The organism is Streptomyces sp. CNP082 (genome assembly GCF_059570535.1).
The window spans coordinates 1-115,343 of sequence record NZ_JCANSZ010000001.1; the positions used below are offsets into that span (position 1 = coordinate 1).

Sequence of the window (115,343 nt, forward strand, 5' to 3'; positions counted from 1 at the left end):
CAGCGGCAACCTCCGCAGACCACGCCGGTTTCACCGCGGCCTGCTCAACGCTATGTACCTCTCCGCGCTCTCCAGTCTTAAGGGCTGCCCAGCCTCCAAGGCGTACTACGCGCGCAAGAGAGCCGAGGGCAAGGGCCACAAGCAGGCGCTGCTGGCGCTCGCGCGCCGCCGCGTCAACGTCCTGTGGGCCATGATCCGCGACGGAGCGTGCTACGAAGCCACACCACCCGTCACGGCAGCGGCTTGACATCAGCATTGGGAAGCTCCTTGCGGTCGCGCCGGGCGGGGCGGGGCACAGTCCACGCTGCCCGGCGGCGGGGGCGCGGGGGGACTTCTGCTGGTGCGTACGGGACGGGAAGCGGGAGGAGGGACGCGGGCCCGGTCCACCTCGGCTGAGGACCGGGCCGGGTCCTCAGTCGAGGTGGAAGACCTCGGTCAGGGGGCGCACGGCCGCGTCCGGCGCGGCGCCGTCGAGCGCCTCGAAGAACGGGGCCATTTCCGCCTGCCAGCGCGCGTTGACGTCGGTCACGGCCATCGCTGCCTGCGCGGCGGCGAAGTCCTCCGTCTCCAGATAGCCGACGAGGAGGCCGTCGTCGCGCAGGAAGAGCGAGTAGTTGCGCCAGCCGGCGGCGGTGAGCGCCGCGAGCATGTCCGGCCAGACGGCCGCGTGCCGCTCGCGGTACTCCGCCAGCCGGTCGGCGCGTACCTTCAGCAGGAAGCAGACGCGGCGCGTCGCGTCACCGGCCATCAGAAGTCGTACTCGTCGATGTTCTTCTCGTCGAACACGGTCGGCGGGCCGAGGATGACCTCGCCGTCCTTGCCGACGGTGTACTCGCCGAGCTCGCCGGCCTCGAACGTCTCGCCCTCCTTGCCGGTGATCTGGCCGGAGGCCAGCGCGGCGGCGGCGTAGGCGCCGAGGTAGCCGAGGTCCTTGGGGTCCCAGAGGGAGAACTCCTCGACGGTGCCGTCCTTGACGTACTTGCGCATCTGGTTCGGCGTGCCCAGGCCGTTCAGCACGACGTCGCCCTTGTAGTCGGAGGAGCTGATGTAGCGGGCGGCGGCGGCGATGCCGACGGTGGTGGGCGAGATGATGCCCTTCAGGTCGGGGTACGCCTTGAGCAGGCCCTGGGTCTCCTGGAAGGACTTCTGGTCGTCGTCGTCGCCGTAGGCGACCTTGACCAGCTTCATGTCCTTGTACTCGGGCTTCTTCAGCTCGTCCTTCATGAAGTCGATCCAGGTGTTCTGGTTCGTGGCGTTCTGCGTCGCCGACAGGATCGCGATCTCGCCCTTGTAGTCGAGCTGTTCGGCGATGCGCTGCACCTGGCTGCGGCCGATCTCCTCGGAGCTGGCCTGGTTGATGAAGAGCTGGCGGCAGTCCTTGGCGGTGTCGGAGTCGTAGGCGACGACCTTGATGTCCTGCTGCATGGCCGTCTTCAGCGGGCCGCAGACCGCGTTGGGGTCGTTGGCGGCGATGAGGATGGCGTCCTGGCGCTGCTGGACGAGGGTGTTGATGTACGAGACCTGCGAGGACGCCTTGGCGTCGGAGGGCCCGACCTCCTTGGCCTCGGCGTCGAACTCCGCGCTCGCCTCGATACCGGCCTCGTCGACGATCTGCTCGTACGGGTTGTTGATCTGCTTGGGCAGGAAGGCGATCTTCAGGCCCTTCTTCAGCGGCGCGTCCGGGTTCGCGGTGGCGTCCGACGCCTGCTCCTTGGCGTCGCTCTCCGCGTCGTCCTTGGTGGTGCCCGAGCAGGCGCCGGCCGCCAGGGTGAGGGCGCACAGCGCGGCTGTCACGGCGAGGGTGCGGCTCTTGCGGCTCTTGTTACGCATCGGGGTGAACCTTTCGCGTTCGGTTCCGTGAACTGCGGAACTGAGGGTCAGGGGGCCGCTGCGAGGCGGCGGTTGCGGCGCTCCGCGAGGGCGGAGACGGCGCGCGGGGCGAGTACGGAGGCGATGAGCAGCAGCCCGGTGACGATCACGCGGATCTCGTTCGCCACGTCGTTGAGGGTGAGCAGGTTGTTGAGCAGGCCGATGAGGAGCACGCCGGCGACGGCGCCGCCGAGGGTGCCCTTGCCGCCGTTGAAGTCGACGCCGCCGAGGAGCACGGAGGCGATGACGACGAGTTCGAGGCCGAGGCCGTTGTCGGCGCGCGCACTGCCGTAGCGCAGGGTGTAGACGATGCCGGCGAAGGACGCCACCAGGCCGGAGACGACGAACAGCGCGAGCTTGATGCGCTTGACGCGGATGCCGGCGAACCAGGCGGCGTCCTCCTGCGCGCCGATGGCGTACAGCGCGCGGCCGAAGCCGGTCATGTGCAGCAGCACGGCGGCGAGCACGGCGAGCACCGCGAAGAGCGCGATGGGGTACGGCACGAAGGTGCCCGGCACGGTCTCGGTGGAGGAGGCCCACTTCGCGTAGTCGTCGGGGAAGCCCGCGACGGCCTTGTCGCCGAGGACCACCGAGGCCAGGCCGCGGTAGAGGGTGAGGGTGCCGATGGTGACGGCCAGCGGCGGCAGCCCGACGCGGGTGACGAGCCAGCCGTTGAGCAGCCCGCCGGCCGCGCCGGCGAGCAGGCAGACGGGCACGATCAGCTCGAAGGCGTACCCGGCGTCCCACAGGGAGCCCGCCAGCGCACTGGACAGCCCGAGCATGGAGGCGACGGACAGATCGACCTGGCCGGCGACGACGAGCAGCGTCATCGGCAGCGCGATGAGGGCGATCTCGGCGGTGTCGTTGAGCGCGGCGGACATGTTGCCGGTGGAGGCGAAGCCCTCGGTGGACGAGGTGCCGGCCAGGAACACCGCGATCAGCAGGATGCCGACGGCGGTGTCCCACCGCAGGCAGGTGCCGAGCGTCTTCACCGGACTACTCGCTCGGAAGCCTGGTTCTTCGGGGCTGGAAGGAAAAGAGTCCTCGGCTGGGCGGCGCGGGTCGTCGCAGCAACGTGCCGGCGGAGCCGGTATGGCTGGTCAGCGGGCATTGTCAGTGTCTCCGGTTACGGTCGGCGGGTGGTGATCGTGGTGCAGGTGAAGCTGCTGACGGCATCCGTGAGCGGGGAACGGCCTCTCGCGACCAGCGGGCACGGCTTTCTTCCTGGCCCTTCGCCCAGCTCGGCACGTTTGTGGCGTACAAGTGCCGCCGGGCCGGGGTGCCGTACCTGGAAGTGGATGCAAGGTATACATCCCAGCGTTGCCCGCGGTGCGGGGATACCGCGAGGAACAACCGTCCTTCGCGGGATCATTTTCGATGTCGTCGGTGCGGGCTCGCTGGCCTGGCCGACCACGTCGCCGGGGTCAACGTGCGCGACCGTGCACGCTCGGCGTGGGCTTTCGTCAATACGCCCGTACCACAACGGAACTAGCGCCTCCTCTCCTGTGGTAGATGCGACCCGTGACCGTCCTGTCGTAGAGGGCAGTCGGGAGCGCGAACCCGGTGTGAAGGACCCGGCTGTCAAGCCGACCCTTCAGGGCTGGGTAGTTGACGGCCGCCTCCTCTTCCGCAGCGCGCTGGTGGTGCGCCGCTGCACGATGCGGTCGGTGGTGATGGCGGCGAGCAGCAGCACGCCGGTGATGGCCTGCTGCCAGAAGGAGCTGACCTTGAGCACGACCAGCGCGCTGCCGATGGTGGTGAGCAGCGCGGCGCCGAGCGCGGCGCCCCAGACCGAGCCGACGCCGCCGGTGATGGCGACGCCGCCGACGACGACGGCGCTGACGACGGTCAGCTCCCAGCCGTTGGCGGCGTCGGCGACGACGGTGCCGAAGCGGGCGAGCCACAGTGCGCCGGCGAAGCCGGCGACGGCGCCCGAGAAGGCGTACGCGCCGAGCACCCGGCGGCGGATGGGGATGCCGGCGAGCCTGGCGGCCTCGGGGTTGGAGCCGATGGCGTACAGCTCCCGGCCGCCGGTGAAGGAGCGCAGGTAGTACGCGGTGCCGGCGAGAACGGCCGCGGTGATCAGCGGCAGGTACGGGATGCCGAGGACGCTGCCGGTGCCCAGGGAGAGGACGTCCTCGGGGAGGTTGGCGGCGTTGATCTGCTCGCCGCCCGCCCACCAGTAGTCCAGGCCCTGGATGACGTAGAGCATGCCGAGGGTCACGACCAGCGCGGGCACCTTGCCGAAGCTCACCAGCAGCCCGCTGACCAGCCCGCACGCGGTGCCCAGCGCGATGCCGAGCAGGACGGCGGTGAACGCGCTGTGGTCGGTGCCGGAGACGAAGTCGCCGCAGGCGAAGGCGGTCAGGCCGACGACGGAGCCGACGGACAGGTCGATGTTGCGGGTGATGACGACGACGGACTGGCCGACGGCGAGCAGCACCAGGATGGAGGAGTTGAGCAGCAGGTCCTCGACGCCCTGGTCGTCCAGGAAGCTCGGGTTGGCGATCCAGGTGCACAGGATCAGCAGGAAGAGGGCGCCGCCGATGGACAGTTCGCGGGCGCGGAAGATCACGTCGGTCAGCGAGCGCGCGGAGCGCTCGCCGCCGGCCGCAGGGGCGGGTTCTCTCTTCTGTACGGTCGTGCTCACGCCGCCTCCTTGGCGCCGCGACCTGTCGCGGCCGTCATCACCGACTCCTCGGTGGCCTCGGCCCTCGGGATCTCGGCGACCAGGCGGCCCTCGTGCATGACGAGCACGCGGTCGGCCATGCCGAGGACCTCGGGCAGGTCGGAAGAGACCATCAGCACGGCGAGCCCGCCCGCGGCCAGTTCGGAGAGCAGCCGGTGGACCTCGGCCTTGGTGCCGACGTCGATGCCGCGGGTCGGCTCGTCCACGATGAGCACCGACGGCTCGGTGGCCAGCCACTTGGCGAGGACGACCTTCTGCTGGTTGCCGCCGGACAGCACCCCCACGTCGTCGGTGAGCCGCCCGTACTTCAGCCGCAGCTTCGCTGCCCAGTCGGCGGCCCGGCCGCGCTCCAGCGTCCGCTTGACGAGCCCGGCGGAGCCGAGGCTGCCGAGGCCGGTGAGGCCGATGTTGCGCTCGATCGACATCTCCATGACCAGGCCGCGCTGCCGCCGGTCCTCGGGGACCAGGGCGACGCCGGCGTCCATGGCCGCGGTCGGCGAGCCGCGGCGCAGCGGGCGGCCGGCCACGTGCACCTCGCCGGCGTCGGGGGTGTCGACGCCGAACGCGGCCTGGACGACCTCGCTGCGGCCGGCGCCGACGAGCCCGGCGAGGGCGACGATCTCGCCGCGGCGGACGTCGAAGGAGACGTCGTGGAAGACGCCTTCGCGGGTCAGCCGCCGCACGGACAGCGCGGTCTCGCCCGGCTCGGCGTCCTGCTTGGGGTACAGCTCGTCCAGCTCGCGGCCGACCATGCGGCGTACGAGGTCGTCCTCGGTGAGCGCGGCGACCTCGTCGGTGGCGATCCAGCGGCCGTCGCGCAGCGTGGTGACGCGGCGGCAGAGCCGGAAGATCTCCTCCAGCCGGTGCGAGATGAACAGCACGGCGGCGCCCTCCGCGCGCAGCGCCTCGACGACGGCGAAGAGCCGGGCGGTCTCGCTGCCGGTGAGCGCGGCGGTGGGCTCGTCCATGATCAGGACGCGGGCGTCGAACGACAGCGCCTTGGCGATCTCCACGATCTGCTGGTCGGCGATGGACAGCCCGCGCGCCGGCCGGTCGGGGTCGAGGCCGACGCCGAGGCGGCGCATGAGCGCGGCGGTGGCGTCGTGGACCGCGGCGCGGTCGATGCGCCGCAGGGTGCGGCGGGGCTGGCGGCCCATGAAGATGTTCTCGGCGATGGACAGGTCGGGGAAGAGCGTGGGTTCCTGGTAGATCACGGCGATGCCCGCGTCGCGGGCGTCGGCCGGGCCGTGGAAGGCCACCGGGGTGTCGTCGAGGAGCAGGTGGCCGGCGTCGGGGCGGTGGACGCCGGCGAGGGTCTTGATGAGGGTGGACTTCCCCGCGCCGTTCTCGCCGGCGAGGGCGTGCGCCTCACCGGCGTGCAGCGTGAGGGAGACGTCCTCAAGGGCGCGTACGGCCCCGAAGGACTTGCTCAGGCCGCGCGCGGCCAGGACGGGCACTTCTGTCATGGTCAGCACCGTTGCGGTCGGCATTCATGAAAGGTTTCAATGAGTTTTCACGGAAGCTAGACCTCTCCCAACAGGCACGTCAATGGGTCGGACATGGAAACTTTCGGGACAACCTCGAACTCCTCGCGGACCCTTGACACGCCTTCAGCGCCTCCCTAACTTCGTCATCTGAAACGATTCATGCTCGCGCCGTCCCTTCGGAGGACCTGGTGATCAGCAGACGTTCACTCCTCGGCACCGCCACCGCCCTGGGCACCGCCGCCGCCACCGGCGCCGTGCCCGCCGCCCGCGCTGCCACGGCTGCCGGGAGTGATGCGGTCCGGGAGACGGCGGTGACCCGGCCGACCGCCGAGTACGCCGGCCGGCCCCTCGGTCTCGACGTCGACCGGCCCCGGCTGAGCTGGCCCGTGGAGTCCGGCGCACCGGGCGGGGCGCAGAGCGCGTACCAGATACGCGTGGCCACCGCCGCGGACAGGCTGGCCGACCCCGATGTGTGGGACAGCGGCAAGGTCGCCTCCGCCGACTCCGTCCTCGTGCCGTACGGCGGGCCGGAGCTGCGGCCCCGTACCCGCTACCACTGGACCGTGCGCGTCTGGGACCAGGACGGGACCGCCTCCGACTGGAGCGAGCCCACCTGGTGGGAGACCGGGCTGCGCGGCGAGGAGTGGGAGGCGGCCTGGATCGCCGCGCCCGACCTGCCGGCTGACGCGCCCGACATCACCGGCTCCTCGTGGATCTGGTTCCCCGAGGGCGACCCGGCCTCCAGCGCCCCCGCCGAGACCCGCTGGTTCCGCGCCCGGCTCGACATCCCCGGGGGCGTCACCCGGGCCCGGCTCCCGCGGAAAGGCTTCGCGTTGACTTCCTCCCCCTCGTCGTCCGAGGGGGACTCCTACGGCTTGCGCCCTAGGGGTTCCTGCTTCATCGCCGACTGCCCCGTCCGGGAGGACTCCCGTTGAGGTCTTATACCAGCTCCACAGGCAGACGCGGCCAGCCCGGCCGCCTTGAGGTTGCGTGCCGCGTTCACGTCGCGATCGTGCACCGCTCCGCAATCGCACGTCCATTCGCGGACGTGCAGCGACATTTCCGCCGCGATTGTGCCGCAGGCCCCGCACAGTCTGCTGGAGGGGAACCAGCGGTCGATCACGAGGAGTTCGCGCCCGTACCAGGCGCACTTGTACTCCAGCATCATGCGCAGGTCCGTCCAGGCCGCGTCCGAGATGGCGCGCGCGAGGCTGCCGTTCTTCAGCAGGTTGCGGACGGTCAGGTCCTCGATCACGACCGTTTGGTTCTCACGGACGAGACGAGTCGACAGTTTATGGAGAAAGTCCCGGCGCCGGTCGGCGATCCGCGCATGCACGCGCGCCACACGGCGGCGGGCCTTCTCCCGGTTCGCCGATCCCTTCGCCTTGCGGGACAGCTCCCGCTGCGCGCGGGCCAGGCGGGCACGGTCACGGCGCTCGTGCCGCGGGTTGGCGATCTTCTCCCCCGTGGACAGGGTCACCAGGGAAGTAATCCCGGCGTCGACACCGACCGCCGCCTCCGTGGCGGGGGCCGGAGCGATCGTGTCCTGGCACAGCAGGGAGACGAACCAGCGCCCGGAACTGTCCCGGGAGACGGTCACCGTGGTCGGCTGAGCACCCTCAGGCAAGGGACGCGACCAGCGGACATCCAAAGGCTGTGCCATCTTTGCCAGCGTCAGCCTCCCGTCCCGCCAAGTAAAGGCGCTGCGGGTGTACTCGGCCGATGCGCGGGACTTCTTCCGGCTCTTGTAGCGCGGGTACTTCGCGCGTCTGGCGAAGAAGTTGGCGAACGCGGTCTGCAGGTGGCGCAGCGCCTGCTGGAGCGGAACGGCAGACACCTCGGTCAGGAAAGCAAGTTCTTCGGTCTTCTTCCATTCCGTCAGGGCAGCGGAGGACTGCACGTAGGAGACCCGGCGCTGTTCGCGATACCAGGCCCGGGTGCGTTCTTCCAACGCCTTGTTGTACACCAGCCGCACGCAGCCGAACGTGCGCGACAGCTCCGCCGCCTGCACGTCCGTGGGATAGAAGCGGTACCTGAACGCCCGCTTGACCTGCCGTGCCATACCTCACATTCTATCAAGTCCTTTGTGAATCTAGAGGGTTGGCCGATGGCCAGTGGACGCCGAATCGCTCCGGCGGCGGGTCGGCCCTCCCCGCCCTGCTCCGCAGGAGTTCGTTTCCTCCCCGGCCTGAAGACCGGGGTATCCACGGAGGAATCCCGATGACCGTGAAAGCGGCACTCAAGTCCCAGGCAGTAGAGACACCGTCCTGGGCGTACGGCAACTCAGGCACACGCTTCAAGGTCTTCGCGCAGCCGGGGGTGCCGCGCACGCCCCAGGAGAAGCTGGACGACGCCGCCCGGGTGCACGAGCACACCGGCGTGGCACCGTCCGTGGCGCTGCACATCCCCTGGGACCGGGTGGAGGGCGCCGACGGCTACGCGGCACTCGCGGCGTACGCGAAGGAGCGCGGGCTCCGGCTCGGCGCGATCAACGCCAACGTCTTCCAGGACGACGACTACAAGCTGGGCTCGGTCACCCACCCGGACCCGGCGGTGCGCCGCAAGGCGCTGGCGCACCTGATGGAGTGCGTCGACATCATGGACGCCACCGGCTCGCGGGACCTGAAGCTCTGGTTCTCCGACGGCACCAACTACCCCGGCCAGGACGACGTGCGCGAGCGCCAGGACCGGCTGGCCGAGGCCCTCGCCGCGGTGTACGAACGGCTCGGCGAGGGGCAGCGGATGCTGCTGGAGTACAAGCTCTTCGAGCCGGCCTTCTACCACATGGACGTGCCGGACTGGGGCACGGCGTACGCGCACTGCCTGCGCCTGGGCGGCCGGGCGCAGGTGGTGGTGGACACCGGGCACCACGCGCCCGGCACCAACATCGAGTTCATCGTCGCGGTGCTGCTGCGGGAGGGGAAGCTCGGCGGCTTCGACTTCAACTCCCGCTTCTACGCCGACGACGACCTGATGGTCGGCGCGGCCGACCCGTTCCAGCTCTTCCGCCTCATGTACGAGGTGGTACGGGGCGGGGGGTTCGGCCCCGACGTGGCGTTCATGCTCGACCAGTGCCACAACATCGAGCCGAAGATCCCCGCGATCATCCGCTCGGTGATGAACGTCCAGGAGGCCACGGCCAAGGCGCTGCTCGTCGACCGCGAGGCGCTGGCCGCCGCGCAGCGCGAGGGCGACGTGCTGGGCGCCAACGCCGTGCTGATGGACGCCTACAACACCGACGTACGGCCGCTGCTGGCCGAGGTGCGCGAGGAGATGGGGCTCGACCCGGACCCGGTGGCCGCGTACCGCCGCTCGGGGTGGGCCGAGCGGATCGTCGCGGAGCGGGTCGGCGGCACGCAGGCCGGGTGGGGCGCATGAGCACAGAGCAGCAGCCGGCAGCCGCGTCCGGCCCGGTGGCCGACCTGCTGGCGCGGGCGCACCGGCTGGGGGCGGACCCGCGCAACACCAACTACGCGGGCGGCAACGCCTCCGCGAAGGGGACGGCCACGGACCCGGTCACCGGGGGTGACGTGGAGCTGATGTGGGTCAAGGGCTCCGGCGGCGACCTCGGCACGCTGACCGCGGCGGGCCTGGCGGTGCTGCGCCTCGACCGGCTTCGGGCGCTCACCGGCACCTACCCGGGCGAGAGCCGCGAGGACGAGATGGTGGGCGCGTTCGACTACTGCCTGCACGGGAGAGGCGGTGCGGCCCCCTCGATCGACACCGCCATGCACGCCCTGGTCGGCGCCCCGCACGTCGACCACCTCCACCCCGACTCGGGCATCGCCCTGGCCTGCGCCGCCGACGGCGAGGAGCTGACCCGGCGGTGCTTCGGCGACAGGGTGGTGTGGGTGCCGTGGCGGCGGCCCGGCTTCCAGCTCGGCCTGGACATCGCGGCCGTGTACGAGGCGCACCCCGAGGCGATCGGCGTGGTGCTCGGCGGCCACGGCATCACGGCGTGGGGCGCGGACTCCGCGGAGTGCGAGCGCAACTCGCTGGAGATCATCCGCACCGCTGAGCGGTTCCTCGAAGAGCAGGGCCGGCCCGAGCCGTTCGGCCCGCTCCTCGAGGGCTACGGACCGCTGCCGGAGGACGGACGCCGGGAGCGGGCCGCCGCGCTGGCGCCGGTCATCCGCGGGCTGGCGTCGACCGACCGGCCGCAGGTCGGCCACTTCACCGACGCCGGCGTCGTGCTGGACTTCCTCGCGCGCGAGGCCCACCCGCGGCTGGCCGCACTCGGCACCTCCTGCCCCGACCACTTCCTGCGCACCAAGGTCCGCCCGCTGGTGCTCGACCTGCCGCCGGGCGCGCCGCTTCAGGAGGCCGTCGCCCGGCTGAAGGAGCTGCACGCCGCGTACCGCGAGGACTACCGCGCCTACTACGAGCGCCACGCCGCGCCGGACTCGCCGCCCATGCGCGGCGCCGACCCGGCGGTAGTCCTCGTGCCGGGCGTCGGGATGTTCAGCTTCGGCAAGGACAAGCAGACCGCCCGGGTGGCGGGCGAGTTCTACGTCAACGCGGTCAACGTGATGCGCGGCGCCGAGGCCGTGTCGTCCTACGCCCCCGTCACCGAGGCGGAGAAGTTCCGTATCGAGTACTGGGAGCTGGAGGAGGCCAAGCTGCGCCGCATGCCGCCGCAGAAGCCGCTGGCGGCCCGGGTGGCGCTGGTCACCGGCGCGGGCTCGGGCATCGGGCGGGCCATCGCCCGGCGGCTGGCCGCGGAGGGCGCGTGCGTCGTCGTCGCCGACCGGGACGCCGCGGGCGCCGAGGCGGTCGCCGCCGAGCTGGGCGGTGCCGGCAAGGCCGTCGCGGCGGTGGTGGACGTCACCGACGAGGAGCAGATCGCGGCGGCGTTCCGGACCGCGGCCCTCGCGTACGGCGGCGTGGACCTCGTCGTCAACAACGCCGGGATCTCGGTCTCCAAGCCGCTGGCGGAGACCACCGCGGCGGACTGGGACAGCCAGCACGCCATCATGGCGCGCGGCTCGTTCCTCGTCTCCCGCGAGGCGGCGCGGGTGCTGGCCGCGCAGGGCATGGGCGGCGACATCGTCTACATCGCCTCCAAGAACGGCGTGTTCGCCGGGCCGAACAACATCGCGTACGGGGCCGCCAAGGCCGACCAGGCGCACCAGGTGCGGCTGCTGGCCGCCGAGCTGGGCGAGCTGGGAGTGCGCGTCAACGGCATCAACCCCGACGGCGTCGTGCGCGGCTCCGGCATCTTCGCCGGCGGCTGGGGCGCCAAGCGGGCCGCGGTGTACGGGGTGCCGGAGGAGAAGCTCGGCGAGTTCTACGCGCAGCGGACGCTGCTGAAGCGGGAGGTGCTGCCGGAGCACGTGGCGAACGCGGTGTTCGCGCTGACGGCCGGCGAGCTGAGCCACACGACCGGGCTGCACATCCCCGTGGACGCGGGCGTGGCCGCCGCGTTCCTGCGGTGAGCGGGGCGTACGGGCCGGCGGCGGGCGGCGGCGCGGCCGGCAGCGGCTCGGCCGGCGGCAGGAGTTCGCCGCCGTTCGCGGCCGTCGACCTCGGCGCCGCCAGCGGGCGGGTGATGCTCGGCCGCACCGTCGGCGGCGAGCTGCACGTCGAGGAGGTGCACCGGTTCCCCAACCGGCCCGTACGGCTGGCCGGCACGCTCCACTGGGACGTCCTCGCGCTCTACGCCGGCGTGCTGGACGGCCTGCGCGCGGCGGGCCGGCGGTCGGGGGGCCGGCTCGCCGGCGTCGGCGTCGACTCCTGGGCCGTCGACTACGGCCTGCTCGACGCCGCCGGCGCGCTGATCGGCAACCCGGTGCACTACCGCGACACGCGCACCGAGGGCATGGCGGCACAGCTGGCCGAGGTGCTGCCGGCGGCGGAGCTGTACCGCGCGACGGGCCTTGCCGAGCTGCCGTTCAACACCGTCTACCAGCTCCTCGCCGCCCGCGGCACCCCGGCGCTGGCCGCGGCCCGGCAGTTGATGCTCGTCCCCGACCTCGTGGCGTACTGGCTGACCGGCAGGGCCGGCACCGAGCTGACCAACGCCTCCACCACGGCGCTGATCGACCCGCGCACGGGCGCGTTCTCACGCCGGGTCGCCGAGGCCGCGGGCGTCGACCTCGGGCTCTTCCCGCCGCTGCGCCGCCCCGGCGACCCGGCGGGCGAACTGCTGCCCGCGGTGCTTCAGGAGACGGGTCTGACCGGTCCGGTGCCGGTGACCGCGGTCGGCTCGCACGACACCGCCTCGGCCGTCGTCGGCGTGCCGGCGCGGGACGCGGACTTCGCCTACATCGCCACCGGCACCTGGTCCCTGGCCGGCGTCGAACTCACCGCCCCCGTGCTCACCGAGGAGTCCCGCGCCGCCCGCTTCACCAACGAGCTGGGCGTGGACGGCACCGTGCGCTACCTCCGCAACATCATGGGCCTGTGGCTGCTCCAGGAGTGCCTGCGCACCTGGGAGGCCGAGGGGCACGCGTACGAGCTGGACGCGCTGCTGGCCGGCGCCGCCGCCGCGCCCCCGCTGCGCTCGTACGTGGACGCCGGCGACCCGGCGTTCCTCGCCCCGGGCCGGATGCCGGAGCGGATCGCGGCGGCGTGCCGGGCGGCGGGGCTGCCTCAGCCGCGTACCGCGGCGGAGACCGTGCGCTGCGTGCTGGACTCGCTCGCCCTGGCGCACCGCCGCGCGGTGGCCGACGCGCAGCGGCTCTCGGGCCGTACGGTGCGCGTCGTGCACGTCGTCGGCGGCGGCGCGCGCAACGAGCTGCTGTGCCGGCTGACGGCGGACGCCTGCGGGCTGCCGGTGGTGGCGGGGCCGGTGGAGGCGGCGGCGCTCGGCAACGTCCTCGTCCAGGCGCGCGCGGCCGGCGTGATCGACGGTACCCTTACAGACCTCCGATCTCTGCTTCACAGAACGCAGCCGCTGCGGGAGTATGAACCCGGTGACGGCGGCGGCTCGGCCTGGGAGGAAGCGGAATGCGCGTTGCGCTCTTCGTGACGTGTGTCAACGACACGCTCTATCCACACACCGGCCGCGCGGCCGTGACCCTGCTGGAGCGGCTGGGGGTGACGGTCGACTTCCCGCTCGCGCAGTCCTGCTGCGGGCAGGTCCAGTTCAACACCGGCTACCGGCGCGAGACGCAGCCGCTCGCGCGCCGGTACGCGGACGTCTTCGCCGGCTACGAGTACGTGGTGACGCCGTCCGGCTCGTGCGCGGCGATGGTCCGCGACAACTACCCCCGGCTCGGCGAGCCCGCCGCGGCGGCCGTCGCGCCGCGCACGTACGAGCTGACGGAGTTCCTCACGGACGTGCTCGAGGTGACCGACGTCGGCGCGTACTACCCGCACACGGTCACCTATCATCCGACCTGTCACGGGCTGCGGATGCTGAAGCTCGGCGACCGGCCGCGGCGCCTGCTGGCACACGTGAAGGGGCTGACGCTGCGCGAGCTGGAGGGCGCCGAGGAGTGCTGCGGGTTCGGCGGCACGTTCGCGCTGAAGAACGCGGCGGTCTCGGCGGCGATGGGTGCCGACAAGGCCCGGCACGTGGAGGAGACGGGCGCGCAGGCGGTGTGCGCGGCGGACAACTCCTGTCTGATGCACATCGGCGGTACGCTGGCGCGCCGCGGCTCGCCGGTCCGGCCGGTGCACATCGCGGAGATCCTGGCGAGCACGGAAGGGGACGTCTGGTGACCGGCGCCCGCGAGACCTCGACGGCCCGCGGCGCCCGTACGTTCCTGGGCCTGCCGCGTACCCGCCCGGCGGCCTTCCCCGAGGCCGCCGCGGCGGCCACCGCCGACGCCACCCTGCGCGGCAACCTCACGCACGCGACGCACACCATCCGCGGCAAGCGCGCGGCGGCCGTCGCCGAACTCGCCGACTGGGACCGGCTGCGCGCCGCGGGCGCCGCGATCAAGGACGACACGCTGCGCCATCTGGACCGCCGTCTGGAGCAGTTGGAGGCGGCGGTGAGCGCCGCGGGCGGGCACGTGCACTGGGCCGTGGACGCCGCGGAGGCGAACGCGATCGTCACCCGGCTGGTCCGGGAGGCCGGCGCCGACGAGGTCGTCAAGGTCAAGTCGATGGCCACGCAGGAGATCGGGCTGAACGAGGCCCTGGCGGCGGCCGGCATCCGGGCGTACGAGACGGACCTCGCCGAGCTGATCGTGCAGCTCGGCGCCGACCGGCCGTCGCACATCCTGGTCCCCGCCATCCACAAGAACCGCGGCGAGATCCGCGACATCTTCCGCGACCGCATGGGCGACTGGGGCCGCCCCGCGCCCGCCGGGCTCGGCGACCGGCCCGCCGAACTGGCCGAGGCGGCGCGGCTGCACCTGCGGGAGAAGTTCCTCAGCGCCAAGGTCGCCGTCTCCGGGGCGAACTTCATGGTCGCCGAGACGGGCACGCTGGTGGTCCTGGAGTCCGAGGGCAACGGGCGGATGTGCCTGACGCTGCCGGAGACGCTGATCTCCGTCGTCGGCATCGAGAAGGTGATCCCCACGTGGCGGGATCTGGAGGTCTTCCTCCAACTGCTGCCCCGCTCCTCGACCGCCGAGCGGATGAACCCGTACACGAGCACCTTCACCGGCCCGTCGGACGGCGACGGACCGCGGGACTTCCACCTCGTCCTGCTGGACAACGGACGCACCGACACGCTGTCCGACCAGGTGGGACGCCAGGCGCTCAGGTGCATCAGATGCTCGGCGTGTCTCAACGTCTGCCCGGTCTACGAGCGCGCCGGCGGCCACGCCTACGGCTCCGCCTACCCCGGCCCGATCGGGGCGATCCTCACCCCCCAACTGCGCGGCACGGCAAGCGCGCTGGACGCCTCGCTGCCCTACGCCTCGACGCTGTGCGGAGCGTGCTACGAGGTGTGTCCGGTCGCCATCGACATCCCCGAGGTGCTGGTACACCTGCGCACGCGGGTCGCGGAGGGGGGCACGTACCCGGTGCGCGGCACGAAGACCGTGATCAAGCCGGCGAAGGGACACGCCGCCCAGCGGGCGGCGATGCGGGCGGCGCGCTGGACGATGGACCACCCGCGCGCCTACGGCGCGGCGCTGCGCGCTACGACCGGCACCCGGCGGCTGCACCCGCGCCGGCTGCCGGGCCCGGGGAAGGCGTGGTCGGCGACGCGGGAACTGCCGCCGGTGCCGAAGGAGTCGTTCCGCGCGTGGTGGCGGCGCACCCGCGGAGAAGGCTCATGAAAGGCGCGAGGGACGTGAGGCGCGCGAGGCGCGCGGGGGCCGCGGGAGAGAGGCGTACGACGTGAGCAGCAGGGAGACGATCCTCGCGCGGGTACGGGCCGCCGTCCGCGACGCCGCCGGCACGCCGGAGCAGGCGGTGCCGCGCGACTACCTGCGCGTGCACGGCGACCGCTCCCCCGCCGAATCCGCGGACCTGCTCGCGGAGAACCTCGCCGACTACCGCGCCCGCGTGCACCGCACGGACGCGGCCGGGCTGCCGGAGCTCCTCATGCGGCTGTTCGCCGAGCGGGGCACGCGCACGCTGCTCGTACCGGACGGGCTGCCGCCCGCGTGGACCGCGGCGGTCGACGCCACCCGCGTCCCGGACCGGGCCGCGAGCACCGCCCGGGAGCTGGATGCGGTGGACAGCGTGCTGACGGGCTGCGCGCTGGCCGTCGCGGAGACCGGCACGATCGTGCTGGACGCCGGACCCGGGCAGGGCCGGCGGCGGATCACGCTGATCCCGGACCACCACGTGTGCGTGGTGCGGGTCCCGGAGCAGGTGGTGGACTCGCTGCCGCAGGCGATGGAGCGGCTGGACCCGGCCCGCCCGCAGACGTGGATCTCGGGGCCCTCGGCGACCAGCGACATCGAGCTGGACCGGGTGGAGGGCGTGCACGGGCCGCGGACGCTGGAGGTCGTGCTCACCACCGGCTGACGCCCCTCGGTCCCCTCCCGCCACCAGAGTTGTACACCACTGGCAACCGGCCCGGACCCTGTTCCCCTCCCCCGCGGTCGGTTAGCTTCTCCGCCATGCCGAGACCTTCCGCACCGTCCCGCCGTACGCTCCTGACCGGCACCGCCGCCGGCGCGGCCGTCCCCCTGCTCGCCGGCGCGGCACCGCGCGGGGCCGCCGCGCGCACCCGCGCCGGCGGCCGGCCCGGCGAGGTGCTGCCCGGCGCCGACGCCGCCGCCGCCGAGGGCTGGTCCCTGCTGCGGGGCCGCCGCCTGGGCATCGTCAGCAACCCGACCGGCATCCTGCGCGACACCCGCCACGTCGTCGACTCCATGCACGCCTCCGGCACCCTCGACATCGCCGGCGTCTTCGGCCCGGAACACGGCTTCCGCGGCAGCGCGCAGGCCGGGGAGGCCGAGCCGGAGACCATCGACCCGCGCACGGGCCTGACGGTCTACGACGCGTACGGCGCGGGCGCCGCGAAGATGGCCGAGCTGTTCACCAAGGCCGGCGCGGACACCGTCGTCTTCGATATCCAGGACGTCGGCGCGCGCTTCTACACCTACATCTGGACGATGTACAACGCGATGGTCGCCGCCCGCGAGACCGGCGCCGCCTTCGTCGTCCTGGACCGCCCCAACCCCATCGGCCGCCGCGCCGACGGCGCGATGATGACACCGGAGTTCACCTCCGGCGTGGGCCTCAAGCCGATCGTCCAGCAGCACGGCATGACGGTCGGCGAGCTGGCCGGCTACTTCAACGGCGAACTGCTGCCCGGCGAGGGCGCCGGCGGCCGGGTGGAGCTGGAGGTCGTACGGGTACGGGGCTGGGACCCGGAGTCGTACGCGCAGGACGGCGACCTGCCCTGGGTGCCGCCGTCCCCGAACATGCCGACCGCCGACACGGCGCTGGCGTACGCGGGCACCTGCTTCTTCGAGGGCACCAACCTCTCCGAGGGCCGCGGCACCACGCGCCCGTTCGAGTGGATCGGCGCGCCGTACCTGGACTACCACTACAGCGACCGGCTGAACGCACGCGGGCTGCCGGGGGTGGAGTTCCGCGAGGCGTACTTCGTGCCGACGTTCAGCAAGCACGCGGGCGAGACGTGCGCGGGTGTCCAGGTGCACGTCGCCGACCGGCGGCGCTACGAGCCGGTGACGGCGGCGGTGGCGATGCTGGTCGAGGCCGCGCGCTACCCGGAGTTCGCCTGGCGGCAGGACGACTGGGACCGGCAGCGGCCGTTCTGGATCGACAAGCTGTCGGGCTCGCCGCGGATGCGCACGATGATCGACGAGGGCCGGGACGTGGCCGAGGTGGCGGCCGCCTGGCAGGACGAGGTGGCCGGCTTCACCCGCGCCCGGCAGCGCTACCTGCTCTACCGCTGACGGTGCCCGGGGCCGCGCCGCGGCGGGCCGCCGACGGCCGGGGGCGGCGTTAAGATCACGCGTATGCCCGCACGCTTCAAGGATCTTGCGCTGGACGCCCGGGACCACCAGGCGCTCGCCGACTGGTGGTGCACCGCCCTGGGCTACGCCCGCCGGCAGGACCCCGGCGGGCCGCGGCCGGCCGAGTGGCCGGTGCCCATCCACGACCCGGCCGGCCGCGGCCCGCTCATCTGGATCAACCCCGTCCCGGAGGAGAAGACGGTCAAGAACCGGATGCACCTCGACGTGTGGGGTGTCCCGGAGGAGCTGGAGGCGCTGGGCGCCACGATGGTCCGCCGGCGGGACGACGAGATCGGCTGGCACATCATGGCCGACCCCGAGGGCAATGAGTTCTGCGTCTTCGAAGACGAACACTCCTCGCGGACCGACCTGCACACCCGGTAGAGCCGCGTCCGGCTGTCAGCCCGTGACCGCCGGGGGCCGGTCCGGCGCCGTCACGGCCCGTCCGCCGCCCCGGCGGGCGGGCCGGGCGGGTCCGGCGGCGCCCCCGCCAGCTCGACGTCGCGCGGCACCCACTCCCGCGGCACCGCGAACACGGCGAGGACGTCCCAGGGCTCCACGCACTTGCGGTACGCCGTGCTCTCGGCGGTCACCGCGAACAGGCCCTGCTCCCTGGAGCTGCGCAGGTCGGCGGAGTCCGCGCTCGTGCACCCGGTGCTCCAGGCGAAGGCGACCAGCGCCTCGGTCCCGAAGTCCCGCCCGGCCGGCCGGGCCCTGGCGCCGTCGCCCCCCTTGCCGTCGTCGCCGCCCTTCACCACCGACGGGAACCGCTCCGCGAAGGCGGCGACGTCGGCGCGCGAGCGCAGCACCGTACGCACCGGCTCGTACCCGTGACCGGACTCGAAGTGCACCAGCTCCGCGCCCGGCACCGCCACCCCTAAGCGCCGCTCATCGTGACCCAGCACCGCCCACACCCCGCTGACCAGCAGGAGTCCGGCCACGACGGCGCCGGCCACGATCAGCCGCGAACCCCGTGGCATCCGCCCGCCCGGGGTCCGTCCGCGCGCGTGGGTATCGGCCCGTCCCCGTCGCAGATGGAGAACCACAGCCCCGTCACTTCCTCGATCGCGGTCCGCGTGTCACCCATACCGACCAGTGTGCCGCCCGCCGCCCGCGCGGGCCCCGGGCGCACGGATGCGGGTCCGGCGGTCCGGGGGCGGGGACGGCGCTGGTCAGTAGACTGGCGGGCACGTAAAGGAGGCGGACAGGGTGGCCGGTACGCGGGTGGACGGGCGGGTCGAACGCGGCAACCAGACGCGCCGGCTGGTGCTGCGGCGGACGATGGACATCGCCTCGGTGGAGGGGCTGGAGGGCCTGTCGCTGGGCCGGATCGCGGGCGAGCTGGGCCTGAGCAAGAGCGGGGTCTTCGCGCTCTTCGGCTCGAAGGAGGAGCTGCAGCTCGCGACGGTACGGGCGGCGGGCGCGGTGTTCGCCAAGACCGTGGTGGTGCCCGTACAGGACCTGCCGCCGGGGGTCGGCAGGCTGCTGGCGCTCTGCGCGCACTGGCTGCGCTACTCGCGCGAGCGCGTCTTCCCGGGCGGCTGCTTCTTCTACGGCGCGGCGGCGGAGTTCGCCTCCCGCAGCGGCCCCGTGCACGACGCGGTGGCGGCGGCGCACCGCGACTGGGCGGCGTACGTGGAGCACACGGCCGAGGAGGCCCGCGCCGCCGGCGAGCTGCGGCCCGAGACGGATCCCGCCCTGCTCGCGTTCGAGCTGATCGCCTCGCTGGAGCACGCCAACCTGCTGTCGCTGCTGCGCGGCGCGCCGGACGCGTACGACCTGGCGGCCACCGCCGTCGTCACGCGGCTGCGCGCGGTGGCCACGGCCCCGGGCTCAGTCCCGGACGCGCTCCCCGGCTGAGACGAACGCGAGCGCCGTGCGCACCACGTCCGGGTCCGCCAGGATCCGGGCGTGCCCGAGGCCGCTGGTGCGGTGCTGGCGGACCTGGTCGCCGTAGGCCGCCGCGGTCTTGTCCGCCTGCGCGGCGGCGACCATGCGGTCCTTCTCGTCGTGGATGAGCAGGATCGGCAGCGTGACCTCGGCCGGCCGGTACGTGACGTCGAAGCGGCGCCACAGGTCGTGTTCGCCGGGGAACATGTCGGTCTCGATGCGCCGGCGCAGCGCGGTCTTCACCCGGGGCCCGAGGCCGAGGCCGGCGCAGAAGACGTCCACGACGTGGTCGAAGTCGGCGACGCCGGAGACGACCACCAGCCGGTCGGCCACGGGGGCGCGGCGCAGCGTGAGGAAGGCTGCGGAGCCGCCGAGGGAATGCGCGACGACGGCCTCGAACCGGCCGTGCTCCTCGTACAGCCGCATGATGATCTCGCGGTACTCCAGCACGGTCGTGCGGCGCCCCTCGGAGGCGCCGTGCGCGGGCGCGTCGAAGGCGACGGGCGTGTAGCCGGCGGCGCGCAGCGCGGCGATGTACGGCGCGAGGTGCGTGGCCCGCGAGCGCCAGCCGTGCACGAGCAGCACGGGCCGCTCGCCGTCGCCCCAGCAGTACGTGACCACGTTCTTGCCGGCCACCGTGAGACTGCCGGTGAACGCGCCGGCGAGCAGCCGGCGTTCGGCGTCCGCGAAGGCACGGTCGGCGCGCGGATAGCGGTAGAGGACGAGGGCGCCGCGGCCCGCGAGGCCCGGCAGGACGGGGGCGGTGGCGTTGAGGACCTTGGCTATGAGCGCGGTGACGGCAGGCTTCATGGAGAGAAGATAGCACGACCGTTCGCTTATAATTCTGGAAGCAGGCGGCGGGAGGCGGGCGGCCGACCGGGCGGCGACGGGAGCGGTACGCGCGCCGGCCCCGGCGCGGTGCCGGGGCCGGCGCGGTGCCTCAGCCGGCGCGGTAGGCGTCGAGGATCGTCTGGTCGATCGACCGGCCCGCCGCCTTGCCGCGTACCCGTACGGACACCTCCTGGCCCGGGCGCGGCCACACCCCCGGTACCAGCGCGGTCAGTTCACCGTCCCGTCCCGCGGTCACCAGCGCCTCGTGCCAGCGCCGGCCGCCGTCGGTGGAGGCCCAGAACCGCACGCTGCCGTGCTCGGTCCTGATCGCGTCCTCGGGCGCCGAGGTGGAGTTCAGCCGCAGGCCGACCGTGAGCGGCCGGTACGCGGGAACGCCGCCGTCCCGGGTGGTGCGGGGCGCGTAGTCGACGCCGAGCAGCCGCAGCGGCTCCTGCCCCACCGCCGGATCCGCCGGGCCCTGGGCGGGGAACGTCCAGCTCGTGCGCGTCCGGCTGCCGATCGGCAGCGTGTCGCGGTCGGGGCGGGAGGTGTGCTCCAGCCGGTAGGTGGCGGGCTCCGGCGTGACGGGGAAGTAGTCGGTGCCTGGGCGGGGCGGGATCTCGGTGCCGTCGCGGAAGAGCCGCAGGCTCTCGTTCCCGGCAGCCGCGTAGTTCCACACCGGACCCTGGTGCTCGCCGTCGCTCAGCGAGACGGGCAGGACGAGCTCGTTGCCGTAGTGCATGCCGGAGATGACCGCGGGGGCGGGGGCGCCGAACCAGACCGGATCGGCGCTCTCCCCCGGCTCGTACGGCAGCGTGGGCGTGCACAGTTGCGCGAGCGCCGCCTCGGGGCCGAGCAGGCAGTGGCGCCACGTGACGTCCGGCCGCGCGGTGGCCATCTCGACGCGGCGCTGCGGCACCGCGAGCGGGTACTCGAAGGCGAGGGCGGTGATGATGCCGTCCGTGTGCGCCACGCGGGTCTCGGTGTACGTGTCGTCCCGGCCGAGCAGCGAGCGGTAGTCGGCCTCGACGCGCGCCAGCTTGCGCGCCTCCGCGCGGGTCAGGCGGTAGCGCGGCGGGTCGGGGATCGTCTCACCGCGGCCCAGCACCAGCTCGTACACGTCGGCCTGCTGCCCCTTCGGCCTGCCGTCGGCCTCCAGGCGCCAGCGGGTCTCGAACGCCACGCTGCCGTGCTGTACCGGCCCGGTGGGCTGGAGGAACACCCGGCCCTGCGCGATCTCCTCGCCGGTGGCGTAGATCCCCTCGTCCAGGCCGCCGGTGCCGGCGGCGTCGTGGCGGGCGTAGTGGACGGAGGCGTGCCGCACCCGGGTGTCCGCGCCCTCGACCGTCGCGGGGCGCAGCGGCAGCGCCTTGCGGGCGTCGATGGTGTACGACGTGTCGTCCTCGACCATGACCTCAGGCGAGCCGGCGAAGGCGACGGTGGCGGGCTCGCCGTCCGCGGCGGGCGTCTCCACCTTGGCCAGCATGGACAGCGGTCCGGGCAGCACGCGGGCGGTGGCCTGGCCGTTCTCGTCGAGGTGGACGGTGTGGAAGCCGCCGCCCGTCTCGGGGTGGGTCTCCTCCGTGTTGAGCACCCAGAAGCTGCCGCCCGCCCAGGGCCGGCCGTTGCGGTCCAGGACGGTCAGGTCCACATCTCGGCGGGGCGGTTCGAGGACGAAGCTGAGCGGCAGGGTGACGGTGTCGTGGCCGGTTTCGGTCAGGACGACGGCGCCGGAGTAGACGCCGGGCGTGACGCCCTCGGGCGTCAGGGTGACCGTCACCCGCTCGGTGGCGCCGGGCGCGACGGTCACCGCGTCGGGGGTCACGGTGACGGCGTCGTCGGCGAGGCGCGTGCCGGCGCGCTCGGTGGCGAGGTCGCCGAGGGCGAGCGCGCGGGGCCCGGTGCCGTGGTTGGTCAGGCTCAGCTCGATGGAGACCGGGCGGTCGTTCCCGGGGTACCGCAGCATGCCGAAGTCGACGTTGCCGCGGCTGAGTTGCAGCGTCTCGCCGACGACGCCCGGCAGGTCGAGGAGGCCGGCGCCGGCCGCGTGCGGCCAGGGGTCGGCGGGGTCGCCGTCCGCGGTGGCCATGAGGGCGGTCTTCACCCGCCGCCAGTCCCAGTCGGGGTGCTTCTGCAGCAGCAGCGCGGCGGCGCCGGCGACGTGCGGCGTGGCCTGCGAGGTGCCGTCCAGCTGCGTGTACGGATCGGCCGTGCCGCCGCCCGCGCGGGCGCCGGTGACGGCGACGCCGGGGGCGATCAGGTCGGGCTTGCTGAGGTTCGTGCCGGTGGTCGGCCCGCGGCCGGTGAACCGGGGCGGGCCGCCACCCGCGCCCGCGGCCCCCACGGTCAGTGCGCTCTCGGCGACGCCGGGGCTGTCGATGGAGCCGGAGTACGGGCCGGAGTTGCCCGCGGCGACGACGAAGAGGGTCCCGGTCTCGGCGGCCAGGGTGTCGAGTGCGCGGGCGACGGGGTCGTTCTGCGGGTCCTGAGGCGCGGCGCCGCCGAGGCTGAGGTTGACGATGTCGGCGCCCTGCTCGGTGGCCCACTGCATGCCGGCGATGACCCAGGACGCCTGTCCCTGGCCCTCCCCGTTCAGGACCCGGCCGTTCAGCAGCCGGGCATCGTACGCGACGCCCTTGCGGGCGCCGCCCGACGCGGCGCCGCTGCCGCCGACGAGGGAGGCGACGTGGGTGCCGTGGCCGTTGCGGTCCCCGGTCGTGCCCTCGCCGGTGAAGTCGGCGGCGGAGGCGACCTTGCCGCGCAGGTCGGGGTGGTCGGTGTCGACACCGGAGTCGAGCACGGCGACGTCCACGCCGGCGCCGCTCAGCCCGGTCTCCCACACCTCGGGGGCGCCGATCTGCTCCAGGTTGCCGTCGAGTTCGGCCGCCTGAAGGCGGCGGTCCAGCCACACCCGGCGCACCCCGGCCGCGGCGGGACCCGCCGGGCGGGCCAGCGTCGCGGCGAAGGTGCCGGCGCTCTCCTTGGGCAGGTCGACGGCGACGGCGTCGATGGCCGGCAGCCGCAGGGCCTCCTCGCGGGCCGCCTCGCCGGTCGCGGCCAGCGGGCGGGGGCCCTGCACGATCAGCGGGAGTGCGTCGGTGGCGGCGTCGTCGTAGCCCATCTCGACCAGGACGGTGACGTTGAAGAGTTCGAGGTCGAGCACCTCGGGCACGAGCCCGGTGGCGTCGTCCGGGACGACGTAGACGTCCCCGCCGTCGCGCAGGGTGGTGAAGGACCGGGTCCCCTCGGAGCCGGGCCGGGGTGTGACGGTGACGGCGGGCCGGCCGTCCGCCGGGGCCGCGGCGGGAGCGTCGAGGGTGACCTCGTCGCCGGTGACGAGCGTGACCGTGGCGGAGTCGGAGTCGGAGTCGGAGGCGGGGGACGCGGGGGACGCGGAGGAAGCGGAGGAGGGGGCGGCGCCGGCAGGCGGCGGTGGGCCCGCCGCGGCCGGCGTGGCCGACAGGGCCGGGAGGGTCAGCCCGCCGAGGAGCAGTGCCGTCACGGCAGCGCGGAGAGGCGGTGGGAGCCGTCGGGAGAACATGATCCGGTCTTACCTCGGCCGGCCCGCACTGCGGAACGAATCTTCGTGGCGTCTTGTCGCCACGGCTACAAGTAGCCACGATGGCCGGATGCTTGAGGCCCTGGGGATACCGACGTACGCAGAGTCCGCCTACCGCGCGCTGCTGGCGGCGCCCGGCCGCACCGTCGCCCAGCTCGCCGGGGAACTGGGCCGCTCCGAGCGGGCCACGCGGCGCAGCGTGACGGAGCTGGAGGAGGTGGGCCTGGTCAGCCGGCTGCCCGGCCGGCCGGTGCGGCTGCTGGCCACCCGCCCGGACACCGCCGTCGACCTGCTCGTCGCGCGGCGCCGCCGGGAGCTGGGCGAACTGCAGCGCAGCGCCCGGGCGCTGGCGGCCACGCTGAGCGCGGGCCGGCAGCCGGACGAGCTGCTGGAGATCCTCACCGGCCGGCAGGCCATCGCCGAGCGCTTCGGCCAGCTCGTCCGCGGCTGCGAGCGGGAGCTGCTGGTCTTCGACCGGCCACCGTACGCCGCGGATCCGGCGCCTTCGGAGGAGGGGGTGACGGCGCGGCTGCACGAGCAGGTGGTGGTACGCGGCGTCTACGCCCCGGAGTCGCTGGAGTACCCCGGCGCCCTGGCGGCGGTGCGGCGGGCGGCGGCCAACGGCGAGTTGTCGCGGGTCCATCCGCAGGTGCCGATGAAGCTGGCGGTCGCGGACCGGGCGGTGGCGCTGCTGCCGATCGCGCTGGACGACCAGGTGGACAGCGCGCTCGTGATCCGCCCGTGCGCGCTGCTCGACGCGCTGGTGGGCCTCTTCGAGCTGCTGTGGGAGCAGGCCGCGCCGCTGCTCCCGCAGCCGGCGCAGGACCGGCCGTCCTGCTCGGACCTGGGGCTGCTGACGCTGCTGGCCGCGGGGGTCAAGGACGAGGCGATCGCCCGGCAGTTGGGCGTGAGCCCGCGCACCGTCACCCGGCGGGTGGCGGAGCTGCTGGACGAACTGGGCGCCCGCACCCGCTTCCAGGCGGGAATCCTGGCACAGCGCCGCGGCTGGCTCCCGGACCCCGCCACGTACGACCGGGGGGAGTAATTCCGGCCGCCCGTAAACCCCTTCCATTGCCCGATGGCCATAACGCCGCGTTATGTAAGCGATTTCCGAATCCGGGACGCCGAATCGTCGAACGGCGCCAGCTCGCCGCCGACATGACCCTGCTGCGGCTCGACACCCCGTCGGCGATGACGCCCGTCCCCGTCGCCGCCTCCGCGCCGCCCGGCTCGGCGACCCGGCTGATCGGCTGGGGCCAGACCTGCCCGACCCGCGGCTGCGGCGCCCCGCCGGTGGAGCTGCGGCAGCTCGACACCACGGTCCTCGCCGACTCCTCGTGCGCCGGCATCCAGGGTGCGTACGAGCTGTGTGTGAACGGCGGCGGCCGGGGCGCGTGCTACGGCAACTCCGGCGGCCCGTCGGTCGTGGGCGGACCCGGCGAGTGGCGGCTCGTCGGCGCCACGAGCCGCGGCACGGCCGGCACCTGCGCGTCTCGCCCGCGATCTACGGTGACGTGACCTCGGTGAAGTCCCGGATCGACGCCATCATCGGCGGGACCCGCTGACCCTCGCCGGGCGGCCGAGGCGTACCGGGACGCCCGGCGAGTACAGGACGCTGACCGGGTCGCCAGCGGGCGCGGGCAGGCCCGCCGCCGCGACCAGGTTCTCCTCGCACTCGATCAGTTCGGCGCGGTGCAGGGGCCAGCGGGGGTGGTCGTTGGGCAGGTAACCCGTCCTGCCGAAGAACGCGCTGTGCAGCCCCCAGCGCGCGGTGAGGAAGTGCTCGAGCCCGCTCGCCTCGCCGACGCGCTCCCCGGGGCGCACGGTCAGCCGGCTGTACGCGCCGCGCGGCCCCGGCCAGCGGCGGGAGGAGGTGTAGGTGACGGTGCCGCCGGCCCGCCGCACGGCCATCTTCGACCACACGTACGGCAGCCCGAAGGCGAGCCGGCCCACGACCCCGGGGATCAGCCGCGCGGCGTCCAGCGACCGGAACACGACACCGCGCCGTCCCTGCGCGTCGACCGAGTACAGGCGCACGTTGGTCTCCGGGAAGGAGCCGAGATAGGGCACCCCGGGCAGCCGGAGCCATCCGACGCGGTGCATCCGGAACGCGATGAGCCCGGCGTACGTGACCCCGTCGTGCATGTCCGGCACGGTCCCGCGGGGCAGCAGCCGCGCCACGGCGTCCGGTTCCGCGGCCCAGTGGACGAACGTCAGGTCGAGCCACTCCTGGGTGAGCAGCGGGAACCGTACGGCGTGCGGGGCGTCGGGCGTGACGGGAGCGGGCATCTGCACGGCCCCAGGATCGCAGTGCCGCCCGGCACGGACCAGCCGGGCCCGGCGTGGCCGCGCCGGGCGGGTGCCCGGCGGACGCTTCGCGGGCCCGCGAGGCGGCGTCCGCTCGCCGGCGGCCTCCCTGACGGTCCCTCAGACCGCCACCGACGCGTCCTTCGCGACGGCGCCGGCGTCCGGGGCGGGGCCTGCGGCGCTGTCGCTGCCGGCGTCGGGGTCGGTGTCGAGGTCCCGGCGTACCAGCGCCGCGTACCGGCCGTCTGCGGCCATCAGCTCTTCGTGCGTGCCGAGTTCGGCGATCCGGCCGTCGTGCAGGACCGCGATCTGGTCGGCGTCGCGGATCGTGGAGAGCCGGTGCGCGATGGTGAGCGTCGTACGGCCCTCGGCCAGCGCGTCGACCGCCTGCTGCACCGCGCGTTCTGTGCGGGTGTCCAGGGCGCTGGTGGCCTCGTCGAGGATGAGCACCGGCGGGTCGCGCAGGATCGTGCGGGCGAGGGCCAGGCGCTGCTTCTCGCCGCCGGAGAAGCGGTAGCCGCGCTCGCCGACGAGGGTGTCGTAGCCGTCGGGCAGGGCGGCGATGTGGTCGTGGATCTGCGCGGCGCGGGCGGCGGCCTCGATCTCGGCGTCGGTGGCGTCCGGGCGGGCGAAGCGCAGGTTGTCGGCGACGGAGGCATGGAAGAGGTACGTCTCCTGGGCGACGACGCCGACCGCGCGGGCGAGCGAGTCGAAGTCGAGGTCGCGCACGTCGGTGCCGTCGATGGTGACCCGGCCGCCGGTGACGTCGTACAGCCGCGGCACCAGGTAGCCCAGGGTGGACTTGCCGGCGCCGGTGGGGCCGACGATGGCCAGGCTGCTGCCGGCCGGCACGGTGAGCGCGACGTCGCGCAGCGTCGGCTGCCCGGGCGCGTAGGCGAAGTCGACGTTCTCGAAGCGCACCTCGCCGCGGGGCTTGGCGAGCCGCACGGGGTGCTCGGGCTCGGCGATGTCGACGGGCAGGTCGAGGTATTCGAAGATGCGCTGGAAAAGGGCGAGTGAGGTCTGCATCTGCACGCCGGTGGACAGCAGGCTGACGGTGGGCCGGAAGAGCCCCTGCTGCAGCGAGACGAAGGCGACGACGGTGCCGATGGACACGGCCCGCCCCGCGGTGCTGGAGGCCAGGCCCGCGGTCCAGTAGATGACCGCCGGCATCGCGGCCATGACGACGCCGATGACGGCCATCCGCCAGCGGCCCGCCATGTTGGCCCGTACCTCCAGGGCCACCAGGTCCTCCGACTCGTCGGCGAAGCCGCGGGTGAGGCTGTCGGAGCGGCCCATGGTGCGGCCGAGCATGATGCCGCTGACCGACAGCGACTCCGTCACGCCGGCGGCCATGGCGGCCATCTGCTTCTGCCGCTGCGCGGTGATCTTCTTGCGCTCGCGGCCGACGCGGCGGGCGATGCCGACGAATAGCGGCAGCAGGAGCAGCGAGACGAGGGTCAGCCGCCAGTCGAGCGCGAGCATGGCGACCACGCTCGCGATGACGCTCGTGAGGTTGGAGACCAGCGAGGTGGCGGTGGTGGTGACGGTGGCCTGCATGCCGCCGATGTCGTTGGCGATGCGGGACTGCACCTCACCGGTGCGGGTGCGGGTGAAGAACGCCAGCGGCATGCGCTGCAACTGGGCGTAGACGGCGGTGCGCAGGTCGTGCATGACGCGCTGGCCGACGGTGGTGGAGATGAGGGTCTGGAGCACGCCGAAGACGCCGCTGAGCACGGCGACGCCGACCATGCCGAGCGCGAGCAGGCTGAGCAGCCCGGTGCGGCCCTGCGGCAGGGCGGTGTCGACGACCTCGCGGAGCAGGAACGGCGAGGCGACCGAGACCAGCGAGGACGCGGCCACCAGCAGCCCTACCACGGCGAGCCGGCCGCGGTAGGGGCGGAAGAGCGCGAGGATCCGGCGCACCTGGGCGGGCTGCTCCGGATCGGCGGACGGGGGTGTCCACCCGTCGAGGGGATCGTGCGGCATGGGCCTCCTAGGACAGCGTGACAGCTTATAGGAGGATAGCTCATTGTTACCTATATACACAATGAATATGCTCCTGATACGCTCGGGACGTGTCCGCCTCACCCCCGCCCCCCGCAGACGTGACCGGCCAGCTGGCGGAGCAGTTGCTGCTGCTCACCCGCCGGATCCACTACGCGCAGAAGCGCTACTTCAAGCCGCTGGGCATCACGCCCGCCCAGTCCCGGCTGCTGCGCACCCTGGAGCGCCACGCGGAGCCGCCGCGGATGGCCGACCTCGCCGAGCACCTCGGCATCGTGCCCCGCGCGGTCACCACGCACGTGGACGCGCTGGAAGCCGGCGGCCTGGTCCGGCGCGTGCCCGACCCGGCCAACCGGCGGGTGATCCGCATCGAGACCACCGAGGCCGGGCGCACCGCGCTCGCCGAGGTGCACCGGGCGCGGCTCGCAGCCGCCGCGGACGTCCTGGAGCCGCTGTCGGAAGAGCAGCGTGAAAAACTGCTGGGGCTCATCGCCCCCCTGGTCGACACGCACGACCACGCCCGCTGAGGAGTCCGTTCCATGCCGCTGCTCCAGCCCAAGCCCTCGGCCCTGCGCCCCGGCCGCGGAGCGGCGCCCGCGCCGGACCGGGTCGCCGACGGCCTCGCGGCGGGCACGCCCGAGCCGCTGCGCGGCGAGCTGACGGCGCTGCTGGGCGCGGAGAAGGTGCTGACGGGCGCCTCGGATCTGGTGCGGTACGCCTCGGACGCCAGCCCGTACCGGTTCGTGCCGCGGGCCGTGGCCGTCGCCGAGACGGTGGCGGACGTCTCGGCGCTCTTCCGGTTCGCCCACGAGCACGGCCGCACGCTCGTCTTCCGGGCGGCGGGCACGTCGCTGAACGGGCAGGCCCAGGGCGAGGACATCCTCGTCGACGTGCGCAGGCACTGGGCGGGTGTCGAGGTGCTCGACGACGACGCGGCGCGCGCCCGCGTCGGCCCGGGCACCACCGTCGTACGGGCCAACGCCACCCTCGCCCGGCACGGCCGCGTCCTCGGCCCCGACCCGGCCAGCGCCATCGCCTGCACCCTCGGCGGCGTCGTCGCCAACAACGCCTCGGGCATGACGGCCGGCACCACGCGCAACTCGTACCGCACCCTCGCCGCGCTGACCTTCGTGCTGCCCTCCGGCACCGTCGTGGACACCGCCGCTCCCGACGCCGACGAGCGGCTGGCCGCGGCCGAGCCGCGGCTGTGCCGCGGGCTGCTCGCGCTCAAGGCGGAGATCGAGGCCGACGCGGAGCTGACGGCCCGTATCCGCGCCAAGTACGAGATCAAGAACACCAACGGCTACCGCCTGGACGCCTTCCTCGACGGCGCCACCCCCGTGCAGATCCTGCGCGGGCTGATGGTCGGCTCCGAGGGCACGCTCGGGTTCATCGCCGACACGGTCTTCGACACCCTGCCGCTGGACCGGCACACCTCCACGGCGCTGCTGTTCTTCCCCACCCTCCAGGCGGCGGCTGCCGCGGTGCCGGCATTCAACGCAGCCGGGGCGCTGGCCGTGGAGCTGATGGACGGCAACACGCTGCGCGCCTCGGTGAGCGTCGCCGGCGTGCCGGGCGACTGGGCGGAACTGCCGAAGGACACGGCGGCGCTGCTGGTGGAGTTCCGGGCGCCGGACGAGGCGGCGCGCGAGGCGTACGAGGCCGCCGCCGCCCAAGTGCTCGCGGGCCTCGACCTCGTGGCGCCGGTCGAGTCCGTCGCCGCCACGGGCAACGCGTTCACCCGCGACCCGGGTCGTATCGCCGGCTACTGGAAGGCCCGCAAGGCGTTCGTCACCGCCGTCGGCGGCTCCCGCCCCGCCGGTACGACCCTCATCACCGAGGACTTCGCCGTCCCGCCCAGCCGGCTCGCCGACGCCTGCGAGGCGCTGCTCGGACTCCAGGCGCGGCACGGCTTCGACGCCGCCGTCGCCGGCCACGCGGCCCACGGCAACCTGCACTTCCTGCTCGCCTTCGACGCCGCCGAGCCCGCCGACGTCGCGCGCTACGCGGCCTTCATGGACGACTTCTGCCGGCTGACCGTCGAGCGCTTCGACGGCTCGCTGAAGGCCGAGCACGCCACCGGCCGCAACATCGCTCCGTTCCTGGCGCTGGAGTGGGGCGAGCGGGCCACGGAGCTGATGTGGCGGATCAAGGAGCTGATCGACCCGCGGGGCATCCTCGCCCCGCGGGTGCTGCTCGACCGCGATCCGGAGGCGCACCTGCGCGGGCTGAAGACCATCCCGCGGATCGAGGACATCGCCGACCCGTGCATCGAGTGCGGCTTCTGCGAACCCACCTGCCCCAGCCGCGACCTGACCACCACCCCGCGCCAGCGCATCGTGCTGCGCCGGGAAATGCTGCGCCAGCCGCCGGGCGCGCCGGTCACCGGAAGTCTGTTGCAGGCGTACGGGTACGACGCCGTCGACACCTGCGCCGGCGACTCGACGTGCAGCCTGGACTGCCCCGTCGGCATCGACACCGGACAGCTGATGAAGGACTTCCGGCACGCGCGGCACTCCGCCCGCGAGGAGCGCGCCGCCGCCGGCACCGCCCGCCGCTTCCGCCAGGTCGAGCGGGCCGCCCGGCTGGCCGTCGCCGTGGCGCACCGGCTCGGCGACCGGGTGCCGGGCGCAGCGACCCGGCTCGCGCGCCGGGCGGTGCGCCCCGACCTCGTACCCGAGTGGCTGCCGGAGATCCCGGGGCCGGCCGCGCGGCGGCTGCCCGGCACCGTGCGCGAAGGTGCCGCCGCCGTCTACTTCCCGGCGTGCGTCAACCGCATCTTCGGCGGCCCCGACGACGCGCGCGGACCCAACCTGGCGGAGGCGGTCGTCGCCGTCTCGGCCCGCGCCGGGCGGCCGGTGTGGATCCCGGACGACGTCACCGGCACCTGCTGCGCCACCATCTGGCACTCCAAGGGCTACGCCGACGGCACCCGGCTCATGGCCAACCGGATCGTCGAGGCCGCCTGGCGGTGGACGGACGGCGCCCGGCTGCCGGTCGTGGTCGACGCCTCGTCCTGCACCCTGGGTCTCGCGCACGACGTCGTGCCGTATCTGACGGAGTCGAGCCGCAAGCTGCACGCGCAGCTCACCGTTCTGGACTCGCTCGACTGGGCCGCCGACGAGCTGCTGCCCCGCTTGACCATCGAGCGGCGCACGCACTCCGCCGTGGTCCACCCGACCTGCTCGATGCGCCACCTGGGCAACACCGGCCAGCTCACCGCGCTGGCCGGGGCGGTCGCCGAGGAGGTCGTCCTGCCGGACGACGCGGGCTGCTGCGCCTTCGCCGGCGACCGCGGCATGCTGCACAAGGAGCTGACCGCGTCGGCGACCGCGCGCGAGGCCGCGGAGGTCACCGCCCGCGACTTCGGCGCGCACCTGTCGGCGAACCGGATGTGCGAGATCGGCATGGACCGCGCGACCGGCCGCTCGTACCGCTCCGTCCTGCTGGAGCTGGAGCGCGCCACCCGCCCGGCAGGCGCCGGGTGGCGCCGCCGATAAGTCCATCCGGCACGGCCGGGAAGTCCAAGTCCTCAGTGGTGCAGACCTCTTGTCGGCGCGCCCGCGTCCGGCGAGGGTGGCGGCGAACCGACCGCACACCATCCGGAGGACGCATGCGCGAGGAGAACGCCACCCCGAGACCCCCAGACTCCGACGACGGCTACTCCCGCCGCTCGGTACTGCGCTCGGCGGGCATCGCCGGGGCAGGGCTCGGCCTGGGGGCCTTCGGCGCCTCCCAGGCCCAGGCGGCAGAGGCCGGTGCGGCGGCCGGCGACGCGGCGACGGCCGCCGCACCGGCCGCGCCGCCGCGGCGCGGCAAGACGATGATCGGCGTGCCGTTCGAGCGGCACACCACCGTACGGGTCGGGATCATCGGCCTGGGCAACCGCGGCGGCGGCATGATCGACCTGTTCCTCGCCCAGCCGGGCGTCCAGGTGACCGCGCTGTGCGACCCGGTCGTGGACAAGGTGGAGCAGGCCGCGAAGAAGGTCGTCGACGCCGGCCAGCCGGCGCCCGCCACGTACACCAAGGGCGAGCACGACTTCGAGCAGCTCTGCGCCCGCAACGACATCGACTTCGTCTACGTCGCCACCCCCTGGGACTGGCACTTCGAGATGGCCAGGACGGCCATGACGAACGGCAAGCACGTCGGCGTCGAGTGCCCCATCGCGATGCGCCTGGAAGAGCTGTGGGAGCTGGTCGACCTCTCCGAGCGCACCCGCCGGCACTGCATGCAGTTGGAGAACTGCGCGTACGGCAAGAACGAGATGCGCGTGCTGCGCATGGCGCACGCCGGGCTCTTCGGCGACCTGCTGCACGCCGCCGGCGCGTACAACCACGACCTGCGCGGGCTGATGTTCGACCCCGCCTACTACGAGGGCCCCTGGCGCCGGCTGTGGCACACCCGCCTGCGCGGCGACCTCTACCCCAACCACGGCTTCGGGCCGGCGGCCAACTACATGGACGTCAACCGCGGCGACCGCGTCACGCACATCGCCAGCTTCGGCACCCCGGCGCTGGGGCTGGCCGCGTACCGCGAGGAGCACATGCCTCCCGGCGACCCGAGCTGGAAGGAGACGTACATCGAGAGCGACCGCACCATCAGCCTGGTGCAGACCGCCAAGGGGCGGGTGATCCGGCTGGAGCACGACGTCTCCACCCCGCACCCGTACAGCCGGATCAACTCCCTCGGCGGCACCAAGGGTGTCTTCGAGGACTACAACCCGCGCATCTACCTGGAGCCGATGCATACCGACGACCGGTGGCACGACTTCGAGGAGTTCGCGGAGTACGACCACTGGCTGTGGAAGGAGCACGCCAACCCGCCCGGCGGGCACGGCGGCATGGACTACATGCTGGTCTTCCGGGTGATGCAGTGCATGCGCCTCGGCCTGGTCCCGGACTTCGACGTCTACGACGCCGTGACCTGGACCGCGCCCGTGCCGCTCAGCGACATGTCGATCAAGGCGGGCGGCCGGCCGCAGGAGTTCCCGGACTTCACCCGCGGCGGGTGGAAGGACAAGCGCTCCGGAGTGGACTCGGAGAAGCCCGACGAGGCATGAGCCGCGCCGGCTGAGACGCCGCTAAGCGGACAGGGAGGCCCGGTCGCCCATCACGGCGACCGGGTCCTTCCGCGGGTCGAGCGTCCGCAGCAGTTGGGTCATCCCGGCCTGGGAGATGCTGACGCAGCCGGACGTGCCGCTGCCGTGGTCCATGTGGAACCAGATCGAGCCGCCCTTCTCCTGCCCGCGGGGGCGGGTGGGGTCGAGCGGCGAGGTGCCCCGTACGCGGTTGTAGTCGATGGCGATGACGAGGTCGAAGTCGTTCCAGTGCGTCTTTGGCCAGTAGTGGGGCGCGGCGAAGGCCGGGGACTCGGTGTACGGCAGCTTCGCGCCCGGGTCGGCGAGGACGCCGCCGGCGTCGGAGAGCGTGAACACCCCGACGGGGCTGCGCTTGTCGCCCTCGCGGTGGTCGGGGGTCCAGCCCTTCTTGCCGTTGTGGGCGGGCCAGCTCTCCTCGCGCTGCCAGTTCTTGCCGTGCTTCTCGTAGAGCACGACGGTGGCGTCGGCGGAGTCGGGGCCCTTGCCGTAGACGGCGACGGCCTGGCGGGAGTCCTCGGGGACCTTCGCGTTCCACCGGGCGCCGACGCCGGGGATGTCACCGGGCGGGGTGCTCGGCGACGCGCTCGCGCCGCCGGCATCCGTGTCCTTGCCCGCGTTGCCCGTGCCGGCGCCGTCGCCTCCGCCGTCGCCGCCCGAACTGCCGCAGCCCGCCAGCAGAAGCAGCCCCAGCGCCGCGGCGGCCGTCCGGCGCGGCAGCCGCCCCCTCGTCCCGTACGCACCCATCCGCCCATCGTCACACGCCGCACCCCGCGGGAACGCAGGCGGGGGAAAACCGGTTGAAAATCCGCCCCCAAACCGCCAGCCTTGCACGGCTCGGCCACAGCGGAATCGACCTTTTTGGGGTGCCATGCAGTTGCGCGACCTGCCGCATACGGACCCCGGCGAACCCGACGTCCGATCCGGCCGCCACTTCCTCGTCTGGCTCGGCCGCATGCAGCTCGGCGGCCAGGTCGCCGCGCTGCTGTGGGGCCTGGTGTGGATGCTGCCGCTGGGCGCGCTGCCGCTGGCCGTGGGCACGGCCGTGCAGGCGGTCGTGGACCGTGACGGCGGGCGGCTGGCGGTGGCCGGCGCGCTGCTGATCGTCTTCGGCGCGCTCATCGCGCTCGGCGACAGCATGCTGCACCGCGCCGCCGTCACCAACTGGATCACCGCCGCCTCGCGGGTACAGCAGTTGCTGGCCCGCAAGGCGGCCGAGCTCGGCTCGGTGCTCACCCGGCGGGTGGCGGCCGGCGAGGTGGTCGCGGTGAGCACGGGCGACGTGGAGAAGATCGGCTGGTTCGTCGAGTCGTTCTCGCGGTTCACCGCCGCGCTGGTCACCGCGCTCGCCGTCACCGCGGGCCTCGTCGTCTACGCGCCTGAGCTGGGCGTCGTCGTCGCCGTTGCGCTGCCCGTCCTGGCGCTGGCGCCGCTGCCCCTGCTGCCGTACGCCACCCGCCGCGCCGACGACCAGCGGGCCAAGGCCGGCCGGGCGACCGAGCTGGCCGCGGACACCGTCGCGGGGCTGCGGGTGCTGCGCGGCATCGGCGGCGAGGAGCTGTTCCTGGACCGCTACCGGGAGGCGTCGCAGAAGGTGCGGACCGCCGCGGTGCGCAGCGCGCGGATGTGGGCGCTGATCGCCGCCGTGCAGGTGGCGCTGCCGGGGGTGCTGCTGGTGGTCGTCGTCGGGCACGGGGTGGGGCTCGTGCGCGACGGGTCGATCTCGGTCGGCGAGCTGGTCACGGTCTACGGGGCCGTGACGTTCCTGCTCTTCCCGATGCACCACTTCGCCGAGCTGGCGATGGCGTACTCCTTCTCCCGGCCGTCCGCCAAGCGCGCCGCCCGCGTGCTCGGGCTCGTCCGCACCACGACGGGCGGCGGCACCGGCACGGGTACCGGCACCAGCACCGGTCCCGGTCCCGGGGAGTTCGGCGGGGAGTTGTACGACCCGGCGACCGGGCTGCGCGCCGCGGCCGGGCGGCTGACCGCCGTGGTGTGCGGCGACCCCGACGCCGCGGGGCGGCTCGCCGACCGGCTCGGCGGGCACCCGGCGGAGCCGGGCGAGCTGCCGTCGGTGCGGCTCGGCGGCGTGGCGCTGGACGACGTGCCGCTGGCCCGGGCGCGGGCGGTGGTGCTGGTGCAGGACAAGGACCCGATGCTGCTCTCCGGGACGCTGGCCGACCTGCTGGACGTACCGGCGTCCGGCTCGGTCAAGCCCGCCGCCGCCCTGGCCGCCGCGCAGTGCGGCGACGTGCTGACCGCGCTGGCGCAGGCGGCGGCCGAGGTGCCCGACGGCGACGGGGCGCCGATGGGCGCGCCGATCACCGAGCGCGGCCGGTCGCTCTCCGGCGGCCAGCGCCAGCGCCTGGCACTGGCCCGCTCGCTGGTGGCCGACCCGGAGGTGCTGGTGCTCGACGAGCCGACCTCGGCGGTCGACTCGCACACCGAGGCGCGGATCGCCGAGAGCCTGCGGGAGATCCGCGCGGGCCGTACGACGGTGGTCTTCACCTCCAGCCCGCTGCTGCTGGACCGGGCCGACACGGTCGTCTTCGTGCCGGACGGCGCGGTGGCCGCCGAGGGCCCGCACCGCGAGCTGCTGCACGGAGACGTCGCGTACCGCGCGGTGGTCACCAGGGAGACGGACGACGAGAAGCAGAGCACCGGCCGGGTACGGGACGGCGGCGGCGCGGGCCGCGACGAGGGCGGCGTGCCGCAGATGATGGAGGAGACCGCATGATCGGCGTGCGACCGCCGGAGTACGACCCGGCCGCCCCGCGCACCGCGACCACCCTGCCGGTGGGCGCCCCGGCGACCGTGCGCGGCTACGTGGCGGAGTTGCTGCGCCGGCACCGGACGGCGTTCCTGCTGCTGATCGCCGTGAACGCGGTCGCCGTCATCGCCTCGATGGCCGGCCCGTACCTCCTCGGCGGCCTGGTCGAGGACCTGTCGGCGGGGGCCCGGGAGCTCCATCTGACGCGCGCGGTGGTGCTGTTCTCGGTGGCGCTGGTGCTGCAGGCGTACTTCGTCCGGCTGGTGCGGCTGCGTGGCGCGATGCTCGGCGAGCGGATGCTCGCGGACCTGCGCGAGGACTTCCTCGTCCGGTCCGTGGGCCTGCCCCCGGGCGTGCTGGAGCGCGCCGGGACCGGCGATCTGCTGTCCCGTATCACCACCGACATCGACCGGCTGGCCAACGCGATGCGCGAGGCCGTGCCGCAGTTGACGATCGCGGTGGTGTGGGTCGGACTGGTGCTGGGCGGCATGGTGGTGATGGCGCCGCCGCTGGCGGTGGCGGTCGTGCTGGCCACGCCGGTGCTCCTGGCGGGCTGCCGCTGGTACTTCAGACGGGCGCCGAGCGCCTACCGCTCGGAGGCGGCGGGGTACGCCGCCGTGGCCGCGGCGCTCTCCGAGACGGTGGACGCCGGGCGGACGGTGGAGGCGCACCGGCTGGGCGCCCGCCGCGTCGCGCTGTCGGACCGGCGGGTCAAGGAGTGGGTGGCGTGGGAGCGTTACACCCTCTACCTGCGCTGCATGTTCTTCCCCGTCTTCAACGCCACCCACATCGTCGTCATCGGCTCGGTGCTCCTGCTCGGCGGCGCCTTCGTCTTCCAGGGCTGGATGAGCGTCGGCGAGCTGACGACTGGCGCGCTGCTGGCGCAGATGCTCACCGAGCCGGTGGGGATGATCCTGCGCTGGTACGACGAGCTGCAGGTGGCGCAGGTGTCGCTGGCCCGGCTGGTGGGCGTACGGGACATCGAGGAGCGGCCCGGCGACGCGGCCGTGCAGCCGGGCGGCCGGGACGTACACGCCGACGAGGTCCGCTTCGGCTACCTCGCCGGGACGGACGTGCTGCACGGCGTCTCGCTGCGGCTGCCGCCGGGCAGCCGGCTGGCGCTGGTCGGCCCGTCGGGCGCGGGGAAGTCGACGCTGGGGCGGCTGCTGGCCGGGATCTACTCGCCGCGGCGCGGCGAGATCCGGCTCGGCGGCGCGGAGCTGGCGCGGATGCCGGCGGAGCGGGTACGCGAGCACGTGGCCCTGGTCAACCAGGAGCACCACGTGTTCGTCGGCTCGCTGCGCGACAACCTGCGCCTGGCGCGCACCGAGGCGGGCGACGCTCAGCTGTGGGCGGCGCTGGGCGCGGTCGACGCGGGCGACTGGGCCCGCGCGCTGGACGACGGCCTGGACACGGAGGTCGGCTCGGGCGGCGTGGCGCTCACGCCGGCGCAGGCGCAGCAGATCGCCCTGGCCCGGCTGGTCCTCGCCGACCCGCACACGCTGGTCCTCGACGAAGCGACGTCGCTGCTCGACCCGCGGGCGGCGCGGCACCTGGAACGCTCCCTGGCCAAGGTGCTGGACGGGCGCACGGTCGTGGCCATCGCCCACCGGCTGCACACCGCGCACGACGCGGACGTGATCGCGGTGGTCGAGGAGGGCCGCATCAGCGAACTGGGCAGCCACGAAGAACTGGTCGCGACGGACGGCGCGTACGCCGCCTTGTGGCGCTCCTGGCACGGCTGACGGAGAGCCTGAGACGGCCCTGAGACGGGGCGGGCCGGGGCACCGTCAGCCGATGACGCCCATCGCGGTGAGGCCGCCGGCGGTGCCGGCCAGCATGAAGGCCGGCATCAGTATCTTCAGCTCGACCCAGCTGCCGGCGCGAAAGCGCATGAAGTCCGGCGGGCCGATGGGGTACCAGCGGCGGCGGCCCACCGGGATCGGCCACAGGACGGGGCAGCCGGAGACGGTGAGGGCGTCGCCGAGGTCGTGGACGAGGGCGCCGAGGACGATGGGCAGGCCCAGCCACACATACTCCTGGCCGGGCTCGGTGAAGAGCCAGCCGGAGCCGTTGCCCGGCTCGTCGAGGACGGCGGCCAGGATCCAGGCGCTGGTGGCGCCGAGCAGCCACACGAGCACGTCGCTGGAGACTCGGGCGGCCCGCCACAGCAGCCCCTCGATGGCCAGCACCATGTGGACGAAGAGGGTGCCGAGGACCGCCCACCGGCCGCCGAGGACGGCGAGGGCGGAGAAGCCGGCGCCGATCAGGACCGCCCACACCCAGGTGTGCGTCAGGGTGCGGTGGCCGCCGGAGCGGCGGGGGTCGCCGGGTTTCCTCGTGGCCTTGTAGACGGCTGCGGACAGCTTGTCGATGACCTCGCAGAGGATGCGGGACAGCGGGCCGAAGGCGCGGGAGATGGTCGCCGACTTGTGGTCCAGGTCGGGCGCGAGGGCCGCGCCGGCACAGATGAGGGCGCCGACGACGAGCACGGGCCAGGGCATCTCGTGGCCCGCCGCGGTGGCCGCCGCGCCCACCCCCAGCCACGCCGCCGCCCCCGAAAGCGAGTGCGCTGGACCCATCATGAACGCTCCCCCACCCCTCGTCCGCCCGTGTGGTGAACGGCCGTTGGCCCCACCGGCTCCGCCCCTCGGCGGCACAGCCTAGCGCGGGTGATCTTCAGACGTACCGCGGGTTCACACTTCGGCGGCGGCTGGGGGCAGTATGGACGGGTGACCCTTATCGATCAGCTCCCGCCCACCGCCGACCCCGACGACCTCTTCGAGGCATTCTCCTCCTGGACCGAGGAGCGGGGCATCTCCCTCTATCCGGCGCAGGAAGAGGCTCTGATCGAGGTCGTCTCCGGCTCGAACGTGATCCTGTCCACCCCCACCGGCTCCGGGAAGTCGCTGGTCGCGGCCGGTGCGCACTTCGCGGCACTGGCGCGGGACGAGGTCTCGTTCTACACCGCGCCGATCAAGGCGCTGGTGTCGGAGAAGTTCTTCGACCTGTGCAAGATCTTCGGTACGGAGAACGTCGGCATGCTCACCGGCGACGCCTCCGTCAACGCCGACGCGCCCATCATCTGCTGCACCGCCGAGGTACTGGCGTCCATCGCGCTGCGCGACGGCAGGGACGCCGACGTCGGCCAGGTGGTGATGGACGAGTTCCACTTCTACGCCGAGCCGGACCGCGGGTGGGCCTGGCAGATCCCGCTGCTGGAGCTGCCGCAGGCGCAGTTCGTGCTGATGTCCGCGACGCTCGGCGACGTCTCCCGCTTCGAGGAGGACCTGACCCGGCGCACCGGCCGGTCCACCGCGGTGGTCCGCTCGGCGACCCGGCCGGTGCCGCTGTCGTATGACTACCGCACCACCTCGCTCACCGAGACGGTGACGGAGCTGCTGGAGACCCGGCAGGCGCCGGTGTACATCGTGCACTTCACCCAGGCCCAGGCGGTGGAGCGGGCGCAGGCGCTGATGAGCATCAACATGTCCACCCGGGCCGAGAAGGACGAGATCGCCGCCCTCATCGGCAACTTCCGCTTCACCACCCGGTTCGGCAAGCAGCTCTCCCGCTACGTCCGGCACGGCATCGGCGTCCACCACGCCGGGATGCTGCCCAAGTACCGGCGGCTGGTGGAGAAGCTGGCGCAGGCCGGGCTGCTGAAGGTCATCTGCGGCACCGACACCCTGGGCGTCGGCGTCAACGTGCCCATCCGCACGGTGCTGTTCACCGCGCTGACCAAGTACGACGGCAGCCGGGTGCGCACGCTGCGGGCCCGCGAGTTCCACCAGATCGCCGGACGCGCCGGCCGGGCCGGCTTCGACACCTCCGGGCTGGTGGTGGCGCAGGCGCCGGAGCACGTCGTGGAGAACGAGAAGGCGCTCGCCAAGGCCGGCGACGATCCGAAGAAGCGCCGCAAGGTGGTGCGCAAGAAGCCGCCGGAGGGCTTCGTCAACTGGTCGCAGAACACCTTCGAGAAGCTCATCGCCGCCGATCCCGAGCCCCTCACCTCCCGCTTCCGCGTCACCCACGCCATGCTGCTGTCGGTCATCGCCCGTCCGGGCAACGCCTTCTCCGCGATGCGCCATCTGCTGGAGGACAACCACGAGCCGCGCAGGCAGCAGCTCCGGCACATCCGCCGCGCCATCGCGATCTACCGTTCCCTCCTCGACGGCGGCGTGGTGGAGCAGCTCGACGAGCCGGACGCACACGGCCGCATCGTGCGCCTGACCGTCGACCTGCAGCAGGACTTCGCCCTCCAGCAGCCGCTGTCGACCTTCGCCCTGGCCGCCTTCGACCTCCTCGACCCCGAGTCCCCCTCCTACGCGCTCGACATGGTCTCCGTGGTGGAGTCCACCCTCGACGACCCGCGGCAGATCCTCGCCGCCCAGCAGAACAAGGCGCGCGGCGAGGCGGTCGCCCAGATGAAGGCGGACGGCGTCGAGTACGAGGAGCGGATGGAGCGGCTGATGGACATCGGCTACCCCAAGCCGCTGGAGGAGCTGCTGTCCCACGCCTACGGCCTGTACCGCAAGAGCCACCCCTGGGTCGGCGACCACCCCCTGTCCCCCAAGTCCGTCATCCGTGACATGTACGAACGGGCCATGGCCTTCGGCGAGTTCGTCTCCTTCTACGAACTGGCCCGCACCGAGGGCATCGTGCTGCGCTACCTCGCCAGCGCGTACAAGGCGCTGGACCACACCGTGCCGGACGAGCGGAAGTCCGAGGACTTCGAGGACATCGTCGCCTGGCTCGGCGAGATGGTCCGCCAGGTCGACTCCAGCCTGCTGGACGAGTGGGAGCAACTGGCCAACCCGGCCGAGGAGACCGCCGAGCAGGCCATGGAGCACGCCGACCAGGTGCGTCCGGTGACGGCCAACGCGCGCGCCTTCCGGGTCCTCGTGCGCAACGCGCTCTTCCGCCGGGTGGAGCTGGCGGCGCTCGACGACGCGGACGAGCTGGGCGCGCTGGACGAGGAGTCCGGCTGGGACGCGGAGCGCTGGGGCGAGGCGCTGGACGCGTACTGGGAGGAGTACGAGGACATCGGCACCGGGCCGGACGCCCGCGGGCCGCGGCTGCTGCGGATCGAGGAGGATCCGCAGCACGCGCTGTGGCGTGTCCGGCAGACCTTCGCCGACCCGGAGGGCGACTACGACTGGGGCATCTCCGCGGAGGTGGACCTCACCGCCTCCGACGCCGAGGGCCGCGCCGTCCTCCGCGTCACCGACGTCGGCCCCCTGAGCCGGCCCGCCGGCTGACCCGCACCGCACGGCCACGCGGCGGCCCGGCGCGGACCGCTGAGCCCGGCGGCCGGCGCCCGGTCACGGACCGGCTCGGCCCGTCAGTCCGGCCGCCCGTCCGGTGCGTCACCACCCCGGGTCGCCGGCCGCCGCCACCGGCCGCCCTCGCGTCCGCGCGGCAGGCCCGTGCGCCGGCGCCGGCCGCGGCGGAGCCAGGTGAGACTGGCGCGCCGTGGCCGTGTCCCTCCCGCCGGCCGCGCCGGCGGGGCGCTGCCCGGGGGTGGCGCGGGCGCCGGGAGCGCGGCCGCCGGCGGGGTCGCACGCTCGGCACGCGCCGCCACCAGCTCCACCGCCAGGCCAAGCCGGAAGGCCAGCGCCTCCTCGTCCGACTCCGCCAGCAGCAGCTCCTCCACCACCCGGCGGGCCGTCTCGCTGCCTCCGCGCGCCGGGGCGGCCAGCTCCGCCCGGTGCGCGACGACACGCGCCCGCTCCCCGGCGTCGGGCACCTCCTCCGTCAGCTCCGCGTCGCTCAGCACCGCCGCATACGCGCCCGCCCGCTCCCACGGGTCGACCCGCTCCGCGAGAAGCTGCTCCACCCGCCGCTGCCGCCAGCCGCGGGCCCGGACGTCCGCGCCGCCGGCCAGCTCCGCCCGCATCGCCGGCGGCAGGGGTCCGCGCAGCAGCCCCGGTTCCCGCTCCCCGAACTGCTCCACCTCCGTGGCAAGATACAGCCAGACCACGACGCGATACCGGTTCACATAGAACCGCGCGGGCGCAAAGCACCCGGCCCGTGCCAGCCGCGTGAAGCGGATCGGCGAGATGCCCAGCTCCTCCGCTCCCGCAACCGTCCCCACCAGCCGCAGCCGCTCACGCAGCGCAGCCACACCTTCCGACCCGGCGCCCCCGGCGCCGTCCTGCGCCCGCAGCCGCGCCACCTCGGCCCGCGCCACCCGGCGCCGCCCGCCGGCCCGCCGCGGCGGCGCCGTCAGCACCAGCCCGAGCTGGACCGCCAGCTCCAACTCGCGCGGCAGCAGCCCCAGCTCCGCCGCCGCCCGGCCGAACGGCAGCAGCTCCGCCCGCTCCCCCGCGCCGCCGGCCGCCCGCGCCGCCGTGCCCGCCTCAGTCCGTACCGCCATGACCGTCTCCCCCGTCGTCGCCCGAAAGCCGTCACTCGATTACTCTCGGTGACGAGACTAGCGCGTCGCTCCCCTCCCCGCCTCCCCCTGTGGATAACGTGCTCACCCCACCGGCTCCGTGCCGACCGGGTCGAGCAGCCAGGCGGTGTGCACCCGCCCCGCGTACTCGACCAGCCGGATCAGCACTTCCTTCCCGGAGTCGCGGTCGCGCGCGTCGCACAGCACGACGGGAGTGCCCTGGTCGAGATCGAGGGCACGGGCCACCTCGTGGGCCCCGTAACTGCGCGACTGGGGAAAGCAGTTCACCGCGACGATGAACGGGATGCTGCGGTGCTCGAAGTAGTCCACCGCCGGGAAGCAGTCCTGCAGCCGGCGGGTGTCGGCCAGCACCACCGCGCCCAGCGCGCCGGTGGCCAGCTCGTCCCACAGGAACCAGAAGCGGTCCTGCCCCGGCGTGCCGAACAGATAGACGGCGAGCCCGGCGCGGATCGTGATCCTGCCGAAGTCCATCGCCACGGTGGTCGTGGTCTTCTCGTCCACGCCACCGGTGTCGTCGACGGCGGTGCCGACCTCGCTCAACTGCTCCTCGGTGCGCAGCGGACGGATCTCGCTGACGGAGCTGACCAGGGTGGTCTTGCCCACCCCGAACCCGCCGGCGATGAGGATCTTCAGCGCCAGCGCGTCGTCGACCCTGCGGTCAGAGGGCGCGGAGTCCATCGATCACTTCTCTCAGGATCTTCTCGTCGGGAAGCTGCGCGGGCGGTACGGGCCTGCTGACCCGCACGCAGCCGAGTTCGACCAGGTCGCCGAGGAGCACCCGTACCACCCCCACCGGCAGATCGGTCTCCGCCGCCAGCTCGGCGACGGACTGGGTCTCGATCCGGCAGAGGTCGATGAGGGTCCGGTGCTCGGGCCCGAACGTCTCGGCCTCCTTCCCCGCGGCCTCAAGCGCCTCTTCCTCCAGGTCGATCAGCGCGATGAGGTCGAACCGCACCGTGGTCGTCACCGGCCGGGTCCGGCCGCCGGTCATCGCGTACGGGCGGACCAGCGGGCCGGCCTCGGCGTCATACCAGTGGCTGCCGTGGTGCGGAGGAGTGCCGCTCATCTCTTCAGTCATCATGTGTCACCGCCGCACTCAGCCCGGATTCCGCGGTTTCGCCGCGGCCGTTCGCGGTGCGGTGTGCAGATGCTCGCCCACCCGTGTGACCAGGCGGGCCATCTCGTACGCGACGAGCCCCATGTCCGCCGTCGCGGCGCTGAGGACGGCGAGACAGGTGCCGTCCCCGGCGGCGGCCACGAAGAGGAAGCCGTCGTCCATCTCGACCACCGTCTGCCGTACGCCGCCGGCGCGGAAGTGCCGCCCGGCGCCCTTGGCGAGGCTGTGGAAGCCGGACGCGACCGCCGCCAGGTGCTCGGCGTCCTCGCGGGAGAGGGTCTTCGAGTTGCCGACCGCCAGGCCGTCACCGGAGAGCACCACGGCGTGGCGCACGTCGGCGACTCGCCTGACGAGGTCGTCCAGCACCCAGTCGAGTCCCCCGGTTCTCTGCGTGTGCACGGTGTCCGGCTCGATCATGGGCGATCTCCTTCCTTCGACGTGTGCGCGGTCTCGTCCGGCTCCCGGCGCTCGCCGCCCGGTTCGCCGTCACAGGGGCGGCCCGGTGGGCGACCGCCGCCGCGTAACCAGCCGCTGCGGTACGCGGCCATGCGTGCGCGCGCCTCCTCGGGCGTGCGCTGCCGCGGTGCGGGGGTGCCCGCGGGGCCGGTCTCCCCCTGCGGGCCGGCGTCCCTCCCGCCGGTGTCCGCGGCGTCGTCCGCGTCGTCCGCGTCGTCCTCCGCGTCCGCGGCGCCGCCGGAGTCCGGCTGCAGCCGCAACTGCGGCGCCATGCTCGCCTGCCGTACGCGCACGGGCAGCTCTGTGACGTTTCCCCGCGACTGGACGGCAGCCGCCTCCTGCCCGGCGCGCCCCGCGTACGTCCCGGACCCGTCCCCGGGCCCCCCGTCCACCGCCCGACCGCCCCGGGCCGCCCCCGCGCCGCCCCCGGACCCTGCACCGCCGTCCACCCCGTCCGCCGTACCACCCGCCGGATCCACGCCGAGCCGGGCCCGCAGCAGAACCACGTCCTCCCGCGACGCCGGCACCGGCCGCTCCCCCGCGGCCTGTCCGGCCGGCGCCCCGGGCCCGGCACCCGTGCTCCACGGCCCCGGCAGCGCCCGCCCGGCCCGCCGCTCCGGCAGCCCGTTCTCCGCCACACCCGCCCCGTTCTCCGCGGCGTGCGCGCCGGCGCCGCCCCCGTCCAATCCGCCCCGCGAAGGCCCCACAGGCCCCACAGGCCCCCCAGGCACCCCAGCCACCCCCGACAACGCTCCTACCCCCGGAACATCAGCCCCACGCGGCAACCCCGCCGCCTCCGAACCACCCGGCAGCCCCGCCCCCTCAGAACCACTGCCCCCGCCAGAAGCACCCGGCACCCCCGAAACCGACCCCCCCGGGAACGGCCGCGCCGCCGCCCCCCGGGCCCCGCCCCCCGGCTCCACCGCCCCCTCCCCCGGCGCCTGCAGCAGCGCCGTGGGCAGCAGCACCACCACCGTCGTCCCCCCGTACGCCGACTTCCGCAGGCTGACCTGGATCCCGTGCCGCGCCGCCAGCCGGCTCACGACGAACAGGCCCAGCCGGTCGCTGTCGAACAGGTCCAGCGCCTCCGACTGCCGTATCCGCCGGTTCGCCGCGGTCAGCGCGTCCGTGCCCATGCCCAGCCCGCGGTCCTCGACCTCGATCGCGTAGCCGTTGCCGACCTGCTCGCCGTACACCCGCACCTTGGTGTGCGGCGGCGAGAACTGCGCGGCGTTCTCCACCAGTTCCGCCAGCAGGTGCGTCAGGTCGGCCACGGCCGCGCCCACCACCGCCACGTCCGACAGCGCCCGCACCTCGACCCGCGTGTAGTCCTCCACCTCGGAGACCGCGGCCCGCACCACGCTCTGCAGCAGGACGGGCATGCGCCACGCGCGGCCGGGGGCAGCGCCGGAGAGGATGATCAGGCTCTCGGCGTGGCGCCGCATCCGGGTGGTGAGGTGGTCGAGCCGGAAGAGGTCGTCCAGTTCCTCGGGGTCCTCGGCGCGCCGCTCCATGCTGTCCAGCAGGGCGAGTTGGCGGTGGACGAGCACCTGGCTGCGCCGGGCGAGGTTGACGAACACCCCGGAGATGCCGTTCGCCAGCTCGGCCCGCTCGACGGCGGCGTGCAGCGCCGCCCGGTGCACGGTGGTCAGGGCCTCGCCGACCTGGGACATCTCGTCCTCGCCCGGGTCCCCCCGGGGTGCCTCGCCGGCGATGTCGATCTCCTGTCCGGCGCGCAGCCTGCGCATCGCGTCCGGCAGCTTGCGGCGGGCGAGTGCGAGCGCGGAGTCGCGCAGGGCGACGAGTTCGACGATGAGCCCGCGGCCTATCCGTACGGAGATGAGGAGCGCCGCGGCCACGGCTGCCAGGCCCAGGACCGCCGCGGCGCCGGAGGCGGTGAGGACGCCGTCGGCGACGGGGTCGGTGCGGCCGGCGTCGGCGGCGTACTCCCGTCCGACGCCGCGGAAGGCGCCGGCCACCTCCTCGTACGGCTCCTCCCATGCCCGCGCGGGAGCGGCGGCGACGGCGGCGGTGCCGGAGTCCGCTTCCCGCACGGCCTCCTCCAGGTCGGCGAGCGTACGGTACGCCTCGCTCTCGCGGGCCTGCCGCCACACCGCCGCCTCACCGCCGCCGAGGTCGGCGGCCGAACCCTGCTCCAGCACGGCGCGGGCGGACGCGGCGTCGGCGAAGGCACGGCGGTGCGCGGCGCTGAGCGACCCGCGCACCTGCCCGGCGGCCAGCAGCGCGTCCTCGCGCGCGAGCATCTCGCCGGCCCGGCCGAACTCCAGGACCACCCGGTCCTCGGACGCCGTCTCGGCGCTCTCGACGCCCGTCAGCGCGCCGAGGACGCCGAAAGCGCGGTCGACGGCCCCGGTGTACCGCGCGTACGTCCGTGACCAGTCCGTCGTACGGGCCTCCACCGCGGTACGCAGCCGGCCCAGCGACTCCGTACCCGCGACGAAGCCGTCGAGCCGCCGGACGACGCCCCCGGGCAGGTCCACGCCCACCGCGACGCTGTGGCCGCCGCCGAGGCGCAGCCGGTCGACGGCCCGGTCGGTGCGGGTGGCCGCCGCGCCGTAGGCGCCGCGGCGGTCGTCGGCGGGGCCGGCGAGGTAGCGTGCGGCGGCCCGCCGTTCGTCCTGCAGGGCCGCGACGGCGGCGGCGAGCGGCTGCCGCACCTGGGTCTCGATCTCTTCGGCACGGTGCAGCCGGGAGACGTCCTGGGCGGTGTCGACGGTGGCGTTGCCCCACAGTGCGATCAGCGAGACGACCGGCACGGTCAGCAGGCAGATGACACGCGCGCGTACGGTACGGGGCCCGAGCCGCCGGCGCCCGCGGTTGCGCGGCACCGGCGTCTTCTGTGCACCGGTCTCATCCAAACCTCCGGAGCCCTCCGGATCCCCGGCGCGCTCCGGCGGGTACGCCCGCTCCCAGGCGCCGGGCGGCCGGCCGGGCCCGTCGGCGTCCGGGGGCGCGGGCCGCGTACCGGAGGGGCCGCTCGGCGGGTTGCTGTCCGGGGTTCGCATGGCCACCTCGTATCGGTTTGCGGGGACCGGCCCGCCCCGCGGGGTCCGTCCGGCCGGCGTGCGGGAGCGGTGCGGCCTGCTAGACCGCGCCGGGCGCTCGGGTCAGGCGCTGGGCGGAAACGGTGGCGGCGCGTTCCGCGGCGGTCGGCGTGAGCGCGACGAACGCGGAGGTGAGGAAGAGGTACGAGCCGAGTCCCACGGTCAGCGGGAAGACGAACTGGGTGGCGGTGGCCCCGGCCAGGGCCTCGGACGAGGGTGTGACGGTCACGGACACGGCGGCCATCCCGGTGTAGTGCATGCTGGTGACCGCCGCCCCTATGACGAGGGAGGCGACGCCCATGGCAAGCGGGGAGCGGACGTTGAGCGCGGCCCACAGCGCCGCGGTCGCGGTGGCGACCGCGAGCAGGGCGGAGAGGGCCGCGCCCCGGAGGTCGTAGCCGATGGAGCCGTGCAGGCGTACGGCGGACATCCCGATGACGTGCATGGCGACCACGCCGAGGCCGGTGGCGAGGCCGGCGGCCAGCAGGGCGGGAACGCGGGCACTGCCGTGGCCGAGGGCGAAGACGCCGGCTCCGGCGACGGACATGGCGGCGACGAGGCTGAGGACGGTGCGGGAGATGTCGTAGCGGACCTCGGTACCGCTGACGCTGAAGCCCAGCATGGCGATGAAGTGCATCGTCCAGATGCCGGTGCCGATCGCGGACGCGGCGATGATCAGCCAGTTGCGCCGGGAGCGGGCGGTGGGGGCCGCCAGCGCCAGGACGGTGCAGCGCAGCCCGAGCGCGATGCCGATGCACGCCATCGCGTACGAGAGGACGGGTGTCAGCCACCCGTAGGCTGCGTGGTCGAGGTGTCCCATGTCTCAGGGACGCTAGTCCGGTTGGGGGCGCACGACCGGGGCGCATGCCAAACCTGACCGAATTTGACAGAGTCAAGCCCTCGATCGATCAGATGGCGCCCCAGGAGGCACGTCTCTGGCACATTTGTTGCGGCATGTGCCCCTCGGTCACGTACCTCCGCACGGGGGGCGCACGGTCAGCGACCGAGCTCCTTGCGTGTCACCCTCTTGAGCCTGCGGCGCTGCCCGGGGTCGAGAGCCAGATAGGCGGCCACCGGCACACCGACGATCACCAGCACGGCGATCCAGAACGACGTCAGCCACCACAGCAGCAAGCCGACCGCCACCCCGCCGGCCGCGACCTTCCCTCGATTCGACATCTTCCTGCCTCCTACAGCGGCGGCACACCGCCCTCGACTGGGGAACGGCCGCGCCGCTCCCCCGGTTCCTTTATCCCATGACCGGGACCGAAGGGCGTCATACATGTGGATGAGGGACCCATTACGGGACGGGAGGTGCGCCCGTCCCGGGCCGGGGAGAGGAAGAGGAGGAGAGGGCGGCGGCGCCTACGGGGCGGCGGGGGTGCGCAGCGGCTCGCCGACCTCGTGCATGTGGGCCAGGGCCTGGCGGTACGACTCGTAGGCGCTGGTCTCCACGTACGGCACCCCGAGCGCCGCGCAGTGCGCGCGGACCAGCGGCTGGACCCGGCGCAGGTGGGGGCGGGGCATGCTGGGGAAGAGGTGGTGCTCTATCTGGTAGTTCAGGCCGCCCATGAGCCAGTCGGTGACGACCCCGCCGCGTACGTTCCGCGAGGTCAGCACCTGCTTGCGCAGGTGGCCCAGGTCGGCGCCGGAGTCCAGCATCTCCATGCCCTTGTGGTTGGGCGCGAAGCACATCCCCAGGTGCAGGCCGAAGACGGCGTGCTGCACCAGGGCGAAGACCACCGCCTTGCCGGGCGACATGGCGGTCAGCAGCACGGCGGCGTACCCCGCGAGGTGGGCGGCCAGCAGCAGGCCCTCGACCCAGCGCTCGCCCGGCTTCTGGCGGCGCAGATCGCGCCAGCTCGACACCTTCAGGTTGATGCCCTCGAGGAGCAGCAGCGGGAAGAACAGCCGCGCCTGGTTGCGGGTGAACCAGCGGGAGAAGCCCTCGCGCACCGCGGCCTGGCGCTGGGTCCAGACCAGGACGCCGACGCCGACGTCCGGGTCCTTCTCGACGTGGTTGGGGTTGGCGTGGTGGCGATTGTGCTTGTCGTTCCACCAGTTGCGGCTCATGCCTATCAGCAGGTTGCCGCCGAGCAGGCCCATCAGCCCGTTCGCCCGCCGGGTCGAGGCTATCTGCGCGTGGCCGGCGTCGTGGCCGAGGAAGCAGGCGCGGGTGGAGAAGACCGCCGCCGGCACCGCGAGGAAAAGCACCCACCAGCTGTTCCCGACGAGGTGGATACCGACTCCGGTCGCGGCGAGCGCCAGCAGCGTCATCACGGTGCCGCGGACGTACCAGCCGTAGCGCCTGCGCAGCAGGCCGGCGGCCTTCACCTCCCGCAGCAGCGGCGTGAACTCCGAACTCCTGGCGGTCGCCGACCTCTTGGTGGTCGGCTTGACAGCGGCCTGCGGCATGGCGCCTCCGGTCTCTCTCGTTCGAGGACCTCGACGCTACGGAACCGGGCAGCTCGGCGCGGTGACGTCAGCACCCGGAACGCCCGGGTGCAATCCACCCGGCACAAGGTAGTGCCAGATACACCCCCCGCGGCACCGCACCCGGAAAAGTGAAGTTGATCACTCCGCGGCGGCGTCCGCCGCCGCGACGCCTGGGGTACCCTCGACCGCCCGGTAGTCAAACTTGAGGAGTGCGTCCGTACGTGACCGCCCTTCCCCCGCTCTCCCGCTGCGCCGCCCTTTTCCTCCCCGCCGACCCCGCCCGCACGGGCCGGATGGCCTTCTGGCTCCCGGCCCCCGACCACGACCCCACTGCCGGCGAAGCTGTCGGCGAAGCTGCCGCTGAAGCCGCCGGTGAAGCCGTCGGCGAGGGGGCCGACGCCGGCCCGCCCGGCCACCCGCGCGGCACCCGCGCCGAGCTGACCGTCGCCGTCCCCGGCGGCGGCACCCGCGAGGTGCCGGCGCTGCTGCTGTCCGCCGCGGACGCCGTGCCCGTGCTCACCCGCGCCCGGGCGGCACACGCTGCCGGCGCGCACGGCGTGCACCCGGCCGCCGTGTTCTGGGGCACGGCCGCGCTGCTGGCGCTGCGCCTCGCCGCCCGCGGCAAGCTGCTGCCGGGGCTGAGCGAGGGCGCGTACGACGCCTGGCGCTGCGGGCCGCTGGGCGAGGACGACGTACGGGACCTGCGGGAGCTGGCGGCGGCGATGCCGCCGGAGGCACACGCGGCGCCGCTGCCGGCGGCCGGGGCAGGCTCGCACGGCGCGGGGGCCTTCGGCCCGTACGAGCCGGACGGCGGTCCGAGGCCCGAGGCTCGCCCCGGAGCATACGGCGCACAGCCGGCGCACGCCGGCGCACCCGTGCTCCTCCCCGACCCCGAGCACCTGCTGCGCACCTTCCTCGACGCCGTCGCCGACGGCCTGCCGCGCTCCCCCGCCGCCGTGCTCGCCACCGGCGGGCGGGCGTTCGCCGCGCCGGAGCCGCGGCACGTCCCCGAGCAGCGCGCCTGGGCCGACGACGTCGCCGCCGGGCACGACGCGGGGGTACGGGTCTCGCTGCGCATCGACATGGACACCACCGGCGCCCGCCCCGCCTTCCGCGCCGTCGTGCAACTGCACGGCACCGCCGATGCCACCCTCCTCGCCGACGCCGCTGACGTCTGGGCCGGCACCGCGGCCCACTTCGGCCCCGGCGCCCGCATGCAGGCCCTGCTCACGCTGCGCCGCGCCGCCCACGCCTGGGACGCGCTCTCCCCGCTGCTCTCGGCGGCCGTGCCCGACGCCGTGGACCTTGGCGACGACGACCTCGCCGCGCTCCTCGGCCCCGGTGCCCGGGGCCTGGCGGCGGCCGGCGTCGAGGTCCACTGGCCCCGCGACCTGACCCGCCACCTCACCGCCCGCGCCGTCGTCGGTCCCCCCGACGACCCGGACGGCCGGCGCCCCGGCCCGTCCTACCTGTCCGCCGACGCCCTCGTCGCGTTCGGCTGGCGCTACGCGGTCGGCGACGTGGAACTCACCCGCGCCGAACTGGACCGGCTCGCGGAGGCCGCCCGCCCGGTGGTGCGGCTGCGCGACCGCTGGGTGCTGGTCGACCCCGAGTCCGTGCGCCGCGCGCTGGACCGCAAGGACGCCGACCTGACCCCCGTCGACGCCCTCGGCGCCGCGCTGACCGGCGAGGTCGACGACCCGGCCGTGCCCGGCGGGCGGGTCCGGGTCGCCGCGAGCGGCTGGCTCGACGCGCTGCGCAAGCGCATCGCGGACCCCGAGGCGCAGAGCGAGCCGACGGCCCCGCCGGCGGCCCTGGCCGCGACGCTGCGCGACTACCAGTTGCGCGGGCTCGGCTGGCTGCGCCGTATGACCTCGCTCGGCCTCGGCGGCTGCCTGGCCGACGACATGGGCCTGGGCAAGACCATCACGCTCATCGCGCTGCACCTGGACCGGCAGGAGCAGGGCGAGACCGCGGGCCCGACGCTGGTGGTCTGCCCGGCTTCGCTGCTGGGCAACTGGCAGCGGGAGATCGAGCGCTTCGCGCCCGGCACGCCGGTGCGCCGGTTCCATGGCGGCGGGCGGTCGCTGGCGGCGCTGGCGGACGGCGGGTTCGTGCTGACGACGTACGGGACGATGCGGCTCGACGCCGAGCGGCTGGCGCAGGAGGGCTGGTCGCTCGTCGTCGCCGACGAGGCGCAGCACGTCAAGAACCCCTTCTCGGCGACCGCGAAGGCGCTGCGCACCATCCCGTCCCGCGCGCGCGTCGCGCTGACCGGCACGCCGGTGGAGAACAACCTCTCCGAGCTGTGGGCGATCCTCGACTGGACGACCCCCGGACTGCTCGGCCCGCTGCGCCGCTTCCGTACGCGCTACGCAGACGCGGCGGAATCAGGGTGGGCGGGCGGGAACGGACCAGCCTGGGCGGGCGGGAGCGAGGCCGAAGCCGGCACGGACGCCGGCGCCGCCGAGCGGCTCGCCCGGCTCGTCCGCCCCTTCCTGCTGCGCCGCCGCAAGTCCGACCCGGGCATCGCGCCGGAGCTGCCGCGCAAGACCGAAACCGACCGGGCGGTGGCGCTGACGGCAGAACAGGCGGGGCTGTACGAGGCGGTGGTGCGCGAGACGCTCGCGGCGATCGCCGGGGCGGACGCCATGACCAGACGCGGGCTGATCCTGAAGCTGATGACCGCGCTGAAGCAGATCTGCAACCACCCGGCGCAGTATCTGAAGGAGGACGGCCCGCGCATCGCCGGCCGCTCGGGGAAGCTCGAACTCCTCGACGAGCTGCTTGAGGTGATCCTCGCCGAGGGTGCCGGCGTGCTGGTCTTCACCCAGTACGTGCAGATGGCCCGGCTGCTCCGGACGCATCTCGCGGCGCGCGGCGTCCCCGTCCAACTGCTGTACGGCGGCACGCCGGTGCCGGAGCGCGAGGAGCTGGTGCGGCGCTTCCAGGACTGTCCCCCGGACGAGGCCCCGCCGGTCTTCCTGCTCTCGCTGAAGGCCGCGGGCACCGGCCTCAACCTCACCCGCGCCGGCCATGTCGTGCACTACGACCGCTGGTGGAACCCCGCCGTCGAGGCGCAGGCCACCGACCGCGCGTACCGCATCGGGCAGACGCAGCCGGTGCAGGTCCACCGGCTCGTCGCCGAGGGCACGATCGAGGACCGCATCGCGCAGATGCTGCGGCACAAGCAGGGCCTCGCGGACTCCGTCCTCGGCGGCGCCGGCGAGGCCGCGGTCACCGAACTGTCCGACGATCAACTGGCGGAGCTGGTCCGGCTGGCCGGGCCGCGAGGGGGCGAGTGATGACGGAGCAGGAGGAGCTGACTTTCGAGGCGCTGCCGCCGAGCCAGGGCCACGGGTTCGCCCGTACGTGGTGGGGGCGGGCCTGGCAGCAGGCGCTGGAGGACACGGTGCTCGACGCCACGCTGCTGCGCCGCGGGCGCAGGCACGCGCGCGCGGGCGCGGTGGGCGCCGTGGCGGTGCGGCCGGGACGGATCACGGCGCGGGTGCTGGGCGCGGACCGTACGGCATACCGTACGGACGTGCTGGTGCAGCAGCTCGACGACGCCGACTGGGAGCGGCTGCTGGACACCATCGCGGACCGCGCCGGCCACATCGCGGCGCTGCTGGACCGGGACATGCCGCCGGAGCTGGACGAGGACGCGGCGGCGGCGGGGGTGTCGCTGCTGCCGGGGATCGGTGACCTGCAGCCGGAGTGCGGCTGCGGCGAGTGGGACCACTGCGAGCACACGGCGGCGCTGAGTTACCTGGTGGCGCGGCTGCTGGACGCGGACCCGTTCGTACTGCTGCTGATGCGGGGGCGGGGCGAGACGCGGCTGCTGGCGGACCTGCAGGAGCGGAGCGCGGCGCGGGGTTCCGCGGGGGACGCGGATTCCGCGGAGGCGCCGGGCGTAGGCGCCGACGAGGCGTACGCGGCGGCGGCATCGCTGCCCCCGCTGCCGCCTGTGCCGGGACCGGTGGCCCGGGCGGGTACGCCCCCGGTGCTCACCGGCGGTGCGGAGCCGGCGGCGGGGCTGGACGTGGCGGCGCTGGAGTTCCTGGTGGCGGACACGGCGGTGCGGGCCCGCCGGCTGCTGGCCGACGCCCTGGCGCCGGACCACGCGCGCACGCCGCCGCCGCGGGAGCTGACGGTGTCGCAGGACGCGGTACGGATGGCGGCGACGGCCGCGAAGCCGCCGGGGCCAGGCGGGGGTCCGGCGGCCGGGGCCGCGGACGGTGCGGGGCCGCAGGCCGGCGAGGCGGCGGGAGCCACGCACTGGTCCGCGCCCGGCGGCGGCCCGGCGGCCGGAGCCGGGGCCGCGGAGTCCGCGGCGGGCGGGCTGACGGCGCGCATTGCCGTCCGGCTGGCCCGCGGCAGCGGGCGCGACCGGCGCGGGATGGAGCGTGCGGTACGGGCCTGGCGCCACGGCGGCGCCGCGGGCCTGGCGGTGCTGGAGGACGACTGGACGCCGGACCCGGCGGCCCTGGCCCGCGCCACGGACCAGTTGGCCGCCGCCTGGGAGCCGGGCAGCCGCCCGCGCCTGCGCGCGACGGGCAGCCGCTGGACGGCGGTGGGCACGGGCGCGCAGCTCCGCTACGGCCGCGACGGCCGCTGGTGGCCGTACCGCAAGGAGGGCACCGCCTGGACCCCGGCAGGCCCTCCGGCCCCGGACCCGGCGGCGGCGCTTGCGACGGTGCTGGAAGAGGTCTGACCCACGCCGCAGGCGGGCACACAGCCGCCTTCGGCGTGGGGCATGGCCGTAAGACGCGGGGTGGGCAGGGTCGTTGTCCCGCGCCCGGCACCGCAGCACCGCCGCGCGCCGGACGCCGCCAAGCCCGGCCGCCGTACAGCGGCCTCCCGCACTCCGCCCCCGACCCTCCCGGTCAGCTCCCCGGCCGCGCCCCACCCGGCGCCGCCGCTCCCGCCCGCGGCGCGACCGCGGACAGCACCTCCACAGCCGCCGCGCGGGCCGGGTTCGGGTGGGCGTGCGGCCAGGCGGCCACCAGGTCCAGCCGCGGTGCCGCCGCCAGCGGGCGGAACACCACCCCCGGGCGGGCCAGGGACCGCTGCGAGGCGGGGACCAGGGAGATTCCCGTGCCCGCCGCCACCAGGGCGGTGATCGTCTGCATCATCACCGCCTCCTGCGCCACGTCGGGCGGCCGGCCGCCGTCGCCGCGGCAGTAATCGGTGATGAGGTCGTACATCCACGCGCCCTTCTCCCGCGGGAAACGGACGATGGGCTCGCCCCGCAGATCCGCGGGCGTGAGACGGGATGCCCTGGCGAGGCGGTGGTCCGCGGGGAGCGCGGCGACCAGCGGCTCCCGCGTAAGCAGCCGGGTGCGCAGGCCGGAGGGCAGCGGCGACGGCGGGCGGAGGAGCCCGAGGTCCAGCTCTCCGCGGGTGAGCGCGGCGACCTGCTCGGAGCTGGTCAGCTCGCGCAGGGTGACGTCCAGGCCGGGGTGGCGCGCCCGCAGGGCGGGCATCGCGCGGGGCAGCAGCTCGTCGGTCGCCGAGCCGACGAACCCCAGCGCGAGCCGCCCGAGTTCGCCCGCCGCCGTGCGCTGCGCCACGCGCACCGCGTGTGCGGCGCGGGCGACCGTCTCCCGCGCCTCCGGCAGGAACGCCGCCCCCGCCGGGCTCAGCACGACCCGCCGGCGGTTACGGGTCAGCAGTTCCACGCCCAGGTCGGTCTCCAGCCGCCGGATCTGCTGGGACAGGGCGGACTGGGCGATGCCCAGCCTGCCGGCGGCCCGGCCGAAGTGCAGCTCCTCGGCGACGGCGACGAAGTATCGCAACTGGCGCAGCTCCATGAGCTCAGGTTATAAGCAGCATCGATCAGTTGACACACAGAGATAGATTGTTCGTCTCACCGGCCGCGCCTACGGTCACCGGCATGCGCAGACGACACTTCCTGAGCACCACCGCCGGCGTCACCGGCGGACTCGCCGCGACGGCGACCCCCTACGCGGCCGCCGCCTCCCGCCGTACGAGCGCCGCCGAGCAGACCACGGCCGTCCACGGATACGACGACGGCCTCGTACGCCGGGACTTCACGACGCGCGGTGCGGACGGCGTCCGCATCTTCGTCCGTGAGGTCACCGCCCCCCACCCGCCCCGCCGCAGGGCGCCCCTGCTCCTCGTGCACGGCGCGCGGCCCGACGGCACGTCCGCGTTCGACCTCCCCGTGCCCGGCGGCTCGCTCGCGGCCGACCTCGTGCGGGCGACCGGCCGTCCCGTCTACGTCATGGACCTGCGCGGCTTCGGCCGCTCAGACCTCCCGCCCGGCATGAGCACCCCCGCCGCCGACGCCGAGCCGCAGGTCCGCTCCGACGAGGCCGTCGCCGACATCGGCACGGTCGTCACCTTCCTCCGCCGCCTGCACCGCTCCAGGCGGCTCGCCGCGCTCGGCTGGGCGACCGGCGGGCACTGGCTGGGGATGTACGCCGCGCTGCACGCCGACCGGATCACCGACCTCGTCGTGCTCAACACCCTCTACTCGGGCACGAGCGACTGGCCTCTGCAGGGCGAGCTCGAGGATCCCGGCCGCCCCGGCGAGCCGCGCCTCCAGCCCGGCTGGCGCGCGGTCACGGCCGACTCTCTGACCGCCCGCTGGGACACCGGGCTGCCCGCCGGCGAGGACGCCGACGTGCGCCGCGACCCTGCGGTACGGGCCGCGTACCGCGAGGCCGCGCTCCGCCACGGCCCCCCGGCCGACACCCCCGCACCGCCCGGCTTCCGCAACCCGACCGGGCCGCTGGTCGACGCCTTCTACCTCGCGCAGGGACGGCAGTTCTACGACGCCGGCCTCATCCGCGCCCGGACCCTCGTGCTCCGCGGCGGGGACGACTTCTGGTCCCGGCCCGAGGATGCCGAGCGGTTCGGCCGGCACCTCTCCCGTGCCGCGGAGGCCCGAGTGCGCACCCTGCCCGACGCGTCGCACTACCTCCACCTGGAGCGCCCGGCCTTCGGCCGCGACCTGCTCCTGGCCGAGGTACGGGATTTCCTCGCCGGCTGACCTCCGCCCCGGCCCCGGAGCCGCCGGGGCCGTGCAGCCGCCGGGGCCCAGCGCCCCCGCCGTGCGCCCGTCCCTCAGGCCGCCCGCGGGATCGGCTGCGGCGGGGGCGGACCCACGTAACGGGCCGCCGGGCGGATGATCTTGGGGTCCTCCGCCTGCTCCAGGATGTTCGCGCTCCAGCCCACCACCCGCGCCGAGGCGAACGTCGGCGTGAACATCTCCCGCGGCAGCCCGCACTGCTCCATCACCACGCCCGCGTAGAACTCCACGTTCGTGTGCAGCTCCCGGCCCGGCTTCAGCTCCGCGAGTATCTCCACCACCCGCCGCTCCACTTCGACCGCGAACTCCACCAGCGGCCCGCCGAACGACTCCGCGAACCCGCGCAGCAGCCGCGAGCGCGGGTCCTCCGTGCGGTAGACCGCATGCCCGAAGCCCATGATCCGCTCGCCCGCCAGCACCCGTTCCCGGATCCACGGGTCGATGCGGTCCGGCGTGCCGATGGCGTCGAGCGTGTCCAGGGCACGGCTCGGGGCGCCGCCGTGCAGTGGGCCGGACAGCGCGCCGATCGCGCCGACGAGGCACGCGGCCAGGTCCGCGCCGGTCGAGGCGATGGTGCGGGCGGTGAAGGTGGAGGCGTTGAAGCCGTGGTCGACGGTGGAGATCAGGTAAGCCTCGATCGCCCGCGCGCGGGCGGGGGTGGGCTCCTCGCCGGTGAGCATGTACAGGTAGTTGGCCGCGTACGGCAGGTCGTCGCGCGGCTCGACGGGCTCCTGCCCCTGGCCGATGCGGTGCAGCGCGGTCAGCAGCGTGGGCACCATCGCGCACGCGGCGAGCGCGTTCTCGCGGCGCCGCGCCGGCGTCAGGTCGTACAGCGGCCGGAAGTCCGCCGCCGCGCCGGCCTGGGAGAGCGCGGTGCGCAGCCCGGCGAGCGGGCCCGCGAGGACGCTGGAGCGGGCGATGCCGGGCAGCGCGTCGCGCAGGTCGTCGGGCAGGTGGCGCAGCTCGGCGGTGCGCGCGGTGAAAGCGGCGCGCTGCGCGGCGTCGGGCAGTTCGCCCTCGGACATCAGGTACCAGACGTCCTCGAAGGTGCGCTCGCGGGCGAGGTCCACCGCGGAGTACTGGCGGTAGTGGTAGAAGCCTTCGCGTCCGCGTACGTCGCCCAGCCGGGTCTCGGTGACGACGACGCCGCTGAGCCCCCGCGGGGCGGGGGCCGGGGCGTCGGCCTGTGGTCTGGCCATGCCGGTCTTCCTCTCTCCGATATTGATTCGACTGTCCACCCTTGATTAAATGTCTGTCAACCTTGATTGGATCAATACAAGAGGGGCGAGGAGACGATGGACGAGCTGACCACGCGCGAGGCCGCCGAGCGGCTGGGCGTGAAGCCCGAGACCGTCTACGCCTACGTCAGCCGCGGCCTCCTCAGCAGCCACAGGGCGCCGGGGGGCCGGGGCAGCCGGTTCGACGCCCGCGAGGTCGACGCGCTCGCCCGCCGCCACCGCCGCCCGCACGCCACCCCCGCCGTCGCGGAGGACGGCGACACCCCGGCGGGTACCCCGGTCCGTACGGGCATCACGCTGATCGAGCGCGACCGCTATTTCTTCCGCGGCGTCGACGCCACCGCGCTGGCCGCCGCGTACGGCTACGAGGAGGTCGCCGACTGGCTGTGGACCGGCCGGCTCACCCCCAGCGCCACCTTCGCCGCCCCGCCCGAGCTGCTGGCCGCCGCCACCGCCGCCGTCGCCGCTCTGCCCGCCCACGCCGGGCCCGTCGACCGGCTGCGCGCCGCCGCGGTCGCCGCCGCCGCGGCCGACCCGCTGCGCTTCGACCTCGCCGCGGACGCCGTCCGCGCCACCGCCCGCGGCCTGGTCGCCACCATGGCCACCGCGCTCCCGCTGGCCGGCCCCGCGCACGCCCCGTCCGCTTCCGTGGCCCGCCGGCTGTGGGCGCGGCTGACGGCGCTGCCGCCCGACGCCGCGTCCCTGCGCTGCCTGGACACCGCGCTCACCCTGCTCATCGACCACGATCTGGCCGCCTCCACCCTCGCCACCCGCGTCGCCGCCTCCGCCCGCGCCCACCCGTACGCCGTCGTCACCACCGGCCTCGGCGCCCTCGACGGCCCGCTGCACGGCGCCGCGAGCGGACTCGCGCACCGCATGCTCGCCGAGGCGCTGGCGCGCGGCAGCGCCGCCGCCGTGGTCTCCGACCACCTGCGCGCCGGCCGCCGCGTCCCGGGCCTGGGGCACCGGCTGTATCCGGGCGCGGACCCGCGCGCCGAGGCGCTGTTCGCGCTGCTGGACGGGATCCCGCGGGCCGCGGCGGCGCTGGCCGCCGCCCGCGAGGTCGCCGCGATCACCGCCCGGCACGTGTCCGTGCGGCCGAACGTCGACCTGGCACTGGCCGTGCTGTCGGTGTCGGCGGACATGCCGGCGGAGGCGGGCGAGACGGTGTTCGCGGTGGCGCGCACGGCCGGCTGGATCGCGCATGCGCTGGAGGAGTACGCCGAGCGCCCCCTGCGCATGCGCCCGAGCGGCCGTTACACCGGTCCGCCCCCCGCACAACCCCTCCCATAGGGAGCGTTACGGATCATGTGCACGCCTCCGTTACATGCTCGCAATGACCGGAGCGGCGACACGCGCGTAGACCGGTGGCAGGATGCGCATTCCAGCAGCACACAACCAGCGCCGACCTGCCCAGGAGGCATCGTGTCGTACCGCCCCCCGCTGCCGCTCATAGCCATCGGCGCGGCGGCCGTACTCCTCGCCGGGTGCAGCAGCACCGAGAAGTCCGGGCAGAGCGGCGACGTGTCGCTCGTCGAGAGCGGCAAGCTCCTCAACTGCACCGGACTGCCGTACGAGCCCTTCGAGTTCCAGGACAAGAAGAGCGGCGACATCGTCGGCTTCGACATCGAGCTGATGGATCTCGTCGCGAAGGAACTGGACGTCGAGCAGGAAGTCATCGACACGCCCTTCGAAGGCATCGAGTCCGGCGCGGTGTTCGCCTCCAACAAGTGCGACCTGTCCGCGGCCGGCATGACCATCACGGAGGAGCGGAAGAAGAAGTTCGCCTTCTCCGACCCGTACTTCGAGGCCACCCAGGCGCTGGCGACCAAGAAGGGCTCGGGCTTCGACTCGCTCGAGTCCCTGAAGGGCAAGCGCCTCGGTGTGCAGATGGACACCACGGGCCAGATGTACGCGCAGGACAACGCCGAGGGCGTCGAGGTCAAGGACTACGAGGACCTCGGGCTGCAGTTGCAGGCGCTGGAGGGCGGGCAGATCCCGGCCGCGATCAACGACAACGGCGTGCTCTACGACTGGGTCAAGGACCGCCCGGACTTCGAGGTCTCCACCGAGTTCGACACCGGGGAGCAGTACGGCATCGGCGTCGGCAAGGACAACAAGGAACTCCTGAAGGTGATCAACGACGTCCTCGCGAAGGCGAAGGAAGACGGCACCTACGACAAGATCTACAAGAAGTGGTTCGGCGAGGCGCCCCAGTGAAAGAACCCGCCAAAGCGCCCGGCAACGAGCCCGCCGACGAGCCCGGCGGAAAGCCCGCCGGCAGGTCCCTGACGCGCCGTCAGCGGGTGAAGCTGGCGCGCGGCGCGCAGTACGGTGCGCTGCTCGCCGCAGCCGCAGCGGTCGGCCTGCTCGCCGACTGGGGCGAGGTCAAGGACGCGTTCTTCAACCTGGACGTCGCACAGGACCAGTTCCCCGACGTCATCACCACCGCGCTGGTCAACACCGTCACGTACACGGCGCTCGGCTTCGCCTTCGGGCTGGCGCTCGGGCTGCTGCTGGCGCTGATGAAGCTGTCGTCGGTGCCGCCGAACCGGTGGCTGGCGACGGCGTACATCGAGCTCTTCCGCGGCGTGCCGGCGCTGCTGGTGTTCATCGCCCTCGGCTACGGCGTGCCGCTGGCCTTCCAGGTGAACATCAACCTGCTGGTCACCACGATGCTCGCGCTCGGCCTGGTCGGCGCCGCGTACATGGCCGAGACCATCCGCGCGGGCATCCAGGCCGTGCCGAAGGGGCAGTTGGAGGCGGCCAGGTCGCTGGGCATGTCGCAGACCCGGGCGATGGTCACGATCGTGATCCCGCAGGCGTTCCGGATCGTCCTGCCGCCGCTGACGAACGAGCTGATCCTGCTCACCAAGGACTCGTCGCTCGTCTACGTGCTCGGGCTGACGGTGGACGAGCAGGAGCTGACGAAGTTCGGGCGCGACGCGCTCAACGACAACCTGAGCCTGACGCCGATCCTCGTCGCGGGGCTGTGCTACCTCATCATCACCATCCCCCTCGGGCACCTCGTCCGGCGGCTAGAGGCGAAGGCGGCGAAGGCCAGGTGACCACGTTGGACAAGGCCGCGGAGAAGCCCGCCCCGGACGTGCCGGCCATCAGCGTCGAGGGGCTGCACAAGGCCTTCGGCGACCTGGAGGTGCTCCGCGGCATCGACCTGACCGTCGCGCGCGGCGAGGTGGTGTGCGTCATCGGCCCCTCGGGCTCCGGCAAGTCGACGCTGCTGCGCTGCGTGAACCTGCTGGAGGAGCCGAGCGCCGGACGGATCTCCGTGGCCGGCACGGAACTCACCGACCCGGACTGCGACATCGACCGGGTGCGGCGCCGGATCGGCATGGTCTTCCAGTCGTTCAACCTCTTCCCGCACCTGACGGCGCTGGACAACCTGACCATAGCCCAGCGCCGGGTGCTCGGCCGCAGCCGGTCGGAGGCGGAGAAGATCGCGCGGGACAACCTGGTGCGGGTGGGGCTGACGGACAAGGAGAAGTCGTATCCGGCGCAGTTGTCCGGCGGGCAGCAGCAACGGGTGGCCATCGCACGGGCGTTGTCGATGGAGCCGGAGCTGATGCTCTTCGACGAGCCCACCTCGGCGCTCGACCCTGAGCTGGTCGGCGACGTGCTGGCGGTGATGCGGCACCTCGCGGACGACGGCATGACGATGCTGGTGGTCACGCACGAGATGAGCTTCGCGCGGGAGGTGGCGGACCGGGTGGTGTTCATGGACGAGGGCACCATCGTGGAGCAGGGGGTGCCGGAGCAGGTGATCGGCAACCCGCAGCACCGGCGGACGCGGACGTTCCTGGCGCGGGTGCTGGACCCGGCGGCGGCGGAGGTCGGGGAGCTGTAGCGGGCGGGGGCTGCGGCTGCCGTCCGGCTCAGGGCGCGGCGCGTTCGCCGTCGATCCCGTCGGCCTCGCCGAACCCGTCGGCCTCGCCGTCCCCGCCGCGTCCGTCGAACTCGGCGAAGAAGCGGCGTACGGCCGCCGAGGCGTCGTACGCGTCGCTGCCCGTACCGCTGGCGTGCCCGCCGAGCAGCGGGTCCGGGGTGCCCGGCCAGGCGTGGCCGAGTGCGGCGACGGTGACGAGGCGTACGGGCGCGCGCCCGGCGGCGTCGCGGTGGCGGGACTCCGTGACACCCGGCGCGGGTTCGGTCCGTACGGGCGCTGCCGCGCAGCCCGCGGCGGCGGCCCAGCGGGCGACGGCGGCCGGCACGGGCTCGTCCCAGCGGGGGCCGGCCGCGCCGTGGTACGGGTTGGTGTCGTCGAGCAGCCCGTGGACGGCGAGCAGCGGCGGGGCGGCGTCGGCGGGGCCGCCCGGCCGCCGGACGCCGCCGACGCAGGCGACCGACGCGAGGCGGTCGCCGAAGGCGACGGCGGCGTGACTCGCGAGCCGGGCGCCGCCGGAGAAGCCGGCCAGGTGGCGGCGGGCGGGGTCGAGGGCGAGCATGCCGTCGAGGGTGTCGAGCAGCACACCGAGGAAGGCGACGTCGTCGACGTCTCCGGCCTCGTCCCGTATCCGCTCCTCCCCCGCCAGCGGCACCCCGGGCAGCGACCAGGCCCAGCCGCCCTGGTACGGCAGCGCCCCCTGCGGCGCCGCCACGGCGTACCCGCGCGCGGCCAGCTCCCCGAGGCCGCTGCCGCGCAGTTGGGCGGCGGGGCCCAGGCCGCTGGGGTGGAGGTCGACGACGAGCGGGGCAGGGCCGGTAGCGACGCCGGGGACAGTGCCGGTGCCGGGCCCCGGGCGGAGCAGCAGGAAGCGCCGGCGGCGCCCGCGATAGGTCAACTCGTGCCGCTCGGCACGCCGTACGGTCTCCGCCCGGGTCGTCATGATGATCGATCCTACGGCGGTGCGCGCCGCGGCGGACGGCGGCCGCCTAGGAGACGTCCTCCGGCAGCAGCTCGGTCGGGATGTCCTCCAGGTCGAGGCCGCTGGGCAGGTCGTCGAGGTCGACGCCGGGAGGCAGCAGCTCGGTCGGGATGTCCTCCGGGTTCAGGCCGCTGGGCAGGTCCTCGGGGTCGACGCCGGGAGGCAGCAGCTCGGTCGGAATGTCCTCGGGGAGCTGAGGGCCGTCGGGGCTGGCGGACGGGCTCTCGCTCGGCGGCGGCGTGCAGGCGCACGGCGCGTCCTCATCGTCGCCGCCGCCGCTGACGACCGCGTACGCCACGCCGACGCCGCCGACGAGCACCACGGCCGCCGCGGCGACCGCCAGCCAGCGCCTGTTCTTGTTCCGGACGGTGGGCGGCGGAGGCGGCGCAGGCCAGTGCTGGGTGCTGCCGAACGGGGGTGTCTGGTCCGGCGGCGGGGCGTCTGCGGGCGGCGGGTAGCTCATGGCCACAGCTTCACGCGCGGCGCGGGCGGAGGGGATGGCTCCGCCGGGGTCGTGACAGGGTTGCGACACTCCGCCGCCGGTCAGAGCGGTGGCGGTGGCCGCGTACGGGCGCGTGAGGCCCCGTACGCGGCCGGCGCCGCCTGATCGTGCGGCCAGGCTGTACGGCCGGTGCCGTACGGCGTGGGCCGGCGTTGTCGGAGGAGCGGCATACCCTTGGGCGGGGGTGCGGGGGACGTGGGGTCCCGCGGCGCCGCGGGAGACGCGGCCGGGTGTCTCAGACGCCCAGCAGGTGGTCCATCGCCAGCTGGTCCAGGTGCTCGAAGGCCATGCCGCGCTGCGCCGCCGCCTCCGGGTCGAAGTCCTCGTACGCGCCCCGGTCGGCGAGCAGCCCGGCGAGGCCGGAGCCGTCCGCGGTGGGCTGCGCCAACTGGTCCAGGCGCGAGGCGCGCAGCGCCTCCTGCACGGCTGGGTCGGCGCGGAAGGCGGCGGCGCGCTCCTTGAGGATGAGGTAGTTGCGCATGCAGCCCGCGGCCGACGCCCACACGCCCTCCTTGTCCTCGGTGCGCGGCGGCTTGAAGTCGAAGGTCTTCGGGCCCGCGTAGCCGGCCGTCTCCAGCAGGTCCACCAGCCAGAATGCGGCCCGCACATCGCCGGCGCCGAAGCGCAGGTCCTGGTCGTACTTGATGCCGTTCTGGCCGTTGAGGTCGATGTGGAACAGCTTGCCCGCCCAGAGCGCCTGGGCGATGCCGTGCGGGAAGTTGAGCCCGGCCATCTGCTCGTGGCCGACCTCGGGGTTGACGCCGTACAGCTCGGGGCGCTCCAGCCGCTCGATGAAGGCCAGCACGTGGCCGACGGTGGGCAGCAGGATGTCGCCGCGCGGCTCGTTGGGCTTCGGCTCGATGGCGAAGCGCAGGTCGTAGCCCTGCCCGGTGATGTACTCGCCGAGGAGGTCGAACGCCTCCTTCATCCGGTCGAGCGCGACGCGCACGTCCTTGGCGGCCCCGGACTCCGCGCCCTCACGGCCGCCCCAGGCGACGTAGACCGTCGCCCCCAGCTCCACCGCCAGGTCGATGTTGCGGATCGTCTTGCGCAGCGCGTAGCGGCGGACGTCGCGGTCGTTGGCGGTGAAGGCGCCGTCCTTGAAGACGGGGTGGGTGAAGAGGTTCGTGGTGGCCGCGGGGACGGCCATCCCGGTGGCGTCGAGCGCCTGGCGGAAGCGCTTGACGTGGGACTCGCGCTCGGTCTCGGAGGCGCCGAAGGGGATGAGGTCGTCGTCGTGGAAGGTGACGCCGTACGCGCCCAGCTCGGCCAGCTCGGTGACGGTCTCGACCGGGTCGAGCGGGGCGCGGGTCGCGTCGCCGAAGGGGTCGCGACCCTGCCAGCCGACGGTCCACAGGCCGAAGCTGAACTTGTCCTCGGGGGTCGGGGTGAACGACATGGCGGCTCCTTCGGCGGATCTATTTCGTAAGGCCGCTTTACAAAATAGGATGCCGACCGGGTCGGAGGGAAGAGCCGGCCGACGAGTCGCGGAGGACAGCAGCATGGGGCCCCTTGTCATCGGCGTCGACAGTTCGACGCAGTCCACCAAGGCGCTGGTCGTCGACAGCGAGACCGGGCAGGTGGTGGCGCGCGGCCAGGCCGCGCACGCCGTCAGCACCGGCGGCCGTCGGGAGAGCGATCCGGAGCAGTGGTGGGAAGCGCTCGGCACCGCGCTGGCCGCCTGCGGCGAGCCGGCGCGCGAGGCGGCGGCGGTCGCGGTCGGCGCGCAGCAGCACGGGCTGGTGACGCTGGACGCCGGCGGGCGGCCGGTGCGTCCCGCGCTGCTCTGGAACGACGTGCGCTCCGCGGCGCAGCGCGACCGGCTGGTCGCGGAGCTGGGCGGGCCGAAGGGCTGGGCGGAGCGCACCGGCAGCGTGCCGGCCGCCTCCTTCACCGTCACCAAGTGGGCCTGGCTCACCGAGCAGGAGCCGGACTCCGCCGCGGCCACCGCCGCCGTCCGGCTGCCGCACGACTACCTCACCGAGCGGCTCACCGGCGAGGCCGTCACCGACCGCGGCGACGCCTCGGGCACCGGCTGGTGGGACGCCGCGGCGGAAGGCTACGACACCGCGACGCTGGCGCACGTCGGCCTCTCCCCCGACCTGCTGCCGCGCGTGCTGCGGCCGGGCGAGGCGGCCGGTACGGTACGCATCGACGACCTGCCCGTTCCCCGCGGCGCGCTCGTCGCGCCCGGCACCGGCGACAACATGGCCGCCGCCCTGGGCCTGGGCCTGGCCGCCGGGCAGCCGGTGCTCAGCCTGGGCACCTCCGGCACCGTCTACGCCGTCTCCGGGCACCGCCCCGCCGACCCCACCGGCACCGTCGCCGGCTTCGCCGACGCGCGCGGCGACTGGCTGCCGCTGGCCTGCACCCTCAACTGCACGCAGGCCGTGGACCGGATCGCGGCGCTGCTCGGCCGCTCCCGCGAGGAGGTACGGCCCGGCGGCTCGGCCGTCGTGCTGCCCTTCCTGGACGGCGAGCGCACCCCGGACCTGCCGCACGCCTCCGGCCTCGTCCACGGGCTGCGCCACGACACCACCCCGGGGCAGGTGCTCCAGGCCGCGTACGACGGCGCGGTGCACGCGCTGCTGACGGCGCTTGCGGAGGTCTCAGGACCGGACGCCGACCCCGACGCGCCGCTGCTGCTCATCGGCGGCGGGGCGCAGGGCGCGGCGTGGCGCGAGACGGTGCGGCGGCTGTCGGGCCGGGCGGTGCAGGTGCCGCGGGCGCAGGAGCTGGTGGCCCTGGGGGCGGCTGCGCAGGCGGCGGGGCTGCTGCTGGACGAGGACCCGGCGGCGGTGGCCCGGCGCTGGAGCACGGCGGAGGGGCGCACGTACGGGCCGGTGGAGCGGGACGACGCGACGCTGGAGCGGATCAGCGCGGTGCTGGCGGACGCGGGCGCGCTGCTGCGCCGGGCGGGCTGAGGGGCCGAGGGCTGAGGGACCGGGAGGATTGAGGGGCCGGGAGGGCGGAGGGGCCGGGAGGGCGGAGGGGCCGTTCAGCCCGCGCGGACGAGCGTCACCCCCGCCGCCGCGCAGCGTCCCTCCAGGTCCTCCGGCGCCTCGGCGTCGGTCACCAGCGTCCAGCCCCGGGGCAGCCGGGTCCAGGCCGGTGCGTCGCCGACGGCCAGTTTCGTCGCGTCGGCCAGGACCACGACGCGGTGCGCGCGGGCGGCGACGCGCTCCTTGACCGCCGTCTCCTCCAGCGTCGGCTCGCCGATGCCGCGTCCGGGGTCGACGGCGTCCGCGCCGAGGAACGCCACGGAGAACGACAGCCGTTCCAGCGCCAGGTCCGTGAGCGGGCCGACCAGGCCGTGGCTGAGCGGGCGCACGCTGCCGCCGAGCATCACCACGTCGATGTCCGGTGCCCCGGCGAGCAGTTGCGCGGTCTCCAGGCCGCGGGTGACCACGACACTGCCGCCGGTGTGCGCGTCGGCTTCGAGCAACTGCCGGGAGAGCGCCGCGCAGGTGGTGCCCGCATCGACGAAGACGGCGCCGCTCCTGGGCACCAGCGCGAGCGCCGACTCCGCGATCGCGGCCTTGGCGTGCAGCCGGACCAGCGCGCTCTCCCCCACCGGCCGCTCGGGGAACGCCTCGGGCACCACCGCGCCGCCGTACGTGCGCGTCACCCGGCCGCCCTCGGTGAGCCGGCCCAGGTCGCGCCGTACGGTCGACGGGGACACGGCGAGCGCCGCGGCCAGCTCCTCCACCTGCGTGGTGCCTTCGCGGAGCAGCCTCAGCAGGGCTTCGTGCCGCTCACGCGTGCCGCGTCGCGCCGTCGGGTGGGCCACACGTGCCTCCGTCTGTCATCCGCCCGCCGCGGCGGGACCCGCGGCGGGCGGGGGTGGGTCAGCCGTACGTCCGGCGGATCCGCTCTGCGAACGGGCTGTAGTCCACGCCCGCGAGATACGCCGAGAGCATTGTGCCGTGATCGGCGCGGCCGGTGCCCGCGATATCGAAGGCCGTGCCGTGGTCGACGGACGTGCGCAGGATCGGCAGCCCGACGGTGACGGAGATGGTGCCGTCGAAGTCGTAGGTCTTGGCGGGGATGTGGCCCTGGTCGTGGAAGTGGGACAGCACGCCGTCGTAGCGGCCGACGAGGCCCTGGTGGAACACCGAGTCCGCGGGGACGGGCCCGTGGACGTCCAGGCCCTCGGCGCGGGCGGCCTCGACGGCGGGGGTGAGGTGCACGATCTCCTCGTCGCCGAAGGCGCCGTTCTCGCCGCCGTGCGGGTTGATCGCGGCGACGGCCAGGCGGGGCGACTCGGTGCCGAACACCCGCAGCGCGGTGACGGCCTCGCGGATCGACTTACCGACGCGCTCCGCGGTGATCTGGTCGAGCGCGGTACGCAGCGCCACGTGCCGGGTGGTGAAGAAGATGCGCAGATGGTGGCCTTCGGCCGCGGTGTTGCGCACGACGAACATGGTGTCCTGGCGGGTCACGCCGGTCAGCTCGCCGAGCATCTCGGTGTGGCCGAGGTACTTCGAGCCGGCCTTCCAGATCGCCTCCTTGTTGATGGGACCGGTGACGATCCCGGAGACCTTGCCGTCGAGCGCGGCGCGGGTGGCGACCTCGATGGCGGTGACGGCGGCACGGCCGGCGCGGGCGTCGACCTTGCCCCACTCCGGTACGTCCACGCCGAGTTCGCCGGTGTCGAAGACGTCGATGACGCCGGGCCCCGCCGGCTCGGCGTCGAAGCCGCTCACCGCGCGCACCTCGGCGTCCAGGCCGGCGGCGCGGGCGCCGCGGCGCAGCGCCTCGGCGTCGCCGACGGCGATGCCGTGGTGCCCGGTCTGCCCGGCGACCTCGGCGAGGGTGCGCGCCGTGATCTCCGGGCCGATCCCGACGGGGTCGCCGAGGGTGACGGCGAGGACGGGGTGTGTCATCGAGTTTCCTCCGTGGATACCCCCGCGTTCAGGCGGGGGAAGAATCGGACCCCTGCAGAGCAGGGCGGGAAAAGCCCGTTCGCCCCTCGGGCGGACAGGCGTGTAACATCGGCGCCGCCCGGTCGGCGGCAACCAAGCTGGCGGGGCCTACCGCCGGGCTGGCGGGATGTCAGGTCTGTGGAGCTGGCGTAAGACTGCTGGGCGTACCCACGTCCCCCGCCGTTAGTTCGGGGTAGCTGCTGTCGATGAAGCAGAAAACTCAACCCGCGAGGGCTGAATCCCCCTGTTTCAGCCGGGGGAGAGGTCAACGGTGGTTCCTCCTCGTGATGTTCGGGGGGGTCACAGGGTTCAACGTCTCCCGGCGGCCGGAACGTGCCGCCGGGCGGCGGCCGCCGCCCGGCGCAGATGGGCGACGCACGCGACGGTGGTGTCGGCGCCGCCGATCAGACCGCCCTTGGTGACGACCGGCAGCCCGGCCCAGTCGCCGCCGACGAAGCTGCCGGCGACCGCCAGCGGCTCCAGCTCCTCCTCGACGTCGAGCCCGGCCGCGCCCAGCGCGGCGAACAGGGCGGCGGAGACGTCGCCGCCGGTGGCGAAGAGGCCGTCGACGGGCTGTCGTTCGAGGGCGGTACGGACCGTGCGGGCCAGCTCCGCCGGCAACCGTGCCGCGTCCGCCGGGTCGAGCGCGACGACGTCGGCCTCGTCGAGCACCGTCGCGAGCAGCACGACCTCGCCGGGGCCCGCGGCGGCCAGCTCCGCCGCCAGCGCCTCGGCGGTGGCGGCGGGTTCGGGGACGGGGGAGCCGGGTGCGGTGACGGGGCGGACGACGCGCACCGGCTCGACGGCCCGCAGCCGGGCGAGCTGGGTGCGGGTCAGCGCGGTGGCCGAGCCGGAGACGGCGAGCACCGGCGCGCCCGCGGCGCGGCCGGTGATGCCGAGCGCGCGGGCCAGCGCCACCGAGCCGGGCCCGGAGTCGACGCCGGTCCACACGATGTCCCCGCCGCCGGCGGCGACGGCCGCCGCGGCCGTGCGCTCCAGGTGTTCGACGGTCAGCGCGTCGGCGACGACCACCTCGGCGCCGTCGGCGACCGCCTTGTCCAGATGGGCCTGGAGCGTCCCGGGCTCGGCGGTGACCACCGACAGCGGCACGCGGGCGATCCGCAGGTCCGCCTGCCGGCGCAGCAGCTCCGCGATGTCCGAGGTGGGCACGGGCGAGCGCGGGTCGCGGGCCAGCTCGGTCTCCTCCAGCCGCATGCCGTCGAGCAGTTGGGTGCCCTGCACGGTGTGCCTGCCCGCTTCGGGGTGGGCTGGGGCGCACAGCGCCACGGCCCGCCGGCCGGAGGCCGCGCGCACGGCCTCCAGCAGGGCTTCGGTGGAGGCGCCGACGTTGCCGCGGAGGGTGGAGTCGACGCGGTTGCTGATCAGTTCGGCCGGCCAGCCTGCGCGTACGGCCGCGGCCACCCGGCGCGCCGCCTCGGCGGGCGGGCTGTGGCGGCTGTCGGTGCTGACCACCACGGCGTCGAACTGCCCGGCGAGTCCGGCGAGGACGTCCGGCCCCTGGTCGGCCCCGACGGTCACGGCGCGCAGCCCGGCCCGGGCGAAGCCCGCCGCCGTGGCGTTCGCGCCCGTCAGGTCGTCCGCGGCCACCAGCACGGCCGCCCGCCGGCCGCCCGGACGTACGCTCGCCGGCCCGCTCATATGAACGTGCTCGCAACCAGCAGCAGCGGCAGGGAGCCGAGCCACACGGCCGTGGTGATGCCCGACCAGCCGCGGATGGCCGCGATCCCGTCGAGACCGGTGAAGCGGGTGACGACCCAGAAGTAGGAGTCGTTGAAGTAGCTGAAGACCATCGAGCCGGCGCAGCACGCCAGCGCGGCGAGCAGCGCGGATATCCCGAGACCGTCGACGAGCGGTGCGGTGACGGAGGCCGCGGTGATCATCGCCACCGTGCCGGAGCCCTGGGCGACGCGCACCAGCGAGGCGATGAGGAACGGCACCAGCACGCCCGGCAGGCTCCAGGAGGAGATGGCCTCGGCCAGCTCGTCGCCCACGCCGGTGTCGCGCAGGACCTGGCCGAGCGCACCGCCCGCGCCGGTGATGAGGATGATGAGTCCGGCGGACGCGGCGGCCTCGGAGAGCCAGCCGCCGACCTGGGTGCGGGTCGTCCAGCGGGGCAGCAGCACGTAGACCGCGAGCACGATGCCGATCAGGAGCGCCACGACGGGGCTGCCGATGAAGGCCAGGGCCTTCGGCAGGGCGGCGGGCTCGTAGTCGTCGGAGCCGACCGCGTCCTGGCGGTTCTGGTCGATGGCGGAGGCCACGGTGTTGGCCACGATGAGCAGCAGCGGCACCACCAGGGGCAGCGTGGCGAGGAACGCGTTCATCCGGTGCGGCTTCGCGCCGGGCGGCGGAGTGCCGAGGGCGGCGGCCGGGTCGCGCTCGGGCTCCAGGTCACCGTCGATGTCATCGCCCGGAGGGAGGCCGGCCGGGGGGAGGCCGGCCGGGGCGCCCGCGGAGCCGGCGCCGGCGGTGACCGCGGCCTTGCCGTACACGGCCTCGCGGACCTCGTCCGAGACCTCGCTCTCCAGCTTCGGGCCTATCCAGCGCGCGTACCCGACCACGACGGGCAGCAGCACGACGGAGAAGGCCAGGCCCGCCAGCACCAGCTTGCCGAGCTCGGCGTCGAGGATGCCGGCCACGCCCAGCGGGCCGGGCGTCGGCGGCACCAGGTGGTGCGTGAGGGTCATGCCGCAGCCCAGCGCGAGCGCGAGGGTCACATAGCCGGCGCGCTTGACGCGGGCTATGGAGCGGGCGAGCGGGTTCATGATCACGTAGCCGGAGTCGCAGAACACCGGGATCGAGACGACCGCGCCGGTCGTGCCCATCGCCCACGGCTCCCGGCCCTTGCCGAACGCCCGGACGAAGGCCCTGGCCAGCGCGTCCGCCGCGCCGGAGACCTCCAGGATCTTGCCCAGGCCCACGCCCAGGCCGATCACGATGCCGATGGATCCCAGCGTCGAGCCGAAGCCCGCGGTGATGGAATCGATGATGTCCGTGGCGGGCGCGCCCGCGACGAAGCCCGTGACCAGTGAGGCGACGAGCAGTGCGACGAAGGCGTCGAGCCTGGTGCGCAGCACGATGACGATGATCGTGGCGATACCGAGCACGAGCGCCGCCAAGAGCTGAAGATCCACGCCGATCTCCTCCGACTTTGCTGTGGACGTCCGTTCGGACAGGCACATCATGCACGCGCAACCTGCGCGAAACAAGCAGTCAATCCAAGATTTTCTGCGCAGTCCGCGCAACTATGGATTTCGGACCTGTCCCACATGCTCCGGCACCCCGCCACCAGGCCGTAGGGTCGTCGTGCCCGAGCCCGCCGTGACCCCCGTCACCGCCGCTCACCACCCGTTCCACCGCCCACTCGCCCGCCGCCCGCCCTGTCCGCTCACCGCCGTGAAGGAGTCGCCCGTGTCGGCGCCCTCTCCCCGCACGCAGCAGGCGCTGCGGCAGCGGAACCTGTCCCTGGCGCTGCGCGCCGTGGCCGCCGCGGGCCCGCTCTCGCGCGCGGCGGTCGCGGCGCGGATCGGGATGACGCGGGCGGGGGTCGCGGCCGTCGTGGAAGAGCTGCTGCGGGCGGGGCTGCTGGTGGAGCTGGGTCCGGGCCGCCCGGGCACGGTGGGCCGGCCCGGCAGCGCGCTGGCGCTCAACGACCGCGGGCCCTGCGGCCTCGGCGCCGAGATCGGCGTGGACCACCTCGCGGTCTGCGCGGTGGACCTGAGCGGCCGGGTACGGGCCCGGATCGCCGCCGACGCCGCGAACCGCGACCACCCGCCGGAGCCGGTGCTGGGGCGGCTCGCCGGGCTGATCGAGCAGGTCGCCGACCGCGTACGGGGCGAGGGGCTGACCCCGACCGGGCTGACGGTGGCGGTGCCGGGGCTGATCGCGCGGGACGAGTCCACGGTCGTACGGGCCCCGAACCTCGGCTGGCAGGGCGTCGGCCTCGGCGCGCTGCTTCCGTCCGCCCTGCCGGTCCGCGTGGGCAACGAGGCGAACCTCGGCGCGCTGGCGGAGCAGCGCCTGGCGGGGAGCGCGGCGGAGCCGTCCGGCGCCGCCGGGGACCGGGGCCCCGGCACCGGCCCCGCGGCTCAGCCCGCCGGCGCGCACCCTGCCCGAGGCGACCGCCCCGCCGGGCCCGGCCGGAACTTCCTGCACGTCTCCGCCGAGATCGGCATCGGCGCCGCCGTCGTCATGGACGGCGAACTGCTGCGCGGGGCGCACGGGTTCGCCGGGGAGCTGGGCCATGTGCCCGTGCGCCCCCAGGGGCGGACGTGCGCCTGCGGTGGGCGCGGGTGCCTGGAGCAGTACGCCGGCGAGGAGGCGGTGCTGCGGGCCTCCGGCATCGACCCGGAGCGGGCCCGCGCCGCACACCCCGGCCCCGGCGGGCGGATCGCCATGCTCGCCGCCCGCGCCGCCGGCGGCGACACCCGGGTGCGGGCGGCGCTGCGCGCGGCGGGCGGTGCGCTGGGCATAGCGGTCGCCGGCACCGTGAACGTCCTCGACCCCGAGACCGTGGTGCTGGGCGGCGCGCTCGCCGGCCTCGCGCCGTGGGTGGTGCCCGCGGTCGAACGCGAGCTGGGCCGCCGGGTCGCCGACCCGGCCCGTACCGTACGGCTGACCGTCTCGGCGCTCGGCGCCGACGGGCCGCTGCTCGGGGCCGCGCTCAGCGAGGTCGATGCCGTCATGGAGGCGCCGGGCGCCGTCGCCGCGGGCTGACCCGCGGCCTCCGGGCGCCCCCGTACCGCCGTGCCGGCCGGCCGCCGTCCGACTACCGCCTTTGGTGCGCCCATTGGCATGTCCTGCCATGTCTTGGCAGGCGCCTGACGTGTCCGCATGATAGATCCCGGACTGTCATGTACGCGCAAATGTCCCTCCGCTGTCAGGAGCCCCATGGACTTCGCGAACCTCCCCCGCAGGCGGCTGATCCAGGGCGCCGCCGCCGCCACCGCCGCGGCGGCCGGCCTCGGCGGCCTCGCCGCGACCCCCGCGCAGGCGGCCCAGTACCCCACGACGCACTGGATACCGGCCTCCCCGTCCAACTACACGGTCTCCAGCCGCCCGTCCTCGTACCCGGTGGACTTCGTGGTCGTGCACGTGACCCAGGAGTACTTCCAGGACGCCGTCGACATCTTCCAGAACCCCAGCCGCGCCGTCTCCTCGCATTACCTCATCGCCTCGGCCGACGGCTACATCGCCCAGCTCGTCCGGGAGAAGGACATCGCCTGGCACGCCGGCAACTGGGACTACAACACCCGCAGCATCGGCATCGAGCACGAGGGCTGGGTGGACCAACCGGCCTGGTTCACGGACGTGATGTACCGGCGGTCGGCGCAACTGACCGCCGCCATCTGCACCCGCTACGGCATCCCGCGCACCCGCGACCACGTCATCGGCCACAACGAGGTCCCCGGCGCCACCCACACCGACCCCGGCCCCAACTGGGACTGGACGAAGTACATGCGGCTGGTACGGGCCGCCTGACGGGCCGCGCCGGGGTCCCATGAGCACCCGGTGAGCGGCCCAGGGGTGTCGCCGCTCACCGGGCCCCTCGTCCCGTAAAGGTCAATGCACTTCTTGCATACCACTTGCATGATGTGGGAATCTGCCATCGCCTGAGCCGGTTACCGAAGCAGGGATGGTGAGCATGGCCCGCATCGCCGATGTCCGCGTCTACGCGCTCAAGTTGCCGCACGGCGAGGCGTATCTGGGGCGGCTCGACGACGGCAGCGACCTCACCGAGGACCGCGGGTACGTGGTCCGCGAACCCTGGCGCAGCCTGTACTCCGCCCGCTTCGAGACCCTGCTCGTCCGCGTCGTCGCCGACGACGGCGCCGAGGGCTGGGGCGAGGCGCTGGCACCGGTCGGCCCCGAGGTGCCCGGCATGGCCGTCGCCGCACTGCTGCGCCCCGCGCTGCTCGGCGCGCCCGCCGGCGCCGTGCGCCCCGCCTGGCACCGGCTGCGCGACCTGATGCGCGAGCGCGGCCACCTGACGGGCCACCAGGCCGACGCGCTCGCCGCCGTCGACATCGCCCTGTGGGACCTCGCCGGCCACCGCGCCGGCCTGCCCGTCGCCGAGCTGCTGGGCGGCGCGTTCCGCAGCGTGCAGCCCGCGTACGTCTCCGGGCTGCCCCGCGGCACCGACGCCGAGCGCGCCGCACTCGCCGCCGAGTGGGCCGCGCGCGGCGCGTACCGGATCAAGCTGCACCTCGGCCGCGGCGTCGAGGCCGACCTCGCCACCGTCGACGCCGTCCTCGCCGCCGACGAGCGGCTGCGCCTCGCCGTCGACGCGCACTGGGCGTACACCCCCGCCGAAGCCGCCCGGCTCGGCCGCGAGCTGCAGCGGCGCGGCCGGGTGCTGTTCCTGGAGGCGCCGCTGGCCCCCGAGGACGTCGAGGGCCACCGCGACCTGCAGCGCCGCCTCGACCTCCCGGTCGCGGTCGGCGAAGCCCTGCGCAACCGCTACGAGTTCGCCCACTGGCTCGGCCGCCGCGCCCTCGCGCTGGCCCAGCCCGACGCCGGCCGCACGGGCCTGACCGAAGCCCTCGCCATCGCCGAGCTGGCCGCCGCCCACCACGTCCCCGTCGCCCCGCACCACTCCACGGGCCTCGGCGTGGCCACCGCCGCGGGGCTGCACCTGGCCGCCGCGGTCGCCGACATGCCGTACTTCGAGTACCAGCCCACGACCTGGCAGGTCGCCGGCCGCATCCTGCGCACCCCGCTCGCCGGCGGCCCGGACACCGGCATCCCGCTGCCCGCGGGCCCCGGTCTGGGCGTGGCGGTGGACGCGGAGTTCGTCGCAGGCCACGCGCAGGAGATCACCGGGTGAGGAACGCCGGGACCGGCCCTCCCGCCGCCGCGCCGCCCCACCCGCACACCGCACGCAGCACCCCGACACGACCCGACCGCAGCGAGGCCGCACCGCATGCCGCGCGGCCGGCGGGGCGAACGAAAGGATCAGCAGCATGAGCCGGCCCGTACGAGGTCTCGTTCCCGTCCTCGCCACCCCCTTCCACCCGGACGGGAGCCTCGACCGCGCCTCGCTGCGCCGGCTCACCGAGTTCCAACTGCGCGCCGGCGCCGACGGGGTGGCGGTCTTCGGCATGGCCAGCGAGGGCTTCGCCCTCACCGCCGCGGACCGGGACGCGGTCCTCGCGGACGTCACCGAGGTGGCCGCCGGCGCCGTGCCGGTGGTGGCCGGGGTCAGCCCGACGAGCCTGGCGACGGCGCTGGAGCAGTGCGGGCAGGCCGTCGCGGGCGGCGCCGACGCGCTGATGGTGCTGCCGCCGTATCTCGCGAAGCCCGGCGCCCAGCAGCTCGTCGACTTCTACGGCGCGCTGGGCGAGCGCGCCGGGGCGCCGGTCATGGTGCAGGACGCCGCGGCGACGACGGGGGTGGCGATGCCGGTGCCGCTGATCACGGAGTTCGGCAAGCTCGAAGGGGTGGACTGGGTGAAGGTGGAGTCGGCGCCGACCGTGCCGAAGATCGCGGAGACGGTGGCGGCGGCCCCGGCCGGGTTCGGCGTGCTCGGCGGGCAGAACGCCTTCTTCCTGCTGGAGGAGCTGGCCGCGGGCGCGGTGGGGACGATGCCGGCGTGCGAGTTCACCGACGTGCTGCGGCCGGTGCTGGACGCGTGGGGCGCGGGCCGGTCGGCACAGGCGCACGGGGCGTACGAGCGGCTGCTGCCGCTGATCCGGTTCGGGATGCAGGCGGGGTTCGCCTGGGCGGTGCACAAGGAGGTGCTGGTACGGCGCGGGGTGATCGGCTCCGCGGCGGTCCGGCTGCCGGCGAAGGCGCTGACGGAGCCGCTGCGGGGACAGTTGGACGGGATCCTGGAGCGGCTGGCGCTGCCGCCGGTGGCCGCGGGCCCGGCGCGATGAGCGGGGTGGGCGGGGTCGGGGACGCAGGCGCGGGAGCGGGCGCGGGGCCGGGGCCGGACGCGGCCGTGGGCGGCGGCGGGACGGGGCCGGGGCGGCACGCGCAGGCGTCCCGCGGGGTGCTCGTCGTCGGGGGCGACTCGGCGATCGGGCGCGCGGTGGCCGACGCCTTCGCGGACGCCGGTGACCGGGTGGCCGGCTGCGGGCTGGCGGACTGCGCGCACCCGTCGTACACCGCGTACACCGTCGCCGACTGCGCCGTACCGGCCGGCGCCGCCCGCTGCGTCCAGAGCGCGGCGGCGGCGCTGGGCCGGCTGGACGTCGTGGTGCTGGCCGCGGCGGCGCAGCCGGTGGCCCGGGCCGCCGAGACCACCGACGAGCAGTGGCGGCTGGCTCAGTCCGCCACGCTGGACACGGCGTTCTACGTCGCCCGCGCGGCCCTCCCCCGGCTCGCGCCGGGCTCCGCGGTCGTCGCCGTCACCTCGGTGAACGCCTTCCTCGCCGCCCCCGGGCTGCCCGGCTACGCGGCGGCGAAGGCGGGCGTCGAGGGCCTCGTGCGCCAACTCGCCCTCGACTACGGCCCGCGCGGCATCCGCGTCAACGCGGTGGCGCCCGGCATGATCGGCGACCCGCCGCTGGCGCACGTGGCCGAGGGCTATCCGCTGGGCCGCACCGGCACCCCGCCGGAGGTCGCGGCGGCCGTGCACTTCCTGGCCTCCCCGGCGGCGTCGTTCATCACGGGCGCGGTGCTGCCCGTGGACGGCGGCCTCAGCATCTCCTCGCCCGCCGCCTGGCTCCGCCCGGATCTGCGGGAGCGCTTCCTGTAGCCGGAATCCCGCGTGCGCGTCGCCCGCTCCGGGTCCCGGACCTCCCCCGGCGGGGATCGCCCCGCGGCACCGCACCGCTGCCGAAGCGTTCGCGGATTGCGTGCTCGTATGCCGAGGAGCAGTCCCGTAGTACGGGGACCCGCCCCGCGCACAGGCAGCCGCGTGCCCCGGCCCGTCCCCTCCGGGCACGGGCCGGGGCACCGCAACGGGTCTCCCCGCTCAGCCCGTCGACACCTCCGTCCACTCCGACCACGCGCTCGTCCCGTCGCCGCGGACGCTGCGGACCCGTACCCGGATGTCCGTCCCCGCCGGCAGTTCCTCGATGCGGCTGAAGCCGCGGAGCCGGGTAGTCCACGAGCGGACCGGCTCGCCCGCGGCGTCCGTGACCTCCAACTCGTACGCCTCGTCGGCCGCGACGCCCCGCCACTGGAAGACCGCGCCGCCGGCGACCGGCTCCAGCGACTGCGCGTCCGGCGGCAGCGCGCCGGCCCCGGCCCGCGGCGTCACCTCCGTCCACGCCGAGGCCGTCTCGCCTGCCCCGCTCACCGCCACCACACGCACCCGGTGCGGCGCGCCGTCGGACAGCCCGGTGACGTCGCCGTGGTCGTCCTTGTGGACCACCGCCGTACGCACCGTCCCGCCGGCCGCCGCCTGCGCCTCGACGCGGTACGAGTCGGCGCCGGCGACGTGCGTGAACGCGGCGCGGACCGCGCCGGCCGCCGCCACCGTCTGCGTGACCTCCGGTGCCGCCGGCGCCGCCAGGTCCCGGTCGGCGACGGCGACTTCGTACCCCTGCGGGTCGAGGAGCCCGGCATGCTCGGTGACCGCCCCCGCGGCACCGCCGTCCCACACCACCGGCCGGATGAGCGCCTCGTCCCCGGGGCTGACCCGCGGCAGCGGGATGCTGCGCTGCGCCACCGTCGAGCCGTCCGCCGCAAGGGCCTTCCACCTGAGCCGGTATCCGCGCAGGATGTGGCTGGGCAGCTCACCGGCCGCACGCGGGGTGACGGTGATCTCGCTGCCGCCGTCCGCCGCCGCGACGTCCAGTCCGGCCACGGGGGCGTACGCGGCGCGCATCTGGTCGTAGTTGCGCTTCAGCCCGCCCCAGTCGGTCTGCACGCCCCAGCCGCGCAACTGGTTGGGCGAGGTGCCGGAGTAGCGGCTGCGGTAGTCGTCGAAGGTCCAGCGGGACACGCCGATGACCCATGGCAGGGCGGAGAGCTGTGCCGGGATGGCGGCGTCGCTCTTCGACGCGAACTCCACGCTCTCCCGGTCCGGCGTGAAGGTGTACCCGTCGGCGCTGAACTCGCTGACGAACACCGGCTTGTCCGGGAAGTGCGCGCGCAGCGCCCGCACCCGGTCGGTGAAGCCGCCGTACATGTTCACGGAGAGGAAGTCGGCGTACTGCAGTGCCTCGTCCTCGGGGCCTTCGATGCCGCTGAAGGTGTTGCTGACGTACGTCAGCGGACGGGAGTCGTCCAGTTCCGCCCGGGTGTAGTCGATCATCGACTTGACGAAGTGCCGCCCCGTCTCCGTGTTCCCGGCGATCTCGTTGGCGACCGACCAGGCGGCGATCGAGGCGTGGTTGGCGTCCCGCCGCACCATCTCGCGCAGTTCCGGCCGCCAGCGCTCGGGGTCGAGCGAGGCGTCCTTGCCCCACACGGAGATCTCGCCGATGTTCAGCATGCCGACCTCGTCGAGATAGTCGAGCAGTTCGGGCGACTGCGGCACGTGGTGGATGCGGGTCATGGTGGCGCCCGCCTCCTTCATCCGGTCGATCTCGGCGCGTACGACGGACATCGGCTCGGTGGCGCCGTGCACCCGGTCCCCGGGCACCCGGTTGAACCCGGCGGTGCGCACCCGCTCGCCGTTGAGCAGCAGCCCGTCGGGCGCGATGTCGATCCTGCGGAAGCCGAACCGGTCCGAGACGGCGTAGCCGGCGCGGCCCTGCCGGCTCAGCGCGACGGTGGCGCGGTACAGGCGCGGGTCGTCGGTCGACCACAGCCCGTACGAGCCGCGCGGCAGCCGGGCCGCCAGTTCCACCGTCCGCGTCCCGCCGGCCGGCACGGTGACGTCCCGGCCGCGCAGGACGCCCGCGGGCAGCGGCCGGCCGCGGGTGTCGGTGAGGGCGCCGTCGACGCGCACCGTGCGCTCGGTGCCGCCGGCGTTGGAGACGGTGACCTCGGTGGTCACGGCCGCGGTGCCGGCGTCGAGGTCGGGCTCGGCGACGACGTGCTGCCGCTCGATGCGCACCGCCGGGTCGACGGTGAGCGTGACGGGGCGGGAGATACCGCCCCAGGGCCAGGTGGCGCCGACGGCGTAGTCGTTGTTCGCCCGCACCGTCAGGGTGTTGGGGGTGCCGTCCCGCTTCAGCAGGTCGCCGACCTCGTACTCGAAGGGCGTGTAGCCGCCGACGTGGGTGCCGAGTTCCCGGCCGTTGAGGGTGACGGTGGCGGTGTAGTTGACGGCCTCGAAGCGCAGCCGGGCGACTTCGCCGGAGCGCAGCCGCGGGGTGTCGAACGTGCGCCGGTACCAGGCGTCGCCCTGGTGCTCGGCGTACGCGTCGTGCTGGTCCCAGTTGCCGGGAACGGGCATCGCGTCCCAGTCGGCGGGGTCGGCGGCCGGGTCGGTGGTGAAGCGCCAGGTGCCGTCGAGGCCGGTGGTGCGCTGCCCGGCGGTCGTCTGGTGGCCGGGTCCCCCGGCGTCGGCGGCGGGCAGGACGGCGGCCGGGCTCGCGGGGCCCCGCTCGTCGGCCGCAGCGGACAGGGCGGTGGCGGTGATCGCCCCGCAGAGCGCGGCGGCAAGTGCGGCGCGCAGGAGTCTGCGCATGAGTGGGAATCCTTTCCGTGGTGCGGTTCTGTCTCACGGACTGCGGGCGGGCGTCGAGGATTGCGGAGGTGTTCTCCGCCATGCGGTTCGAGCAGCCGAAGGCCGCGCGGGCGTGACGCGGTGCGCCCCGCGGCCGGTCAGCCGGTCGGCTGCGCGGTTCAGTCGACCCGGATGAACCGGACGGCGTCGGCGCGGGTGAAACCCGCCCCCGCGGTGAGCCGTACGGGCAGCGCGCCGGCGTCCGGCCGGTGGCGGCCGAGGGCGACCCAGGTGCCGCCCGCCGCCCGCTGGTCCACCCCGGTGGTCCGCTCCCCCACCGCGTACGACGCCGCCGCGGTGGAGTTCTCGTGCGCGGGCACGTACGCGGCCACCTCGTACAGGCCGTCCGGCAGTTCCGCGCGCCAGACGGCGGTGTCCCCGGCGGTGCCGGTGTAGCGCGTCCGGCCGCCGTCCCAGCCCGTGACGCTGCCGCCCAGCCAGCGGCCGTTCTCCGTGTGCCCGGGGGCGCCGTCGTCGACCACGGTCACGGCGGCGGGGTCGACGAGCCTCGCGGTGTGCACCGGCGAGACGTCGTCGCCCGCGACGATGCGGTACTCCAGGTCCACCAGCCCTTCCTCGAACGGTCCGACGGTGGCGCGGTGGCGTACGCCGTCGAAGTCGGCGTCCGTACGGCTCCACTCCGCATCCCCCTCCCGTCGCCACTCGACGTACGCCGAAGTGGCGGTGGCGTGGATCCACGAGAGCGTCAGCGCGTGGCCCGCGTCGGATTCGACATGCGAGAGCCCGGGCGGCGGCAGCACGACCTCGGCCGGGTCGACGAGGAGCCGCCGGGCGTGCTCCCGCGGCACGTCCACGGCGTCGTAGCGGACGCGCGTGACGACCTCGTACGAGCGCAGCGCGGCGTCGGACGGCGGCGTGGCACGCCAGGTGGCGGTCAGGGTGCGGCCCGGGGGCAGGGTGCGGGCCCGGGTGGGTCCTTCGGGTGCGGAGAGCCGCCAGCCGTCCGGGACCACCGCGTCGACGACGACGTTCCGGGCCGGGTCGTCCGGTGGCGCGGTGAAGCCGGCGGTGACCTCGACGGACCGGCCGGGCGCGGCGAGGACGCCACCGGGGTCGGCGGTGAGCCGCGCGTCGGTGGGGCCGCGACCGCAGGTCGTACGCCCCGGCTCCGCGGCGCAGACGCGGGCGGCGAAGCCACCGTCGGCCGCGAGCGGCACGGTCAGCCGGTCGCCGCGGGTGACGGTGCTCCGCTCGACGGCGATGCCGTCGCGCCCGCCGTCGGGGTCCGCGTCCCGGAACACCTCCAGCAGGTGCCGGCCCGGCGGCAGCATCCCGAGCCGGAAGTCCGCGGTCTGCGCCCGGTCTCCCGCCGCGATCCCGCCTAGGTACCACGCGGCCCCGCTGCGCCGCGCGAGCACCGCCCGCTCGCCCGGCTCGCCGTCGAGCAGCCGCGTCTCGTCCCACACCGCGGGCACCGACGCGAGCAGGTCCGCCGCCTCCGGGTGCCGGGCGTACGACTCGGGGCTGTCGGCGAAGTGCTGCACCCCCGACTCGTACACCACGGCCAGCGCCAGTTCGTGCGCGTCGCTCGTGCGCCGGTCCGCGGTGGAGAAGGTGACCGGGGTGTAGTCCATCGTGCCCACGGCGTTGCGGGTGAAGGGATACGTGGCGTTCACGTCGGGGCCGATGCGCTTCGGGTCGATCTTGTACAGCTCGGCGCCCGCGACCGCCTCCACCGTCAGCACGTGCGGCCAGGTGCGCTCGATGCCGCGCGGCAGCGTGGCGCCGTGGAAGTTGACCAGGAGCCGCAGCCGCGCGGTGTCGGCCAGCACGGCGTCGTACCAGGCCAGCCGCTCCTGGCTGTCGGAGTCCATGAAGTCGAGCTTCACGCCGCTGATGCCCCAGGACTTCCACAGCGGGAGTTTCGCGTCGCGCTGCTCCTGCGTCTCCAGGTCGCTCCAGCGGCTCCACAGCCACACGCCGACGCCGCGGGCGCGGGCGTACGCGACGAGTTCGGGCACCCACGCGGCGTCCCAGCCCTCGTCGACGAGCACGTACTCCCAGCCCTGCCGGACCGCGAGGTCGACGTATTCCTTCTGGGCCGCGAGGCTGTGCGGGCTGGCGGAGTCCGACCACCAGGACCAGGCGGCGGCGCCCGGCTCGATCCACGAGGTGTCGGCGACGCGCGAGGGCGGGGCGAGGTCCTGCACGAGATCGGACTCGACGACGCCGGCGAGGTCGCCGACGACCGCGACGCGCCAGGGGGTGGCCAGCGGTCCCGGCGCGGTCTCGCCGCCTGCGTCGGGGAGGGTGACGGCGAAGGCGCCGTCGCGGCGGGTGAGCCGGGTACCGCCGTAGCGGCCGTCCGCGTCGGCCTCGGTGACGAGCGCGTACGTGCCGGGCGCGGTGCGGAACAGCGGCGGGTAGGCGTACGCGCCGTCCGGCACGTCGGCGACCGCCGCCTCGAACGGCCGCTGCGCGTACGTCACCCCGTACGGCGCGGGCCACGCGGTGGCGTCGGGCGGCGGCGCGAAGGCGGACGCCTCGGCGGTGACGGTGACGGGGCCTTCGTGCGGCAGCACGTAGCGGTAGGCGATGCCGTCGTCGTCGGCGCGGACGACGAGCGCCATCCGGCCGCCGGCGGCGTTCTCGAACCGGAAGGTGTGCTCGACCGCGTCGGCGCGGTGGCGCAGTTGCTTGCCGACGAGGGTGTCGTAGCGCTCGGCGACCCGGCGGCTGTCGGTACCCACGAGGGTGAGGCCGCGGGTGAAGTCGCCGTGGGCGGTGGTGATCCCGACGGGTGCGGGCCGCAGCACGGTGTGCCCGTCGTGGCTCACGGACAGCCGCAGGGCGCCGTCGTCGAGCCGCTCCAGCGTGGCGCCGACCCGGCCGCCGGGGGCGGTGGCCGTCCAGCGGCCGGCCGCCGGGGACGGCCCCGTCCCGGCGGGGCCCGCGGGCGCAGCGGGCACGGCGGGAGCCGGCGCCGCCGGGACGAGGAGCACGAGCGCGAGGAGCGCGGCGAGCGCCGTCAGCGGCGCGGCTGCCGGCCTCATCGGCGTACGAACTTCACCGCGTCGGCGTGCGCGCAGCCCGTCCCGCTCGCGGTGAGCGACACCGAGGCGCTCTCGCCCGCCTGGTAGGACTGCGTACCCAGCGAGACCCAGCCGGGGCTGCCGGAGCGCTCGTCGAGGGTGCGGGTGGTGACGGCGCCTGCGTTGTCCAGGGCCACCTTCGCGGCGGGGTCGCCGCCGGTGGCGGAGACGGACTTGCGGATGAACGCCTCGTACGTGCCGGCCGCCCGCAGCCGGGGCCGCCATGTCGCCTCTGCGCCGGCCGCGCAGCCGTAGGAGACGGGCGAGTCCCTGGTCCAGCCGGTGAGCGCGCTGGGCTGCCAGGTGCCGGTGGTGGAGTAGCCGTAGGCGGCGGGGCCGTCGTTGTCGACGTAGTAGTCGCGCTGCCAGTAGCGGACGTAGTCGAAGGAGGCGGCGGAGGGGAGCTTGCCCGTGTCGGGCAGCGAGCCGGTGGCGATGCTGGTGAGCCAGACGGCCGTGTAGTCGTGCATCCACTGGCCGGGGGTGTACGGGGCGGTGTACCTCAGGCTGCCGTCGACGTAGAACTTCACGCCGCTCTCGGACCAGTCGATGCCGTAGGTGTGCCACTGCCTGAGGTCGAGTCCGGTGTCGTACGTCCCGGAGCCGTAGGTGACCGGGCCGTGGACGCCGCTGCCCTCCCAGCCGTGCACGTTGTGCGAGGTCTTGGCGGGGTTGACCGAGTCGGTCTCGAAGCCGTCGACCTCGGTGCGCTGCTCGGGCGGGAAGGTGGTGCTGCCGTCGCCGGCCATGAGCCAGAAGGAGGTGTGCCAGCCGGCGCCGTCGTTGATCCTGGCGCGGGTCTCGTAGTAGCCGTAGCGCAGGTGCTTCCTGGAGACGACGCCGCCGCCGGTGAACTGCTTGCCGGCGTAGTCCTCCTGTTTCAGCGCGATGTGCAGGGCGCCGCCGGACTGGGTGACGTTCTGCGGGCGCTGGGCGCTGTTGGCCTTCACGTCGGTGCGGAAGTTCCACTTGGCGGTGTCGACGGCCGAGCCGCCGAACTCGTCGCCGAAGACCTGGGTCCAGCCCGTCCCGGGCGGCCCCGCGGCGGGCGCTGCGGCGCGCTCCGCGGCGGCGGCCGGGGCGGGCGGGGCCGCCGCGGCGGCGGGCAGCGGGGCGACGGCGAGCAGGGGCAGGGCGGTGGCGGCGGCGAGCGCCGCGGCGAGGAGGGTGAAGGGGGTGGCGCGGGGCATGGGACGTCCTTCCGGTCGCGTCGGCGGAGAGGGCTACTCGGCGAGGTCGAGCGCGACGACCGCGATGCCGTGGGGCTTCAGCGCCACGGTGAAGCGCGGCGCGTCGGCGGCGGTGAGGCGGCCGGAGACGGCGCGGATGCCGGTGATGGTGCGCGGCCCGTCCGGGTGCGCCAGCGCCGGGTCCGCGGTCACGGTGGCGGTCAGCGGCCGGGCGCTGCTGTTCAGCACCAGCGCGAAGAGCCGGCCGCCGTCGGTGGCGAGCGCGCCGAGGGTCTCCGCGTGCGGGGTGTCGGCGGTGAGCAGCCGCGGCGGGATGCGCAGGGTGGCGGGGGTGCCGTGGACGCGGCCGGGGGCGAAGCCGTAGGTGAGCTGGCCGCCGACCTTGGGCGTGAAGTAGCCGCGGGGGAAGCCGATCCGGTCGCCGGTGCGGGTGCGTACCTCTTCCAGCAGGTAGTCGAGGATCCAGCCGATCTGCCACCAGGCGTGGTGGGGGAAGGAGCCGATGCCGTTGTCGAAGCGCACCCAGTAGTACGAGTGCACGCCCGGCTCCTCGGCGACGAAGGCGTCCCGGCCGAGGGCGGCGGCGCGGGCCATGTCGCGGAAGAGGGGGTCGCCGGTCAGGCGGTGGATGCGCAGGTAGGTGCCGGCGAAGCTGGAGAGCAGGATGGGGCCGTTGCCGGGGGCGCTGTCGTTCTGCTCCTTCTGCAGGCCGAGCTGGGTGAGCTGCCACGCCTCGTAGGTGGCGCCGGCCCGGGTGCGGGGCTCGGTCGACGGGGCGGGGTGGGTGTAGATCCAGGTGGTGTGGAGGCGGGCGACCTCGATGGCGGCGTCGCGGTAGCGGCGCTCGCCGGTGGCGTCGGCGAGGTCGAGCAGGCCCTGGATGCCCTGGGAGAGGGACAGGTCCATGCGGAAGCCGGAGTCGCCGGTGGAGCCGAGGTAGCGGGCGCGTTCGACGGCGTGCGCGACGTACCAGTCGGCGCCGCGCACGGCGCCGTCGAGGTAGCGCCGGTCGCCGAGCGCGTGGTGGGCGACGAGGAGGCCGTACCAGGTGGGGCGCAGGTCCTCGGTCAGATGGGGGTAGGTGACCGCGTACGGCGGCTCCTTGTCGGTGGCGACGACCCACGAGCCGTCGGGCTTCTGGGCGTCGGCGAGGTGGTCGGCGGCGAGCCGGATGCGGCCTTCCAACTCGGCGTCGCCGGGCTGGAAGAGCAGGATGTGCGCGAGGTCGGTGATGACGTAGTACGCGGTGGCCAGCGGCTCGACGTAGTCGGCGATGTCGGCGTCGGGGTTGCCCTCCTCGACGAAGCGGTCCGACGTGAACAGGTAGTACTGGCCCTTGAGCGCCCCCTGGTAGCGGCCGGCGGCGGTCTGCTGCTGGGCGAGCTTGAAGTTGCGCACGTACGGCAGCCGGTCGCGTTCCAGCAGCGGGTCGGAGGTGGCGGCGGCCAGGCCCCACATCGCGCCGATGTCGGAGTTCTTCATCGCGTCGTTCTCGGCGCCCTGGACGAAGCCGTTGTACTTCTGGGCGCCGATGACGGTGCCCTCGTACTCGTCGGTGAGCCACTGGGAGAGCACGGGGTCGGCGATGTAGGTGGCCTGGATGCGGGCGAGGCGCTCGGTCAGGGCGTGCTTGTTGGCGGCGAGTTCGAGGTAGCGGCCGAAGCCGTAGACGTCGGTGGCGGCGTGCCGCAGCGCCTCGAACCAGTCGGCGTCGGTGAGGGTGAAGCGGAAGTCGAGGACCCGTTCGTCGCCGGGGGCGCAGCGGGAGTCGGCGCGGCCGAGGATAGGGCGGGCGAGGTGCGGGGTGAGGCGGCCGGCGCGGTCGCGGGTGGACAGGGCCATGCGTACGTCGCGGTGGGTGACGCGGTCGGCCGCGTACGGGTCGCGGGCCATGCCGGGTTCGGCGACGGCGGCGAGGGTGAGCCCTTCGGTGGTGCTGACGACCGGGGCGAGGGTGGTGGCGAGGTCGTCGTAGAAGAGGTGCGGCACGGCGGGCAGGCCGTGGCCGTACTCGGCGGCCATGCGCAGGTCGGGGTTGGTCTCGTGGCCGTACCAGCCGCCGGGGACGCAGCCGAAGGCGAGGTCCTGCTCGGGCAGGGCGCACAGCGTGGGGGTGCGCAGGCTGACCCAGCCGTCCCGGGCGGCGGTCCAGGTGAGGGTGACGCGAACGTCGTGGGGGTGGCGGCCGTCGATGCGCCAGCGGGCTTCGAGGGTGCCGAGGGGGTGGGTGTGGCGGAAGACGACTGCCTTGTTCTGGGAGGTGCCCTCGGCGGCTGCTTCGGCGGGGAGGAAGGCGTGGTGGGTGCCGGCCTCCTCGCGGCGGACCTGCTCGGCGTCGGGCGGCTCCGCGCCGTCGTGGTGGGTGAGGCCGTACTCGCCGAGGGCGCCCGGGAGTTCGCGCCAGCCGCGGCGGGTGCGGACGCGGACCCGGACGGCGCGCCAGCCGGCATCGGTGCGGCCCCAGGTGAGGCGGACACGGTCGCCGTCCAGGTGCAGGGTGTCCGGGCCGGCGGCGCGGTCTCCGGCGGTGCCGGCGGCGGGGGTCGCGGCGGTGGCAACTGCGCCTGCCTGGGCCGACGTTGCCACGGCGGTGACTCCCGCGGCCTTCACGAAGCTCCGGCGGCTGGGCATCGATGACACGCTCCCAACATTGCAACTGACATCCGTAATGCAGGAAGAGTGTCCACATGCTGCACGGTCGTCAACCCCCGCCGCACGAGAAAACCGGGTGCCATCTCCACTCCCGATCCGGGCCGTTGCTGCAGAAGCACGGTCACAAGGGTTGACGCCGTCGCAATATGTGGGCAACGATCCCGCATGTTGCAAACAAGATTCACTGGAGTCGCGGATGGCATCGGATCAGGGCAACAACCAGAGCGTGGAGCGTGCGGTGGCCGTGCTCGCGGTCTTCCAGAACGGCCACCCGGAGCTGCGGGTCTCCGACGTCGTACGCATCACCGGCCTCGGCACCTCGACCACCTCCCGGCTCCTGGCCACGCTGGAGTCACTCGACTACGTCGAACGTGACGCCGTCAGCGGGCTGTACCGCCTCGGCACCGCCCCCATCACCCTCGGCGGCGTCGCCGTCAACCACCACCCCGTCCACCGCGAGGCGCGCCAGCTCGCCCAGGAGCTCGCCGCCCGCCTCGGCCTCGGCGCCAACGTCGCCATCCGGCACGGCGCCGCGCTGTTCTACCTGCTCAACTTCGAAGGCAGGCTGGCCCCGAGGTCCACCGTGCTCACCGGCCAGCGCAAGCCGCTGCACGCCACCGGGCTCGGCAAGTGCCTGCTGCTGGGCCTGGCTCCGCAGCGCCGCCGCGACCTGCTGCCCGAGGCCGGGCTGACGGCCTTCACCCAGACCACTCTCACCTCGCACGCCGCGCTCGACGCCGAGTTGGAGGCCGTCGCCCGCCGCGGCTACGCCACCGAGGTCGAGGAGCTGGCACACGGCCGCTCCTGCGTGGCCGCGCCGGTCCGGGACCGCTCCGGCCACATCGTCGCCGCCATCTCCATCTCCGGGCCGCTGTCCACCGTCGCGCTCGACCGGCGCGAGGAGGAGCTGTCCCGTGCCGCCGTCGAGGCCGCCGACTCGGTGAGCGTCGGCCTCGGCTACGTCGGCCCGCGCGCCGCACCGCCCGCCCAGACCGGCCACGCAGACGGGAACGGGAACGGCCCCGGAGGGGCGGACGGCCGGGGCCAGGGCCGGCAGGGCCACCCGCGCGCACCCGAGGGGAGCCGGCCGTGACGCCCCCGTCCGCCTCCCCGAAGCAGGCGGCCCCGGTGCCGTCCGCGGCCTCCCCCGCGCCGGCCCCCGCCCGCAGGGCGTCGAAGCGCGAGGGGCAGCGGCTGTCGAACGGCGCCTTCGCCTTCCTCCTCACCGTGCCGGGCCTGGCGCTCTTCGCGGCGATCGTGTTCTACCCGCTCGTCGCCTCGCTCGTCACCGGCTTCTTCGACCAGGATCTGCGGCTGCCGGGGCGTACGTTCGTCGGCCTGGACAACTACGCCGACGTACTCGACCGCGACTTCTGGCCGGTGCTGGAGAACACGCTCGTGTTCACCGTCGGGGCCACCGCGGCGCCGTTCGCCGTCGGCTTCGCGCTCGCGCTGGCGCTGAACACCGGGCTCAAGGGCAGCGGGTTCCTGCGCGGCCTGTTCCTCTTCCCCTGGGTGATCCCCGGGGTCGTGGTGTCCTTCCTCTGGATGTGGATCTTCAATGCGAACTACGGGGTCCTCAACGGGGCGTTGCTGGAACTGGGCTTCATCGACGAGAGCGTCTCGTGGCTCGGCGAGCCGACGACGGCGATGGTCGCGGTGATCGTCACCAAGACCTGGGCGAGCTTCCCGTGGATGATGGTCATGATGCTGGCCGGTCTGCAGACCGTGCCGCGCGAACTGCACGAGGCCGCGGCCGTGGACGGGGCGGGGGCCGTGCGCCGGTTCCGCGCCGTCACCTGGCCGGGGGTGCGGGGCGTCGCGGCGATCGTGATCCTGCTGGAGTTCATCTGGAACTTCCAGCACTTCGACACCATCTACGTCCTCACCGGCGGCGGCCCCGCCGGTGCCACGGAGACCTTCGCGGTCGCCGTCTACCAGGACGCCTTCAAGGGCTTCGACCTCGGCCACGCGGCCGCGCTCGGCGGGTTGTGGATGCTGCTGCTCCTGGTGCTCGTCGGCGTGTACCTCAGGGCCTCCGAGCGGGAGGACAAGCACTCGTGACCACCGCCCAGGCCACCGCCGCCGGCGGCGCCTCGCCCGAGGCCGCGCCCGCCGGCGCCGGCCGGACCGCCGGGCGCGGCCCGGCCGCCCGCAGACCGCGCCGCCGCCCCGACCAGGTCCGCTCGTCCGTCGCCGGGTGGGCCGCGGTCGGCGTCATCGGGCTCTTCGGCCTGCTGCCGATGTACTGGATGCTGGTCACCGCGCTCAGCCCGCCGGGGCAGGCGTTCCGCTTCCCGCCGCGGTTCTTCCCGACCGAGATCACGTTCGCGCACTTCCGGGCCTTCGCGGAGAACGACAAGCTCTTCGACTACATGGTCAACAGCGTGATCGTCGCCGGCCTGACCGCGCTGCTGAGCGTCGTGGTCTCGACGTACATGGGCTACTCGTTCTCCAAGTTCCGCTACCGCGGCCGCAAGTCGCTGATGAACTTCGTGCTCGCCTCGCAGATGTTCCCGCAGGCGCTGCTGCTGATCACGCTGTACGCGGTGTTCCGCCAGTTCGACCTGCTCGGCACGTACACGGCGCTGATCCTGTCCTTCACCACGTTCACGATGCCGCTGTGCGTGTGGATGCTGAAGGGCATCTTCGACACGGTCCCGGACGCGCTGCTGGAGGCCGCCGCCATCGACGGCGCGTCCCGGTGGCGCACCCTGCACAGCATCGTCGCGCCGCTGGCGGCGCCCGGGATGATCGCGGCCGGGCTGTTCGCGTTCGTCCGCGGCTGGAACGACTTCATCTTCGCGCTGACGCTCTCCGGCGACGACACGATGACGCTGCCGCCGGGCCTGGTGAACACGTACCTCGGCGAGTTCCAGACGGCCTGGCCGGCGCTGATGGCGGCGTCGCTGATCGTCTCGGTGCCGGTGGTCGCCGCGTTCATGCTCCTGCAGCGGTACCTCGTCGGAGGGCTGACCGCCGGAGCCGTCAAGAGCTGACCGGCGCCGCCGCGCCCGGTCCCGTACCCCGCCACGCTTCCCAACCTCCAAGGAGTCGGCATGTCCCGCCACGCACTACCCCGTCACGCACTGCCACGCCGCGACACCCTCAGGCTGCTGGGCCTGGGCACCCTGGGACTCGCCGTTCCCGGCGCCCTGGCCGCCTGCGCCCCCTCCGGGGGCGGCTCGGGAGACGGCGGCGACGCGGACGCGAAGAAGTTCGGCTTCACCTCCTGGTCGCTGAACGAGGAGGCGAGCAAGCCGGTCGTGGAGGGGATCATCTCGGACTGGGAGAAGGCCGGGAAGGTGGAGGTGTCCACGACGGAGTATCCGTACAACGAGTACCTGAAGCAGCTGACGCTGAAGCTGAGCGGCGGGGAGATCAGCGGCGCGGTGCAGTTGGACATCGCGTGGCTGGCGGCGGTGGCGCAGATGGGTTCGCTGCTGGACCTGGGGGACGCGGCGGCCGGGGCGGGCTACACGGACGTGGCACTGGCGAGCGGGCAGTACGAGGGGGTGCAGTACGGGCTGCCGTGGACGACGGGCTCCATCGGGCTGATCGGCAACCAGCGGCTGCTGGACGAGGCGGGGATACGCCGGCTGCCGGGCACGGTCGCGGAGTTCGAGGACGCGCTGCGGGCGCTGAAGGACCTGGGCGGCGGCGTGACGCCGTACGCGGCGGCGACGAAGGTGGAGCAGCTCAAGGACATCTTCCCGTGGATGCAGACCTTCGGCTGCCCGATCGTCGAGGACGGCGAGGTGGCGATCGGCGACGACGCGTCGGTGGACGCGGTGGAGTGGTTCAAGAAGCTCTACGACGAGAAGCTGATCGCCAAGGCGGTGGACAGGTTCGACGCCCGCGCCCTGTTCGCGCAGGGGAAGGTGGGCTTCTACGACGACGCGCTGGTCGGCAAGGGCGCGACGCTGGCGGAGGCGTCGGACGAGTCGCTGGCGGAGGCGATGGTGGCGGTGCCGCGGCCGGTGCTGAAGAAGGGCGACGACCCGCAGGCGCTGCTGTGGGGGCACGTCATCGTGGTGACCAAGGGCGAGGGCTCGTCGGCGGCGACGGACTTCGCCGTGCACACCACCTCCGACCAGGCCACGGTCGTCGACTACTTCGGGAAGCTGGCGCTGCCGCCGACGACGTCGGAGGGGCTCGCGGCCCCGGAGGTGGCGTCGGACGAGTTCACCACCGAGTGGACGGAGAAGATCACCGCGACGGCGACGCCCGGGCCGTTCTGGACGTACGCGAACAACGCGCAGATCGAGGAGGCGGTGGCCAAGCAGGTGCAGGCGGTGCTGGTCGGCGACTCCTCGGCGAAGGACGCGATGAGGACGGCCGGTGACGACATCGCCCGCCTGATCGAGGAGTGAGCGTGCGCAGAGGTGTCAGAGCGCGCGCGGTGCGCCGAACGCTGCTGCCGGCGCTGCCGCTCGCGCTGCTCCCGGCGCTGCTGCCGCCCGCGCAGGCGGCGCAGCCGGCGCCCGCGGAGCGGGGGGCGGGGGTCCCGGGGGTGGCGGGTTCCGCGGGGAGCCCGGCGGGGTACCGCGTCTCCGACCGGGGGCGCGACCTGGTCGTCACGGGCGGGACGTACCGGATGACGATCGCGAAGGACGGCTTCCGCTACGGCTTCGAGCGGCGCGACGGCACGGCCGTGGCGCCGCCGCACGCCGCGTCCGGGCTGCGGGTGAAGGGCCCGGGGGACACGGAGTTCGCGGACGCGGAGTCGGCCCGGCTCGTCTCGGCGGGCCGGTCGGCAGCGGTGCTGGACGTGCGGCTCGCCGACGGCGGTTCGGTGCGCGTCGTGCTGCGTCCGCAGGCCCGCTCGGTGGGCGTGGCGGTGACCGGGGTGCCCGCGTCGAGCACCGTCGACCTGCGCACGGGGCACGTCGGTCCGGCGTACGGGCTCGGCGACCACGGCTCGTTCGGGGACGGCCGGCCGGAGACCGGCACGCCGTGCAGCGGCAAGGTGGAGGCGCGCCCGCGGGCGGAGCTGACGGGGCTGGTCCTGGACAACGTCACCAACCAGGGCTCCTGCAAGCGTTTCGTCTCGACCTTCGCGGTCTTTCCCCGGCAGAGCTTCGCCGAAGTGCTGTTCGCCGAGGGGCAGAAGCGCGTCGGGCTGACGGAGGCCGAGAACCGGCTGGGGGTGGCGGGCGCCGACGGCGTCGACGGGCTGCACTACTTCCTCGGCACGGACGTCAAGCAGCTCTACGCCGACTACCGCCGTGCCCGGCACGCCGCGGGCTACGCGGACGTGCGGCCGCGGCCGCAGATGTTCGAACTGGGCTGGGAGGCGTACGGGGCACTGGGCTGGAACACGTACCAGTCGTCGGTGGAGACCACGGTGCGGGACTTCCTCGACCGCGGCTACCCGCTGGGCTGGGGCGTGGTCGGCTCCGGCTTCTGGCCGGGGGAGCGCGGCAACCCGGCGGAGGGCACCACGAACTCCTTCGGGATGTGGGACGACACCGCCGAGGAGGGCCGCGACGACGGGCTGCCCAACCCCCGCTACCCGGACCCGGAGGCGCTGAAGCGGCTCTTCGCGAGCAACGACGTGGCGCTCCTCCTCGGCGCGCGCAACAACTTCAAGGCCGGGCGGGACGACGGGGGCAACCACAACCCGGTCACCGACGCCGGGTTCATGGAGGAGGCCCGCAGCCGCGGCTATCTGCTCGCCGACGCGGACGGCAAGCCGGTGAAGGTCACCAGGGCGCAGTTCCCCTCCGGCACGTCGTACGTACTGGACGGCCGGAATCCCAAGGCCGTGGACTGGTACGTGGCGCAGACCCGCAAGTGGGGCGTGGACGGCTGGAAGGAGGACACCATGCTCTACACCCCCGACCTGTGGCGCGACGGCAACTGGAACGCGCTGCTGAAGGCGCTGCACGACGCCGGGGACGCGGTGATGGTGCGCAACACGGCCTATTCGCTGCCCGGTGACTGGGCCCGGATCAACGACACGATCTACGGCACCGGCGCGGTGTACCACGAGGACCCGGACCGGATGCCGGTGAACCTGCTGAACACCGCCGCAAGCGGCCACGGCAACCTCTACCCGGACTTCGTCGGCGGCACCCCGGGCAAGGCGGAGCCGACCGACCCGGCGTACCGCGCGTACTTCGCCCGCAACGTGCAGTTCAACGCGCTCACCCCGGTGCTCGGCTTCGGCCAGGGGCCGTGGCGGTTCGGGGACGACATCGCCGCGGACGCCAAGAAGCTGGCGCTGTGGCACGACTCCCTGCACCCGTACCTCTACGACGCGGTCCTCGACGGCCACGCCTCCGGCTTTCCGTACGCGATGACGCCGCTGCACCTGGCGTACCCGGCCGACGAGCGGACGTACGGGCTGGTCGACGAGTCGACCCGGCGGTACGAGTGGATGCTCGGCGAGTCGCTGCTCGCCGCGCCGGTGTGGGGGTCGGACTTCGCGACGGCGACGGGGCGGGACGTGTACCTGCCGGCCGGGACGTGGATCGACGTCAACACCGGTGAGCGGCACGAGGGCCCGGTGACGCTCACGGACCACGAGGTGGCCCGGGGCGACGTGCCGGCGTTCGTGGGCGGGAAGGGCGTGCTGGTGCGCCGCGTGGAGGCGGGCTCGTCGGACCGGCTCCGGGCGCAGGTATTCCCGGTGACGCGGGGTTCGGTGTACAGCTACGATGACGGGAAGCGCACGTCCCGGATCGTGAACGCGAACGCCGGCTGGTCCGCGAAGTCGCTGAAGGTGCTGGACACGACCGCCTCCCGCGCGGTCGACTTCTCCGTGGACCCCGTCACCGGTGCGGTCGAGTTCCCGCTGCGCGCGGGCCACGACTACCGGCTGGTGGGCGGGAGGGCGTGAGCCTCCGCGGGTGAAGCGGGCGGTCGTCGCCGTCGAGGGTTCGGCCGACGCCCGCCCGAGCCCGGTCCCGGGGACCGCAACCCCGGGACCGGGCTCACTCTCGGCCGGCGGGGGTGCGGAACGGGCATGCGGCGCCGGGCGGATTCAGAGCGCGGCGGGGCGGGCGTGGGCGAGGAAGCCGAGGCCGGTGGAGATCTGGTCGGCGTACTCGACGGTCCTGGCGGCGAGCGTGTCCTGGCGGGCCGCCAGGTCCATGGCGGACAGCGAGCCGGAGACGGACAGCGCGGCGACGACCGCGCCGGAGCGGTCGCGGACCGGCGCGGCGAGGCAGGCGCGGCCCAGCGCCAGTTCCTCGACCTCGGTGGCGTAGCCGCGGGCCCGGGTCTGCGCCAGCGCGTCGAGCAGTCCGGCGAGGCCGGTGAGGGTCTTGCGGGTGTACGCGGGGTAGTCAGGGCCCATGACGACGCGGACCTCGTCCTCCGTCAGCCCGGAGAGCAGCGCCTTGCCCATGGCGGTGGCGTGCAGCGGCGCAAAGCGGCCGGTGAGGGTGAAGGTCCGCGGCGCGAGGGGGCCTTCGAAGTGGCAGAGGTAGAACATGCGGTCGCCGTGGCGCTCGGCGACGTTGGCGCCGAGGCCGAGTTCGTGGGCGAGGTTCTGGGCGACCTGGCGGGCGGCGCGGTGGACGGTGGACTGGTTGAGGGCGACGCCGGCGAGTTCGACGACCTTGGGGCCGATGCGGTGCAGGCCGCTGCGCTCGTCGCGGACGAGGTAGCCCAGCGACTCCAGGGCGGCGACCAGCCGGGAGACGGTGGACTGGCCGAGGCCGCTCAGCTCGACCAGCTCGGCGATGCGGCGTTCGGGCTGTTCGTCGGTGAAGTACGACAGCAGCGACAGGGCGCGCTCCACGCTCTGCGTGCCCGACGCGGTGCCTCCCGTTGCCGCCATCGCGACCTCCGTTTCCGGTCCCGGCCCCCGTTCCCCTGGCGGGAAGATGGCTCATCCAGATAGCGGATGTTACATGGGTGCGGGGGCCCGGGTACGCGGAACCCGTTACCGGTCATGGGTGCCGTAGGCGACGAGCGTCGTCGGGATCATGGTGCGGCGCTGCCGCGGCGCCGCTGCCGTGTCCGCGCCGGTTCCGGTTCCCCCGCCGGGGCCGGCGCGTTCGCGGAGCCGGGCGAGGAGCAGCCGGCCGGCCTCGCGGCCGAGTTCGTCGGTGTCGTACGCGACGAGGGTGAGCGGCAGGCCCAGGGTGTCGGCCATCTCGAAGTCGTCGAAGCCGGCGAGTGCGGTGGCGGTGCCGGCCTCGCGGATGGCGCGGAAGGCGCCGATGGTGTTGCGGTTGTTGGCGCAGAACAGCGCGGTCGGCGGCGCGGGCAGGGCGAGCAGCCCGGCGGCGGCGCGGGCGGCCTCGGCGGTCTGCTGCTGCCCCTGCCGTACGTACGTGTCGTCCACGGGCAGCCCGGCATCGGCCAGGGCGGCGGCGTAGCCGCGGAGCCGCTCGGTGCCGGTGTAGACGGCGGGCGGGGTGCCGAGGAAGCCGATGCGGCGGTGCCCGGCGGCGAGCAGTTGCCCGGTCGCCGCGCGGGCCCCGCCGTAGTCGTCGACGAGGACGTGGTCGGCGGCGAACCCGGCGGGCGGCCTGCTGGCCAGCACGACCGGCACGCCCTCGGCCGCGGCGGCGGCCAGGTGCCGCTGGTCGCCGCCGGCGGGGACGGCGACGATGCCGTCGACGCGGCGGGCGACGAGGTCTTCGACGAGGCGGCGTTCGGCGTCGGGGTCCTGGCCGGTGTTGCCGATGACGGCTTTCAGGCCGTGCCGGGCCACGACGGCGTCGACGCCGAGGGCGAGGCGGGAGTAGAAGGGGTTGGCGAGGTTGGTGACGACGAGGCCGACCAGCCCGGTGCCGCTGCCGAGGCGGAGGCTGCGGGCGACCTCGTTGCGCCGGTAGCCGAGTTCGGCGACGGCGGCGCGGACGCGGGCGGCGGTGGCGGGCAGCACCCGGGGGTCGTCACGCAGGACGCGGGAGACGGTCATGGCGCTGACCTCGGCACGTTCTGCGACGTCGCGGAGCGTGGGCTGCGCCTCCCGCGGGGCGGCTCCGCCGGCGGGACCGGCCGTCATGCGGCGCCTCCGGCGGCCTCGGCGGCGCCGATGAGCGCGGCGTCCTCGCCGAGGAGGGCGCGTACCAGCCGGCCTCCGGCCCGGTGGCCACAGGCCGCCGAGCGCCCCGGTTCCGGCAGGCCCGGGTCCCCTTCTGCGCGGGCGCCGGGCACCGCGGCCCCGGCCGCCGGGGGCCAGCCTCCGGCGGCCAGGGCGTCGGTCAGGGGTGGGGCGAGAAGGTCCCAGGACTCGGCCATGGAGCCGCCGACGACCAGCGCGGTGGCGCCGAACGCCGCGAGCCGCGGGCCCAGTTCGGCGCCGAGCGCGTGGAACGCCGCGTCGAGCACCCGGCGTGCCCGCTCCTCCCCCGCCCGCGCCCGCTCGGCGATCTCCCGCACGTCGACGGCGGCTTCCGCGCCGACGGAGGCGATCGCGCCGTCCGCTCCCTCCCGGCGGCGCGGCCGGCCGGAGGCGCCCGCGGCTTCGCCGCCGGGCTCTCCCGGCGGCCCGCCGTGCTCCCCCGCCGGCCCGGACCCGCTCGCGAAGCCCGGTCCTCCCCCGGAGCCGGTTCCCCCGGACACCGTCCCGCCGCCGGCGCCCGCGGCGGCCGGGTACCGGGCGAGGATCGCCCGGCGCGAGACCGCCTCCTCCAGCGGCCTGCCGCCGATCCTGGCCAGGTCCATGCGCCCCTCCGGCGGCACCCCCGGGCCCGTCGTGCGCAGCGCGCCGTCCGCGAGGAACGCCGAGCCGACGCCGGTGCCGAGGGTGATGCCGACCGCGCGGGTGTGGCCGCGGGCGGCGCCCGCGGTCCACTCGCCGGCCAGGAAGGCGTGCGCGTCGTTGCGGAAGGTGACTCCCGACGGGCTCCCCGGCAGCCCGCCGAGGAGCGCCGCCCGCACGTCCACCCCGTACAGCGACTCGAACTTGCCGACGCCCGCGAAGAGCGCGATGCCCGTCGCGTAGTCGAACGGGCCGGGCACCGCCACGCCCCACCGCGCCCCCGCCGGTGCCGCCGGCAGGGCGCGCGCGCAGCGTAGGACCGCGCCGAGGATGTCCCCGGCGCGGGCCTGCGCGTCCAGCGGGCGGCGCACGCGGGTGGCCACGGCGGCGGTCCGCGGGGAGACCAGCGCGGCGGTGACGTGCGTGCCGCCGATCTCCAGGACGGGGATCAACGCTCGGCGGCCTTCCTGACGAGGGCCTTGACGACCCGCACGGGCCCGCCGCCCGCGGCGGCCACGAGCCGGTAGCCGCCGACGGCCGCGGGCACAGTCAGCGTCTCGGCGTACGACAGCTCGTGGGTGCCGCCGGCCGCGGTGTGCAGGGTCACGCCCTGTCCCCCGGCCACGTTCAGGACGTGGAAGCGGCCTTCGGTGTCGTCGCCGGCCTCGGCGCCTTCGTCGAGCGTGTACCTCCTGACTTCGTAGAACATCTCGTCGAGCGCGCCGAGCAGTTCCTCACGCCAGCCGGGTCCCGAGCGCAGCTCGCGCGGCGCCTGGACCAGGTCCCTGGCCACGGCCTCGCCGCGGCGCCCGGTGTCGAGGTTCGCCAGCCCGTGTTCGTACGGCATGGGCCGCGGCCTGCCGTCGGCGCCGGGCCGCAGCCAGTCGTAGAAGCGGAGGCTGTAGAGGTAGGGGGTGGCGCTGATCTCCAGGACGAGGTTGCCGGCGCCGCTGGCGTGCGGCGTGCCGGCGGGGATCATGAAGAGCTGCCCCTGCTCCCCGGGAAAGGCCAGCACGTGGTCCTCGGGGTCCATGGGCACCGCTTCGGTGACCGCCTTCTCGATCTCCTTGCGGAACTGCCCGGTGTCGGCATCCTCGCGCAGCCCGAGGTACACCTTGGTCCCGGCGCTGCCGAGCGTCATGTAGTACGTCTCGTGCTGGGTGTACGGCCAGCCGAACCGCTCGCGCATGTAGGCGTCCCGCGGGTGGCAGTGCACCGAGAGGTTGCCGCCGCCGACGGTGTCGAGGTAGTCGAAGCGGATCGGGAACGAGGTGCCGAAGCGGGCGTGCACCTCGGCGCCGAGCACGTCCTCGGGGGCGAGGACGCACATGAGCTGGAACGGCACCTCGGCCTGCGCGTCCGGCCCGGTGCCGATCAGGATGCCGGCCTCGGGGGCGATCAGCTCGTAGCCGAGGGCGGTGTTGGGTGCGCCGGGGGCGAAGCCCAGCTCGGTCTGCGCCCAGTGGCCGCCCCAGGGGGTGGAGTTGAAGTACGGGCGGGTGCGGACGGGCCGGCGGGCCAGCGCGGCGAGGGTGGCGCGCAGGCCGTCGCCGTCGAGGTGGGCGGGGCGGTCGGGGTCCTGGACGTCGAGCCAGCCGTCGAGGCGGCGGGCCAGGGCGTCGCGGTGGCGGTCGAGCATGGGCCAGTCGGCGTAGAACAGCCGCCGGTGGGTGGGGGCTTCGCCGGGCAGGCCCAGGTTGGCGCCGGTGGTGCCGGCGGTGACGGCTGCTTCGGCGTAGCGCTTGGGCACGTCGGCGTACCAGAGCAGGTCGTGCGGTACCACGGCGGCGCCGGGGCCGTAGACGAGCAGCAGCCCGGCGCCGGGGCGCGGTGCCTGCGGCGGGGTGTCGAAGAGGTCGTCGAGGGGGTTCTCGGCGAGCTTGCAGTAGTACGGGTCGGCGGCGTCCTCGGGCCGCTCGGTGCGGCGTCTGATCTCGTCGGGCGGCGCGTAGCGGCGCCGTACGTCGAGCAGGGTCACCGCCGTGCCGCGGGCGGTGAGTTCGCGCCGGAGCCGGCCGGCGAGGGCGTCCCAGTCCGCGGACGGGGGTCCCTCGACGGCCACGACCGCCGGGCCGTGGGGGAGTTGTGCCGCCACGGCCCGCCAGCCGGTGGTGAGGACGGCCGGCGGGGCGGGTGCGTAGCGCGGGTCGAGCCGGTACACGCAGTCTCCTTCGGATGTGGTTCAGCGGCGCCGGAAGAGCACCGCGGTCGTGCCGAGGGCGGGGAGGTCGACGGTGACCTCTCCGTCCCGTACCGGCAGTTCGTCTCCCGGGCGGCCGAGGTAGTCGGCGAGCCCGGCCCCGGTGACGGGGAAGAGGGCGCGTACGGGGCAGGCGACGGGTTCCTCGGCGAAGGACTGCAGGCGCAGCAGCACGGCGCCTTCGCCGGCTTCGCCGCCGGGCGTGGTCGCTCCCACCAGCCGTACGCGCGAATCGCCGACCTCGGCGAACGCCAGCCCGTCGGAGACCTCGGCGCCTTCGGCGTGCGGGGCGCGGGCCCGTACGGCGTGCAGCGGGCGGCTGAGTCCGGCGGCCGTGCGGGCGCCGAGGGCGCCAGGGGCAGCGGCGTCGGCGGGGCCGCAGGCGAGGCTGTAGCGGAAGGTGAACTCGAAGCCCTGCTCGCCGGGGAAGTTGGTGTCCCAGAGGTTGTTGTGGATCCAGGAGAAGACGGTGGCGGGCTCGTCGTGGCCCATCGTCTTCGGGAACGGCGCGTACGGCAGGGCGATGTTGCCGAACTGCACCAGCGGCGCGTCCTGCGTGGCCCAGGCGACGGCGAGCCCGTCCTCGGCGAGCGTCACCCAGCGGCGTACGGCCCGCATGTGCTGCGCGGAGCCGGGGATGACGGACAGGCCGGTGCCGGTGGCGCCGCCGGTGGCCTCCATGCGCACGGTGGGCGCCTCGAAGGCGAAGGGGAACGCGAAGTAGGCGCTCTCCTTGCCGAGGGTGGCGTCCTTGTCGACGCGGTTGTCGATGTCGAGGCGGGCGGCGCCGTGCGGCAGCGTCAGCGTCGTACGCACCCGGTTGGCGCCGGCGGGGCGGGTCTCGTAGGTGAGGGACTCGCCGGTGGCGGTGGAGGTGCGGGCGATGAGTGCGGCGGGCGGGGCGACGGAGCGGTTGCCCAGGTGCTCCAGGCGGTCGGAGGCGGTGGTGCGGCTGGAGTTGTGGTTGAAGCCGCCGGCGGTGGTGTAGCTGTCGTGGATGTAGGCGTTGAAGCCGGCGGCGGCGTCAGCGCGGACGAGTTCGCGGCCGGTGGACTTGTCGACGACGGAGGCGATGCAGGCGCGGGCGAGGTCGACGCGCACCGCCAGGTGCTCGTTCTGAAGCAGGGTCGGGTCGGTCTGGGCGTGCGCGGCGGCGGCGGTCTCGGCGGGGTCCTCGCGTTCGGTGCCGCCGGTGGGGTTCCAGCCGGTGGCGGCCTTCAGGACGGCGCCCTCGCCGCCCTCGGCACCGCCGTCCGCACCGCCGGCTCCTTCGGCGACGACGTCGAGGCGTACGGATCCCGCGGGCGGCACGTCGGCGACGCAGACCAGCAGGAACCGGCCGGCGTCCCGGTGGTCGTCGTTGACCTGCGCCTGCTCCTCGTGCGCGAGCCGCTCGCCGCTGCGGGCGTCGCGGACGGCGACGCGCTGCTCCAGCGGCACGCTGCTCTCCGGCAGGAAGATCCGTACGACGTCGGTGCGGGCCCAGGAGCAGGTGTTCACGACGTGGTACGACACGGCGCCGGGCGCGCTCGCGAGCCGCTGGCCGAGGCGGGCGCGGCCCCGGTCGAGCAGCGAGTTGCCGTCGTCGTACGCGCGCAGCGCCTGGCCGTACTTCCAGTGCCACTGCTCCTCGCCGCTGTGGCCGCCGTGGTCGCCATGGGTCCAGGGGTCGCCGGCGCCCCAGGTGTGCTCGTCGAAGAGCGACACGGCCTCGTAGACGGGCGCGGAGTCGCGGGTGTCGTCGGCGGCGCCCGCGGCGCCCAGGACGCCGGCGAAGGTGCCGAGGGTCTGGGCGTCGGCGACGGTGGCCTGCGCGGTGCGGGCCAGGGACAGCGGGCGGGCACCGGAGCCGACGCCGTCGACCCACCAGTCGGTCCAGTCGCCCTCGAAGGTGCGGATCTCGCCGGCGAGGCGGGCTTCGGCGTCGGTGAAGAAGTCCTCGTTGCGGGAGAGCCGAAGCCGCGGGTAGGCCCAGGTCTCGTTCCACCGGCGGACGGTGTCGGCGATGATCCGCCGCGGCGGGGCGTTGTCGCCGAACTTGCCCTGCACGCGCAGGTGCAGGATGTCCCACGGGTACGGCTCGCGCTTGACGTCGGCGGCGTCCATGGCCCAGCCGAAGATGCCGCCGCGGTACGGGTACGGGTTGCTGGCCAGCGAAGTCAGGTAGGCGGGCAGCAGGTCGTCCACGCTGGCGTAGTCGGTGTCGAAGCCGAGCAGCGGGCCCTCCATGTAGGCCAGGCCGTGCGGCGTGTCGGTGACCCAGACGAGGACGCTGTTGCCGCTGGGCGCGCGCCAGCGGAAGAGCCGGGGCAGCTTCTCGCCGCCGACGAGGTGGGGCACGGACCGGCCGGCCCAGTTGTGCGCCACGGAGAGGTACTTCACGCCGGCGGCGGCGAGGGCGTCGACGAGACCGACGACGGAGCCGGGCACGTCGGTCTGCATCGCGGAGGTGAATTCGACGCCGTGCTCGTCGCGCACCTCGTGGGCGAGCCGCAGGAGTTCGTGCAGCTCGTCGGTGGAGCAGGTCTCGGTGTGCAGGTTGAACGGCATCGCGGTCAGCTCGATGCGGCCCTCGCGTACGCGCCGGACGAACTCCTCGACCTGCTCGGCGGGGCGCGCGTCGGCCCACTGCCGGAACGACCACAGGGACTCCACGCACCAGCGGAACCGGGATTCGGCGGGCCAGTCGTCGGTGGCGCGGGTCAGCTCCAGGCAGGAGTCGAGGAACGACAGATGCTCGGCGAGGACGCGGCCCTGCGGGTCGGTGTAGCCGATGTCGAGGTGGGAGTGGTGGACGAGGTGGAGGGTCCACTGCCGCTGCGGGGTCAGCGTCAGCTCGATGCCGGCGTCGGGCTGCCCGGCGGCGCCGTCGGGCAGGCCGACGGTGACGCGCTGGGCGGTGTCGACGGCGGGCAGCAGCAGGCGTACGGACCTGCCGGGGCCCGGTTCGGCGACGGCGGGCAGCGCGGTGCCGGACTCGGTCCGTACGACGAAGTCGGGCAGGCCGTCGGGCAGGCCGGCGGGCAAGGGCTGGCCGCCGGCGGCCTCCACGCGCAGGCTCTGCAGCAGCCCGCCGCCTTCGGCGTGCTTGAGCAGCGGCTCCTGGGTCAGGCGCAGTGCGGTGCCGGCGAGGGTGCCTTCGGCGGTGACGACGCTGCTGCGCAGGCTGTCGCGGATGCGGTCGTTGTCCCAGTCGGTGGTGCGGACGAGGGCCCGAGTGGTCATGCGGTGGTCTCCGTACTCTCCCGCGGCGGTGCGGGCGGTGAGGCGGGCGGGTGTCAGCGGGTCGGTCGGTCGGCGAGTCGGTCGGGTCGGCAGGTCGGATCGGCGGGTCGGGTCAGCGGGCTGATGCCGTGATGCCGCGCAGGAACAGGCCGCGGAACACCAGGAAGACGAGCAACGTGGGCAGCGAGACGACGAACGCGCCGGCCAGCACCACCGGGGGCCCGGCCGTGCTGTACGCCTGGGTGAGGGAGTTGAGGGTTGCCATCACCGGCTGGACCTCCGGGCTGCGGCTGAGCGTGAGGCCGAACAGCAGGTCGTTCCAGACGGCGGTGAACTGGAAGATGAACGCGGCGCCGAGCCCGGAGCGCATCAGCGGCACGTGGATGCGCCAGAAGATGCGGCGCATGGAGGCGCCGTCGAGCATCGCGGCCTCGGTGATCTCCGGCGGCATCGTCGTCATCTGGTTGCGGATGAGGAAGAACGCGAAGGGGACCGCCCAGGCGGCGTAGACGAGCATCAGGCCCAGGCGGGTGTCGTAGAGGTTGGCGTCGGCGTACATGCCGAACAGCGGTGCCAGGAACATCTGCAGCGGGAACAGCGTCCCGGAGAAGATCACCCAGAACCACAGAGCGGGCCTGGGGATCGGCAGCACGATGACCGCGAATGCGGCCATCGCCGCGACCACGACGGCCACGCCGCCGCACACGGCGGCGTACAGCATCGAGCTGCCGAAGCCGTCGCCGATGCCGGCGTCGACCCAGGCCGACTCCAGGTTGTCGAAGAGCGCGAAGCCCCGCGGGGTCCAGTCCATCGAGCCGGTGTACTCGTCGGCCGGGGTCAGGGAGTTCACGATCAGCAGGTAGAGCGGCAGCAGCCAGAGCAGCACGCAGCCGGCGACGAAGAGGTTGCGCAGATGGCGTCCCATGTCGGTCTCCTCTCAGTCCTTGGCACCGGGCATCTGGCGGCGCAGGTAGAGCCACGAGGAAGCGACGACGATCACGGAGAGCACGAGCGCGACGGCGGATCCGTACCCGACGTGGAAGAGGCGGAACGCCTCGCGGTACATGGTCAGCGCCAGCGTCTCGGAGCTGCGCGAGGGACCGCCCTGGGTGAGGACCCAGATCATGTCGAACGCCTTGAGGCTGTTGACGATGGCCATGCCGACGACCACGACCGTGACGGCGCGCAGTTGGGGCAGGGTGATGTGGCGGAACATCCGCCAGCCGGTGGCGCCGTCCAGCTCGGCGGCCTCGACCGTCTCCCGCGGGATGGCGCGCAGGCCGATGGCGAAGAGGACGACGTTCAGCCCGGTGGCCTGCCAGGTGCTGGCAACGATCATCGCGAGGGTGTTCTGCGGCCACTCCAGCAGCCAGCCCTGCGCCCAGGAGTCGAGGCCGACGCCGCGCAGCACCTGGTTGACCGCGCCGTCGGTGGTGAGCATGAAGCGCCACAGCGAAGCGGTGGCGGCACCGGAGATCGCGAACGGCAGCACGATGACGAGCTGGGCGGCCCAGCCGAGGCGCATCCGGTGGGTGGCGACGGCGATGGCGAGGCCGGCGATGACGGGCAGCAGCAGGGTGCCGGCGACCCACAGGAAGGTGTTGAGCAGCGAGCGGCCGAAGATCGGGTCGTCGGCGAGCCGGGTGTAGTTGTCGACCCCGGTGAAGCTGCTGGTGAAGCCGTTGTCCTCGAAGAAGCTGCCGTAGATGCTGCGGAAGAAGGGGTAGACGAGGAGCACGCCGACGAGCAGGAGCGCGGGCAGTGCCCAGGGGACCCCGGCGAACGGGCCGCCCAGGCGGCGGGTCGAGGTGGTCTTGGCGGCCTGGTGGGGGCTGCGGACGGGGATGCGGCGGCGTACGCGCACGGGCTTGGCGGCGCCGGCGGTGCTCACGGTGCCGGTCATGACTCCTCCGCCTCCCGCCACACCTTCCACGCCTCGTCGGCGCGGTCCTGCATGGTCCGCAGCCCGTCGCGGTACGAGTGCGGGTCGATGAGCATGCCCGCGAGGTCGTCCACGGTGGCCTCGACGAGTTCGGGCGGGCCCAGTTCCCAGAAGCGGTTGAGCAGCCAGAGGTCCGCCGACCGGCGCGCCACGCCGTCGATGACCGCGTTGGCGGGCTTGACCTGCGGGTTGGGGCTGCCGTCGGAGAGGCCGTGCGCGAAGGCCGTGGCGACCTCGGGGTGCAGCCAGCCGCCGGCGGCCTTCAGCGCCTCGTCCTTGTCCGGCCCTTTGACGGTGACGGCGAACGCGCTGGACTCGAAGATCACGCAGGGCCGCGCGGCGGGGTCGGCCATGGGCAGGACGAAGGCGTCGACGGTCTTGCCGGGCTCGGCGCCGGCCCCGGCGAAGACGGCGCCCAGCCAGGTGCCGCAGGCGACCATCCCGATCTCGCCGTGGATGACGGCGGCGGCGGCGTTGTTGTGGTCCACGTCCATGCTGGTGAACCAGTCCTTGTCGAAGAAGCCGGCGATCGTGCGCAGCGCACGCTCGGCGCGCGGGTCGGTGTAGCGCTCGCGCCCGTTCATCAGGTCGTCGTAGAACTGCGGGTCCTGGCGGCTGAGGATCTCCTGGAACCAGATGAACGCGGGCCAGCGGCCGGCCGTGGTGCCGTGCAGCGGGGTGATGCCGTTGTCCTTCAGCCGGGCGCAGGCGGTGAGGAAGTCGTCCCAGGTCTCCGGCTTCTTCAGGCGGTGCTCCGCGAAGACCTCGGGGTTGTAGAAGATCACCCAGTACGCGAGGTTCATCGGCAGCCCGTAGACCCGGCCGTCGTGGGTGAACGCCTCGCGCAGCGAGGGCTCGACCCAGCCGCGGGACTCGGCGGCCTCCCACTGCGCCGACAGGTCCTCGATGCCGCCGGTGCGCGCGAGGTCGCGCAGCCGGTAGCCGGACCAGTACTTGAGCAGGTCGGGGGTCTTGTTCGTACGGAGCGAGGACTTGACGACCTGCTCGAAGGACTCCAGGGACGGGATGACTTCGGGGACGAGCTGCAGGCCGGCGGTGGACTTCAGCGCCTGTCCCGCGGCCTGCAGCGGCGCCTCCCAGGCGGCGTTGTCGCCGTGGATCGCGACCTTCCCGGGGCCCTGCCCCGCGGCGCTGCCGCAGGCGGCGGCCAGGCCGCCGGTGGCGGTGGCCAGCGCGCCGGCCGCGGAGGTGCGCAGCAGGGTGCGGCGGTCGAAGCGGGAGCGGTCGGAGCCGGAGCGGTCGGAGCGGGGGCGGGGGTCGGTGGTCGTGCGGGTGTCGGCGGGTGGCGGGGGGATCGGCGGATGACGACCTGACATCGGGCGGCTCCCTCGGTCGAGCGTTCGTGTTATCGTTAACACGCACTGGAGGGAGCTTGGCGGCCGACGACGGCCGGCGTCAATGGGCTTGCAGTGAAATTTCATCAGACGGCCTGATTCCTCAGGCCGCGCTTCCCCTTGCGGCAGAATGCCCGAAATGTATAGTTCTGGCCCAGCGGGGTCGCAGGTCCGCAGCCGCGCCTCTGCGCAAGGACGGCACCCGGCCGCCGGGCCTGCGACCTCCACGCCGCCGGCATACGCCACCGGGCAGCGGACACCGGCAGAGGCAGCCGACGCCCCCGCGAACGCGCCGACGACAATGGTGCGATGACCCACCCGCACCATGCCCCCGCGCTCACCGTCGTCGGCCTGCTCAGCGGCACCTCGTACGACGCCGTGGACGCCGCCGTCTGCGACCTGAGCCTGGCCGGCGACGAACTGCTCCTGCACCCCCGCGGCCTGCACAGCACCCCGTTCCCCGACGAGCTGCGCCGCGCCGTCGCCGCGTGCCTGCCCCCGGCGCAGACGACGATGGCGGAGGTCTGCCGGCTCGACACCGAACTGGGCCGGTTCTTCGGCCGGGTGGCCGCCGAGGCCGTCGAGGCGGTGGCGGGCGGGCGGGCCGACCTCGTCGTCTCGCACGGGCAGACCGTCTTCCACTGGGTCGAGGGCCGCCGCGCCCGCGGCACCCTCCAACTCGGCAGCGCCGCCTGGATCGCCGAGGCCACCGGGCTGCCCGTCGTCTCCGACGTACGCACCCGGGACATCGCCCGCGGCGGCCAGGGCGCCCCGCTCGCCTCCACCCTCGACGCGCTGCTCCTGCTCGGCGAAGGCCCCGGCCCGCGGCGCGGGGCGCTGAACCTCGGCGGCATCGCCAACATCACCGTCCGCGGCCCGTCCGGCGAGGTCGTCGCGTACGACCTGGGGCCGGCCAACGCGCTCATCGACGCGGCGGTGGCCGACGGCACGGGCGGCGCGGAGACGATGGACACCGACGGCGCGCGGGCGCGGCGCGGGACGGTGGACCGGGAGCTGCTGCGGCGGCTGCTGGCCGAGCCGTACTACGCGCTGGCCGCGCCCAAGTCGACGGGCAAGGAGCTGTTCCACGGGGCGTATCTGCGCGAGCAGGTGGCGGCTGCGGGCGCACCCCCCGCGCTGGACGACCTGGTGGCCACCGTCACGGAGCTGACCGCGGAGCTGGTCGCGGCGGCATGCCGGGAGTACGGGGTCGAGGAGCTGGTCGTCTCCGGCGGCGGGGTGCGCAATCCGGCGCTGACGGCGCGGCTGGCCGGGCTCTGCGCGCCGGCGCGGGTGGTGCCGATCGAGGACCACGGGCTGTCGTCGCAGGGCAAGGAGGGCTATCTCTTCGCGCTGCTGGGCTTTCTGACGGTGTGCGGGCTGCCGGCGTCGGTGCCGTCGGCGACGGGCGCGCGCGAGGCGGCGCTGCTGGGGTCGATCACCCCGGGGGCGCAGCCGCTGCGGCTGCCGGAGCCGGCGGCGAAGGCGCCAGTGCGGCTGCGGGTGGTGTGAGGCCGGGGGCCGGTCCGTACGGGGCGGGGGCAGGGCTGCTCCGCGACCCGGCGGCCGGTCGTGCCGGGGGCCGGTCCGTACGCGACGGGGCGCGGACGGTTCCGCGGGCCTCGTCCCCGAGCGGTCCGGGTCCGGTGGGACGGCGGCCCGGCGGCCCGGGCACCGCGGCACCGGCCGCGCAGGCAACGCAACGTCGGCAGCGGACCGTCTCCCACGGGCGCTCACCCGCCCATCGGCTCCGGCCGGTCACCGGACGGCAGCCCGCCGCCGCCCCGCGGTACCGCGGCGCTCGCGGCCGACCGCGCTCAGCGCCGGGCGCTCAGCGCCGCCGCCAGTGCCGCCGTCGCCGCTGCCGCCAGGGCCGCACCCGTCAGCGGCAGCAGCGGCAGCGGCACCTGGGCCGCACGGGAGCCGCTGACCAGGCCGGTCACGGCGGCGTTCGCCGGGGAGCCGGCGGCCACCAGCACCGCCACCGCGCCGGCCAGCGTCGCCGGCACGGTCCACGCCCGGCTGCGCAGCAGCGGCCGGTTGCACAGCGCCCCCACCGCCGTGCCCAGCAGCGCGCACGTCAGCGTCGCCAGCAGCCCCGCGCCCGTCGCCGCCGCCACCGGGACGGCGGTCTCCGAGGCCCGGTCGGAGCCGTGCGCGTCGCTGATGAGCACGACGACGGCCACGCCCGCCGCGCCCAGCGCGCACGCCGCCGCGAACGCCGCGGCCAGGCTCGCCAGATGGGCCCGCGCCGGGCCCCCGGCCGCGGCTGTGCAGGCCCGGGCGGCGGGCGGCTCCACGCCGGTGCACACCCGCACCAGCCACGCCGCGACCGGCAGTACCGCCGCCGCGGCCACCCCGAGCGAGTCCAGCACCGCCTGCCCCGGCTGGACGCCGACGGCCACGGCCGCCGCGTACACCAGCAGGGGCGGCAGCCAGCGGTGCGACCGGGCAAGCAGGGCGAGCTGGTAGCGCACGAGCGCGGTCACGGCGCGGGATCCTCGTCCGGTTCGTACGCCTGCACGGCCCGGATGTGCCAGCCGGGGCCGGCGTCGAGCAGCGCCCGCAGCAGGTCGTCGGAGTGCGCGGCGGACACCGTCAGCCGCCAGCCGCCGCCGGGCAGTTCCTCGCACCGCGGCGCCCCCGGCAGGCCGCCGGGCACGGGCGCACCCGGCTGCCCGACCGCCTCGACCGCCACCGCCGGGACCGCCGCCGGGACCGCCGCCGGACCGGCCGCCGCCGGCCGGGCGGTCACCCGCCCGCCGGCGACGCGGCAGGTCGCGTACGGCACGTCGGCCAGCCGCCGCGGGTCGTGGTCGACGAACACCACCGTGCCGCCCGCCGCCAGCCGCTCCCCCACCGCCTCGTCCAGCTCCGCCCGCGCCCTGGTGTCCAGCCCCGTCCACGCCTCATCGAGCACCAGCAGCTCCGGCTCCGCGAGCAGCGCCTGGGCCACCGCGACCTTCTGGCTGCCGCCCTTCGACAGCTCGTCCATCGGGGTACGCGCCCACTCCCCCGCCCCGAACCGCTCCAGCCACGTCCCCGCCCGCCGCCGCGCCTCGGCCCCGCGCAGCCCGTGGACCCGGCCCAGGTGGGTCAGGTAGCCGAGGGCCGTCAGCGGCAGCGCGGCGGGGAAGCGCTCCGGCACGTACGCCGTGCGCGCGGGCCGACCGGTGATGCGCCCGGCGCTGGGCAGGTCGATTCCGGCCAGCAGGCGCAGCAGGGTCGACTTGCCGCCGCCGTTGGCGCCTTCGACGCGTGCGAGCGCACCCGCCGGCACCCGCAGCTCGACTCCGCGCAGCACCCAGGGCGCATGTCTGCCGTAGCGGCGGCCGACACCGTCCAGCCTCATGGCCCGGATGATCTCATGGCGGCGCGCCCGCGGCGAGGACCCCGAGCAGCGCCGAAGTGGCCGGATCGCTTACGGTGCAACGGCAGTTGGACTACTTTGTGTGGCTGAGCGCGACCGGTGGGCGGGAGAGATTTGTGGTGGGAGACGCAGATGGCGGCGGAAGAACGCCGGTGATCGACACCACCGTGCCGCAGTCGGCGCGTATCTGGAACTACTGGCTCGGCGGCAGCGACAACTACCGCGTCGACCGGCTCGCGGGCGAGGCGTACGTGCGGCTCTCGCCCGCCATCGTCGACATCGCCCGCGCCGCGCGTGCCTTCCTCGGCCGCGCCCTGCACCACGTCGCGGCCGACGCCGGGATACGCCAGTTCCTCGACATCGGCACCGGGCTGCCGACCGCCCAGAACACGCACGAGGTGGCGCAGGCGGTGCACCCGTCGGCACGGGTCGTCTACGTCGACAACGACCCGATGGTCCTCGCGCACGCGCGCGCCCTGCTGGTGCCCCGGCCCGGCGGGTCGTGCGACTACGTCAACGCCGACCTGCACGAGCCGGACGCGGTGCTGGCCGGCGCCGCGAAGACGCTGGACTTCGACGAGCCGGTGGGGCTGATCCTCAGCGGGATCGTCGGGCACGTCCCGGACTACGACGGGGCGCGCCGGATCGTCGCCCACCTGGTCGGCGCGCTGCCCGCCGGCAGCCATCTGGTGCTCAGCGACGGGACGGACGTGGTGAACCGGGACGCCGGCCGGGCGCAGGACGCGTACAACAGGAGCGGCGCGGTGCCGTACGTGCTGCGCACGCCGGAGGAGATCGAGGGCTTCTTCACGGGCCTGGAGCTGGTGGCGCCGGGCGTCGTGTCGTGCCCGCGGTGGCGGCCGGAGGGCGGTGCGGAGCCGGAGCCGGTCGACCAGTTCGGCGGCGTGGGGCGGAAGGCGGGAAGCGCGTGACGGTGCGCTCACGCACCGTTCGTACCTGCGAAGGTATTCAGCCACCCGGCGCGGGCTTCGCCTCCGCCACCAGCTCCCCCCAGGCGACCGTGCGGTCGCACCAGCGCTCCAGCAGCGTCCGGTCGTGGCCCACGGCCAGCAGCGCGGCGCCCGAGGCGCGGCGGTAGTCCTCGACGGCCGCGACCAGCGCCGCGGTGGTGGAGGCGTCGAGCATCGCCGTCATCTCGTCGCACACCAGGATCCGGGGACGCAGCGCCAGCGCGCGGGCGAGGCAGGCGCGTTGGAGCTGGCCGTCGCTGACCTCGTGCGGCCGGCGGGCCAGCAGGTCGGGGGTGAGGCCGACGAGTGCGGCCAGTTCCCCGGTACGGGCCGGGGCCTCGGCGCGGCGGCCGGTGGCGCGCAGCGGTTCGCCGATCAGGGCGGCCAGCGTCAGCCGCGGGTCGGCGGCGAGGCGGGGCTGCTGGAAGACGACGCCGAGTGCGGTGCGCTGCGCGCGGGGGGCGCGGTGGCGCCAGCCGCGTACGGGCTCGCCGTCGAGCAGCACCTCGCCGGCGTCCGGGCGGTGCAGCAGCGCGGCGACGCGGGCGAGGGTGGACTTGCCGCAGCCGCTGGGGCCGAGGAGGCCCGCGGCCTCGCCGGGGGCGAGGGTGAGCCAGACGTCGCGTACGACGGGGGCGCGCCGGTCGTATCCGGCGGTGACGCCGCGGAGTTGCAGCGGGGGCGGGGTGTCAGCGGGCATCGACGGACTCCGGCTGCGGGGACGGGCCGGGGTCACCGGTCCGCTGCTTCGGCGGGTGGGCGGCCCCGGCGCCGGGGGGCTCGGCACTGGCGGGCTCGGGGCTGGCGGGCTCGGGGCTGGCGGGCTCGGCGGCCGGCAGCACCGGGTGGTGGCACGCGACGCCCGCCGTCAGCGCCGGCACCGCCGCGCAGGCGGCCGTGGCGTACGCGCACCGCGGCGCGAACGCACAGCCCGGCGGCAGCGCGCCCAGCTCCGGCGGCCGTCCCGGGACGGGCCTGAAGCCGCGCTCGGGGAGGGCGTCGAGGAGGCCGCGGGCGTACGGGTGCCGGGGCCCGGGGGCGCCGAAGAAGCGGGCGGCGTCGGCGAGTTCGACGATCCGCCCGGCGTACATCACGGCCACCCGGTCCGCGATCCGCTCGGCGGCGGCCAGGTCGTGGGTGATCATCAGCAGCCCGTGCCCGTCGTCGACCTGGCGGCGCAGCTCGTCGACCGTGCGCTCGACGAGGTCCCGGTCGAGGCCGGTGGTCGGCTCGTCGGCCAGCAGCAGCGGCGGGCCGCCGACGAGGGCGAGGGCGGTGGCGGCGCGCTGGGCGAGGCCGCCGGAGAGTTCGTGCGGGTAGCGGTCGAGGTGGTCGGCGGGGAACGCGGCCCGCTCCGCGGCCTCTTCCGCGGCGGCGCGCAGCCCGGACCTGGGGGTGCCGGTCAGCTCCCGGACGACCTCCTGGAGCTGGGCGCGCACGGTCCGTACGGGCGTGAGGTGGGCGGCCGGGGACTGCGGGATGAGGCCGGCGCGGCGGCCCCGCACCCGGCGGGCCAGCTCCTCCTCGGCGGCGCCGAGCAGTTCCAGTTCGCCGAGGTGCGCCGCGCCGGCGGTCTCGGCATTCTCCGGCAGCAGCCCGAGGAGCGCCGAGGCCAGGACGGACTTGCCGCAGCCGCTCTCGCCGACGAGGGCGACGCACTCGCCGGGGGCGAGGGCGAGGGAGACGTCGGTGACGGCCGCGACGTACCGGCCGCGGCGCATCCGGAAGCGGACCGACATCCTCTCAAGGGTCAGCAGCGGCGCGGCGGCACCGGCCGGGCGCTCCGTGCGGTCCTTGGGGGCCTTGGGAGCCTTGGGGTCGGTACGGCCGGTGCGGTCCGTGCGCTCCGTCACAGCGTGAGCTCCGATCGGCGGCGCGGGTTCAGCCGCTCCCGCCACGCGCCGGCGAGGCCGGCGACGGCGAGGGTCGGGATGATGATGAACAGGCCCGGGAAGAGCGTGGGCCACCAGTCCCCCGCCAGCAGCGCGCCGCGCGCGCCCTGCACCATCGCGCCCAGGCTCGCCTGGTGCGGCGGCAGGCCGAGGCCGAGGAACGACAGCGCCGACTCGTGCCAGATGGCGTGCGGCACCATCAGCACCGCCGCGAGACCCGCCTGCGGCAGCACCCCGGGCACGAGGTGGCGGACCGCGACGCGGGTGCGCGAGGCGCCGCCGGAGATCGCGGCGTCCACGAACGGCCGGCCGCGCAGCGACAGCACCTCGGCGCGCACGATGCGGCAGGTCGACACCCAGTGCGTCAGCCCCACGGAGGCGACCACCGGCCAGACCCCCGGCTGGAACAGGGCGACGATGAAGATGCCGAGCAGCAGGTGCGGTACGGAGGCGAAGACGTCCACCAGGCGCATCACGGCCCGGTCGACGTGCCCGCCGAGCGCACCGGCCAGCGCCCCGACGGCGGTGCCCACGACGGTGGCGACGAGCGCGGCGACCACGCCGACGAGCAGCGAGACGCGCAGCCCGTAGACGCAGCGCAGCAGCACGTCGCGGCCGACGTCGTCGGTGCCGAAGGGGTGCGCGAGGGACGGTGCGGCGAGCTTGTTGCCGATGTCGACGGCCTGCTGGTCGAGTTGGACCAGCGGCGGCACGACGAGCACCGCGAGGACGGCGAGCGCGACGACCGCGGCCGAGGTGCGCACGCGCAGCGTACGCACCGAGGTGCGGCCGGTGCCGCGGGTGCGCCAGCGGGTCGCGCCGGACCCGGCCGCCTCCGGCACTGCACCCGCCGTCTTTGCCGTCTCAGCCATCGAAGCCCACTCTCGGGTCGGCGAGTCCGTACAGCAGGTCGGACAGCAGGTTGCCGAGCAGCACCGCCGCCGTCGCCAGCACGGTGAGCGCGGCGAGCAGCGGGAAGTCGACGGACGTGGCGGCCTCGACGGTGGCCGCGGCGATCCCCGGCCAACTGAAGACGGTCTCGATGAGCAGCGCGCCGGTGATCAGCTCCGGCACCCGGGTGCCGATGAGCGTGAGCACGGGCAGCAGCCCGGAGCGCAGCGCGTGCCCCAGCAGCACGGTGCGCTCGGCGAGCCCGCGGGAGCGGGCACCGCGCACGGGGTCCTCGTCCAGCGCGTCGCCGACGCCCTGGCGGACGTAGAGCACGAACCACGGCATCTGCGAGACGGCGAGCACCGACGCCGGCAGCACCACGTGCTCGGCGACCTGCCCGAAGCTGACGACGTCCGTGCCGGCGTCGGTGAGCCCGCCGGCCGGCAGCGCGTGGAGCTGGAGCGCGAACAGCCAGACGGCGAGCAGCCCGAGCCAGAACGGCGGCGCCGCCTCCAGCGCGTACGCGACGGCGGTGACTGCCCGGTCGAGCAGCCCGCCGCGGCGGCGGGCGGCGAGCACCCCCAGCAGCGTGCCGACGACGATGGCGACCGCGAACGCGACCGCGCACAGCAGCACCGTCCAGCCGATGCGCTCGCCGATGACGTCGGCGACGGGCTGGCGCATGCTGGTCGACTCGCCGAGGTCGCCGGTGACGGCGGCGGAGAGCCAGTCCCACCAGCGGGTGGTGAACGGCTCGTCGGCGCCGAGGCTGTCGCGGAGCTGGTCCAGCGCCTCCTTCGAGGCGCTGAAGCCGGCGGTGCCCGCGTACGCCTTCACCGGGTCGAACGGCGAGGCGGCGGCGATGGCGAACACCCCGAACGTGACGGCCAGCAGGACGGGGACGGCGTACAGCAGCCGCCGCCCCGCCATCCGCGCCATCGGGGCCAGTGGCAGTCCGGTCACGGCGCGGGCTGCCAGCTCTCGACGTTCCACCACGGGCCGCTGCCGAAGCCGTGCTCGTGCGGCTCGACCTGGGTGGTCAGGCCGCGCCAGGTGTCGGCGACGACGTAGATGTGGTCGATGTGGGTGAGGAAGACATAGCCCGGGTTGTCGGTGAGTTCCTGTTGCACCTTGTCGTACGCCCGCTTGCGGTCGGCCTTGTCGCCGCTCTCCCGGCCCTCTTCGAGCGCGGTGTCGACGGCCGGGTTGTCGTACGAGGCCATGTTGTTGAAGCCCTGCCCGGCCAGCTCGGAGTGGAGCATCGGGTAGAGGTCGAAGTCGGGGTCGGCGGGGCTGCCGCCGCCGGCGAGCACGGCGTCCTTGTCCATCCGCGGCTCGATGACCTCCCAGGTGCCGCTCTCCACCCTGGCCTCGATGCCGACCTTCTTTGCGTCGCCGGCGAAGGTGAGGGCGTGCTCCTGGCGGAGCTTGTCGCCGGAGGGGTAGTAGAGGGTGAACGAGGCGCGCTGCCCGTCCTTCTCCCGGATGCCGTCGTCGCCGGCGCGCCAGCCGGCGTCGTCGAGTATCTCCTCGGCCAGCCCGGGGTCGTAGGGGCGCTCGGTGCCCTCGGCGAACCACTCGCTGTCGGTGGGCACGGGCCCGTACGCCGCCTTGCCGCGGCCCTCCAGCAGCTTGTCGACCATGGTGTCCCGGTCGACGGCCACGTCGAGTGCGCGGCGGATGGCGATGTCGCCGGTGACGGGGTTGTCCGTGGGCAGGGTGACGGCGCGGTGGTCGGCGGTGGTGGCGGCGAGGGTCTGCTTGTCCTCGTCCTCGGCGAAGGTCTTGGCGAGGTTCGGCGGCAGGATGGCGCCGTCGAGGTCGCCGGAGCGCAGCCGGGTGGCGCGGATGTCGTCGTCGGCGATGATCGCCATCGTGAGCTTCTCCACCTTCGGCTTGCCGCCCCAGTAGCGGGGGTTGGCGGAGAAGGTGAGCTGCTCGCCCTTGCGCCAGGAGTCCAGGACGTACGGGCCGGTGCCGACCGGTTCGGTGTTGAACGCGCCGGTGTTGACGTCGCCCTTGCCGGCGACGTGCTCGGGCACGATGGGCAGCACGGTGCGCTCGGCGAAGGGGGCGTAGGGGTACTTCAGGCGGAAGACGACGGTGTCGTCCCCCTTGGCTTCGACGCTCTCGACGGCATCCAGGTCGCCCTTGGAGGGGTTGTTGGTGCCGGGGTCGAGGATGGTCTCGTAGGTGAAGACGACGTCGGCGGCGGTGAAGGGCTCGCCGTCGCTGAACGTCACGTCGTCGCGCAGCTTGTACGTGTACGTCCTGCCGTCGGCGCCGATCTCGGGCAGCGCACGGGCGAGGGCGGGGCGCAGCTCCAGGTCGGCGGTGCGGGCGAGGAGGCCGTCGAAGACCTTGGAGTTGCCGTCCTTGCCGTAGCCGAGGAGCGGGCTGAGGGTGTCGGGTTCGCTGGCGACCCCGAGGACGGCGGTGGTGCCGTTCCCGCCGGAGCCGCCGGAGCCGCTGCCGGCGTCCGGGTTGGAGCAGGCGGCGGCGCCCGCGAGCACCGCCGCTGCCACCGTGACCGAGACCGCTGCGCGTGTGCCGCGGACTGCCATGCCCACTCCCCTGTTGAAAGCCATCCGTTATTGCGAACTGTTCGCAATTAGAACCCATGATCGGGGCGTGGCGCAATGCGGAGTCCACGTGGCGGTCGCCCGGCGGGCGGGTGCACCGCCCGCTCCTTGCGTCGACCGGGTGGCCCGCGGCGGGACACAGCGGCTTTTACGGATATTACGGGGCATTTCGGCCCGTAATATCCCGTGTCCCGTACCCCACCGGGAAGGACCACCATGGCGCCTCCCCCGCTGCCCCGCACCCTCGCCGGCGGCGCCTGCCTCGCCGTGCTCGCCGGCTCCGGCTACGGCTGGGCGCTCACCGCCGCGCCCGCGGCCGGCCGAACGGGCACCAACGTCCTCGTCGTCGGCAGCGACTCGCGCGCCGGGCTGACCGCGCGGGAGAAGCGCCGGTGGCACGCCGGCGGCGCGGCCTGCCGGTGCGCCGACGTGATCATGGTCGTGCACCTGTCCGCCGACGGCCGGCGGGCGAGCGTCGTCAGCCTCCCCCGCGACTCCTACGTGCCCTTCGCGCCGCACGACGACGGCGACGGCCCCGGCACCCACTCCGGAAAGATCAACGCGGCCCTCCGGCACGGCGGTCCCGGCCTGCTGACGCGCACCGTGGAGCGCGCCACCGGGCTGGACATCGACCACTACTTCCAGGCGCGCCTGAAGGGGTTCGTGCGGGCGGTCGACGCACTCGGCGGCGCACCGGTGTGCACGAAGGAGCCCATGCGCGACGAGAACTCCGGCATCGACCTCAAGCCCGGAAAGCACCATCTCGACGGCGGCCGGGCGCTGAGTTACGTCCGCACCCGGCACCGCGGCCACGGCGACA

The 115,343-nt window shown here is 74.5% G+C and carries 88 protein-coding genes and 2 pseudogenes (1 of these 90 running past the window's edge); 41 read left to right on the forward strand and 49 right to left on the reverse strand.

The features are described from left to right. A pseudogene (locus B124_RS00005) lies at positions 1-247 on the forward strand (IS110 family transposase); the annotation flags it as partial. Between the two features lie 165 nt (positions 248-412). Here B124_RS00005 and B124_RS00010 read toward each other — a convergent pair. From B124_RS00010 to B124_RS00020, 3 genes are read right to left on the reverse strand one after another with little or no spacing between them, the layout of a single operon-like run. Next, positions 413-748, reverse strand: a complete 336-nt coding sequence (locus B124_RS00010) for an L-rhamnose mutarotase (RefSeq protein ID WP_496500475.1) — start codon at positions 746-748, stop codon at positions 413-415. Then, positions 748-1,830, reverse strand: a complete 1,083-nt coding sequence (rhaS, locus tag B124_RS00015; protein WP_496500476.1) for a rhamnose ABC transporter substrate-binding protein — start codon at positions 1,828-1,830, stop codon at positions 748-750. The genes B124_RS00010 and rhaS overlap by 1 nt, the downstream gene beginning before the upstream one ends. Positions 1,831-1,877: 47 nt before the next feature. Further along, positions 1,878-2,861 carry an ABC transporter permease gene (locus B124_RS00020; protein ID WP_496500477.1) on the reverse strand — a complete coding sequence of 328 codons (984 nt, stop codon included), beginning with the start codon at positions 2,859-2,861 and terminating at the stop codon, positions 1,878-1,880. A gap of 83 nt (positions 2,862-2,944) precedes the next feature. Here B124_RS00020 and B124_RS00025 point away from each other — a divergent pair, with 83 nt between their 5' ends. Then, a complete protein-coding gene (locus tag B124_RS00025) occupies positions 2,945-3,361 on the forward strand; it encodes a zinc ribbon domain-containing protein (RefSeq protein WP_496500478.1) in 417 nt (138 codons plus the stop codon). Between the two features lie 102 nt (positions 3,362-3,463). Here the strand turns inward: B124_RS00025 and B124_RS00030 are convergent, their stop codons facing one another. Further along, positions 3,464-4,519: an ABC transporter permease gene (locus B124_RS00030; protein WP_496500479.1), complete on the reverse strand. Its 1,056-nt coding sequence runs from the start codon at positions 4,517-4,519 to the stop codon at positions 3,464-3,466. Next, positions 4,516-6,024 (reverse strand): sugar ABC transporter ATP-binding protein, encoded by a 1,509-nt coding sequence (locus tag B124_RS00035; protein WP_496500480.1) that lies wholly within the window; start codon positions 6,022-6,024, stop codon positions 4,516-4,518. The genes B124_RS00030 and B124_RS00035 overlap by 4 nt, the downstream gene beginning before the upstream one ends. A gap of 209 nt (positions 6,025-6,233) precedes the next feature. Between B124_RS00035 and B124_RS00040 the strand changes: the two are divergent. Further along, positions 6,234-6,860, forward strand: a pseudogene (locus B124_RS00040) (glycoside hydrolase family 78 protein); the annotation flags it as partial. A gap of 53 nt (positions 6,861-6,913) precedes the next feature. On the opposite strand, the gene B124_RS00045 reads toward B124_RS00040, so the two are convergent. Further along, positions 6,914-8,107: an RNA-guided endonuclease InsQ/TnpB family protein gene (locus B124_RS00045; RefSeq protein WP_496500481.1), complete on the reverse strand. Its 1,194-nt coding sequence runs from the start codon at positions 8,105-8,107 to the stop codon at positions 6,914-6,916. 158 nt (positions 8,108-8,265) lie between these two features. Here B124_RS00045 and rhaI point away from each other — a divergent pair, with 158 nt between their 5' ends. The 8 genes from rhaI to B124_RS00085 all read left to right on the forward strand — a co-directional run bounded on the left by rhaI (position 8,266) and on the right by B124_RS00085 (position 17,768). Further along, complete coding sequence (gene rhaI, locus B124_RS00050) at positions 8,266-9,423, forward strand: L-rhamnose isomerase (protein ID WP_496500482.1); 1,158 nt, start codon at positions 8,266-8,268, stop codon at positions 9,421-9,423. Beyond that, on the forward strand, positions 9,420-11,480 hold the full coding sequence (locus B124_RS00055; protein WP_496500483.1) for a bifunctional aldolase/short-chain dehydrogenase: 2,061 nt from the start codon (positions 9,420-9,422) through the stop codon (positions 11,478-11,480). Before rhaI ends, B124_RS00055 begins: the two co-directional genes overlap by 4 nt. Continuing rightward, positions 11,477-13,015, forward strand: coding sequence for a rhamnulokinase (locus B124_RS00060; RefSeq protein ID WP_496500484.1), 1,539 nt, complete (start codon positions 11,477-11,479; stop codon positions 13,013-13,015). The genes B124_RS00055 and B124_RS00060 overlap by 4 nt, the downstream gene beginning before the upstream one ends. Beyond that, the gene (locus tag B124_RS00065; protein ID WP_496500485.1) at positions 12,994-13,710 is read left to right on the forward strand and encodes a (Fe-S)-binding protein; all 717 of its coding nucleotides are present in this window, start codon (positions 12,994-12,996) and stop codon (positions 13,708-13,710) included. The genes B124_RS00060 and B124_RS00065 overlap by 22 nt, the downstream gene beginning before the upstream one ends. Then, positions 13,707-15,224: a lactate utilization protein B gene (locus B124_RS00070; protein ID WP_496500486.1), complete on the forward strand. Its 1,518-nt coding sequence runs from the start codon at positions 13,707-13,709 to the stop codon at positions 15,222-15,224. Before B124_RS00065 ends, B124_RS00070 begins: the two co-directional genes overlap by 4 nt. A 61-nt stretch (positions 15,225-15,285) precedes the next feature. Continuing rightward, on the forward strand, positions 15,286-15,921 hold the full coding sequence (locus B124_RS00075; RefSeq protein ID WP_496500487.1) for a LutC/YkgG family protein: 636 nt from the start codon (positions 15,286-15,288) through the stop codon (positions 15,919-15,921). A 95-nt stretch (positions 15,922-16,016) separates the two neighbouring features. Beyond that, on the forward strand, positions 16,017-17,324 hold the full coding sequence (locus B124_RS00080; RefSeq protein WP_496500488.1) for an exo-beta-N-acetylmuramidase NamZ family protein: 1,308 nt from the start codon (positions 16,017-16,019) through the stop codon (positions 17,322-17,324). A gap of 63 nt (positions 17,325-17,387) precedes the next feature. After that, positions 17,388-17,768, forward strand: a complete 381-nt coding sequence (locus B124_RS00085) for a VOC family protein (RefSeq protein ID WP_496500489.1) — start codon at positions 17,388-17,390, stop codon at positions 17,766-17,768. A gap of 50 nt (positions 17,769-17,818) precedes the next feature. Here the strand turns inward: B124_RS00085 and B124_RS00090 are convergent, their stop codons facing one another. Next, positions 17,819-18,364 carry a hypothetical protein gene (locus tag B124_RS00090; RefSeq protein WP_496500490.1) on the reverse strand — a complete coding sequence of 182 codons (546 nt, stop codon included), beginning with the start codon at positions 18,362-18,364 and terminating at the stop codon, positions 17,819-17,821. 229 nt (positions 18,365-18,593) lie between these two features. On the opposite strand from B124_RS00090, the gene B124_RS00095 reads away from it, so the two are divergent. Next, on the forward strand, positions 18,594-19,244 hold the full coding sequence (locus B124_RS00095; protein ID WP_496500491.1) for a TetR/AcrR family transcriptional regulator: 651 nt from the start codon (positions 18,594-18,596) through the stop codon (positions 19,242-19,244). On the opposite strand, the gene B124_RS00100 is transcribed toward B124_RS00095, so the two are convergent. Together B124_RS00100 and B124_RS00105 are read right to left on the reverse strand one after the other, a co-directional pair. Beyond that, positions 19,218-20,084 (reverse strand): alpha/beta hydrolase, encoded by an 867-nt coding sequence (locus tag B124_RS00100; protein WP_496500492.1) that lies wholly within the window; start codon positions 20,082-20,084, stop codon positions 19,218-19,220. The genes B124_RS00095 and B124_RS00100 overlap by 27 nt on opposite strands. 130 nt (positions 20,085-20,214) lie before the next feature. Further along, positions 20,215-23,607 carry a S8 family peptidase gene (locus B124_RS00105; RefSeq protein WP_496500493.1) on the reverse strand — a complete coding sequence of 1,131 codons (3,393 nt, stop codon included), beginning with the start codon at positions 23,605-23,607 and terminating at the stop codon, positions 20,215-20,217. A 127-nt stretch (positions 23,608-23,734) separates the two neighbouring features. Here B124_RS00105 and B124_RS00110 point away from each other — a divergent pair, with 127 nt between their 5' ends. Together B124_RS00110 and B124_RS00115 are read left to right on the forward strand one after the other, a co-directional pair. Next, positions 23,735-24,709, forward strand: a complete 975-nt coding sequence (locus B124_RS00110; RefSeq protein ID WP_496500494.1) for a TrmB family transcriptional regulator — start codon at positions 23,735-23,737, stop codon at positions 24,707-24,709. A gap of 113 nt (positions 24,710-24,822) precedes the next feature. After that, positions 24,823-25,182 (forward strand): trypsin-like serine protease, encoded by a 360-nt coding sequence (locus tag B124_RS00115; protein ID WP_496500495.1) that lies wholly within the window; start codon positions 24,823-24,825, stop codon positions 25,180-25,182. A gap of 27 nt (positions 25,183-25,209) precedes the next feature. On the opposite strand, the gene B124_RS00120 is transcribed toward B124_RS00115, so the two are convergent. Beyond that, complete coding sequence (locus tag B124_RS00120; protein WP_496500496.1) at positions 25,210-25,959, reverse strand: YqjF family protein; 750 nt, start codon at positions 25,957-25,959, stop codon at positions 25,210-25,212. Positions 25,960-26,091: 132 nt separating this feature from the next. Further along, the gene (locus B124_RS00125; RefSeq protein ID WP_496500497.1) at positions 26,092-27,960 is read right to left on the reverse strand and encodes an ABC transporter ATP-binding protein; all 1,869 of its coding nucleotides are present in this window, start codon (positions 27,958-27,960) and stop codon (positions 26,092-26,094) included. An 89-nt stretch (positions 27,961-28,049) separates the two neighbouring features. On the opposite strand from B124_RS00125, the gene B124_RS00130 reads away from it, so the two are divergent. From B124_RS00130 to B124_RS00140, 3 genes are all read left to right on the forward strand, one after another. After that, positions 28,050-28,505 carry a MarR family winged helix-turn-helix transcriptional regulator gene (locus B124_RS00130; RefSeq protein ID WP_496500498.1) on the forward strand — a complete coding sequence of 152 codons (456 nt, stop codon included), beginning with the start codon at positions 28,050-28,052 and terminating at the stop codon, positions 28,503-28,505. Positions 28,506-28,517: 12 nt separating this feature from the next. Beyond that, a complete protein-coding gene (locus B124_RS00135; protein ID WP_496500499.1) occupies positions 28,518-31,478 on the forward strand; it encodes an FAD-binding and (Fe-S)-binding domain-containing protein in 2,961 nt (986 codons plus the stop codon). 113 nt (positions 31,479-31,591) lie between these two features. Beyond that, positions 31,592-33,040, forward strand: a complete 1,449-nt coding sequence (locus B124_RS00140; protein ID WP_496500500.1) for a Gfo/Idh/MocA family protein — start codon at positions 31,592-31,594, stop codon at positions 33,038-33,040. Between the two features lie 21 nt (positions 33,041-33,061). Here B124_RS00140 and B124_RS00145 read toward each other — a convergent pair whose 3' ends face one another. Continuing rightward, the gene (locus B124_RS00145; RefSeq protein WP_496500501.1) at positions 33,062-33,823 is read right to left on the reverse strand and encodes a L,D-transpeptidase family protein; all 762 of its coding nucleotides are present in this window, start codon (positions 33,821-33,823) and stop codon (positions 33,062-33,064) included. A 124-nt stretch (positions 33,824-33,947) separates the two neighbouring features. Between B124_RS00145 and B124_RS00150 the strand changes: the two genes are divergently transcribed. Beyond that, on the forward strand, positions 33,948-35,813 hold the full coding sequence (locus tag B124_RS00150) for an ABC transporter transmembrane domain-containing protein (RefSeq protein WP_496500502.1): 1,866 nt from the start codon (positions 33,948-33,950) through the stop codon (positions 35,811-35,813). Continuing rightward, a complete protein-coding gene (locus B124_RS00155; RefSeq protein ID WP_496500503.1) occupies positions 35,810-37,591 on the forward strand; it encodes an ABC transporter ATP-binding protein in 1,782 nt (593 codons plus the stop codon). Before B124_RS00150 ends, B124_RS00155 begins: the two co-directional genes overlap by 4 nt. Positions 37,592-37,636: 45 nt before the next feature. Here B124_RS00155 and B124_RS00160 read toward each other — a convergent pair whose 3' ends face one another. Then, entirely contained in the window at positions 37,637-38,431 is a 795-nt protein-coding gene (locus B124_RS00160; RefSeq protein WP_496500504.1) for a metal-dependent hydrolase, read from the reverse strand. 147 nt (positions 38,432-38,578) lie between these two features. Here B124_RS00160 and B124_RS00165 point away from each other — a divergent pair, with 147 nt between their 5' ends. After that, positions 38,579-41,107, forward strand: coding sequence for a DEAD/DEAH box helicase (locus tag B124_RS00165; protein WP_496500505.1), 2,529 nt, complete (start codon positions 38,579-38,581; stop codon positions 41,105-41,107). An 83-nt stretch (positions 41,108-41,190) separates the two neighbouring features. Here B124_RS00165 and B124_RS00170 read toward each other — a convergent pair whose 3' ends face one another. From B124_RS00170 to B124_RS00205, 8 genes are all read right to left on the reverse strand, one after another. Then, a complete protein-coding gene (locus B124_RS00170; RefSeq protein WP_496500506.1) occupies positions 41,191-42,225 on the reverse strand; it encodes a DUF6397 family protein in 1,035 nt (344 codons plus the stop codon). Positions 42,226-42,327: 102 nt separating this feature from the next. Next, entirely contained in the window at positions 42,328-42,942 is a 615-nt protein-coding gene (locus B124_RS00175; protein WP_496500507.1) for a GTP-binding protein, read from the reverse strand. Next, positions 42,923-43,342: a DUF742 domain-containing protein gene (locus B124_RS00180; RefSeq protein ID WP_496500752.1), complete on the reverse strand. Its 420-nt coding sequence runs from the start codon at positions 43,340-43,342 to the stop codon at positions 42,923-42,925. The genes B124_RS00175 and B124_RS00180 overlap by 20 nt, the downstream gene beginning before the upstream one ends. A gap of 18 nt (positions 43,343-43,360) precedes the next feature. Continuing rightward, positions 43,361-43,798, reverse strand: coding sequence for a roadblock/LC7 domain-containing protein (locus tag B124_RS00185; protein WP_496500508.1), 438 nt, complete (start codon positions 43,796-43,798; stop codon positions 43,361-43,363). Further along, positions 43,795-46,863 (reverse strand): sensor histidine kinase, encoded by a 3,069-nt coding sequence (locus tag B124_RS00190; RefSeq protein WP_496500509.1) that lies wholly within the window; start codon positions 46,861-46,863, stop codon positions 43,795-43,797. The genes B124_RS00185 and B124_RS00190 overlap by 4 nt, the downstream gene beginning before the upstream one ends. Before the next feature lie 79 nt (positions 46,864-46,942). Next, positions 46,943-47,722 (reverse strand): MHYT domain-containing protein, encoded by a 780-nt coding sequence (locus B124_RS00195; RefSeq protein WP_496500510.1) that lies wholly within the window; start codon positions 47,720-47,722, stop codon positions 46,943-46,945. A 176-nt stretch (positions 47,723-47,898) separates the two neighbouring features. Then, positions 47,899-48,081: a tail-anchor membrane protein gene (locus B124_RS00200; RefSeq protein ID WP_027746601.1), complete on the reverse strand. Its 183-nt coding sequence runs from the start codon at positions 48,079-48,081 to the stop codon at positions 47,899-47,901. A 186-nt stretch (positions 48,082-48,267) separates the two neighbouring features. Next, positions 48,268-49,317, reverse strand: coding sequence for a fatty acid desaturase family protein (locus B124_RS00205; RefSeq protein WP_496500511.1), 1,050 nt, complete (start codon positions 49,315-49,317; stop codon positions 48,268-48,270). A 242-nt stretch (positions 49,318-49,559) separates the two neighbouring features. Here B124_RS00205 and B124_RS00210 point away from each other — a divergent pair, with 242 nt between their 5' ends. Both B124_RS00210 and B124_RS00215 read left to right on the forward strand, forming a co-directional pair. After that, positions 49,560-52,643, forward strand: a complete 3,084-nt coding sequence (locus B124_RS00210) for an SCO1167/SCO6262 family helicase (RefSeq protein ID WP_496500512.1) — start codon at positions 49,560-49,562, stop codon at positions 52,641-52,643. Continuing rightward, on the forward strand, positions 52,643-54,052 hold the full coding sequence (locus tag B124_RS00215; RefSeq protein ID WP_496500513.1) for an SWIM zinc finger family protein: 1,410 nt from the start codon (positions 52,643-52,645) through the stop codon (positions 54,050-54,052). Before B124_RS00210 ends, B124_RS00215 begins: the two co-directional genes overlap by 1 nt. A 172-nt stretch (positions 54,053-54,224) precedes the next feature. On the opposite strand, the gene B124_RS00220 is transcribed toward B124_RS00215, so the two are convergent. Beyond that, complete coding sequence (locus B124_RS00220; RefSeq protein WP_496500514.1) at positions 54,225-55,151, reverse strand: LysR family transcriptional regulator; 927 nt, start codon at positions 55,149-55,151, stop codon at positions 54,225-54,227. An 83-nt stretch (positions 55,152-55,234) separates the two neighbouring features. On the opposite strand from B124_RS00220, the gene B124_RS00225 reads away from it, so the two are divergent. Further along, on the forward strand, positions 55,235-56,356 hold the full coding sequence (locus B124_RS00225; RefSeq protein ID WP_496500515.1) for an alpha/beta fold hydrolase: 1,122 nt from the start codon (positions 55,235-55,237) through the stop codon (positions 56,354-56,356). A gap of 74 nt (positions 56,357-56,430) precedes the next feature. Here B124_RS00225 and B124_RS00230 read toward each other — a convergent pair whose 3' ends face one another. Continuing rightward, positions 56,431-57,594 (reverse strand): citrate synthase, encoded by a 1,164-nt coding sequence (locus B124_RS00230; protein WP_496500516.1) that lies wholly within the window; start codon positions 57,592-57,594, stop codon positions 56,431-56,433. A 96-nt stretch (positions 57,595-57,690) separates the two neighbouring features. Between B124_RS00230 and B124_RS00235 the strand changes: the two genes are divergently transcribed. The 4 genes from B124_RS00235 to B124_RS00250 all read left to right on the forward strand — a co-directional run bounded on the left by B124_RS00235 (position 57,691) and on the right by B124_RS00250 (position 61,498). Next, on the forward strand, positions 57,691-58,926 hold the full coding sequence (locus B124_RS00235; RefSeq protein WP_496500753.1) for a citrate synthase: 1,236 nt from the start codon (positions 57,691-57,693) through the stop codon (positions 58,924-58,926). A 132-nt stretch (positions 58,927-59,058) separates the two neighbouring features. After that, on the forward strand, positions 59,059-59,853 hold the full coding sequence (locus tag B124_RS00240) for a basic amino acid ABC transporter substrate-binding protein (RefSeq protein WP_496500517.1): 795 nt from the start codon (positions 59,059-59,061) through the stop codon (positions 59,851-59,853). Between the two features lie 68 nt (positions 59,854-59,921). Then, positions 59,922-60,701: an amino acid ABC transporter permease gene (locus tag B124_RS00245; RefSeq protein WP_496500754.1), complete on the forward strand. Its 780-nt coding sequence runs from the start codon at positions 59,922-59,924 to the stop codon at positions 60,699-60,701. 5 nt (positions 60,702-60,706) lie between these two features. Further along, the gene (locus B124_RS00250) at positions 60,707-61,498 is read left to right on the forward strand and encodes an amino acid ABC transporter ATP-binding protein (protein WP_496500755.1); all 792 of its coding nucleotides are present in this window, start codon (positions 60,707-60,709) and stop codon (positions 61,496-61,498) included. A 28-nt stretch (positions 61,499-61,526) separates the two neighbouring features. Here the strand turns inward: B124_RS00250 and B124_RS00255 are convergent, their stop codons facing one another. The 3 genes from B124_RS00255 to xylA all read right to left on the reverse strand — a co-directional run bounded on the left by B124_RS00255 (position 61,527) and on the right by xylA (position 64,417). After that, positions 61,527-62,477, reverse strand: a complete 951-nt coding sequence (locus tag B124_RS00255) for a CE1 family esterase (protein ID WP_496500518.1) — start codon at positions 62,475-62,477, stop codon at positions 61,527-61,529. A gap of 46 nt (positions 62,478-62,523) precedes the next feature. Then, complete coding sequence (locus B124_RS00260) at positions 62,524-62,979, reverse strand: hypothetical protein (RefSeq protein ID WP_496500519.1); 456 nt, start codon at positions 62,977-62,979, stop codon at positions 62,524-62,526. A gap of 274 nt (positions 62,980-63,253) precedes the next feature. After that, on the reverse strand, positions 63,254-64,417 hold the full coding sequence (xylA, locus tag B124_RS00265; RefSeq protein WP_496500520.1) for a xylose isomerase: 1,164 nt from the start codon (positions 64,415-64,417) through the stop codon (positions 63,254-63,256). Positions 64,418-64,520: 103 nt separating this feature from the next. Here xylA and xylB point away from each other — a divergent pair, with 103 nt between their 5' ends. After that, a complete protein-coding gene (xylB, locus tag B124_RS00270) occupies positions 64,521-65,942 on the forward strand; it encodes a xylulokinase (RefSeq protein ID WP_496500521.1) in 1,422 nt (473 codons plus the stop codon). A gap of 74 nt (positions 65,943-66,016) precedes the next feature. Here the strand turns inward: xylB and B124_RS00275 are convergent, their stop codons facing one another. The 4 genes from B124_RS00275 to B124_RS00290 all read right to left on the reverse strand — a co-directional run bounded on the left by B124_RS00275 (position 66,017) and on the right by B124_RS00290 (position 71,098). Further along, on the reverse strand, positions 66,017-66,808 hold the full coding sequence (locus tag B124_RS00275; protein ID WP_496500522.1) for a DeoR/GlpR family DNA-binding transcription regulator: 792 nt from the start codon (positions 66,806-66,808) through the stop codon (positions 66,017-66,019). A 58-nt stretch (positions 66,809-66,866) separates the two neighbouring features. Continuing rightward, entirely contained in the window at positions 66,867-67,904 is a 1,038-nt protein-coding gene (pdxA, locus tag B124_RS00280; RefSeq protein ID WP_496500523.1) for a 4-hydroxythreonine-4-phosphate dehydrogenase PdxA, read from the reverse strand. Positions 67,905-68,252: 348 nt separating this feature from the next. Next, positions 68,253-69,602, reverse strand: a complete 1,350-nt coding sequence (locus B124_RS00285; RefSeq protein WP_496500524.1) for a four-carbon acid sugar kinase family protein — start codon at positions 69,600-69,602, stop codon at positions 68,253-68,255. Beyond that, a complete protein-coding gene (locus B124_RS00290) occupies positions 69,599-71,098 on the reverse strand; it encodes a GntP family permease (RefSeq protein WP_496500525.1) in 1,500 nt (499 codons plus the stop codon). Before B124_RS00290 ends, B124_RS00285 begins: the two co-directional genes overlap by 4 nt. Positions 71,099-71,375: 277 nt before the next feature. Here B124_RS00290 and B124_RS00295 point away from each other — a divergent pair, with 277 nt between their 5' ends. From B124_RS00295 to B124_RS00315, 5 genes are all read left to right on the forward strand, one after another. After that, positions 71,376-72,680, forward strand: a complete 1,305-nt coding sequence (locus B124_RS00295) for an ROK family protein (RefSeq protein ID WP_496500526.1) — start codon at positions 71,376-71,378, stop codon at positions 72,678-72,680. Between the two features lie 174 nt (positions 72,681-72,854). Beyond that, complete coding sequence (locus B124_RS00300; protein ID WP_496500527.1) at positions 72,855-73,445, forward strand: N-acetylmuramoyl-L-alanine amidase; 591 nt, start codon at positions 72,855-72,857, stop codon at positions 73,443-73,445. A gap of 163 nt (positions 73,446-73,608) precedes the next feature. Next, positions 73,609-74,790, forward strand: coding sequence for a mandelate racemase/muconate lactonizing enzyme family protein (locus B124_RS00305; protein WP_496500528.1), 1,182 nt, complete (start codon positions 73,609-73,611; stop codon positions 74,788-74,790). A gap of 136 nt (positions 74,791-74,926) precedes the next feature. Next, complete coding sequence (locus B124_RS00310) at positions 74,927-75,841, forward strand: dihydrodipicolinate synthase family protein (RefSeq protein WP_496500529.1); 915 nt, start codon at positions 74,927-74,929, stop codon at positions 75,839-75,841. Then, on the forward strand, positions 75,838-76,665 hold the full coding sequence (locus tag B124_RS00315; protein ID WP_496500530.1) for an SDR family NAD(P)-dependent oxidoreductase: 828 nt from the start codon (positions 75,838-75,840) through the stop codon (positions 76,663-76,665). Before B124_RS00310 ends, B124_RS00315 begins: the two co-directional genes overlap by 4 nt. A 219-nt stretch (positions 76,666-76,884) precedes the next feature. On the opposite strand, the gene B124_RS00320 is transcribed toward B124_RS00315, so the two are convergent. The 4 genes from B124_RS00320 to B124_RS00335 all read right to left on the reverse strand — a co-directional run bounded on the left by B124_RS00320 (position 76,885) and on the right by B124_RS00335 (position 86,407). Continuing rightward, positions 76,885-79,494, reverse strand: coding sequence for a glycoside hydrolase family 2 TIM barrel-domain containing protein (locus B124_RS00320; RefSeq protein WP_496500531.1), 2,610 nt, complete (start codon positions 79,492-79,494; stop codon positions 76,885-76,887). A 158-nt stretch (positions 79,495-79,652) separates the two neighbouring features. Further along, on the reverse strand, positions 79,653-82,547 hold the full coding sequence (locus tag B124_RS00325) for a glycoside hydrolase family 97 N-terminal domain-containing protein (RefSeq protein WP_496500532.1): 2,895 nt from the start codon (positions 82,545-82,547) through the stop codon (positions 79,653-79,655). Next, the gene (locus B124_RS00330) at positions 82,544-83,776 is read right to left on the reverse strand and encodes a family 16 glycosylhydrolase (protein WP_496500533.1); all 1,233 of its coding nucleotides are present in this window, start codon (positions 83,774-83,776) and stop codon (positions 82,544-82,546) included. The genes B124_RS00325 and B124_RS00330 overlap by 4 nt, the downstream gene beginning before the upstream one ends. Before the next feature lie 33 nt (positions 83,777-83,809). Further along, on the reverse strand, positions 83,810-86,407 hold the full coding sequence (locus B124_RS00335) for a hypothetical protein (protein ID WP_496500534.1): 2,598 nt from the start codon (positions 86,405-86,407) through the stop codon (positions 83,810-83,812). A gap of 217 nt (positions 86,408-86,624) precedes the next feature. Between B124_RS00335 and B124_RS00340 the strand changes: the two genes are divergently transcribed. The 5 genes from B124_RS00340 to B124_RS00360 are packed head-to-tail and all read left to right on the forward strand — an operon-like array spanning position 86,625 to position 93,272. After that, positions 86,625-87,521, forward strand: a complete 897-nt coding sequence (locus tag B124_RS00340; RefSeq protein ID WP_496500535.1) for an IclR family transcriptional regulator — start codon at positions 86,625-86,627, stop codon at positions 87,519-87,521. After that, positions 87,518-88,492: a carbohydrate ABC transporter permease gene (locus B124_RS00345; protein WP_496500536.1), complete on the forward strand. Its 975-nt coding sequence runs from the start codon at positions 87,518-87,520 to the stop codon at positions 88,490-88,492. The genes B124_RS00340 and B124_RS00345 overlap by 4 nt, the downstream gene beginning before the upstream one ends. Further along, a complete protein-coding gene (locus B124_RS00350) occupies positions 88,489-89,427 on the forward strand; it encodes a carbohydrate ABC transporter permease (RefSeq protein ID WP_496500537.1) in 939 nt (312 codons plus the stop codon). The genes B124_RS00345 and B124_RS00350 overlap by 4 nt, the downstream gene beginning before the upstream one ends. A gap of 60 nt (positions 89,428-89,487) precedes the next feature. Beyond that, a complete protein-coding gene (locus B124_RS00355; protein WP_496500538.1) occupies positions 89,488-90,801 on the forward strand; it encodes an extracellular solute-binding protein in 1,314 nt (437 codons plus the stop codon). Positions 90,802-90,803: 2 nt separating this feature from the next. Beyond that, the gene (locus B124_RS00360; protein ID WP_496500539.1) at positions 90,804-93,272 is read left to right on the forward strand and encodes a hypothetical protein; all 2,469 of its coding nucleotides are present in this window, start codon (positions 90,804-90,806) and stop codon (positions 93,270-93,272) included. A 144-nt stretch (positions 93,273-93,416) separates the two neighbouring features. On the opposite strand, the gene B124_RS00365 is transcribed toward B124_RS00360, so the two are convergent. The 8 genes from B124_RS00365 to B124_RS00400 all read right to left on the reverse strand — a co-directional run bounded on the left by B124_RS00365 (position 93,417) and on the right by B124_RS00400 (position 104,799). Further along, a complete protein-coding gene (locus B124_RS00365; protein WP_496500540.1) occupies positions 93,417-94,217 on the reverse strand; it encodes an IclR family transcriptional regulator in 801 nt (266 codons plus the stop codon). Positions 94,218-94,322: 105 nt separating this feature from the next. Beyond that, positions 94,323-95,396, reverse strand: a complete 1,074-nt coding sequence (locus B124_RS00370) for a LacI family DNA-binding transcriptional regulator (protein WP_496500541.1) — start codon at positions 95,394-95,396, stop codon at positions 94,323-94,325. Next, positions 95,393-96,547: an ROK family protein gene (locus B124_RS00375; RefSeq protein WP_496500542.1), complete on the reverse strand. Its 1,155-nt coding sequence runs from the start codon at positions 96,545-96,547 to the stop codon at positions 95,393-95,395. The genes B124_RS00370 and B124_RS00375 overlap by 4 nt, the downstream gene beginning before the upstream one ends. Then, positions 96,544-98,256, reverse strand: coding sequence for a class I mannose-6-phosphate isomerase (locus tag B124_RS00380; protein ID WP_496500543.1), 1,713 nt, complete (start codon positions 98,254-98,256; stop codon positions 96,544-96,546). Before B124_RS00380 ends, B124_RS00375 begins: the two co-directional genes overlap by 4 nt. A gap of 21 nt (positions 98,257-98,277) precedes the next feature. After that, on the reverse strand, positions 98,278-101,520 hold the full coding sequence (locus B124_RS00385; RefSeq protein WP_496500544.1) for a glycoside hydrolase family 38 N-terminal domain-containing protein: 3,243 nt from the start codon (positions 101,518-101,520) through the stop codon (positions 98,278-98,280). A 112-nt stretch (positions 101,521-101,632) separates the two neighbouring features. Further along, complete coding sequence (locus B124_RS00390) at positions 101,633-102,445, reverse strand: carbohydrate ABC transporter permease (protein ID WP_496500545.1); 813 nt, start codon at positions 102,443-102,445, stop codon at positions 101,633-101,635. A gap of 12 nt (positions 102,446-102,457) precedes the next feature. Next, complete coding sequence (locus B124_RS00395) at positions 102,458-103,423, reverse strand: carbohydrate ABC transporter permease (RefSeq protein WP_496500546.1); 966 nt, start codon at positions 103,421-103,423, stop codon at positions 102,458-102,460. Next, a complete protein-coding gene (locus tag B124_RS00400; protein ID WP_496500547.1) occupies positions 103,420-104,799 on the reverse strand; it encodes an ABC transporter substrate-binding protein in 1,380 nt (459 codons plus the stop codon). The genes B124_RS00395 and B124_RS00400 overlap by 4 nt, the downstream gene beginning before the upstream one ends. Before the next feature lie 327 nt (positions 104,800-105,126). On the opposite strand from B124_RS00400, the gene B124_RS00405 reads away from it, so the two are divergent. Then, complete coding sequence (locus B124_RS00405) at positions 105,127-106,329, forward strand: anhydro-N-acetylmuramic acid kinase (protein ID WP_496500548.1); 1,203 nt, start codon at positions 105,127-105,129, stop codon at positions 106,327-106,329. A 305-nt stretch (positions 106,330-106,634) separates the two neighbouring features. Here B124_RS00405 and B124_RS00410 read toward each other — a convergent pair whose 3' ends face one another. Together B124_RS00410 and B124_RS00415 are read right to left on the reverse strand one after the other, a co-directional pair. Beyond that, positions 106,635-107,306, reverse strand: coding sequence for an ABC transporter (locus B124_RS00410; protein WP_496500549.1), 672 nt, complete (start codon positions 107,304-107,306; stop codon positions 106,635-106,637). Continuing rightward, complete coding sequence (locus B124_RS00415) at positions 107,303-108,169, reverse strand: ATP-binding cassette domain-containing protein (RefSeq protein ID WP_496500550.1); 867 nt, start codon at positions 108,167-108,169, stop codon at positions 107,303-107,305. The genes B124_RS00410 and B124_RS00415 overlap by 4 nt, the downstream gene beginning before the upstream one ends. A 170-nt stretch (positions 108,170-108,339) precedes the next feature. Here B124_RS00415 and B124_RS00420 point away from each other — a divergent pair, with 170 nt between their 5' ends. Further along, the gene (locus tag B124_RS00420; RefSeq protein ID WP_496500551.1) at positions 108,340-109,119 is read left to right on the forward strand and encodes an SAM-dependent methyltransferase; all 780 of its coding nucleotides are present in this window, start codon (positions 108,340-108,342) and stop codon (positions 109,117-109,119) included. Positions 109,120-109,156: 37 nt separating this feature from the next. Here the strand turns inward: B124_RS00420 and B124_RS00425 are convergent, their stop codons facing one another. Genes B124_RS00425 through B124_RS00445 form a run of 5 tightly spaced genes read right to left on the reverse strand, consistent with a single transcriptional unit; the run spans position 109,157 to position 114,505 of the window. Then, positions 109,157-109,858 carry an ABC transporter ATP-binding protein gene (locus B124_RS00425; protein WP_496500552.1) on the reverse strand — a complete coding sequence of 234 codons (702 nt, stop codon included), beginning with the start codon at positions 109,856-109,858 and terminating at the stop codon, positions 109,157-109,159. Next, positions 109,848-111,011: an ABC transporter ATP-binding protein gene (locus B124_RS00430; protein ID WP_496500553.1), complete on the reverse strand. Its 1,164-nt coding sequence runs from the start codon at positions 111,009-111,011 to the stop codon at positions 109,848-109,850. Before B124_RS00430 ends, B124_RS00425 begins: the two co-directional genes overlap by 11 nt. Then, the gene (locus tag B124_RS00435) at positions 111,008-111,922 is read right to left on the reverse strand and encodes an ABC transporter permease (RefSeq protein ID WP_496500554.1); all 915 of its coding nucleotides are present in this window, start codon (positions 111,920-111,922) and stop codon (positions 111,008-111,010) included. The genes B124_RS00430 and B124_RS00435 overlap by 4 nt, the downstream gene beginning before the upstream one ends. Next, positions 111,915-112,880, reverse strand: a complete 966-nt coding sequence (locus B124_RS00440; protein WP_496500756.1) for an ABC transporter permease — start codon at positions 112,878-112,880, stop codon at positions 111,915-111,917. The genes B124_RS00435 and B124_RS00440 overlap by 8 nt, the downstream gene beginning before the upstream one ends. Before the next feature lie 20 nt (positions 112,881-112,900). Continuing rightward, positions 112,901-114,505, reverse strand: coding sequence for an ABC transporter substrate-binding protein (locus tag B124_RS00445; protein ID WP_496500555.1), 1,605 nt, complete (start codon positions 114,503-114,505; stop codon positions 112,901-112,903). A 234-nt stretch (positions 114,506-114,739) separates the two neighbouring features. Between B124_RS00445 and B124_RS00450 the strand changes: the two genes are divergently transcribed. Continuing rightward, positions 114,740-115,343, forward strand: the 5' portion of a protein-coding gene (locus B124_RS00450; protein WP_496500556.1) for an LCP family protein. The gene runs 407 nt beyond the window's last position; the window shows 604 of its 1,011 coding nt (coding positions 1-604); it begins with the start codon at positions 114,740-114,742; its stop codon lies beyond the right edge, outside the window.

Bases quoted from the DNA above. Each gene is read 5' to 3' on its own strand.
- B124_RS00405 (WP_496500548.1), top strand. From the start codon at position 105,127: ATGACCCACCCGCACCATGCCCCCGCGCTCACCGTCGTCGGCCTGCTC.
- B124_RS00355 (WP_496500538.1), top strand. From the start codon at position 89,488: ATGTCCCGCCACGCACTACCCCGTCACGCACTGCCACGCCGCGACACC.
- B124_RS00235 (WP_496500753.1), top strand. From the start codon at position 57,691: ATGGACGAGCTGACCACGCGCGAGGCCGCCGAGCGGCTGGGCGTGAAG.
- B124_RS00445 (WP_496500555.1), bottom strand. From the start codon at position 114,505: ATGGCAGTCCGCGGCACACGCGCAGCGGTCTCGGTCACGGTGGCAGCG.
- B124_RS00085 (WP_496500489.1), top strand. From the start codon at position 17,388: ATGCCCGCACGCTTCAAGGATCTTGCGCTGGACGCCCGGGACCACCAG.
- B124_RS00320 (WP_496500531.1), bottom strand. From the start codon at position 79,494: ATGCGCAGACTCCTGCGCGCCGCACTTGCCGCCGCGCTCTGCGGGGCG.
- B124_RS00255 (WP_496500518.1), bottom strand. From the start codon at position 62,477: ATGACGACCCGGGCGGAGACCGTACGGCGTGCCGAGCGGCACGAGTTG.
- B124_RS00045 (WP_496500481.1), bottom strand. From the start codon at position 8,107: ATGGCACGGCAGGTCAAGCGGGCGTTCAGGTACCGCTTCTATCCCACG.
- B124_RS00305 (WP_496500528.1), top strand. From the start codon at position 73,609: ATGGCCCGCATCGCCGATGTCCGCGTCTACGCGCTCAAGTTGCCGCAC.
- B124_RS00065 (WP_496500485.1), top strand. From the start codon at position 12,994: ATGCGCGTTGCGCTCTTCGTGACGTGTGTCAACGACACGCTCTATCCA.
- B124_RS00175 (WP_496500507.1), bottom strand. From the start codon at position 42,942: ATGGACTCCGCGCCCTCTGACCGCAGGGTCGACGACGCGCTGGCGCTG.
- B124_RS00315 (WP_496500530.1), top strand. From the start codon at position 75,838: ATGAGCGGGGTGGGCGGGGTCGGGGACGCAGGCGCGGGAGCGGGCGCG.
- B124_RS00300 (WP_496500527.1), top strand. From the start codon at position 72,855: ATGGACTTCGCGAACCTCCCCCGCAGGCGGCTGATCCAGGGCGCCGCC.
- xylB (WP_496500521.1), top strand. From the start codon at position 64,521: ATGGGGCCCCTTGTCATCGGCGTCGACAGTTCGACGCAGTCCACCAAG.
- B124_RS00145 (WP_496500501.1), bottom strand. From the start codon at position 33,823: ATGGGTGCGTACGGGACGAGGGGGCGGCTGCCGCGCCGGACGGCCGCC.
- B124_RS00170 (WP_496500506.1), bottom strand. From the start codon at position 42,225: ATGGCGGTACGGACTGAGGCGGGCACGGCGGCGCGGGCGGCCGGCGGC.
- B124_RS00400 (WP_496500547.1), bottom strand. From the start codon at position 104,799: ATGTCAGGTCGTCATCCGCCGATCCCCCCGCCACCCGCCGACACCCGC.
- B124_RS00180 (WP_496500752.1), bottom strand. From the start codon at position 43,342: ATGACTGAAGAGATGAGCGGCACTCCTCCGCACCACGGCAGCCACTGG.
- B124_RS00435 (WP_496500554.1), bottom strand. From the start codon at position 111,922: ATGGCTGAGACGGCAAAGACGGCGGGTGCAGTGCCGGAGGCGGCCGGG.
- B124_RS00325 (WP_496500532.1), bottom strand. From the start codon at position 82,547: ATGAGGCCGGCAGCCGCGCCGCTGACGGCGCTCGCCGCGCTCCTCGCG.
- B124_RS00190 (WP_496500509.1), bottom strand. From the start codon at position 46,863: ATGCGAACCCCGGACAGCAACCCGCCGAGCGGCCCCTCCGGTACGCGG.
- B124_RS00425 (WP_496500552.1), bottom strand. From the start codon at position 109,858: ATGCCCGCTGACACCCCGCCCCCGCTGCAACTCCGCGGCGTCACCGCC.
- B124_RS00155 (WP_496500503.1), top strand. From the start codon at position 35,810: ATGATCGGCGTGCGACCGCCGGAGTACGACCCGGCCGCCCCGCGCACC.
- B124_RS00195 (WP_496500510.1), bottom strand. From the start codon at position 47,722: ATGGGACACCTCGACCACGCAGCCTACGGGTGGCTGACACCCGTCCTC.
- B124_RS00135 (WP_496500499.1), top strand. From the start codon at position 28,518: ATGCCGCTGCTCCAGCCCAAGCCCTCGGCCCTGCGCCCCGGCCGCGGA.
- B124_RS00225 (WP_496500515.1), top strand. From the start codon at position 55,235: ATGCGCAGACGACACTTCCTGAGCACCACCGCCGGCGTCACCGGCGGA.
- B124_RS00185 (WP_496500508.1), bottom strand. From the start codon at position 43,798: ATGATCGAGCCGGACACCGTGCACACGCAGAGAACCGGGGGACTCGAC.
- B124_RS00390 (WP_496500545.1), bottom strand. From the start codon at position 102,445: ATGGGACGCCATCTGCGCAACCTCTTCGTCGCCGGCTGCGTGCTGCTC.
- rhaS (WP_496500476.1), bottom strand. From the start codon at position 1,830: ATGCGTAACAAGAGCCGCAAGAGCCGCACCCTCGCCGTGACAGCCGCG.
- xylA (WP_496500520.1), bottom strand. From the start codon at position 64,417: ATGTCGTTCACCCCGACCCCCGAGGACAAGTTCAGCTTCGGCCTGTGG.
- B124_RS00260 (WP_496500519.1), bottom strand. From the start codon at position 62,979: ATGAGCTACCCGCCGCCCGCAGACGCCCCGCCGCCGGACCAGACACCC.
- B124_RS00125 (WP_496500497.1), bottom strand. From the start codon at position 27,960: ATGCCGCACGATCCCCTCGACGGGTGGACACCCCCGTCCGCCGATCCG.
- B124_RS00010 (WP_496500475.1), bottom strand. From the start codon at position 748: ATGGCCGGTGACGCGACGCGCCGCGTCTGCTTCCTGCTGAAGGTACGC.
- rhaI (WP_496500482.1), top strand. From the start codon at position 8,266: ATGACCGTGAAAGCGGCACTCAAGTCCCAGGCAGTAGAGACACCGTCC.
- B124_RS00215 (WP_496500513.1), top strand. From the start codon at position 52,643: ATGACGGAGCAGGAGGAGCTGACTTTCGAGGCGCTGCCGCCGAGCCAG.
- B124_RS00140 (WP_496500500.1), top strand. From the start codon at position 31,592: ATGCGCGAGGAGAACGCCACCCCGAGACCCCCAGACTCCGACGACGGC.
- B124_RS00395 (WP_496500546.1), bottom strand. From the start codon at position 103,423: ATGACCGGCACCGTGAGCACCGCCGGCGCCGCCAAGCCCGTGCGCGTA.
- B124_RS00080 (WP_496500488.1), top strand. From the start codon at position 16,017: ATGCCGAGACCTTCCGCACCGTCCCGCCGTACGCTCCTGACCGGCACC.
- B124_RS00340 (WP_496500535.1), top strand. From the start codon at position 86,625: ATGGCATCGGATCAGGGCAACAACCAGAGCGTGGAGCGTGCGGTGGCC.
- B124_RS00385 (WP_496500544.1), bottom strand. From the start codon at position 101,520: ATGACCACTCGGGCCCTCGTCCGCACCACCGACTGGGACAACGACCGC.
- B124_RS00415 (WP_496500550.1), bottom strand. From the start codon at position 108,169: ATGAGGCTGGACGGTGTCGGCCGCCGCTACGGCAGACATGCGCCCTGG.
- B124_RS00150 (WP_496500502.1), top strand. From the start codon at position 33,948: ATGCAGTTGCGCGACCTGCCGCATACGGACCCCGGCGAACCCGACGTC.
- B124_RS00330 (WP_496500533.1), bottom strand. From the start codon at position 83,776: ATGCCCCGCGCCACCCCCTTCACCCTCCTCGCCGCGGCGCTCGCCGCC.
- B124_RS00440 (WP_496500756.1), bottom strand. From the start codon at position 112,880: ATGGCGCGGATGGCGGGGCGGCGGCTGCTGTACGCCGTCCCCGTCCTG.
- B124_RS00230 (WP_496500516.1), bottom strand. From the start codon at position 57,594: ATGGCCAGACCACAGGCCGACGCCCCGGCCCCCGCCCCGCGGGGGCTC.
- B124_RS00110 (WP_496500494.1), top strand. From the start codon at position 23,735: ATGCTTGAGGCCCTGGGGATACCGACGTACGCAGAGTCCGCCTACCGC.
- B124_RS00335 (WP_496500534.1), bottom strand. From the start codon at position 86,407: ATGCCCAGCCGCCGGAGCTTCGTGAAGGCCGCGGGAGTCACCGCCGTG.
- B124_RS00285 (WP_496500524.1), bottom strand. From the start codon at position 69,602: ATGAGCGGGCCGGCGAGCGTACGTCCGGGCGGCCGGCGGGCGGCCGTG.
- B124_RS00115 (WP_496500495.1), top strand. From the start codon at position 24,823: ATGACCCTGCTGCGGCTCGACACCCCGTCGGCGATGACGCCCGTCCCC.
- B124_RS00055 (WP_496500483.1), top strand. From the start codon at position 9,420: ATGAGCACAGAGCAGCAGCCGGCAGCCGCGTCCGGCCCGGTGGCCGAC.
- B124_RS00160 (WP_496500504.1), bottom strand. From the start codon at position 38,431: ATGATGGGTCCAGCGCACTCGCTTTCGGGGGCGGCGGCGTGGCTGGGG.
- B124_RS00205 (WP_496500511.1), bottom strand. From the start codon at position 49,317: ATGCCGCAGGCCGCTGTCAAGCCGACCACCAAGAGGTCGGCGACCGCC.
- B124_RS00100 (WP_496500492.1), bottom strand. From the start codon at position 20,084: ATGAAGCCTGCCGTCACCGCGCTCATAGCCAAGGTCCTCAACGCCACC.
- B124_RS00220 (WP_496500514.1), bottom strand. From the start codon at position 55,151: ATGGAGCTGCGCCAGTTGCGATACTTCGTCGCCGTCGCCGAGGAGCTG.
- B124_RS00200 (WP_027746601.1), bottom strand. From the start codon at position 48,081: ATGTCGAATCGAGGGAAGGTCGCGGCCGGCGGGGTGGCGGTCGGCTTG.
- B124_RS00310 (WP_496500529.1), top strand. From the start codon at position 74,927: ATGAGCCGGCCCGTACGAGGTCTCGTTCCCGTCCTCGCCACCCCCTTC.
- pdxA (WP_496500523.1), bottom strand. From the start codon at position 67,904: ATGACACACCCCGTCCTCGCCGTCACCCTCGGCGACCCCGTCGGGATC.
- B124_RS00035 (WP_496500480.1), bottom strand. From the start codon at position 6,024: ATGACAGAAGTGCCCGTCCTGGCCGCGCGCGGCCTGAGCAAGTCCTTC.
- B124_RS00365 (WP_496500540.1), bottom strand. From the start codon at position 94,217: ATGGCGGCAACGGGAGGCACCGCGTCGGGCACGCAGAGCGTGGAGCGC.
- B124_RS00370 (WP_496500541.1), bottom strand. From the start codon at position 95,396: ATGACGGCCGGTCCCGCCGGCGGAGCCGCCCCGCGGGAGGCGCAGCCC.
- B124_RS00090 (WP_496500490.1), bottom strand. From the start codon at position 18,364: ATGCCACGGGGTTCGCGGCTGATCGTGGCCGGCGCCGTCGTGGCCGGA.